Source organism: Curtobacterium sp. MCSS17_007, from assembly GCF_003234175.2.
Taxonomy (GTDB): Bacteria; Actinomycetota; Actinomycetes; order Actinomycetales; family Microbacteriaceae; genus Curtobacterium.
The window spans coordinates 1,475,536-1,589,600 of record NZ_CP126257.1 but is presented as its reverse complement, the minus strand read 5'-3'; the positions used below and the strand labels follow the sequence as shown (position 1 = coordinate 1,589,600).

The window sequence follows — 114,065 nt, the reverse complement described above, 5'->3', positions numbered from 1 at the left end:
CGGTGGCCCCGGCCGGCGCTGCCGATGACGCGTGCACCTGGACCCGAGCAGAGTCGGACGTGCACGCGACCGCAACGCAGAGAGGACGACGCACGTGACCGACGTCTCCAGCCAGCCGCCCGCCGAGGGCGACGACCGCAAGGTCCTGACCAACCGACAGGGCCACCCCGTCCACGACAACCAGAACCAGCGCACCGTCGGAGCCCGCGGCCCCGCAACGCTCGAGAACTACCAGTTCCTCGAGAAGATCAGCCACTTCGACCGCGAGCGCATCCCGGAACGGGTCGTGCACGCGCGCGGGGCCGTCGCCTTCGGCTACTTCGAGGCCACCGGCACCTGGGGCGACGAGCCGATCGCGCAGTACACCCGCGCGAAGCTGTTCCAGGAAGCCGGCAAGCGCACCGACCTGGCGATCCGGTTCTCGACCGTGATCGGCGGTCGTGACTCGTCCGAGGCCGCCCGCGACCCGCGCGGGTTCGCGGTGAAGTTCTACACCGAGGACGGCAACTGGGACCTCGTCGGCAACAACCTCGGCGTGTTCTTCATCCGCGACGCGATCAAGTTCCCGGACGTCATCCACTCGCTGAAGCCCGACCCGGTCACCTTCCGGCAGGAGCCCGCGCGCATCTTCGACTTCATGTCGCAGACGCCCGAGTCGATGCACATGCTCGTCAACCTGTTCAGCCCGCGTGGGATCCCCGCGAACTACCGGACGCAGCAGGGCTTCGGCGTGAACACCTACAAGTGGGTGAACGCGGACGGCGACACGAAGCTCGTCAAGTACCACTGGATCCCGTCCGTCGGCGTGAGCTCGATTACCGAGGCCGACGCCGCCGCCGTGCAGGCCGGCGACCTCGGGCACGCGTCGAAGGACCTCTACGAGGCGATCGAACGCGGCGAGTACCCCGAGTGGGAGCTCCGTGTGCAGCTCATGGACGACCACGACCACCCCGAGCTCGACTTCGACCCGCTCGACGACACGAAGGTCTGGCCCGAGAACGAGTTCCCACCGAAGCCCGTCGGCAAGATGGTGCTGAACCGGAACGTCACGAACCACTTCGCCGAGAACGAGCAGCTCTCCTTCGGCACGGGTGTCCTCGTCGACGGCCTCGACTTCTCGGACGACAAGATGCTCGTCGGTCGGACGTTCTCGTACTCGGACACCCAGCGCTACCGCGTCGGCCCGAACTACCTCCAGCTGCCGGTCAACGCGCCGAAGAACGCGGCGGTCGCCACCAACCAGCGCGACGGGCAGATGGCGTACCACCAGGACCACGGTGGCGAGAACCCGCACGTCAACTACGAGCCGTCGATCACCGGCGGCCTGCGCGAGGCCGAGTACCCGACGCACGACGACCAGGGGCCGGAGATCGTCGGCCGACTCACCCGCAAGCGCATCCCTCGGACGAACGACTACACCCAGGCGGGCCAGCGCTACCTGCTGTTGGAGGACTGGGAGCGCGACGACCTCGTCGCGAACTTCGTGGACCTCATCTCGCAGGCTGCACGCGCCGTGCAGGAGCGCATGCTGTGGCACTTCTACATGGTCGAGGACGACCTCGGTCAGCGTGTCGGCGAGGGCCTCGGGATCGGACTCGACGAGGTGAAGGACCTGCCGCCGCTGCAGTCGCAGACCCTCGACGACGACGAGCTCGACCGCCTGGCGAACCTGGGCCACAACGGCCGTCGCGATGTCGACGGCCTCCTGATGACCCACTGCGTCCCCGACGAGCGGGCCGTGCGCGTCTGAGACACGACCGCAGGGCGGACGGGAGGCGCGGTGCCGGACGGTGCCGCGCCTGCCGGACGACCGTCCGGAGACCGCCGACACAGCGTCGCCGTGTGGCCGGCGAGGAGGTCCCGGACCGGTGCAGTGGCGGGGCGGGCATGCAGGCAGGGTCCGGCGGCCGATCAGTCGTGGACGTACTCGTCCGTCGGGTCGGGGCGTTCCCGGTCTCCCACCCAGAAGCCGAGGGTCTTCCCGGTGCGCACACCGCTCGTGTGGATGAAGTGGCCGTCGTCGAAGAGGATCTCGATGATGTTCCCCTCGTTCAGTTCCCACGTGCCGGCGAAGTCGACCGGGTAGCCGCCGAGCACTCGTCGGAGTCGTCCGTCGGCACCTCGTGGATGCAGGTGATGCTCTGCGGGACACCCGACGCCGTGGAGGTGTGGTCGGCGCGCATCACGATGGTGCTGCCACCGTCGGGTGCCAGTGTCCATGTGCCGACGGGGTCCGCGAGCGGTTCGAAGAACGACGACGAGCAGCCCGTCGCCGTCAGCAGTGTCGCGGCACCGTCTGCCACGACCGCCGTCCGCCTGTTCCGCACGGCGCCCCCGCTCGCTCGCTCCACCGTCGAGCGTACGGGTGACCACCTGCGGACGCCGGACCCATCGGGAAGACCTGGTCTGCGGCATCCGGTGTGGCGATCACCACGCGATGACCGGGGGCGGTGGACCAGCCGAGTCCGCTGCTCTGCGCCATGGATGCCGGCGAAGTGGTGTCGCTCGTAGCGGCATCGTCCGATGGCCGGACGGCTGGCGGCCCGGGGGTCAGGTGCGGTCTCCGCGGGCGACGATGAACGCGTCGAACAGTGCCCGTTCGGATCGGTCGCTGGTGGACGCGTCGAGGGCGATGCCGTCTCGGTTCTTCGGCACGTCGATGGGGATGCGCATCGTTGCACCGCAGTTGACATCTGATTGGCCGAGGCGCTCCTTCGTGGCGAGAGATGCACCGCTGCCGTCCGTCATGGCGGTGAACGCGGTCATCGTGAGGTGCACGGTCTTCGTGGACCGGCAGACGGCGAGGACGTCGTACGGGCCCTCGAGGTCGTACTGCAACGCGATGCTGGCGGTCGCCTTCTCCGGGTTGTCGTCGCCGACGACGAGCCGGCCGCCACCGTTACCGAAGCCGCCGGCGAGTTGCGAGGACATCTGAGACATCCACGCGCGCCCGTAGTTCTTCGGCACGGCGTCCTCGTGGCTGCTGCAGCCGGTGAGGAGCGACGCCCCGGCGAGGATCGTGGCGGCTACGGCGGTCGTCGGGCGGATGGCGTGCATCCGCCGGTCATGCCGTGCGCGACGGCTCCCGTGCGACCCCGTCATCGTGGGGTGTGCCCTCGGGCGAGGACAGCACCTGCACGCTGTCCCGCACCTCGAGCAGGGGACGTCGGCAGCTGATGGCTCCTACGGGTTCACGGTCATCTCGTCGCTGCGCGCTTCCAGTCGGAGTTCGCCTCGACGAGGTGCGGGTACACCTCGAGCATCCGGTCCGGATCGACCTGCCACGTGTCGTGGTCCCATTCACGGGTGCCGTCGTCAGGGACGTAGCCGGCGTGGTCGGCGCGACGTTCGGCGACGTTCGACGTGGCGATGTCGTCTCGGGTGCGTTCCAGCAACGGCTGCACGGCGCCAGCGTCGGCGAGCCAGGCGACGACGGCGTCCATGACCGGCGGCCGGGGTCCGGTGCCGCGGGTGTCGTCCATCAACGCCGAGTACACCCGGCCCGGCATGATGAGCCAACCATTCGTCGGGAACTGCGAACCGCGGGCTTCCACCTGCCGACCCCACGACCGGGCTGCGACGATCTCTCGGAGGAGGTGTGTCTCGCAGCGGTGGAAGGCGGCGAGCTCGTTCCGGCCGAGTGGCGGGTACTGGATGGACGCACGCCCCGCGTCGAAGACGCTCGGCTCCGGCGGTGCGGTGAACCACTTCCACCAGTCGCTGAACCGGCTCATGCTGATGCTCCCCCTCGTTCGGCGCCCACGGTAGAGGATGCAGCCCGCGGGCTGCCATGGACCTCGCGGCATGCGGTGGGCTGGAACAGTGCGGGCGGACCGGCGCGATGAAGCGTGGCACTTCTCGAAGGGCAGGTCTCACGGGACGACACGGCGACGACGCGGCGGTTCGGCAGAACGAGCCCCGACCGTGCCGTCACTCTGGGTTGCAGCTGGAGCGGCACGCGTGAAACACGAAAACCCCCGGTTTCCCGGGGGTTTCCTACTGTGGGCGATACTGGGATCGAACCAGTGACCTCTTCCGTGTCAGGGAAGCGCGCTACCGCTGCGCCAATCGCCCAGAGATCTGCTGACCGGAGTCCTGCAGGATCTTGGAGGGTGTTGCTGGAGGTGGGGACGGGATTCGAACCCGCGTGGACGGCTTTGCAGGCCGCTGCCTAGCCTCTCGGCCACCCCACCATCGAGGTTCACGTCTCCGTGAGTACCCGAACGGTGGGATACCCTCTGGTGAGTCGTGGAGGTCCGGAGACTCCCACACTCGAGCGGATGACGAGATTCGAACTCGCGACCCTCACCTTGGCAAGGTGATGCGCTACCGCTGCGCCACATCCGCATTTCGGCGACCCGGAGGCCGCTTCTGTCTCTCCGCTGTCGCGGCGACGAGAAGAACTCTATACGAACCGAGCAGCATCCGCCAAAATCCTCTCCGTTCACCGGGCGTGTCCCGCGCGTTCATGCGGATCGAGGCTTCCTCCAGCGCCCGTTCGTTCCCATGACGACTGCGGCGCCTGGCGAGATCGAGCGTGCCTGGTCGTCCCGATCCACTCGGTACGCCCGTTCCCCTCGGGGTTCCCCGATCCCACCAGCCACGCCCCGCTGCCAACGAGAACGGAGAACCGGGAACCGAGCAACGAGGAGGCACGCCCGCGCCACACCCGGGTGACGCGCCGTGTTCGGTCGAGCGCCGAACGTCCGCTACTATCGACTGGCACGCAAGTGCAGGGGGCGATTGGCGCAGTTGGTAGCGCGCTTCGTTCACACCGAAGAGGTCATCAGTTCGAGTCTGGTATCGCCCACACCACCACGAGAGCCCGGCGCAACAGCGTCGGGCTCTTGTCGTTCCCCACGAAGCACAGCACGAGCAAGTCAGAGCAAGGACCCATGACCGACGTCGACCTCGAGTTCTCCCGCGTGCGCGCGGTGCTCGACCGCCCGACCCTCCGGCTGATGTCCCGCCCGACGAGCGCCGCCGTCATCGCGGTGTTCCGCACGGTGTTCGACCGCGACGTGCAGTACGTCCCGGCCGACCGCATGCACCTGCAGGTCGAGGAGCACGTCGCCCGGCTGCAGTCCACCGGTGCGCGGGTCCCGGCGAGCGACCAGGGCGAGGGTGAGTCCGACACCCGTCCGAACGGCCGCGCACTCTGCCGTGACTGGGTCGCCGCGCAGTGGCTCGTGCGCTCCAACTCCCCCGACGCCGACGAGCAGTACTCGCTGACGAGCCACGCGCTCGAGGCCCTGAGCCTCGTGGACGCCCTGAGCGCCGACCGCGCCCTGATCAGCGAGAGCCGCCTGGCGATGATCGTGGACGCGGTGCACCGGTGGGCGGCCCGCGCCGAACCGGACCCCGACGTCCAGGTCCGTCGGATCGACGCGCAGATCGCCGAGTTGCAGGCACAGCGCGAGCGCCTGGTGCGCGGCGAGGTGACCGAGGTCGACGACGCCGGGATGCTCGACGGCTACACCAACATCTCGGACCTCATCCGACAGCTGCCGAGCGACTTCAAGCGCGTCGAGGAGGCGGTCGCGACGATGCACCGCTCGATCGTCGAGGACTTCCGGCAGGAGGTCCGCCCGATCGGCGAGATCCTCGACGACTACCTGGCTCGCACCGACGACCTCATGCAGGCCACTCCCGAGGGTCGGGCCTTCGAGGGGGCCTTCGAACTCCTGCGCGACGACGCCCTGCTCCTCCGGCTCCGCGACGACATCGCGACGATCCTCGCGCACCCGTTCGCGGAGTCGCTCGGCGCGGGCGAGCGTCGCGCCTTCCGCAACACGGTGAGCATCCTGCGTCAGGGCATCGAGGACGTCCTCGCCCAGCGACGGCAGCTCACGGCGACGCTCCGCGACCAGATCGTCGCGCACGACGTGGTCCGCGACCGCGAGCTCGATGCCGTCCTGCGCTCGGTCAACCGCGGGCTCGCGGCCTGGATCGACCAGGGCACCGCGCGTGACCGCGTGCCGCTCGGGCTCCTGCCGGCCACCGCCGAGGTGGGCACGTTGCGCGAGCGCTTCCACGACCCCGACAACGACGCCGTCCCCCCGCCCATCGAGGAACCGGACGACGACGTCTTCGAGGAGCTCGACGTCGCGTCGCTCCGCCGCCACGGTGGTCCGCTGCTCGCCGAGCTGCGTGCCGTGCTCCGCGACGCGCCGGACAGCGCGTCGGCCTTCCACGCCCTCCCGCCCGAGCAGCGCCGCCCGGTCGAGCTGTTCGGGCTCGCCCACCTGCTCACCGGCAACGACGACTTCGAAGCCGCCACCGACGTGGAGCCGCACCGCACGGTGCGTCCCGACGGCGAGACGGTCACCCTCTACATGCCGACCGCGACCCTGACGGGCGCAGGGACGGACCACCAGCACGACGACGACAACGGCCTGGAGGCACGGTGAGCGACACGACGACGGCTCCCGTCGACGAGACGGACGGGGACACCCTCGACCCGTTGCACGAGGACGACGAGCGCGACGAGACGAGCTTCGCCCTCTTCGAGGGCGACGAGGGCCGGCTCGACGAGCCCCAGCGTCGCGCCCTGGTCGCACTGCTCCGCCACACCTACGTGAGCGCGCGCACCCACGCGGACGAGTGGCGGGCGATCACCGACGGCGAGCACCAGCTCCGCTCACGGTTGAACGACCTGTTCCTCGAACTGCACGTCGACCGCGACCGCGAGGTCGCGTGGAAGCGCCAGGCCCGCTCGGAGAGCCAGCGACGGACCTTCCCGACGCTGCTCCGGGACGTGCCGTACACCCGCGAGGAGACGATCGTCCTCGTCTACCTGCGGATGCGGCTGCGCGCCGATGCTCGGCCCGGGCTCGACCAGGTCGTCGTCGACCGGTCGGAGATCCTCGGGCACGTGACCGGGTTCCTGCCCGCCACCACGGACCGCACGCGCGACGAGGCCCGCGTGGCGAAGGCCGTCGACCGGCTCGTCACCGCCCGCATCCTCATCCGCACGACGGACCCGGACCGCTTCCGCGTCGCCAGCGTCGTCGAGGTGCTGCTCCCCCTCGAGCAGCTCCGCGAGCTCGACCGGTGGCTCCGCTCGGCGGCCGGCAGCGCGGGCAGGCCGACCGGCGGAGAGGCGACCGGCGGGGACGACGCGACCGGGGCCGTGACGGCGACCACCCTGGACGGCGCGGTGCTCGCCGGGGCCGCACCGGGCCTCCCGGCCGAGCCCTCCGACACCGACGACGAAGGCGAGGCGGACGCATGACCGACACCCTGATCGACGCCGGCGGGATGCCGGCGCTCTTCGACACCGTCGCGCAGTGGCGCGCGGAGTCGATGCAGGTCGTCAACTGGGGCGGCTTCCACGGCCACCGGCAGGTCGAGCTGTCCGGCACCGCCACCCTCATCTCGGGTGCGTCGGGAACGGGGAAGTCGACGCTCATGGACGCCTACCTGGCCGTCATGATGCCGTCGGACGTGCCGTTCAACGGCGCGTCGAACGACGCGACGACGGGCCATGCGCGCAGCGCCGACCAGCGCAACCTGCTGACCTACCTGCGGGGCAAGGTCGACACCCGACGCGACCCGGAGACCGGCGCGCTGCGCGACGTCAACCTGCGCGGCGACGACCAGAACACCTGGGGCGCCGTCGCGGTGACGTTCCGGAACGACGACGAGCGGCGCTTCACGGTGCTCCGTGCGTACATCGTGCCGAAGCGGGCACGGGGCGTCGGCGACATCCAGATGACGATGGCGACGGTCGACGACACCTTCGACCTGCGGCGCCTCGAGGAGTTCGTGCCGTCGCGGTTCCACCACCTCGAGCTCACCGGGCGTGTGCCGGGCCTCGTCGTGCGCGACACCTACCAGGAACTCGCGTACACCCTGCAGACGCGCCTCGGCATCGGGGACTCCGGTGGCGGCAACCGGGCGATGCGGCTCCTCGCGCGGATCCAGGCCGGGCAGCACCTGCCGACGGTCGACGCGCTCTACAAGTCGCTCGTGCTCGAGACCCCCGGCACCTACGAGGCCGCCGACCGCGCACTCGCGCACTTCTCCGCGCTCGACGAGGCGTACGAGGCGATGGACACCGAGGAGCGGAAGGTCCGGATCCTCTCGCCCATCGTCGACCTGCACGACGAGATCGCCCGGTCGAAGGCCGCCGCCGACGCGCTGGACGGCATCGCCACCGGTGCCGAGGTGTCGCCGTTCGCGCACTGGACGGCATCGCGGAAGCGCGCGCTCCTCGACGCCGAGGTCGAGCGCAACGGACGCGAGCGCACCGCCGCACGCGCCGACGTCGCCGCGACCGAGGCCCGCCACGCCGCCGTCGAGATCGAGCTCCGCGAGGCCGAGGCCCGACTCCGCGACCAGGGCGGCAACGCGCTCGCCCAGCTCGAGGACCGCATCGACCGGCGCACCCGGGAGCGCGACGCGGTCGCGCGTGCCCGGGCCACCTTCGACGAGCGGACCACCGCGCTCGGGCTCTCGCTCACGACGGAGCCGGACTTCACCGCGGCGCAGGCGACCTCGCACGCCTTCCTCGGGTCGTACGGCTCGGCGCGGGCCGAGCTCGACGACCGTCGCGACGCCCTGACCCGCGAGGAGTACCCGCTCCTCGACCGGGAGCGGACCCTGCGCCAGGAGCGCCGGTCCCTCGAGCACCGGCAGGGTGCGATGCCGCTGCCGATGCACGAGGCGCGGCTGGCGATGGCCCGTGCGGCCGGCATCGCCCCGGACTCGCTCCCGTTCGTCGCCGAGCTGCTCGACGTCCTGCCCGCCGAGGAGCAGTGGCGCACGGCGATCGAGTCGGTGTTGGCACCGGTGGCGCGCACGCTGCTCGTCGACGAGGACCAGCTCTCCGCCTTCAGCGAGGCGATCGACTCGCTGCAGCTGCCGGTGCGCGTGCAGTTCGAGGGCGTCCCGACGGGTCCGCACCTCGACCTCGACGGCGACCCGGCGATGGTGTCGGGCAAGCTCGCGATCAAGCACTCGCCGTTCAGCACCTGGGTGCGCGAGCGGATCGAGTCCGACCGCATCGACGCACGGTGCGTCGCGTCCGCCGGAGAGCTCGGCGGGGGCGGACGTCGCGTGACCCTCTCCGGTCAGCTCCGCGACGGTCGACGCGGTGCGCACGGCGACCGCCGGCAGTCGAACGTCATCGGCTTCACGAACGAGGCGCGCATGGCGTCCGTCGAGCAGGAGCTCGCCGCGATCGCGCAGGACCTCGCGACCCTCGAGGCCCGGCGCACCGACGTCGCGCAGGACATCGCGTCGCTCGACGCCCTGCGTGCCGCGCACCAGCACGTCGTGGACGCCACCTGGGACGGCATCGACGTCGCCGGCACCGACGAGTCGCTCGCGCGACTCGACGCCGAGCGCCAGGCCCTGCTCGCCGCCGACGACGGACTGCGCACGCTGCGCGAGTCGGTCGCCCGCCTCCGCCGCTCGCTCGACGAGGCAGCGGACCGCCGTGCCGCAGCACGCCTCAGCGTCACCCGACTGGAGGAACGCCACGCGGTGCTCGTCGACGGCCAGGACGCCGCCGCGGAGATCCTCGAACGCTTCGCCGACAGCCCCGCCCTCGTCCCCGACGAGGAGCAGGACCGCCTGCTCGCCGAGGCGTTCGAGGAGGTCGGCGCGCCGGACGGCATCGACGGCTTCGACGACGCGACGCGCCGACTCCGACGTCGGCTCGAGGAGCGGCTCGCCCAAGCCCTCGACGGGGCGGCCGCCGCCTCGACCGCGCTGACGCTGACGTTCCAGCGGTACCAGGACGCGTGGCCGGACCCGAACCTCGGCACCGGTGTCGCGTCGTACCCGGACTACCACGCGATCCTCGACCAGATCGTGGCGACGGGGCTGCACGCCCGGCGGAGCGAGTGGCGCCGCCGGTTGTCGCAGTGGAGCGGCGAGGACCTCGTCCCGCTCGCCGGCGCCTTCGACCGCGCCGTCGTGGAGATCGAGGAGCGGCTCGAGCCGGTCAACGAGATCCTCCGGGAACTGCCCTTCGGCGCGAACCGGGACCGCCTGAAGATCCAGATCCGCCGGGTCACCCGTGAGGACGTCACCGCCTTCCGGCGCGAGCTGCGTGCCCTGTCGGCCTCGGTCGACACCGAGCTCACCGACGACGTGCTCGAGACCCGGTTCCGTCGGCTCCGTCGGTTCATGGCGGTCATCCGCCCCGACCCCGCCGCACCCCGCGGACGGACGACGCAGCGCGACGCCGTGCTCGACGTCCGACGGCACATGGAGATCACCGCGGTCCGGTACGACACCGACGGCAACGACCTGGGCGTGTACTCCTCGCTCGGTGACAAGTCGGGTGGCGAGACCCAGGAGCTCGTGGCCTTCATCGTGGGCGCAGCACTCCGCTACCAGCTCGGTGACGAGACCCGGCCGCGGCCCCGGTTCGCGCCGGTGTTCCTCGACGAGGCGTTCATCAAGGCGGACTCGGAGTTCGCCGGACGTGCCGTGACGGCGTGGCTCCGGCTCGGCTTCCAGCTCGTGGTGAGCGCGCCGCTCGACAAGGTCACCGCGCTCGAGCCGTCGATGGAGCGGCTGCTGTCGATGCGGAAGCACCCGGAGACGGGCCACTCGTCGATCACGGAGATCGCCCGGGGCTGACTCCGGCGGTTGGTCCCGGTCGCACGACGTGCCGCTCACCCCTCGACGCGACGACGTGTCGTGCGACGGGAGCGGGAGCGGACGGCGTGTGGTGCGACCGGCGCGGGGATTCCGCGAGCGGTCAGTATCCGTCGCGGTCGCGGCCTGCGGCCGACGTTCCTCGCCCGGTCGACGGCACGCGCGCGGCATGTCCTGCCCGCTCACCGGACGGGAGGCGCGGTGCGGCGCCGCCAGGCGCCTCCCGTCCGTCGCCCAGGCCGTCATCTCCGGCCCGACGCGAGCGGGCACCATCCGTCTCGGTCGCGGCCCGCGGCCGACGTACATCGCCCGCACGGCGAAGCGCGCGCGGCACGTCCCGCGCACTCGGGGAGCAGTGTGCGGGACCGCGGACGGAGGCGGTGCGGGGGCGCGCGGTACGGTGGGCGGGTGTTCGGACGTCGCGCTCGCAGCCCCCGCCCCGACGACGAAGCGCGCCCTGGTGAGTCCGGCGGGCTCGGCATCGGTGCCCTCGTGCAGGTGGTCGACCCCGACCCCGATCGCGGCGGGGAGCGGTGGGCGGGCGAGCCGATCGGCGTGATCGTCGCCCCGGGCGGCGTCCAGCTCGGTGGCGCGCAGCGCACGTGGACCGTGGCCTTCGACGAGCCCGTGTACACGCAGGACGGCCGCGGCCCCTTCGAGCGCGCGACCGTCCTGGGTCGTCAGTTGGTGCCGGTCGAGCCGGCTGCTGCGGACGAGGCCTAGTACTCCTCGTTGCCGCTCTTCAGCATGGCGGCGACCGCCATGCAGAGGCCCACGCCACCGAGCACGCCGATGCCGATGATGACGCCTGCGATGAGTTCGAGCATTGGTGACTCCTTGGGTCCGGGGCCGGTGTGGCGGTGGCCGTCGTGGCCGCACCCAGGCTACCGGATGCGGCGATCCGCTACCGGATGCCGCGCATGAGCCGGAGCACCGGCTTCGCGCAGACCAGCAGCACGACGCCGACCGCGACGGCGACCAGCCCGAGCACGGTGAAGTACGGCACCTCGTTCGTCGGGTCGTAGTACTGCGAGAGCACGCCGGTGGCCGCGGTGCCGAGCGACACGGACAGGAAGAACAGCGCGACCATCTGCGTCTGGAACTTCGGCGGAGCGAGCTTCGTCGCGACGGACTGCCCCACCGGGGAGAGCAGGAGCTCGGCGATCGTGAAGACGAGCAGGATCGCCACGAGGGCCAGGAGCGGCGTGCCGTTCTCACCGGTGCCGGAGAAGGGCAGGAAGAGCAGGAACGCGATGCCCATGATGCCGGTCCCGAGCGCGAACTTCGTCGGTGTGGACGGCTGGCGGTCGCCGAGCTTGGTCCAGATCGCCGCCGCGACCCCGGACAGCACGATGATGAACACCGGGTTGATCGACTGCACCCACGACACCGGCATCTCCCAGTCGCCGAGCGACCGGTCGAGGCGCTGGTCCGAGTACTGCGTGACGACCGTGAACTGCTGCTGGTACAGCGACCAGAACACGGCGCTCGCGATGAACAGCGGGATGAACGCGAACACCCGGGAGCGCTCCTCGGCGGTGATGCCGCTGGTGAGGATCACCACGAAGTAGGCGACGGTCGCCACGACGACGATCACCACGACGACGGTCGGCAGGTTCGTGACCGTGAGCAGTCCGGTGAGGACGGCGACGACGACCACCACGAGGGCCACGACGACCAGGCCCGCCACGAGCGGCAGGCGACGGCGGTCGACCGGGTTCGTGACGTGGCGCACCGACTCCGGGAGCTTCCGGCGGCGGATCCCGTACTGCACGAGACCGGCCGCCATGCCGACCGCGGCCAGGCCGAAGCCGTAGTGGAAGCCGAGGCTCGACTGGAGCAGTCCGGTGAGCAGCGGCCCGAAGAAGGCGCCGAGGTTCACGCCGAGGTAGTACAGCGAGAACCCGGCGTCGCGCCGCGGATCGTCACGGCTGTACAGCCCGCCGACGATGGTCGTCGCGGTGGCCTTGAGCCCGCCGGAGCCGAGCGCGATGAGCACGAGGCCCACCCCGACCCCTGCCACGCCCGGGATGAGCGCGAGGCCGACGTGTCCGAGCATCACGACGATCGCGCTGCCGAAGAGGGTGCGGTCGGCACCGACGAGTCGGTCGGCCACCCACGCGCCGATGATCGTGAACAGGTACACGGCACCGCCGTAGGCACCCATGATGCCGTTCGCGATCCCCTCGTCGATCCCGAGGCCGCCGCGCGTGACGGTGTAGTACATGTAGATGAGGACGATGCCCTGCATCCCGTAGAACGAGAACCGCTCCCAGAGCTCCACCGCGAACGGTGTCGACAGCTCGAACGGCTGCCCGAAGAAGGTGCGTTGCTGCGCCGGAGCGCCCGGTGGGGTGGTGCGAGACATCCGTCCACTGTGCCCCCGCCCACCCCTCGCGTCCGAATCGAGGCGGGCCGTGCACAAAACCGCCCCGGCGGGTCTTGGAGGGTTCCCACGACCGCCGACGGGCTCCGCCAGCGCGACTTGTGCGGCTGCACGACGTTCGACCGACTCTCGGCCGAGGTGCCTACCGTGTGTACTGCAACACGGACAGAGCAGTTCAGGAAGGCTCCCCCATGGTCGACACCGCACCCGCACGCCCCACCTCGACGGACCGCGTCCCCGAGGCGCCGAACGCCGACGCGACCGGCGACCCGGCGGCGGGCACCCCGGTCGGTTCGACGGACACCGACGTCCGCATCGACACGACGCTGCTCGGTGAGCTCCTGCTCGGACGCTGGGCCGAGGACCGTCGGATCTCGCGCCGACTGACGCTCGACCCCGGGCTGCACAAGATCGACGGGCAGCCGGTCGCCGACCACCGCGCCCGCGTCCTGGAGCAGCTCCGGGTCCTGGTCGAGGCCGGTGCGATCCAGCGGCCCTACCCGACCGAGTTCGGCGGGCAGGAGAACCACGGGGGCAACCTCGCGGCGTTCGAGGAGCTGACGACGGCGGACCCGTCGCTGCAGATCAAGGCCGGCGTGCAGTGGGGGCTCTTCGGGTCCGCGGTCCACCACCTCGGGACCGAGCGCAACCACCGCGAGTTCCTGCCCGGGATCATCCGCTTCGACGTGCCCGGGTGCTTCGCGATGACCGAGACCGGGCACGGTTCCGACGTCCAGAGCATCGCGACCACCGCGACGTACGACCCCGAGACGCAGGAGTTCGTCGTCCACACGCCGTTCCGCGCCGCGTGGAAGGACTACATCGGCAACGCGGCGCTGCACGGCCGGGCCGCCGTCGTCTTCGCGAAGCTCGTCACGGCGGGCGTCGACCACGGTGTGCACGCCTTCTACGTCCCGCTCCGCGACGACGACGGGGCGTTCCTGCCGGGGGTCGGCGGTGAGGACGACGGGGTCAAGGGCGGCCTCAACGGCATCGACAACGGTCGGCTCTGGTTCGACCACGTCCGGGTGCCCCGCACCAACCTGCTCAACCGCTACGGCGACGTCGCCGAGGACGGCACGTACAGCTCGCCGATCGCGTCGCCCGGCCGTCGGTTCTTCACGATGCTCGGCACGCTCGTCCAGGGCCGGGTCTCGCTCGACGGCGCAGCGGTCGTCGCGCAGAAGATCGGGCTGCAGATCGCGCTGACCTACGCGATGGAGCGCCGCCAGTTCCCGACCGACGGCGGGACCGAGGGGGTGCTGCTCGACTACGGTCGCCACCAGCGTCGGCTCATCCCCCGCCTGGCGACGGTCTTCGCGCAGTCCTTCGCACACGAGCAGCTGCTGCAGACCTTCGACGACGTGTTCAGCGGGCGCGAGGACACCCCGCAGCGCCGGGAGGACCTCGAGACGCAGGCGGCGGCGTTCAAGTCGATGTCGACGTGGTCGGCGCTCGACACGCTGCAGGAGTGCCGTGAGGCGTGCGGCGGCGCGGGCTTCCTCGCCGAGAACCGGCTGACGGGCCTCCGCGCCGACCTCGACGTCTACGTGACCTTCGAGGGCGACAACACGATCCTGCTGCAGCTCGTCGGCAAGCGTCTGCTCACCGACTTCCGGGCGAAGGCCCCGCGGGACGCCGCCTCGACCGCACGGTTCGTCGCGGCCCGGGCCGCGACGAAGCTCGCCGACGCGTCCGGCATCCGTCGCCTCGGTCAGGCGGTCGCCGACCGCGGGTCCGTGGCGGCGAGCGTCGCCGACCTGCAGGACCCGCGCACGCAGCGCGACCTGCTGGCCGGCCGCGTCGACACCATGGTGACCGAGATCGGCATGCGGCTCGCGACGGCGGGCAAGGACCGCGCACGTGCCGCGAAGCTGCTGAACCGCTCGCAGCACGAGCTCATCGAGGCGGCGAAGGCGCACGCCGAGCTGATGCAGTGGGACGCCTTCACCGACGCCATCGAGTCGGTCGCGCCCGGGGACACCCGTCGCGTGCTCGTCTGGCTGCGGGACCTGTTCGCCCTCGGCCTCCTCGAGCAGCACCTCGACTGGTACCTCGTGCACGGGCGGCTGTCGGCGCAGCGAGCTCGGGCGGTGTCCGCGTACGTCGACCGGCTCGTCGCGCGCATCCGTCCGGTCGTGCCCCAGCTGCTCGAGTCGTTCGGGTACGCGCCCGAGCACGTCCGCGCCCCGATCGCCCTCGGCGAGGAACGCGCTCGTCAGGAGGAGGCGGCCGCGTGGTTCGCCGCCGAGGCCGCCGCGGGTCGACTCCCGGAGCAGGAGAAGAAGCCCCGCCCGTGATCAACCCTGCAGGGTTGATTTCCGCAGTATCAACCTTGTAGGGTTGACGACCGGAGGTGCCATGTACGCGGTGACGGTCGACCAGGTGGGGAGCCGCTCGGACGACGACCGGGTGGAACAGGCCATCGACGTGGTCCGTTCGGTGTCGGACGGGCACGAGGTGCTGTCCCCGGAGCGGACCGCGGGCGACGAGTTCCAGTTCCTGCTCGACGACCCGGCCGTCCTGCTGGACGTCGTCTTCGAACTGGTCCGGACGGAGGGGTGGAGCATCGGCGTCGGCATCGGCGACGTCGAGGAACCCGTCCCGGCCTCGACCCGTGCCGCACGGGGCGACGCCTTCGTCCGCGCGCGTGCCGCGGTCGACCGCGCGAAGGAGGTCCCCGAGCACGTGGCGCTCGAGATCGCCGACGACCGTCGGCTGCGCACGGCCGACGTCGAGCCCCTCGTCGTCCAGTCCGTGCGCGCCCGGCAGCGACGCTCGCGCGAGGGTTGGGAACTCGCGGACCTGCTCCGCGCCGGACACTCGCGGACCGAGGCGGCCAGGCTGCTCGGCGTGACCCCGCAGGCGGTCGCCAAGCGGTGGCTCGCCGCGGACCTCCGCTCCGACGATGCCGTGCACGCTGCACTCGTGCGGCTCCTCACCGAAGCGGACACCCCGGCGTGACGGTCTGGCTGGTCGGGGCGCTCGTCCTCCTCGCGGTCGCGGTCCTCAGTGGTGTGCACCGCGTCCCGCCGCTCGTGCGCGCCGTCCCCGCGGTGGTGGCCGTCGGGGTCGTGCTCGCCGCCGAGCTGCTGGACCTCGTGCCGACCGCGCCGACGACGCCGCTCCGGGTGCTCGGCACCGTCGCGGTGGTGGCCGTCGGTGTGCTCGCCGGCAGCGCCGTCACCGGAACGGTCCTCGGCTTCGCCATGCGGGAGGGTGTCGAGCGGGGGCAGCACGGCGGGATCCTGGTGTCGAGCGCGGACGAGCCGGCCGTCGTCCGGCGACGACCCGAGGTGCTCCGGGGCGGTGCCGCGATCGGGTTCCTCGAACGGTTCGCGGTGATCGGCGCCGTACTCGTGGGGCGCCTGGAGATCGTCGCCGCGGTCGTCGCGGTGAAGGGCCTCGGTCGCTTCTCCGAACTCGACTCGGCCGAGGCGCGGGAGCGCTTCATCGTCGGCACGCTCACGAGCACGTGCTGGGCGGGTCTCGCCGCGTGGACCGCGATCGGACTGCCGAGCTGACCGCGAACCGCGCCAGGCGGGTCAGCCCTGGTCGGACGCGCGCCTGCCGTCGCCGGTGCCGAGCGCGGCACGCAGCCGCGCCTCGGCGTCGTCGGTGCCCTGCGCACCCGCGGCGGCAGCGGCCTCGGCGTTCGCCTCGATGACGGCACGCACGACCTCTTCGCGCTGGATCTTCACGCCGCGCGGCGCGTCGATGCCGATCCGGACGCCGTCGCCGCGGCTGTCGAGGACCGTGATGACGACGTCGTCACCGACGAGGATCCGCTCGCCGACCTTCCGCGTGAGTACCAGCACCCCGTCAGCCTAGCGACACCACCGGCAGGCCCAGCTGGTCGACCGACTCCGGCGTGGCGGTCTCCCCCGCCCCGATCGCGACGATCCCGGCGACGGGCACCCGTCCCGCGACCGATGCGACCATCGCGCGGGCGTCCTCCGTCTTCCGCCCGACGTCGACGACGACCCACACCTGGTCGGCCGCGAGTCCCGCCACCGTCGCGGCGTCGTCCCACGCTGCGACCCCGAGCAGCGCGTACCCGTTCCGGACGCCGTCGGCGCGGGCGAGGATCCCCGACCGCCGGTCGGCCGCGTCTGTCGGCCGCAGCGCGAACCGGCCCGCGAACACGCCGGCTGCGGCATCCACGTCCGTCGGACGTCCGACCAGGAGCACCAGGTCGCCGTCGGCCGACCGGACGGCGGGAGGGGTGGGCCTCGTCAGGGACGCCGCCGCCACCGGGTCGACGGTGGTGGCGGCCACGGGCACCGCACCGGACGCGGTGCCGGTTCCGGTGACGCGCGCCGTGCCTCCCGTCGGGCCGGGCTCGTCGGGAGCCGGCCGGTCCTGCGGGCGCGAGCCGTCCTGGGAGCGCGCCCCGTCCTGGAGGCGCGACCCGCCCCCGTCCACACGGCCCGCGTCCGCCACGGGAGCGCCGGGGCGCGGCGCGCCCGCCGTGATCCCGTCCGCGACGAACCCGTCGAGCACCGACGCGAAGGTGTCGGCCCGCGTCGTCGACGTGCCGTCGCCGGCGGCGATCCGTGCCTCGGCCGCTTCAGCGTCGGCGAGCAGCGCCGCGATGCCGACCCGCACGACCGGACCGTCCGCGATGGCGACCCGGGCGGTCGGCGGGTCGCTGGGGTCGGGCACCTCGACGACGGCCTCGACGTGCGCGCGACGGAAGAGCCCGCCGACGCCGGGCGAGGTGACACGCTCGGCGGAGACGATGCGTGCGCCCGCACCGAACTCGGCGCGGACCGCGTCGCGGACCGCCTCGAGCGTGGGACCCCTACGCAGCGATCGGGTCGGCGGCACGGACCACTCCCACGGTCTCGATGGTGGAGCCCGCGGCGGTGGCCTCCTGGTACGACAGCACGGGCAGGCCGTCCGCCTGCGCAGAGACCATCCGGTGCACGGCCGGACGGAGCTGCGGGGCGCAGACGAGCACGGCCGAGAGGCCCTGCTCCTCGACGCTCCGGACGGCGTCGCGCAGGGACCCGAGCACCTGTTCGATGCGGTGCGCGTCGAGCACGATCTGGGTGCCCTGCTCCGAGGGCCGGAGTCCCTCGAGCATCGCCTGCTCGAGCAGCGGGTCGATCATGATGACCCGGAGGGTACCGGCCTCGGCGTGGCGCGCGGGCAGCGCCGGGCCCAGTGCGGCACGAGCGGCCTCGACGAGCCCCTCGGGGTCGGTGGACACCTTGGCCCGGAGCGTGAGCGCCTCGCAGATGCGACCGAGGTCGTTGATCGGTACCCGCTCGGCGAGCAGGCCCTGCAGCACCCGCTGCACCTCGGCCAGGGACAGCATGCCGGGCACGAGCTCCTCGACCGCCGCAGGGTTCACCTGCTTGACCCCCTCGGTGAGCACCTTGACGTCCTCGCGGGTGAGCAGCCGCGCGGCGTTGTCGCCGATGACCGCCTGCAGGTGCGTCACGAGCACCGACACCCGGTCGATGACGGTGGCGCCGGTCATCTCGGCGGCGTGCCGGAGCTCGGCGGGGACCCACTTGCCGGCCAGGCCGAAGACCGGCTCGACGGTGACCGCGCCGGGCAGGCCGTCGAGGTGGTCCCCGAGCGCCAGGACGCTCCGCGACGGCGCCGTGCCGCGACCGGCCTCGACCCCGGCGATGCGGATCGCGTAGGTCGACGGCGGGAGCTCGATGCTGTCCCGCGTCCGGACCGGCGGCACCACGATGCCCATGTCGACGGCGATCTTCCGGCGGAGCGCGCGGACCCGTCCGAGCAGGTCGTCGGACGATCCGGACACCATGTCGACCAGGTCGGGCGCGAGCAGGATCTCGAGGGCGTGCACGCGCATCTGCTCGAGCAGGTCCTCCGGGGTGTCCGCCGACGGCGCGGACGCCTCGAGCGCCTGCTGCTGTGCCGCCGCGGCCTCCTGCTGCCTGGCCTGCCGGGCGAGCCGCCACCCGGCGAACAGGAGCCCGGCTCCGATGAGCAGGAACGGCACGATCGGCATGCCGGGGATGAACCCCATGGCGACCGCGGCGACACCGGCGATCACCAGGGCGTTCCGCGACTGCGTGAGCTGCGTGGTCGCCGACGCACCGATCTCGGTCTCGGCACCGGAGCGGGTGACGATCATGCCGGTCGAGACGGCCATGAGCAGCGCGGGGATCTGCGTGACGAGCCCGTCGCCGATCGTCAGGATGCCGTACTTCGACAGCGCGTCGGTGACCGACAGCCCGTTCTGCAGCATGCCGATCGCGATGCCGCCGACCAGGTTGATGACGATGATCAGGATGCCCGCGATCGCGTCGCCCTTGACGAACTTCGACGCGCCGTCCATCGCGCCGTAGAAGTCCGCCTCGGCCGAGACGGCGGCGCGGCGTTCCTTGGCCTCGGCGTCGGTGATGAGGCCGGCGTTGAGGTCGGCGTCGATGGCCATCTGCTTGCCGGGCATCGCGTCGAGGGTGAAGCGGGCACCGACCTCGGCGACGCGCTCGGCGCCCTTCGTCACGACGACGAACTGGATGACGATCAGGATGAGGAAGACGACGGCACCGATGATGATCGACCCCGAGACCGCGACGTGGCCGAACGCCTGGATGACGTCACCGGCGAACCCCTCGCCGAGCACCAGCCGGGTGGACGCGACGTTGAGACCGAGCCGGAACAGCGTCGCGACGAGCAGCAGCGACGGGAACACCGAGAAGTCGAGCGGCTTCTTCACGAACAGCGTCGTGAGCAGGATCACCAGCGCCAGCAGGATGTTGCAGATGATGAGCACGTCGAGCAGGAACGACGGCACCGGCAGGATGAGCAGCAGGACGATGCCGACGATGAAGACGGGGACGGCGAGCTTCGGGAGGTCCTTGCGGTTCATGCGGGTGCCCCTTCGGTGGTGGACGGACGGGTGCGGAGGCGCCGTGGTCGGGCGTCGCCGGTGAGCGTGGTGGGGTCGAGGACGGTCGCGACCTCGTCGGGAGTGGTCGGCGTGGGGGCGGCGTGCGTCCCGGCAGCGGCACCGCGGGCCTTGAGCGCCATGACGAAGGACAGCACGCGGGCGACGGGCGTGTAGAGGTCGACCGGGACCTCCTGCCCGAGCTCGCACGCGGCGTGCAGCGCCCGGGTGAGCGGGACGTCGCGGACGATCGGCACCCGGGTCTCCTCGGCCTTCGCGCGGATGACGTCGGCGACGGGGCCGGCGCCCTTCGCCACGACGCGGGGCGCGGACCTCCCCGGCTCGTACCGGAGCGCGACCGCGTAGTGCGTCGGGTTGGTCATGACGACGTCGGCGTCGCCGATCGCTGCGACCATGCGGTTGCGGCTCATCGCGAGTTGACGTGACCGGCGCTGCGACTTCACGAGCGGGTCGCCCTCGCTGTGCTTCGACTCGTCCTTGACCTCCTGCTTCGTCATCATCGTCCGCTTGCGGTTGCGCCGGACGACCACGAGCACGTCGACGGCGGCGAGCAGCAGACCGGCGGCGACCGCGGCGCGGAGCAGGGTGCCGGTGCCCTCCCGGGCCGCGTCGAGGACGGCCGACAGCGGCAGTGACCCGCTCGTCATGAGGACGGGGACGAGGGACTGGACGGCGAACCAGAGCACCAGCCCGACGACGGCGGTCTTGAGCAGCGCCTTCACCCCGTTCCAGAGGGCCTGCACGCCGAACACGCGCTTGACGCCGGCGACCGGGTCGAAGTGGTCGGGCTGCGGCGCCATCCGGCGGAAGTGCACGCCACCCTGCGCGACCGAGACCGCGGTGACGGCGACCGCGACGACGGCGAGCATCGGACCGAGCGTCGCGCCGAGCGACCCGAGGGCGTCGACGAGTGCCTGCCGGGCCGCGGGGACCGTCGGGTCGGCGATGATGCGCCGCACGACGTCGAGCTGCTGCTCCCCCGCCCCCGCGGCGGTGCCGATGGCCGCGGGCATCACGAGTGCTGCCATCGCGATGCCGACCCAGGCGCCGAGGTCCTGCGACCGGCCGAGCTGCCCCTTGCGGTGCACCTCCTGCATGCGCTTCTGGGTGGCCTTCTCGGACCGTTCGCCGCTGCCTCCGTCCGACACGTCGCCTCACCCCCGCCCGGTGATCGCGGCGACGGCGTCGCCGGTGAGCGAGGACACGACGGCCGGCAGGGCCATGAAGAGCGCCCCGGCGAACGCGACGGTCAGCCCGATCTTGATCGGGAAGCCCATCTGGAACGCGTTGAGCGCCGGGGCCACGCGGGTGAGCAGCCCCAGGCCGACGTCGGCCAGGAACAGGACCACGACGAGCGGCCCGGCGATCTGCAGTGCTGCGAGGAACATCTGTCCGGCCGCCGCGACGAGCACCGAGGCGAAGCCGCCGATCGCGAAGGTGCCCGGCGAACCGTCGGCCGCGACGAGCGGCACCGCGTCGAACGACCGCACGAGTCCCGCCACGATGAGCTGGTACCCGCCGCTGGCGAAGAGCAGTGCGAGCGACGCCATCTGGAACAGCCGCGTGAACTGCGCGCCGTTGACCTGGGACTGCGGGTCGTACGCCTGGGCGAGGGTGAAGCCGCCGAACAGGTCGATCAGGGCGCCGGCGGACTGCACCGCGGCGAAGACGAGGTACACGAGGAACCCGAGGCCCAGTCCGACGACGAGCTGGGTGAGCAGCGCGAGCAGGAAGCCGCCGGTGTCGAGCGAGGCGTACCCGAGGCCGACACGCGGCGCGACACCGATGGCCAGGCCCAGCCCGAGGATCACCTTCACGGTGCCGGGGAACGCCTTGTAGGCGAACGGCGGTGCGATCACGAAGAAGGCGACGAGCCGCACCCCGGCGAGCATGGTGGCCTCGAGGCGGTCGGCGTCGATGACGAGGTCCACGGCTACGTCCCGAGGAGCTTCGGGATCATGTCGAAGGCGACGTGGGTGAACGCGACCATCTCCGCGATCATCCAGTTGCCGCAGACGACGAGGGCGATCGCGACGGCGACGGCCTTCGGCACGAACGAGAGGGTGACCTCCTGGATCTGCGTCACCGACTGGAACAGCGAGATCGCGAAGCCGACGACGAGCGACGTGACGAGCACCGGCGCGGCGAGCTTCGCCGACACCAGGAGCGCCTGGAGCGTGAGGTCGATGACCGCCTGCTGGTTCATCAGTGCACCACCTGGTAGCTCTCGATGAGGGACGTGATGATCAGGCCCCACCCGTCGACGAGGACGAAGAGCAGGATCTTGAACGGCAGCGAGATCATCACCGGCGGGAGCATCATCATGCCCATCGACATGAGCGCGGCGGAGACGACGAGGTCGATGACGAGGAACGGGATGAAGATGACGAACCCGATGATGAACGCGCTCCGGAGCTCGGAGATGACGAACGCGGGGATCACGGTCGTCATCGGGACGTCGGCCATCGACGCGGGGTTGTCCTGACCGGCGGCGCGGGTGATGAGCGCGACGTCCTCCTCGCGCGTCTGGTGCAGCATGAACGTCCGCAGCGGCTTCGTCCCGATCTCGACGGCCTTCGCGAAGTCGATGTGCCCCGCGAGGTAGGGCTGCAGCGCGTCGTCGTTGATGTGCCCGAGCACCGGTGCCATCACGAAGAGCGACAGGAACAGCGCCAGGCCGGCGAGGACCTGGTTCGGCGGGATGCCCTGCAGACCGAGGGCGTTCCGCGTCATCGCGAGCACCACGAAGATCTTCGTGAACGAGGTCATCATGAGCAGGAGCGCCGGCGCGACGCTGAGCAGCGTGATGCCGAGGAGCGTGACGATCGCCGACGACGGTGTGCCGTCCGGCCCGTTCACGCTGACGCTGAAGTCGCCGCCGCTCGGCGGGGTCGGTGTCGTCGGCGCGGTCGGCTCGGTGACGCCGACCGCGTGCGCACCGCCCGCGGTGAGGAGCAGGAACCCGGCGACCGTCGCCAGGCCCAGGACGACGAGGGTGACGGTGCGGCCGGTCCGCAGTGCGGCCGTCACCCGGCCCGCCGGCCTCGGAGCGCGGCGGCGGCCTGCCGCCACGTGTCCGCGGACAGCACGGAGCCCTGCAGTTGCTGGGCGGTCGGGACGACGGCGCGCTCCGGACGACGTGCGCGCCCGCGGGGGCGCATCGGGAGCGGCGTCGCGGTGCCCGCCGGGGTGCCGGTCGGGAGGCCCGTGGCCGCGTGGTCCTGGCGCTCCAGCTCCGCGCGGAACCGGTCGGCGCTCGTGGTCGGCGCCGACGTCCGCGGCTCGGTCGGCAGGACGACGGGTCCGGTGACGATGGTCAGGTCGGGTGCCGGCGTCGGACCGCTCCGGAGCAGCGAGACGCTCTGCTCGGACACGCCGAGCACGAGGCGTTCCCCCTCGACGTCGACGACGACGACGCTCGCCTTGCCGCCGATGCCCTGGCGACCGACGATCTCGACCGCGGCGGACCGGCGCCCGCGCCCCTTCACCGCGACCCCGAGCCCGCCCTTCGTCGCGCGGCGGTGCAGCACCCACATGAGCGCGAGCACGACGCCGAGCGACACGGCGACCCGGAGGGCCATCCAGAGGGTGTCCACGCGTCAGACCGCTTCGGCGACGTCGAGGATCTTGGTGATGCGGACCGCGTAGTCCTGGTCGACCACGACGACCTCGCCGTGCGCGATGAGCCGCCCGTTGAGGAGCACGTCGGCCGGGGAGCCGGCGCTGCGGTCGAGCTCGACGACCGCCCCGGGCTCCATGCCGAGGACGTCGCGCACGGACATGCGGGTGCGGCCGATCTCCACGGTCAGGGTCATCTCGACGTTGTTGATGCGCCCGAGGTTCCCGGCGGGGACGGCACCGGCCACCACCGGAGCGGACACCGTGCCGTTCTCGCGGACCCGGATGCCGAACCAGCCGCCGGCCGCCCCGCCGGCGCTCAGCTCGAAGACCACGGTCTCGGGGTCGGCGAGGAGCGAGGCCGCGGACTCGCGACGAGCGTCGCCGAGGACGCCGACGCCGAGCACCGTCGCGGCGGCCTCGAGCGACGGTCGCAGCACGTCGGTCACGTCGACCAGGCCGGCGTCGGCGCCGCCCGCAGCGACGACGGCGCCGAGGTCGGTGAGGACCAGCGCGAGGTCCGCGGAGAGTCCGCCGACGAAGGACGCGACCACCCCGTCGACGGCGGCTGCGAGGACGTCGGGGGTCGCGCCTCCCGGCAGGGACACGGCGGTCAGGGGCGCCGCCGTCGGGAGCTGCGCCGCGAGCGACTCCGCTGCGGTGGCGTGGAGGGTGGTGGTGGCGCTCATGCGTGCTGCTCCGGATCGGTGGTGGTGACGACGATGCCGGCGAGGCGCGAACCGTTCGCGCCGACGGCCGCGGTGCCGACGGGGTGCCCGTCGACCGCGATGGTGAGGGGACGGTGCTGCGGGTGCGGCAGCGGCAGGACGTCACCCACGGCGAGGCGGAGGACCTGCGTCGGCAGCACCGCGGCCGGGGCGAAGTGCAGGCTGACGCCCACCGGCACGTTGGCCAGCTGCGCGTCGAGCAGCGCCTTGGCGTCCGCAGCGCTCACGCTCGTGGCGTCCTCGCCGAGCTGCGGGAGCACGGCCTCGGCGGGCAGGGCGAGCGTGCCGGGCGCGACACGGTCACCGACGCGGATCGAGAACGCCGCGACGATCATCAGGTCGCCCTTCTGCGCGGCCTGGGCGAACTGGCTGTTGAACTGGAAGCCGCCGGTCGTGACCTCGTGCGCGAGCAACCCGCCGAACGAGTAGCGGAGGTCGTCGAGGGCGTCCTCGACGATCTTCCGGACGAGCGCCTGCTCGATGGGGGTGAACGTCCGCTCGGGCGTGGGGAGCGGCTTCGAGGCGCCGAGGGCGTGCGAGACCCAGGTCAGGGCGGCGTCGAGCGGGACCTGCAGCACGCCCTTCGGGGCGAGGTCGGCGATCGGCAGCAGGACCATGCCGGTGAGGGCGGGCAGGGACGCGGCGTACTCGTCGTACGTCGTCATCGAGACCTGCTCGCAGGTCACCTGGCTGACGGCGCGCACCTTCGCGGTGAGCTGCGTGCCCCACTGCCGCGCGAACGTCTCGAAGGCGAGCTCGAGCACCCGGGCGTGCTCGCGGGCGAGCGTCGACGGGCGCGCGAAGTCGTACACCTCGGGCGCGGGCAGGGTCTCGGTCACGGGTGCGTCTGTCGGCCGACGACCGGCAGCCGTCAGCGTCACACCCGCGCTGTGCCCCGTTCTGGGGCGGTCGTGTCAGCCCTGGCGTGCTCCGTCCTGCGCCTTCGCCAGCGCGGGCATCAGGGCACTCACGTCCTGGTCCTGGTTCGACAGCACCACGATGTCGACCCGTCGGTTCAGCGTGTTGTCCGCGTCGGTCGCGCCCTTCGCGAGCGGGCGACTCGACCCGAAGCCGACGCTCTGCACGTGGTCCGCGGGCATCCCGCCGCGCTCGACCAGGTCACGGAGCACCCCGGTCGCCCGTGCCGCACTCAGTTCCCAGTTCGTCGCGTACGGCGCGGTCGAGTTCCGCTGGTCGGCGTGGCCCTCGACACTGACGTCGTGCGCGCTGGTCCGCAGCACCGGGGCGATGGCGTCCATGATCCGGCGCGCCTGGTCGGACAGGTCGGCGCTGTTGGTCGCGAAGTAGGTCTCGCTGCCGACGAGCCGCACGGTCAGTCCCCGGTCGTCGACGGCGAACTGCACCTTCGACGTCTCCCCCGCCCGCTCGAGGTTGCCCTGGATGGCCGCCTCGATCGCCTCGAGGTCGTCGAGCTCCCGCTGCGCCGCCGCCAGGTCGGCCTTCGAGGTCACCGGCGGCACCGCGGTCGACGCCGGATCGGCGTTGGTGTCGTCGGCGCCGGACGCGGCGGTCGAGTGGTCGGCGTCGGAGTCGTCCGTCGCGTACCCCTTGCCGTCCTTCGTCACCTGCGACTTCGCGACGACGGTGCCGGAGGCGGTGTCGATCTTCTCGGACTTCACCTCACCGAAACCGGTCGCGAGCGACTGCTTGAGCGCGATGTACTTCTCCTGGTCGACCGACGACATGGCGAAGAGCACGAGGAACATGCACATGAGCACCGTGATCATGTCCATGTACGACGCCATCCAGCGCTCGTCCGGGTGCTCGACCTCGTCGTGGCCGCCCTTCTTGCGTCCACGACCCCGCCCACGGGGGTTCGCGCTCACGGTCAGGCCGCCAGCTGCTGGTCGTCGACGCCAGCCGTGGCGCCCTTGGTGGCCTTCCCGGTGGTGCCGCGTGCCGACGGCGGGACCATGGCGGTGAGCCGCTCGCCGAGGAGGCGGGGTTGACTGCCGGCCTGCACGGCGAGCAGTCCCTCCATGAGGAGCGTCTGGCGGTCGGCCTCGAGCTGCGCGAGCTTGCGGAGCTTGCCGCCGAAGGGCAGCCAGAGGAAGTTGGCGGTGAGCAGACCCCACAGGGTGGCGACGAAGGCGCTCGCGATGAGCGGGCCGAGCTCGTCCGGCTTGCCGAGGTTCGCGAGCACGTGGGTCAGGGACACGACCGTGCCGATGATGCCGACGGTCGGCGCGAAACCACCGAGACCCATGAAGAACGCGCTCGCGCTCCGCATCGGTGCGGCGTTCGACTCGATCTCGTCCTCGAGCAGGATCCGGAGCTCGTCGCCGTCCGTGCCGTCCGCGATGTTCTGCAGGGCCTTCTTCATGAACGGGTCGTCGTGCTTGTCGGCCTCCTGCTCGAGCGCGAGCAGGCCGTTGGCGCGAGCCGTCTCGGCCAGCCCGACCACGTCGTCGATGACGGTCTGCGGCGGGGTCACCTTGCCGGTGAAGGCCTTCGGGACCGCCTTGAAGGCCGCGAGGGCGTCCTTCATGGTGGTGCTCGCGACGCCGCAGCCGATGGTGGCGACGAAGACGAGCAGCATCGGGGCGGGCAGGAAGAGCCCGGCCATCTCGACGTGCTCCATCTGCGCCATGCCGAACAGGGCGCCGAACGCGAGCAGGATCCCGATGATCGTTGCGATGTCCATGCTCAGCGACCCCCGTCCTGGCTCCGGGCGGCGTCGCGTCGTCCACTCGTGACGAGCGGGGCGACGGGCGCGAGGGTCGGTTGCGGCCCGGTGGTGTTCGTCGCGACGTCGGCGCCGTAGGCCATGCCGACGATCCGCGCGCGGTACGCGGCGACGGCGTCGATGACCTCGGCCATGGACTCGCGGACGATGTACTTCGCGCCGTCGACCATGATGAGCGTCGTGTCCGGCGTCTCCTGGATGCGCTCCACGAGGTCGGGGTTGACAGCGAATGCGCTGCCGTTGAGTCGTGTGACGACGATCATGGCCCGTCCTGGTTCTGGATCGTCCCGCCGCCGTCCGTGGGGCGGGATGCAGTCCCGTCCGTGGGGCTGCACCGGTGCTTATCGGCGTGGGACGCGAGCCCGTTAGCGCCAGTCCCACCGCGACGGAACACCCGTCGTACAACTTCTCATGAACGAGTTATTCCCGATCCGATGCTGCGAGATCGCCGGGTCTTGTCCCCTGTTTTATCTCACGAGCGTGTTACCGTGGCCACCATGTCCGACACCACCACCGTCGTCACGCCCGCCGATCCGGCAGCCGCCGCTCCGGCAGCCGCCGCACCCCTCCGCGAGGTCGGCGCACTCATCCGCGGTGCCCGCAAGGGCCGCAGCATGACCCAGGCGCAGCTCGCCGAGCGCGTCGGCACCAGCCAGAGCGCGATCAACCGCATCGAGCAGGGCGGGCAGAACCTGTCGCTCGAGATGCTGACGCGTATCAGCGACGCGCTCGACCAGCAGATCGTCTCGATCGGTGGCGCCCCGCAGCGCGCGCACCTCCGTGTCCAGGGCGGTCGGAAGCTCAGCGGCTCGATCGCGGTGAACTCGAGCAAGAACGCCGCCGTCGCACTGCTGTGCGCCTCGCTCCTCAACCGCGGCGTGACCCGCCTGCACAAGGTGGCCCGGATCGTCGAGGTCGACCGGATCATCGACGTGCTCCGGAGCCTCGGCGCCACCGTCACGTGGTCCGAGGACGGCGAGGTGCTCGAGATCGTCGCACCGTCGGACCTGCACCTCGACGCGATCGACGCCGACGCCGCGCGTCGCACCCGCAGCGTGCTCATGTTCCTCGGCCCGCTCAGCGGCCGCTACGGCTCGTTCCGTCTCCCCTACGCCGGCGGTTGCGACCTCGGTACCCGCACCGTCGAGCCGCACCTCATCGCCCTGCGCCCGTTCGGTGTCGACGTCGAGGCGACGTCCGGCTGGTACGAGGTCGACGTGGCGAACACCGAGGTGCCGACGAAGTCGGTCGTGCTCACCGAGCGCGGCGACACCGTCACCGAGAACGCGATCCTCGCCGCGGCCGCCCGTGACGGCGTGACGACCATCCGCAACGCCAGCCCCAACTACATGGTGCAGGACCTCTGCTTCTTCCTCGAGCTCCTCGGGGTGCAGGTCGAGGGCATCGGCACGACGACGCTCCGCATCACCGGCAAGAGCCGGATCGACGAGGTCGTCGACTACTGGCCGAGCGAGGACCCGGTCGAGGCGATGAGCCTGCTGACCGCCGGCATCGTCACCGAGTCCACGCTGACGGTCACCCGCGCGCCGATCGAGTTCCTCGAGATCGAACTCGCGACCCTGGCCGAGATGGGCCTCCGCTTCGACGTCAGCGAGGAGTACGCCGCCGCGAACGGCCGCACGCGCCTCGTCGACATCACGGTGCACCCGTCCGAGCTGCACGCGCCGATCGACAAGATCCACGCGATGCCGTTCCCCGGGCTGAACATCGACAACCTGCCGTTCTTCGTCGTCATCGCCGCGATGGCCGAGGGCACCACGCTCGTGCACGACTGGGTGTACGAGGGCCGGGCGATCCACCTGCTCGACCTCACCCGCCTCGGCGCGAGCGTCACCCTGCGCGACCCGCACCGCCTCGACGTCACCGGGCCGACGCACTTCTCCGGTGCCGAGGTGAGCTGCCCGCCCGCCCTGCGTCCCGCCGTCGTCATCCTGCTGGCGATGCTCGCGGCGAAGGGCGAGAGCGTCCTGCGCAACGTCGGCATCATCGCCCGCGGCTACGAGCAGCTGCAGGAGCGCCTCAACTCGCTCGGCGCGTCGATCGAGACGTTCCACGACTGATCCCGGTGGCACCACCGCGGTGACCCTCCGGTCACCGCACTGACGGCCCGTCCCCGCAAGTGGGGACGGGCCGTCACCCGTTCCGACGAACGCACCGGCGCCTCCAGGTCGTCTGCCAGACGAGACGGACCCGCGATCCAGACGCCAGGTGCTGCATGGGGGCATGGCCACGAGATCGCTCCTGACCGTCCCCCTCGTCCTCACCGTGGCGGCCGCGGCCGTCGCATGGGTCGCACTCGGCCCGGCAGCCGCTCTGGCCTTCGGTGCGCTCGCCCTGCTCGAGATCGCCATGGCCGCCGACTCGTCGGTCCCGATGGCGGGGATCGCGGGGCGTCTGCACTCCCCCGCACGGCGACTCTTCCTCTCACTCGGCATCGTGGCGGGCGTCCTCGCGATGCGCCTGCTGCTGCCCCCGGCAGCGGTCGCCGTCGGCGGCGGCACGGACCCCGCGTCCGCCGTCGACGAGGCCGTCTTCGCTCCCGGGTCGTTCTCCGCCCACCTCGCCGAGGTCAGGCCCGCGCTGGCCGCGTTCGGCGCGGCGTTCATCTGGCTCGTGTTCGCCGAGTACCTGTTCAACACCGACCGCCTGTCACGTCGGTCCTGGCTGGGCGGCCTGGAGGCGCGGCTCGCCCGGGTCGCGCGACCGCGCGTCTGGTCCGTGGTCACCGCTGCAGCCGGCGTGCTCGTGACGACCGTCCTCGTGGGACGGCAGGACGCGTGGGCGCCCGGTTCGGTGCTCCCGGTCGCCGTCGGCGGCGCAGCGGGCACCGTCGCCTACCTCGTGTCCAAGCGGATCGCTCGGTGGGCGCTGCGCGGCGTGGACGGCACCGACACCGGTGCGGTCGGGACGCGCGGCTCGTGGCGGGTCCACGCCTACGCGTCGACGGTGGTCTTCGAGCGTGGGCTCGTGGTCTTCATGCTGTTCGAGATCCTGGACGGCGTGTACAGCCTGTCGGGGTCGGGACTGCTCGGCGCCGACGGACTCGGTGCGCTCGAGCAGGCCGCGCTCGCGGTCACGGCAATCGCCGTCGGCGCGGTCTTCCTCGCCCGCACCACGTCGCGCCTGGACCAGGCGGCGACGCTCAAGCGCCTCCGGTACCTGAAGGCAGGGGCAGCCTACGTCCTCGGGGTCCTCGCCGTCCTGCTCTGGACCAGCCTGCTCGTGCCGGTGCCCGGGGTGGTCGTCGGCTGGTTCGGCACCGTCGTGATCGGTCTCGCACTGACGAGCTCGCTGCCGTGGCGGGCGTGGGCACGGCGCCTCCGACGGCAGGCGGCGACGGGCTGACCCGGTCCGGCCCGGATCTCGACGAGACCCTGCGTGCACGCTCAGCGCGGGGACTCCGTGTCCGGAGCGCGCGGACGGTTCCGGTCAGCACGCTGATCGCCATGACGTGGCGGCGCCGGGCAGCGGGGTGGGGCTCCGCGGTGGTACTTGATCAAGGTCGGCCTCGAGACGCCGAGGAAGTCGGCAGCCTGCTGCGTGGTCATCTGCATGTCATTCGGGGCGACCGTGTCACCGCTCCCGTTGGCGAGTGCGTCCGCGACCTGCTCGAGGATCGAAGAGCTCCTCCGGGATCGGGCGTTCCGATCCATCGGGAGCACGCAACCTCGCGCCCTTGTGTGGTTCCGCCGAACTCTCGTGGAGGAGCCGCGCGAAGTCGACGAGGTCATCCCTCGAGTCGTCCGTCGGCAGGTTCGTGCGAGCTCCGACGTTCCGGCTGCGGGGTGAGGTCGAGATCGCCATGAACCGGTCGTTTCCGCAAGAACCGAAAGGTTGCGGTCTGAGGCTGTGACTCGTGGACACCGACGAACCGGCCGTCGGACGCGGATCGGGAAGGACTCGCAGCACCCGCGGCGTTGACTGACGCGTCCGACGAACTGCGAGGAGACACGTGCTCGGTCCTGAACTGGTGGTGGCCCTCGGCCTCGCCATCGCCGTGACGGCTGCCGTCGCCGACCGCATCCGCGTGGCGCCGCCCGTCCTGCTGCTCGTCATCGGCGCGCTGCTCGCCCTCGTGCCGACCTTCGGACGCGTCGAGCTCCCCGCCGAGGCCGTGCTCCTGCTGTTCCTGCCGGCACTGCTCTACTGGGAGAGCCTGACCACCTCGCTCCGGGAGATCCGGAAGAACCTCCGCGGCATCGTCCTCATGGGTACCCTGCTCGTCGTCGTCACGGCCGGCGTCGTGGCGACGCTCCTGCACCTGCTCGGCATGCCGTGGGGTCCGGCGTGGGTGCTCGGCGCGGCCGTCGCGCCCACGGACGCAACTGCGGTCGGCGTGCTGACGAAGATGCTGCCCCGCCGCAACGTCACGGTGCTGCGTGCTGAGCGCCTCGTCAACGACGGCACGACCCTCGTGGTCTACGGCATCGCGGTCGCGGTCACCGTCGGGACGCAGGAGCTCACGTTCTGGAGCGTGTCCGGCATGCTCGTCCTGTCGTACGTGGGCGGGGTGGCGGGCGGGCTCCTCGCCGCGTGGCTGGGCACACTCGTGCTCCGGCGGGTCGACACGGTCGTGCTCGAGAACCTCGTGACACTGCTCGTGCCGTTCGCGGCGTTCCTCGGCGCCGAGGCGATCGGTGCGTCCGGGGTGCTCGCCGTCGTGGCGGCCGGCATCGTCGTCAGCCAGGTGGCCCCCAAGCTCGACCGGGCGGAGACCCGACAGCAGGTCCGCGCGTTCTGGTCCTTCCTGACCTACCTGCTCAACGGTGCGCTCTTCGTGCTCGTCGGCATCGAGGCGATGGTCGCCGCGCGCGAGCTCGACGCCGGTGAGCTGTGGAGCGGCGTCGGTCTCGTCCTCGCCGTCTCGGTCGTGCTCGTGCTCGTCCGGTTCGCCTTCGAGGGCACGATCGGCGGGACCGTCTGGCTCGTCACCCGTCGGTTCGGCGGTGAGCCGCGCGAGGGTCGCCGTGACCGGCTCGTCAGCGGTTTCGCTGGGTTCCGCGGCGCGGTGTCGCTGGCGATGGCCGTCGCGGTCCCCCGCACGCTGGAGTCCGGCGGCGCGTTCCCGGACCGCGACCTCATCGTCTTCGTGACCGCGGGCGTCGTCGTCGTGACCATCGTCGGCCAGGCGCTCGTGCTCCCCGCGGTCCTGCGCCGGGCCGCACTCCCCGAGGACGAGTCGGTCGGCGAGGAACGCCGGTACGCCGAGCGGACGGCGGTCGAGGAGGCGCTCGACGCGCTCCCCCGTCTGGCGCGCAAGGCCGGTGCCGACCGGGCGACGGTCGACCGGGTGCGGAAGGACCTCGAGGCCCACCTCGACGTCATCCAGGCCCGGGAGGAGGACGACGAGGACCACCCGGCGCTGCAGCGGCACGACGCGACGGTCGCCCTCGAGCTCGCCCTGGTGCGGCACAAGGCGGCGACCCTGCTGCGGCTCCGCGACGAGGACGAGATCGACGACCTCGTCCTGCGCCAGGTGCGCGCCGGCTACGACGCCGAGGAGGCGCGGCTCGAGGGCTCGACACCGGCCTGAGCCCGCACCGTGGCCGCACTCGGACAGCAGTCAGTCCGTCGGCACCTGACCCGCACGCAGCATCGCCCGCTCGAGCAGTTCGAGGTCGATGCCCACGTGCCGGCGTGCCAACACCCCGGCATCGACCGGCCGTCCCGCACAGACGGCCTCGACGAGCCCCTCGTGCTCGTGCAGCGCCCGTGCCTCCATCTCGGCCATGCCCTCGGCGGTGCCCCACAGGTGTGCGGGGGCGGCGATCGACACCTGCGACTCGAGCCCGGCGAGCGTCGCGGCGAGCACCTCGTTCGCGGCCGCGTCGATGATCGTGCGGTGCAGGACGGCGTCGGCCTGCTGCTTGTCGAACCCGGACGACGCCGCACGGAAGTCGTCGAGTCGGGCCCGCAGCGCAGTTCGTTCCTCGTCGGTGATGCGCTCCGCCGCGGCGGTGGCGAGTGCGCCGTGCAGCAGCGCGATCGCGTCGGCAGTGTCGCGGATGCCGGCCCAGCGCGCGAGCAGTGTGCGGCCGACGGCGTCGGAGGACGAGTCCGGCCACTGTGTGCGGACGAAGGTGCCGCCGCCCCGGCCCCGGCGGGTCTCGAGCAGTCCGCGGTCGACCAGTCGTGCGAGGGCCGCGCGCACCGTGACACGTCCGACACCGAGGAGCACCGCCAGCTCCCGCTCGGGCGGCAGGCGGGACGCAGGCAGGTACTCGCCGACGGCAACGGCCGTGACGAGCCGGTCCTCGACCTCGTCGACACGGGTCTCCGTCGCACGATCTGGCACTCGGCCCCCTCCTTGCGTTTCGTCCACGTTAAAGGACGAGAAAAGGTATTGCAGGGAACCTTTGCCGGGGCCATGCTGTGCGTCATGTCCCGCATCATCGAAGGCACCATGCCGTTCCAGGACGGCGAGACCTGGTACCGCGTCACCGAACCCGACGCCCCGACCCCCGGCGCGCTCCCGCTCGTGGTCCTGCACGGCGGCCCCGGGATGGCCCACGACTACCTCCGGATCCTGGCCGCGCTCGCCGACGAGACCGGACGCACCGTCGTGCACCACGACCAGTTCGGGTGCGGTCGGAGTTCGCACCGCCCCGACGCTCCGACGGAGTACTGGACCCCGCAGCTCTTCGTGGACGAGTACACCGCCCTCGTCGCGCACCTCGGCCTCGGCGAGCACCACGTCCTCGGGCAGTCCTGGGGCGGCATGCTCGGATCCGAGATCGCCGTCCGGCAGCCGGAGGGGCTCCGCTCCCTGGCGATCTGCAACTCCCCCGCGTCGATGCAGCTCTGGGTCGACGGTGCGGCCGAGCTCCGCGCACAGCTGCCGGCGGACGTGCAGGACGCCCTCACGCGCCACGAGCAGGCCGGCACCGTCGACGACCCCGAGTACCTCGCCGCCACGCAGGTGTTCTACGAGCGCCACGTGTGCCGCGTCGTCCCCATGCCTGCGGACTTCGTCGACTCCGAGACCCAGATGGAGCAGGAGCCGACGGTCTACCACACGATGAACGGGCCGAACGAGTTCCACGTCATCGGCACGATGCGCGACTGGACCGTCATCGACCGGCTCGACCGGGTGTCCGTCCCGACCCTCGTCGTCGCCGGTGAGCACGACGAAGCGACCCCCGCCACCTGGCAGCCCTTCGTCGAGCGCATCGCCGACGTCCGCCAGCACGTCTTCCCCGGGGCGAGCCACTGCTCGCACCTGGAGCAGCCCGAGGAGTTCCGCCGCGTGGTCGCGGCGTTCCTCGCCGAGCACGACGACCCGGCACGGGACGACCAGCCCGCGGGCTGACCCCGCCGTACCGGCCCACCAGGCCGACCACCCGTCGGACGGGAGGCGCGCACCGACCCCGCCGCGCACCTCCCGCCCGTCGCCCCACCGGACCCGACCAGCGCGCCCGACCCGCCGCGCGCCTCCCGTCCCTTCTCCCTCCTTCCCACGCACCGTCTCCCCGAACGGAACCGACATGTCGCAGCAGCACAGCGAGCTCTCCGCGCAGCAGCAGCTCGAGGCCTACGGCTACAAGCAGGAGCTCAAGCGCTCCGTGTCCACCACCGACCTGCTCGTCTACGGGCTCGTCTTCATGGTGCCGATCGCCCCGTGGGCGATCTTCGGCACCGTCTACAACGCGTCGAGCGGCATGGTGCCGCTCGTCTACCTGGTCGGCCTCGTCGCGATGATCTTCACCGCGCTCGCGTACGCGCAGATGGCGAAGTCGATCCCCCTCGCCGGGAGCGTGTTCTCGTACGTCGGTCGCGGCATCCACCCGACCGCCGGGTTCTTCGCCGGTTGGGCGATCCTGCTCGACTACCTGCTCGTCCCGACGCTGCTCTACGTGTTCGCGGCCGAGAGCATGGTCGGCATCTTCCCCGGCACGCCCCGCTGGCTCTGGGCGCTCGTGTTCGTCGCGATCAACACCGTGATCAACCTGCTCGGTGTCTCGTCCCTCAAGCTCGCGAACCGCGTCTTCCTGCTCATCGAGCTCGTGTTCGTGGCGGTCTTCGTCGTCATCGCGATCGTCGCGCTGACCGGCGGGACCGTCCCCGGCGCGTCCTTCAGCACCGACCAGGTGTGGGACCCGTCGAAGGTCTCCGCGCCGCTCATCGCCTCGGCGCTGTCGATCGCCGTGCTGAGCTTCCTCGGGTTCGACGGCATCTCCACCCTGTCCGAGGAGTCCACCGGCCGCCGTGGCGGCGCCGGGCTCGCGATGGTGCTCGCGCTGGTCATCGTCGCGTTCCTGTTCGTGCTGCAGACGTGGCTCGCGTCCGCCCTCGCCGCCGGGCGTGACGCCTTCCCCGAGGGTGAGGCCGGCAACGCGTTCTTCACGATCGTCGAGCAGGCCTCCTCGAGCGGGTGGGCGACCGCGTTCTTCGCCGTCAACGTCCTCGCCGTCGGCATCGCGAACGCGATGGCCGCGCAGGCCGCCACGAGCCGCCTGCTCTTCTCGATGAGCCGCGACCGGCAGCTGCCCGCGTTCCTGCACAAGCTCAACGGTCGACAGGTCCCGCAGAACGCGATCATCGTCGTGTCGGTGCTCTCGGCGATCCTCGTGCTGTTCTTCGTCGGGCAGATCGACACGATCTCGTCGCTGGTGAACTTCGGCGCCCTGTTCGGCTTCATGCTCCTGCACGTGTCGGTGTTCGTGCACCACGTGGTGAAGGGGAGGTCGCGGAACTGGCTGCTGCACCTGGTCGTGCCGCTCATCGGGTTCCTGATCATCGGCTACGTCCTGCTCAACGCCGCGGTCGAGGCGAAGGTGGGCGGCATCGTCTGGCTCGTCGTCGGCGCCGCGGTGTTCCTGTACTACCGGTCGACCGGTCGCTCGACCGAGGTCGGGTCGGAGGAACCGGGCACACGGGGCGAGGGGTCCGTCGGCGGCCTCGACACCACCACCACGGAGAAGGGCCAGCGATGACCACCCCCGACCACTTCCTGCCGAACACCCTCGGGCGACCAGGGTTCTCCGCCGACCGGGACCCCGTGCTCCGGATCACCCCGGGCACCGGCGAGACGATCGGCTTCGAGACCACCGACGCCGTCTACGCCGAGCTCGACGAGCACCACGACCTCGCGCAGCTGCAGGCACCGATCAACCCCGTGACCGGGCCGGTCTGGGTCGAGGGCGCCGAGCCCGGCGACACCCTCGCCGTGCACATCCACGACATCCAGCTCACGACGCACGGCTGGTCGGTGTCGCTGCCCGGGTCCGGCGCGCTCCAGCACGTCATGCCCGAGGGGGTCTTCGCCCGCCGCTGCCCGATCGAGGACGGCGTCGTGCACGTCACCGACCGGCACGCGTTCCCGGTCCGGCCGATGATCGGGTGCATCGGCGTCGCTCCGGCGTCGGGGACGAACTCGACGATCATGCCCGCGTACGCCGAGGGCGGGAACATGGACGTCACCGAGGCCCGGCCCGGCTCGACCGTGTACCTGCCGGTCCGGGTGCCGGGCGCCCTGCTGTCGATCGGGGACGTCCACGCGATCATGGCCGAGGGCGAGTCGTCCTTCGTCGCGATCGAGGCGCAGGGCACCGCGATCGTCTCCGTCGACCTCGTGCGGGGCGGTCGGCCGCTCCGCGCGCCGCGCATCGAGACCGCCGACGAGTGGCTCTTCGTCGGGCTCGGCGACCCGGTGCAGGAGAGCGTGCGACGCGGGTACGAGGACGCGTTCGCGTTCCTGGTCGAGGACCACGGCTGGACCGCCGAGGACGCCTACGCGGTGCTCAGCGCCGTCGGCGACTCGAAGCTCGGCGGCCCGACCGGCTCCGGAGACCCCGACCCGCTGCACCCCTTCGCAGCGGTCGGCGCGGTCACCCTGCACCGGGTGCCGAAGGCGGTGCTGTAGCCGGCAGGCGCAGGAGGCCACCGCACGACGGACGGGAGGCGCAGGGCTGGTCGACCCCGCGCCTCCCGTCCGTCGTCGGCTTTGCACACCCTCATCGGCAGGGGCACGCGTCCGCAGTAGCGTCGTGGTCGTCAGACGATCGTCTGACGACGACACGAGGAGGGTGGTCGCGATGGTCCGGCACCACGTGACGACGATCTACCCGGGCCTGGACGCCCCGGTGGTGGACGTGTGCGACTGCGTGGCGGGCGTGGACCACGTCGAGGTGTTCCCGACGTGGACCGCGCTCGTGGTCGAGCCGGTCCGCCGGGCGTTCACCGGCCGATCGCGCCGCCCGACGGACCGGAAGGAACCGAGACCACCGTGCACTCCGACACCCACCCCACCACCCGACCGTCCCGTCGAGGAGCCCTGATGGTCACGGCGGCCCTGCTCGCCGTGATCGGGACGGCGATCGGCACCACGGCGCTCACCGTCGTGCCGGCTGCGGCCACGACGACCACGAGCGCCACCCCCGGCGACCGGACCGCCCCGGCGCCGACGCCCGGGTCGTCGTCCGCGTCGTCGTCCGCGTCGTCGTCCGCGGAGCAGGCGGCGCGTCTGCAGGCGCTCGGCGACCTCGTCGTGCAGCGCCTCGAGCTCGCAGGACCCGTCGCGGCGTCCAAGTGGCTCGACGGACGGCCGATCGCCGATCCCGCCCGCGAGCAGGCGGTCGTCGACGCCGGCGTCACCCGAGCCCGCGCGGCCGGCATCGACCCGGACCTGGTCGAACGGGTGCTCCGGGACCAGATCGCCGCGAGCAAGCTCGTCCAGCGCGGCTCGTTCACGCGGTGGACGCACGAACCCTGGACCGCACCGACGACCGCGCCGGACCTCGCGGAGCTCCGTGCCCGGATCACCGCGCTCGACGACGGTGTGGTCGACGCCGTGGGCGCCGTCGAGGACCTCGCCGACGCCCACGGGTGCCGGCACGCCGTCGTCGCGGAACGCCACCGGGTCGAACCGGGGCTCGGGTCCCTGGAACGGCGGGCACTCCACGTGGCGTGGACCGCGTTCTGCCGACCCTGACGACGCCGACGGTGCTCCTAGACTCGGTCCCGGGCCGCCGTGGCCCGGGACCGACGAGGAGCACCGTGAACCGACGACAGGCGACCATGGCCGCGAGCCGTGAAGCGATCGTCGAGGCCGCCGGTGCCCAGTTCGCCCGCTTCGGGTACGAGGCGACGAGCTTCTCGCGGGTCGCCGAGGCGATGGGTCGGCCGCGGTCCGCGGTCGGGTACCACCTGTTCCCGTCCAAGCTCTCGCTCGCATCGGCCGTCATCACCACGGAGCAGGCGCACTGGGCCGACCTCGCGTCGGCGAGCACGGACCCCGCGGGCGTCGAGCGGCTCACCCGGGTCCTGCTGACCACGGCGCTCGAGACGCGGACACGGCCGGGCACCGCCGGAGCGGTCCGGCTGCTTCGCGAGCTGCTCCACACCGACGTCGCGGTCCCGAGGGGCTTCGTCTGGGCCGACTTCGTCCGCGCCCAGCTGCAGGCCGCACCACGCAGCACGGCACTGCCGCTGCCGGAACACGCCGAGGACCTGGTGCTCGAGGCGACCTTCGGCCTCACGACCGCCGCACGCCCGTCCTCCGACGACGAGCTGGTGCGCCGCCTGCACGCGCTCTGGGTGCCCCTGCTCGTCTCCTTCGGCATCGACGACGCCGCGGACCGGGTCGCACCAGCGCCACTGGTGCTCGCTCAGTCGTAGCCGAGGACGACCGTCGGGTCGTCGGGGTCCTGCTCGAGGACGGCCTCCGCGGCCACCGCGGGCACCGGCGCGCCGGTCACCACGGGCGGGACGCCCGACGCGCACCGGTGGGACGGGGACGGTCGTGCCTGCGCGACGCCCCCGCGGGCATCGCGGACCAGACCCGTCCCCAGACCAGCTCGTACTCGACCCGGGAGAGCTGACCACGGCGGGCGGCCGTCTCGGCCAGGCACAGCAGGTCGAGCGACGTCTCGAGCAGCCGGACGTCGCCGTGCACCTCGGGGTGACCGTTGCCGTGGAACACGGTGACGGTCACCGTACGCACGCCGGGACGGGTCCGGCGGGTCATCCGCGCGAGGACGGCGAAGCCCGCCGCGTAGAGCACGACGGCGACCACCGCACCGACGACGGGCCGGTCGTGCAGCGCGACCACGACACCCATCGCGGCGACCGCGCCGCCGACGCCCCACGCCTGCAGTGCTCGGAGCAGCACGAGCTCGCCGGTGGTCGTCCCCGGCGGGTGGACCTCGAGTGTCCGCCCGCTCCACAGCGTGCGCGTGACGGGCTGCACGGAGCAGCGTCCCCAGGGGTGCCAGCCGGCGCGTGCGACGCGGCGGGGCGATCGGTCTCGATGGTCGTCCACGTCCGCCAGCCTCGTGCCGCTGGAGGGGCGTGGCCCGGGTCCTGACGACTCCCTGACGCGACGACGGCGGATCCGGACGGGGAACGAACGAGGCACCGGTACCGTGACCGGATGGACGACCACGCCACCGCCGACGCCGCCGTGACCGGCACCCCGCTGACCGACGCCGCGCTCGCGGCCGCCCTCGTGACCGATGCCGCCCGGCTCGCCGCCGACATGCGGGAGGGCGGGACGACGGCCGAGCGCAAGACGTCGGCCGCCGACCTCGTGACCGCCGCCGACCGCGCGGCCGAGGACCTCGTCCGCACCGCGCTCCTGCGCCACCGTCCGGACGACGGCGTCCTGGGCGAGGAGGGCGCCCGGGTCGACGCGGTGGACGGGCGCCGGTGGACCGTCGACCCGATCGACGGCACCTACAACTACGTCGCCGGGCTCCCGGCCTGGTGCAGCGCCGTCTCGCTCGAGGCCGACGGCGCGCTGCTCGTGGGTGCCGTGCGTCGTCACCTGCCAGCCGAGACGTGGGTGGCCTCGGACGGACGCACGACGCGCGACGGCGTGCCCGTGCCGGCGGTCCCGGACGTCCCGCTCGCCGGCAGCAGTGTCGCGACGTTCCTCAACGCCTCCCACCTCCGCGGCGACGCGGCGGTGCCGATGGTCGAGCTCCTCGCTGCAGCCGCCACGGTGCGGGTGAGCGGCTCGGGCTCGTGCGACCTGGCCGACGTCGCGGCCGGACGCATCGGGCTCTGGGTGCAGACGGACTGCGCGGACTGGGACTGGCTGCCCGGCCGGGCCCTCGTCGAGGGTGCGGGCGGCGCGGCGGTCGTGGTCCGCGCACAGGGCCACGACTGGCACCTCGCCGGTGCACCGACGGCGGTGCGCGAGGCGGTGGCGCTGCTCACCGCGTGACGAGGGGGCGGCCCGGACGTCGACCAGCGGCCGGGCCCGGGGTGGTCCGTCCTCGTGACGTCCGCCAGGATGATCGCGTGACGACTGCACACCAGCCGCCCGCCCGTGGCCTCGCGCCCCTGTACCTCGCCGGCTTCACGACGGCGTTCGGCGCGCACGGGGTCGCCAGCATCCTCGGCGCGGAGACGGACGACATCGGCCTCTCGCTGGTCACCCTCGGCGCCGTGCTCGCCCTGTACGACGTCGCCGAGGTCGTCCTCAAGCCGCTGTTCGGTGCGCTGAGCGACCGGATCGGCGCGAAGCCGGTGATCGTCGGCGGTCTGGTCGGGTTCGCCGTGGCGTCGGTGCTGGCGATCGTGCACCCGAGCGTGCTCGTCCTCGCGCTCGCCCGGCTCGGTCAGGGGGCGGCGGCGTCCGCGTTCTCCCCCGCGTCGTCCGCGGCGGTGGCGCGCCTCGCCGGCCGGGAACGCCTCGGTCGCTCCTTCGGCCGCTACGGCGCGTGGAAGAGCCTGGGCTACGTGCTCGGCCCGGTACTCGGCATCCTGCTCGTGGAGGGCATCAGCCTCCGGGCCCTCTACGTCGCCCTGACCGTCCTCGCCGTGGTCGCCGCACTGTGGGCCGCGCTCGCCATGCCGACCCTGCCCGTGCAACCCCGTCGACGCACCACCCTGGCGGACCTGGTCCGGCAGACGACCGACCCGACCTTCCTCGTGCCGACGGCGCTCCTGGCCACGACGACGGGCGTGCTCGGCGTCGCGGTCGGGTTCCTGCCGCTCCTCGCCGTCCGCCTCGGCCTGCCCGCCGTGGTCGGCGCGGTCGCCATCGCCGTCGTCGCCCTCGTCTCGACGGTGGTGCAGCCGCGGGCGGGCCGGTTGCGCGACCAGGGGCGCCTCGACACCCGTGTCGGCAGCACGGGCGGACTCGTCCTGGCAGCCACCGGCCTCGGTCTCCTGGCCGCCGCTCCCGGGCCCGTCACCCTCTTCGTCGCCGCGGTTGCCGTCGGTGGCATGCTCGGCACGGTCACGCCCCTCGCCTTCGCGCACCTGGCCGCGTCGACGCCGGAGGAGCGCATGGGGCGGACGATGGGCAACGCGGAGCTCGGGCGCGAGGTCGGCGACGCCGGGGGCCCGCTCCTGGTCGGCGCGGTCGCGACGGCGTGGACGCTGCCCGGCGCCCTGGCCCTCGTCGCGGTCGCGACGGCAGGGGCAGGAGCACTGAGCTGGCGCGCACTGCGTGCACGCGCGGCCGACGGCACCACGCGCCCGACCGAGGAGGACTGATCGAGTCCGTCCCCCGTCTCGACGACGGAGTGGGACCACGGTGTACGGGGGCAGCGGCGGACCCGATGCCGCTGCCCCCGTGGAGGCTCGCGTCGTCGAACGACGAGAGCCGTCCCACCGGCGGTGCCCCCGCCGGCGAGCTTCGAGACCCGTCCCGGGTCAGGCGATGCGCTGGAGCCGGTCCTGCTCGTCGACGCTGATGTCGACCGTGCGCGGCGCGACCGGCCGACCGAGCGCCCGGTACTCCCACCCTGCGGCACGGTACCGATCCGCGTCGAGCGCGTGCCGACCGTCGACGATCCTCCGGGTGTGCACGAGGGCGCCCAGGTCCTCGGGATCGACGTCGCGGAACTGCTGCCACTCGGTGAGCAGCACCACGACGTCCGCGTCGATCACCGCAGCGGTCATCGACGGCGCGTACCGGAGTTCCGGGCGCACACGTGCGGCGTTCGCCATCGCCTCCGGGTCGTGGACCGTGACGATCGCACCCGCCTCGCGGAGCATCCGGGCGACGTCGAGCGCCGGGGCGTCGCGGACGTCGTCGGAGTTCGGTTTGAACGCGGCGCCGAGCGCCGCGATCTTCTTGCCGCGCAGGTCGCCGTCGGCCATCTCCGTCACCAGGTCCACCGTCCGCTGACGACGGCGCATGTTGATGCCGTCGACCTCGTCCAGGAAGCGGACGGCCTGACCGACGCCGAGCTCGTCGGCGCGGGCTGAGAACGCACGGATGTCCTTCGGCAGGCACCCGCCACCGAACCCGAGTCCGGGCTTGAGGAAGCGGCCGCCGATGCGCGTGTCGTGCGACAGCGCGCCGGCGAGCACGCTGACGTCGGCGCCGGTCGCCTCGCAGATCTCCGCCATCGCGTTGATGAAGGAGATCTTGGTCGCCAGGAACGAGTTCGCCGCGACCTTGACGAGCTCCGACGTGGGCAGGTCCGCGACGACGAGCGGTGTGCCCTCGTCGAGGACCGGACGGAAGGCGGCGCGGAGCTGTGCCTCGGCCCAGGGCGACTCGACCCCGAACACCAGGCGGTCGGGGTGCAGGGTGTCCTGCACGGCGTAGCCCTCGCGGAGGAACTCCGGGTTCCACGCGACCTCGACCGCGGCACCGGCGGGTGCCACCGCGTGCACGAGCTCCGTGAGCCGCGCCGCGGTGCCGACCGGCACCGTCGACTTGCCGACGACGAGCGCGCGGCGGGTGATGTGACGGGCGAGTTCGCGGAACGCGGAGTCGACGTACGTCAGGTCGGCCGCGTTCGAGCCGGGCTGCTGCGGGGTGCCGACGCAGACGAAGTGGACGTCGCCGAACTCCGCGGCTTCCTGCATCGAGGTCGAGAACCGGAGTCGACCGGAGGCCAGCGCCTCGGCGAGCTTCTCGGGCAGGCCGGGCTCGTGGAACGGCACCCGGCCCGCGACGAGGGCGTCGATCTTGGCGGGGTCGACGTCGACGCCGAGGACCTCGTACCCGAGGACCGCCATCGAGACGGCGTGGGTGGCGCCGAGGTAGCCGGTGCCGATGACGGTCAGGCGCGGGTGCTCGGCGACGGCGGGCAGGTCGGGGGTCGGGATGGGGGTGACTGGTGCAGACATGGTTCGTGCTCGCTTTCGGGTAGCGGTTGACGTGGTGCAGGAGGTGGAGTCCGACGATCAGGCGTCGGTCGGGAGGCGCGGTGGCGGTCCGCCACGCGGGTGCTGCATTGTGGGTGGCGCTGCGGGGCGGGCTCAGCCGGTGCAGGTCGTCGTGCTGAACTCGTTCGAGCCGACGACGGTGTTGTCACACGAGACGGTGTTGCCCTCGACCGGCCGGAAGGCGAACGCGACACCGGTGCTGTTGCCGAGGTCGACGTGGTTGTCGGTGAAGGTGTTGTCGGTCCCCCAGCCGTCGAGCAGCTCGTGCGTCTGGAAGCCGTCGAGGGGTGAGTGGACGCCGCGGTTGCCCGTGACGGTCCAGCCGTTGCCCTTGACGTCGACCCAGGAGTCGGCGTGGTTCTCGCCCTGCATGCCGGTACCGTCGAAGGAGTTGTCCGACAGCGTGCCACCGGTCGTCCCCTCCTTGATGTCGACGTTCTCGGCTCCGGTGTCGGAGATGGTGTTGCCCGTCACGACGTTGCGGTCGCTCTGGTCCTCACGGCAGTCGGACACCTTGCACCAGTTGCTCTTCGAGGACCCGACGTAGATGCCCTCGCCGAACTTCGGCTTCCGGACGCCGGTGTTCGACACGGAGCTGCCACGGACGGTGTTGTCGCTGCTGCCGGCGCGGAGGTGGATGCCCTCGTCGCCGATGTCCGTGACGGTGATCCCGTCGATGGTGCTGTGCTGGACGCCGTCGAACATGACGCCCTTCTGTCCGTTCCGGACGGTGAAGCCCTGGAGCAACCACCGGGAGGCACCGTCGAGGTGCAGGACGTAGCCCTTGTCGGTGTCGCCGCCGTCGAGCACGGCGTCGGCCGGACCGCACAGCGTGATCGGACGGTCGGCGGTGCCGGTCGCCGAGCCCGTGAAGTTCCCGGTGTAGGTACCCGGGGCGAGCGCGATGACCTGACCAGGGGCCGCCTTCGACAGCGCCGCGGTGAGTTCCTTCGCGGTCGTCACCGGCGTGGTGGCGTCCCTCGTGCAGGAGACGACGGCCTGCGCGGCCCCCGGCGTCGTCCCCGTCGTCGGCGACGGGGTGGACCTCGGCGTGCTCGTCGAGGAGCCCGTCGGTGCCGGAGCCTCGGTGCGGTCGGGCTCCGGGGACCGGGCCGACTGCGCTGACGTGGGCGCGTCGGGGGTGCTCGACGCGGCCCAGACCCCGCCGACCACGACCGCCCCGAGCGCCACGCCGGCGGCTCCCACGACGAGGTGCGACCGGTACCGGGAGAAGCCTGTCGCCACCGGTCAGCTCGCCGTCTGCGGGGTCGTGCCCGCCGTGTCGGCCACGTGCGATCCCCTGGCACCCGGCGCCGGTGGGAGACCGAGCGTCTCCGGGTCGACGGAACCGCGGGTGAAGCTCGAGAGCGGTGCCAGCTTGGCGTAGGGGTGCTCGCGCCCTCCGGCGCGACGACGACGGAGGCCACCGACGGCGGCGACCAGCACCACCGTGAGCAGCACGAGCCAGAGCACCGTCAGCGGTTGGAAGATCGCGCGCAGGGTCACGAGCAGGGGCTTGGTCGAGCGCCACTCCACCGTCGTGTTGCCCTGCTGCGCGGCTCCGTCGGCCCGAGCGAGGTCGATGGCGCTCGGTCCCGAACCGCGGACCGCGTTGTTCTGGATCTCGGTGCCGGGCGCGGAGCCGACCGCCGTGACGCCGTGCACCCGGGCCGCGCTGATGGTGTTGTTCGTCACCGAGGACGACGTGCTCTCGCGCAGGTACACGCCGATGTCCGCTCCGCTGACCGAGTTCTCCGAGACCTCGGTCGCGGTGGGACCGTCGAGCACGGCGATGCCGTTCTGCGCGGAGTCCTTCACGACGTTGTTCCGGACGACCACGTCGTCCGCGTCGTGCCGGACCACGATGCCCATCTCGTTGCCGGACGCGGTCGATCCGCTGACACGGATGTTCTTGCCGCCGATCACCTCGATGCCGTAGCGCCCGTTGTCGGCGCTCGTGCTGTCCGTGAGCGCGTTGTTGCCGTACGTCGTGGTCGGCATGCCCGCCGCGTTCGGGCCAGCGGCGAGACCGCTGCCGTTCAGCGTGATGCCGTTCCTGCCGTTGTCCGTCGCCCGGACCTGACTGAACACGATGCCGGTGGAGGCCCTGGTCATCTTGATGCCGTCCATCGCGTTGTCGACGGAACGGACCGAGGTGAAGGTGGAGTTGGTCACGTAGCGGTGCAGCACCAGGCCGTCGATCAGGGAGCGCTCGACGGTCGCGTCCGACATGGTGACGCCGTCGGCACTCGTCAGGAACAAGCCGAACGCGTTCCCGTCGAAGGTGACGTGCTGCACGAGCGCCGAGACGTAGCTGTAGGCACCCGCGTTGGCCGCGCTCTCCCCCGTGCTCGGGAGCGCCCCGGTCGGCAGGATCGCGTTGCCGAACACGTCCTCCGTCGTGCGCTTCGTCTTGCCCTCCTGGTCACCGGACGCCCGGTCGAGCGTGGTGAGGTCGGTCCCGGTGAGCGAGACCCCGCCGGTCGTACCGCTCCAGAAGCCGAGGTGCGAGAACGACGCGTACTGGAGTGTCGCCGTCCCGCCCTGCACGCGGACGTAGGCGCGCCCGTCGGACGTCTGCGTGTCGACGGCCCCCGCCTGCGGGTCCCAGGAGTCGATGGCGACGGGTGCCTTCGCGGACCCGATCACCTGGAGTCCGCCGGCCTGCGTCACGATCGAGACGAACCCGTCGTGGTTGCTCTTCAGGTGGATGTCCAGGCCGTCCGGGCTGGCGAGCCGGAGGGTGGCGCCGTTCTCGACGACGATGTTCTCGCTGAGGAGCCACGAGCCGTCCGGCTGCTTGACGAAGGTGGAGGGCGCGAGCTCGGTGAGGTCGTTGATCGTGTAGGGCGCGCCACGCGCGACGAGCACGAGGGTGTACGACGAGCCGGTCGCGAGCCGGTACGGCTGGGACACGGCCAGGCCGCTCCACCGGGCCGCTGACGCCAGCGCCCGCACGTTGTAGATGCGGTCGTTCTCGGCGGAGACGAGCCGTGCCTCCTTGTCCGGGTCTCCCGCGTACGGTCTCCCCGCCGAGGACCCCGTGGTGCCGGTGGTCGTCGCGGCCGTCGCCGCCGGCGCGGTCGCGAGTCCGGCGAGGACGAGTCCGGCGCCCACCGCGAGGGCCGCCGCGCTGCGCAGGACCGCGCTCCGGACGGCGATCATGCTGCCACCGCCTGGTCGCCGGCGGACGCGGAAGCCGCGACCGCGCCGGGCTGGACGACGACACCGGGGACCGGCCGACGTGCCTCCGCGACGGGCTCGGGCTGCAGCGTCCGGGCCTGCTGCCCGTCGCCGCCGATCTGGTCGGCGTGACGAGTGAGCCACCCCTGCTTGTTCATCGTGACGAACGCGTACACCTTGATCGGCAGCGCGACCGTGATCACGACGAGGGCGAGCACCGGGAGCACCAGGAGGTCGAGCGGGTGCCGCTTGAGGTTCGAGGCACCACGGACGGCGCGGCCGAAGAGCAACCAACCGACGGTGAAGAGGACACCGACCGTGCTCAGCTCGAGCCGGCTGAAGAGCAGGTACCACATCGTGATCCCCATCGTCACGGGCGTCAGGATGATCTGCAGGACGGTGATCTTCGTCACGAACGGCACGCGCCACACCCAGCCCTTGGCGATCGCCGTCAGGTACGTCCGGTAGGAGTTCCGGCTCCACCGGATCCGCTGCTTGAAGAACGCCTTGCCGCTCGCCGGGAACATCGAGAGCGCCTTCGCGGTCGACTGGTGCACGGTCCGGAAGCCCGACGCGATCACCAACCAGGTGAGCCGACCGTCGTCGCCGGCGATGCAGCGGCGGCCGAGGAAGAACTCGTTCTCCAGGTTGTCGAGGACGGGCATGACCGCGGAACGACGGTAGGCGGCGGTCCGACCGGACAGGATCGGCACGGCGCCGGCCGCACCCATCGCCGGGACGTAGTTGAAGTACCGCAGGTTGACGAGCCAGTCGGCGATGATCCGCCAGATGCTCGAGTTCCGCTGGTACACGTTCTGCTGGGTGCCGACACCGCCCACGCGCTCGTCGACGAACGGCATCTGCACCGCCTCGAGCAACCCGGGCTCCCACGAGGTGTCGGAGTCCACGAGCACGAGCACGTCGAACTTCGCGCGCCGGATGCCCTCACCGAGGGCGCTGCGCTTGCCGACGTGGTGGAACAGGACCGGCTTGACGGTGGGGTCGCCGATCGCGACGATGCGCCGGTACGCATCCGTGTCCGCGACGTCGAGCACGATGATGATCTCGTCGGGGTGCTGTTCGCGCCAGCTCTCCAGGCAACGGAGCAGGATGTCCGGGTCCTCGTGGAACGACGGCACGACCACCGACGTGGAGGTCCGGAACCCGTTCACGACCGGCTTCGCGCGAGCGGAGAGGACGACCCGGTAGAGCCAGAGCGACCACACGATGATGCCGGCGATGCCGATCGGGAAGTACTTGAGGGCTTCGTGCCCGAAGGCGGCGAGGTTGTCGAGCACGACCTGGGTCGATGTCTGCGACGCGAGGAGGACGAGCGGTTGCATGAGGTTCGGGTCCTTCGTGCGGTTCGGGTGCGGGTACGGGGCAGCCGCGGAGGGTGACGCGGCGGTCGGTCCGGTGCAGGGCGGCACGGACACGCGGTGGGCATGCGGCGGCGGAGCCGTCGGGCGAGAGGACCGTCAGGAGCGCGCAGCGCAGAACAGGGCGGGAATCCACGAGGTCTGCTCGGCTGGGAGCGACGTCGTTGCGCTGAACGTATCCGTGCGCCGGGACCCCACACAAGAGGGGAAAACCGCACTGCGGGGTTGCGGCAATCCGCGCCTCCCGTCCGGTGCAGGGCGGTCCCCGCGCACATCGGACGGCGCATCCGCGCGGTCTGGCCACCCCGTTGCCGCGACCGCGATCGCAGCATTCACTTCCACCATGGGGATCGCACGACTGGTCCATCCGCTGACCGTCATGCCGACCGCGGCCGGACCAGCGAGGCCTGCTGATGGGTGCGTCGGTCCAGCTCCGACCCGCACGGCGCGACGGCAGCGGAGCGACAGGGCCGTCGTGGACAGGAGCGCGAGCGCCTCGGCCCACACCTCCAGCCCCGCGTCATCCGCCCAGCCAGATCGGAGCACCTCGTGACCGACATGAAGACCCCTCCCGCCCTCGGCGAACCCCCGCGACGCGTCGTGGGCGGACCGCTCCGGTTCGGTGCCCGCATGGTGCACTGGCACACGAGCACCGACCACAAGACCATCGGGAACCTCTACCTGGTGACCGCGTTCGGGTACTTCTGCCTCGCGGGGCTCATGGCCGTGGTCATGCGGACCGAGCTCTTCACCCCGGGTCTCGACGTCCTGCAGACCCGGGAGCAGTACAACCAGCTCATGACGATGCACGGCACCGTCATGCTGCTGCTCTTCGCGACACCGTTGTTCGCCGGCTTCGCGAACGCCATCATGCCGCTGCAGATCGGTGCTCCCGACGTGGCGTTCCCCCGTCTCAACGCGTTCTCGTACTGGCTCTACGTGTTCGGCAGTCTCATCGCGATGGGCGGCTTCCTCACACCCGCGGGCTCGGCCTCGTTCGGCTGGACCGCCTACGCTCCCCTGTCCGACACCACCTTCGAACCGGGGCTGGGGAGCACCCTCTGGGTGGCCGGGCTCAGCATGACCGGGTTCAGCACCATCCTCGGCGCGGTGAACTTCATCACCACCGCGATCACCATGCGCGCGCCGGGCATGACGATGTTCCGGATGCCGATCTTCACCTGGAACGTGCTGATCACCTCGATCCTCGTCCTCATGGCGTTCCCCGTGCTCGCGGCCGCCCTGTTCGGCCTGCTGCTCGACCGGGTGTTCGACGCGCAGATCTACAACCCGGCCAACGGCGGAGCGCTGCTCTGGCAGCACCTCTTCTGGTTCTTCGGCCACCCCGAGGTGTACGTCATCGCGTTGCCGTTCTTCGGCATCGTCTCCGAGGTGTTCCCGGTGTTCAGCCGGAAACCGATCTTCGGCTACAAGACCCTCGTCTACGCGACCATCTCCATCGCCGCCCTGTCGGTCTCCGTCTGGGCGCACCACATGTTCGCGACCGGCGGGGTGCTCCTGCCCTGGTTCTCCCTCATGACGATGCTCATCGCCGTCCCGACGGGCGTGAAGATCTTCAACTGGATCGGCACCATGTGGCAGGGGTCGGTCACGTTCGAGACGCCGATCCTGTGGGCGATCGGGTTCCTCGTCACCTTCACCTTCGGCGGCCTGACCGGCGTGATCCTGGCGTCCCCGCCGCTCGACTTCCACGTCCACGACACCTACTTCGTCGTCGCGCACTTCCACTACGTCGTGTTCGGCACGGTCGTGTTCGCGATGTTCTCGGGCTTCTACTTCTGGTGGCCCAAGTTCACCGGCAAGATGCTCGGCGAACGGCTCGGCAAGATCCACTTCTGGATGCTCTTCGTCGGGTTCCACACCACCTTCCTCATCCAGCACTGGCTCGGCGTGATCGGGATGCCCCGCCGGTACGCGAGCTACCTCGAAGAGGACAACTTCACCTGGCTGCACGAGGTGTCCACCGTCGGGGCGATGCTGACGGCAGCGTCGATGATCCCGTTCTTCCTCAACATCGTCCAGACGATGCGGCACGGCCAGCGGATCCTCGTCAACGACCCCTGGGGGTACGGCCGGTCCCTGGAGTGGGCGACCAGCTGCCCGCCGCCACGACACAACTTCACGTCGATCCCCCGCATCCGCTCGGAGTCCCCAGCGTTCGACCTCAACCACCCCGAGGCCGGCGTGCCCGTCGGCCGTGGCCCGGCCATGGACGCCCCGGACGCCGCGACGCACGACCAGGCCACCGGCAGGACCCGCAACCCGAAGCAGACCGACCAGGAGTTCTGACGGCGGGTGCGCACCGCGAGTCGCCGACCTCCGTTCAGCCGCCGCGACCGATCTCGCACGACGGCGTCGGGCTGACGCCGTTCGATCACGACCCACCGCGCCCGCGACCTGGAGGGCCGCCGCGCGAGGTCGCAACGAGTCCGCATCACCGGAAGCCACAGACCGAGCGCCGGTCCCGTAGGGTGCAGACATGTCCTCGGAGCTGTGGTTCGTCGTCGCCAGCGTGGCAGTGGTTGCGCTTGCCGGGGTGGGGCACTACTTCGGGTGGTTCACGAGCAAGCACGGCCGAGGTCTCCCGGACGGGTCAGGGCCGACGATCCAGGGCAGCCAGGCCACACCGCCGGACCTCGGTGGTCCCGGTGGACACACGGGCTGACCGCACCACGAGACAGATCGGCTGCGCGCACAGCTCGTGCGATGCGCCGCAACGACCGGGCTGGGAGCAGTCGACCGGTCCAGGAAGCGCAGTACACCTCCTTGATCTGGCCAGAGGACCACTCCTGGGTGGTCACTCCGGAAGCAGACCGGGACTCGACGATCGCTGCCGGCTCCCGCGCGCTCGTCGACGGCATCCTCGCCGATGACCCGTCAACGTCCTCCGCGAGGACTGGAGGAAGTCCTCCGAGTCCGACGATGAACAGGACTCCTGAGGGGACATCGGCGGAGCCGCTCGTCGTCGAGCACGGAGGCCGGCTGCACCTGAGCAGCCGGCCTCCGTCGACGAGTGGAGCGGACGATGACCCGCCGCGCGGTCGGCAGACGGGCGGGCCCCGGAGGACCGCCCGCGCGCGCCTACCGCTTGAGGTTGGTGAGCTCCTGCAGGACCTCGTCGGACGTGGTGATGATCCGCGCGTTCGCCTGGAACCCGCGCTGCGCCACGATGAGGTTCGTGAACTCCTGCGACAGGTCGACGTTCGACATCTCGAGCGTGCCCGATGCGAGCGAGCCGACGCCCGCCGAGCCCGGCACGCCGACGGCCGCGTTGCCCGAGTTCGCCGTGGCCCGGTAGCCCGACGCACCCGTCTTCTCGAGTCCGGCCGGGTTGGCGAAGGTGGCGAGGGCGATGCGGCCGATCGCGAGCGACGACCCGTTCGAGAACGATCCGACGACGGTGCCGTCCTTCGAGATCGAGTAGCCCTGCAGCGAGCCCGCCTCCTGGCCGTTCTGCGACGAGATCGACGCGGTGTTGAGCGATGCGAACCCGGAGAGCTGCGTCATGTCGACGGTGATGCCGCCGACCTGCAGGGTCCGGCCGCCGGTGATCTTGCCGTCGGCGCCGAAGGTGATCGCGCCGGTGGCCGAGGTGCCCTGACCGTTCGAGGCGGTGACCGACCAGCCCGCGGTGGTGCGGGTGTAGCCGAGCGAGAGGGTGTGCTTGGTGCCGTACTGGTCGTAGACCGTCGCGTCGCGGGTGAGCGTCTCTCCGACGGTGGTGTCGGACGGCAGGTTGCCGGTGACGGTCGCCGAGCTCGTCGCCGTCGCGGGGGCGGCAGCGTCGATCGGCAGCATGATGTCGCTGAGACCGCCGCCGTCGTTCACGACGCCGTTCGTCGCTGAGTACCCCTGCACGATCTTCCCGTCGGCGGTGACGAGTCGGCCGTCGGCGTCGAAGTCGAAGGCGCCGGCACGCGAGTACACGGTGTCGTTGCCGAGCCGGGTGACGAAGAAGCCGTCACCCGAGATCATCAGGTCGGTTGCCTTGCCGGTGGCCTGGGCGGAACCCTGGGCGAAGTTGGTGGACACGCCGGCGACCTGCACACCGAGGCCGATCTGCGCGGGGTTCGTCCCGCCGATGCCGGTCTGCGGTCCCCCGGCGCCCTGGGTCATCTGCGACAGGGTGTCCTGGAAGACGGTGGTCGACGACTTGAAGCCGACGGTGTTGACGTTGGCGATGTTGTTGCCGGTGACGTCGAGCATCTGCTGGTGCGAACGGAGCCCGGAGATGCCGGAGTAGAGCGAGCGGAGCATGGTGCGACCTTTCGTGGAAGGAAGTCAGGGGGAAGGAGCGGAGGAGCGGGTCAGGCGGCCTTGATACCGGAGATCACGTCGAGGTCGACCTCCTTCCCGTTCACGGTCACGGTCGGCACGCTGTTCGCGTACGAGACGGCGGTGGCGGTGCCCGAGACCGCGGTTCCGGTGCTCGCGTCGGTGTAGCTGACCTGCTTGCCGACGAGGTTCGCGGCGGCGATCCGCATCTGCAGCGAGAAGTTCTCGTTCGCCGTCGTGGTCTGGTTGGTGACCTGCTCCATCATCGCGAGCTGCGTCTGCTGGCTGATCATCTGGTTGGTGTCCATCGGCGAGGACGGGTCCTGGTTGCGGAGCTGCGTCACGAGCAGCTTCATGAACACCTCGGAGTCCATCGTCTGGGACTTCTTGGTGCTCGCGTTCTGTGCGACCGCGGCGGCCTGCGTCGCAGCGTCGACCGAGCCGGTGATGCCGTCGAGGGGCATGTCTGGTCCTCTCTCCTCAGGTCCGCGTCAGGCGAGGACGTCGAGTCCGACGGATCGGACGGTGGTGGGTCGGGTGGTGACGGGCGCGGACGGGGTGGGTCGCGCCTCCAGACCGGCATCGCTGCGGAACGCCGACGACGACGGGCGGTCGTCGCGGCCCGGCTGCGCACCCGGGTGGTTCTGGGACGACAGGTCGAGCGTCGTGGTGATGCCGCTGCCGGAGGCGTCCCGCCGGAGGTCGGGCAGGACCTGTCGGACCGCGTCGCGACCGGCGTCGGACGCCGCGAAGAGCTCGACGTGCATGCCGTGCGCGGTGACGTGGGCACGGACCGTGACGGGTCCGAGCGTGTCGGGTGCGACCTGGACGGTGACGACGTGTTCGCCCGGCCCGGCCTGGGCGAGCGAGAAGAGGGGGCGGCCGAGCTGCTGGGCGAGCGGTGCCGGCGCGTTGGCCGTGGCAGCGCCGGACGGCGCGGCGGCGCCGGTGACCGGGGTGTTCACGACGGACGGCGTCTCGCCTCCACGCGGAGCGGTGACGGACGGGAGGCCCGGATCACCCTGCCCGGTCGGCCCGCGGTCCGCCTGGTGACCGGCTCCCCCGCCCGTGGCTCCGTCGGTGCGCACCACGGGTGCGGCGGCGCCTGCGGTGCCCGTGGCGGTCGTGAGGCCTGTGTCCGGGACGTCGCCGGTCGGCGGGGCGGGCTCGCGGTGCCCGGACGTCGCGACGGCGGTCCGCGCGGTGCCGGTCGTGGACGGCGGCGTCGTGGTGCCCGGAACGGGAACGCCGTCCGCGCCGGTGGACCCACCCGCCGAACCCGGCACGCTGGAGGTCGCCGTGGCACCAGCGGGCCCTGTCGGCTGCGGCGCGACGGTGTCGGCCGTGCTCGACGGCGCGGTCGTGGCCGGCGTGTTCGGCGTCGAGGTGGTCCCTGCGGCGGCGCCGGCGACGGCTGTCGTGCCCGGGGCGGTGGCCGCGGCGCTCCACGCTTCGTCGGTACCGTGCTGCACCGCCGGAGAGCCGACTGCGGGTGCGCCTGCGGCGGTCGAGGGCAGCGGAACCGTCCGGGTCGTCGGACCGTCGGCTGCGGCGGTCGGCGCCGTGGTCGCCGCGATGGGCGGCGGAGTGGTGGTCGCCAGAGGCGTGCTCGGGAGCACGCTGACCAGGATCGGGTCGGCCGGACTCGTGGTGGGCATCGTCGACGGGTCGGTCGCGGCGGTGTCCGACGCTGTTCCGTCCGTGGTGTGGGAACCCGGACGCGACGTGCCGCCGACCGGCTGCTGACCCGGCTGCGGGGTCCGCTGTCCGGCACCGTCGCCGTTCCCGCGTCGGCCCGCGTCGCTGGACGCGGCCGCGAGCGCGGCGCCGAACGGCGCTGCCGACGCAGCGGCACCAGGGACCCCGGACGTTCCGGCCGCACCGGTCGGTCCCGGGGCGCCGGAGGGTCGCGCCGACGTGACCGGAGGGCCTGCCGTGGTCACCGTGCTCATGCGGCGCTCCCCGCTCGCATCGCCGACAGCAGGGCGGCGGTCTGCAGGTCGTTCGCGGACGTCACCGACGCAGCGGCCGACACCGCCGGGGTCGCGGCGGGCGCGGTGCGCTCGCTCGGCACGATGCGGCGGATCGTCGCGATGTCCGAGTCCTTGTACCAGTTGTCCACGATCCGGACGTCCTTGCCCGGGCGCGGGGCGTGCAGGACCTTGCCGTCGCCGACGTAGATCACGATGTGCTGCTCGCCCTTCGGGATGATGAGGTCGCCGGGCTTCGCGTCCTCGAGCGACCCGACCGGCACGCCCATGTCGGCCTGGTCGGGGACGACGCGCGGCATCGTGACCCCGAGGTCCTTGAAGACGGTCTGCACGAGCCCCGAGCAGTCCATGCCGGACCGGCTCTCGCCGCCGAAGACGTACGGCACACCGAGGTACTTCTCCGCCGCGGCGACGACGTCGGTGCCCGTGGCGCCGCTGCCGGTGGCGAGCGTGCCACGACCGGCGTCGACCGAGGTGGCGGGGGCGGCCGTGGCGGCCGCGGTCGTCGTGGACGGGGTCCCGGTGCCGGTCGCGGTGGCGAGGGCGTCGGCGAACGCGCCGGACGACGCCGCGCTCGAGGCGGTCGACCCGCTCGCAGCGGCTGTCGGCGGCGTGCCGCGCAGGGCATCGATCTGCGTGCGGATCTCGGCGATCCGGGAGAGCACGGCGTCCACGCTCATCGGGCACCACCTTCCGTGCGGCGTCGGGCCGCGATCTCGTCGAGGGCGTCCTGTTCGGTGCGCAGGTCCTGGGCGGCCTGCTCGCGGTCGTGCTGGCCCTCGAGCTTCTCCAGCCCGAGAGCGGCACGCCGTGCGCTGTTGTACGCGGCCTGCGCCGCATCGGCCTCGGTCCGGCGGGACCGTGCGACGGCGTCGAGCTCCTCGAGCATGCCGCGGGTCGAAGCCCGTGCGGCGGCGAGGGCGCTCAGCGTCGCTGCGTCGGTCACCGGTCGGGTCTCCTCGCTGTCCGCCAGGTTCCGGCGCGCCGCTATCCGGGCGTCGGCGGCGTCCCGCACCCGGTCGTTCGCGGCGGCCAGGGCGGCGGCGGCGTGGTCCTGCTCGGCGTGCCGGAGCCGCAGCAGTCCGGCGAGGGGGAAGCGTCGTGCCATCAGACCGTCACCCCCAGCCGTGCGACGAGGGCGTCGAGGGCGCGCCACGACGCTCCGGCGTCCGCACGGTCGTCCATGCCCTGGCGGAGGAACGTGTCGATCGCGTCCTGGTGGTCGACGGCGGCGTCGACGAGTGGGTTCGAGCCGCGCTGGTACGCACCGACGTCGAGCAGGTCCTGCGCGCTCCGCCGGGCAGCCATCACCTTCCGGAGCGCGGTCGCCGCGGCACGCTGCCACGGCTCGGTCACCTTCGAGGCGACGCGGGAGACGGAACCGAGCGCGTCCACGGACGGGAAGTGTCCGGTCACGGCGAGCTTCCGGTCGAGCACGACGTGCCCGTCGAGGATGCTCCTGGCGCTGTCGGCGATCGGCTCGTTGTGGTCGTCCCCGTCGACGAGCACGGTGTAGAGCCCGGTGATGCTGCCGACGCGGTCGGTCCCGGCACGCTCGAGCAGTCCGGCGAGGACGGAGAACGTCGACGGCGGGTAGCCCCGGGTCGCGGGCGGCTCCCCCACGGACAGCCCGATCTCGCGCTGCGCCATGGCGACACGGGTCAGCGAGTCCATCATGAGCACGACGTCCTGCCCCGCATCGCGGAACGACTCGGCGATGCGGGTCGCGACGAACGCCGCGCGGAGGCGCATGAGCGCGGGCTCGTCCGAGGTCGACACGACGACGATCGAGCGGGCGAGGCCCTCGGGACCGAGGTCGTCCTCGAGGAACTCCCGGACCTCGCGGCCGCGCTCCCCCACCAGGGCGATGACGTTGACCGCGGCGTCGCTGCCGCGGGCGATCATCGACAGCAGCGACGACTTGCCGACACCGGAGCCGGCGAACAGGCCCATGCGCTGCCCGCGGCCGACCGTGGTCAGGGTGTCGAGCACCCGCACCCCGAGCTGCAGGGGGGCGTCGATGCGGGTCCGGGCCATCGCGTTCGGCGTGGGGTGGTCGAGCGGCACCCACCCGTCGGTGTCGAGCGGTCCGCGGTCGTCGATCGGCCGGCCGAGGCCGTCGAGCACGCGCCCGAACAGCCCGGCGCCGGTCGGTACGAGCACGGGCCGCCCCGTCGGACGCGCGGGTGTGCCCGCCGTCACGGCGACGAGACGCCCGAGCGGCATGCACCGGACACCGGTGGCGTCGGTGGCGACGACCTCGACGGCGGTCTGCGGGCCGCCCTCCGCGCCGACCGTGACGACATCACCGATGCGGGCGTCGAGGCCGGCGACGGTCAGGCCGAGGCCGACCGCGCTCGTCACGACCCCGACGCGCTGCGGTGCGGCCTGTGCGATCGCGTCGTCGAGCATGCGCGGACGGAGGAGCGTCGCGGTCACCGGACCACCCCGAGTGCGGTGCGTGCGCGGTCGAGCGCGGTGTCGAGGCGGGCGTCGAGCAGTCCGTCGGGCAGGTCGACCACCGCGTCGCCGTCGCGCAGCGACGGGTCGGCGACGATCGGGACCGCGAGGTCGAGGTCCGCGACGCGTGCGGCGTCCGCGGGGCTGACCCGGACCGCCAACGCGACGGTCGGGTCGAGCGAGGCGAGTGCGCGTCGGACGGTGGCCTCGGCGCCGGAGGCGGGTCGCGCCTCCCGGCCGTCGGCGCCGGTGGCCGCTGCGGTCTCGTCCACCCTGGCCGTCCGGACCGTGTGGCGGACGACCGCTTCCGCGAGTTCGAGGGCCGCAGCGACCAGCGACTCCTCGGCGTCGCGCAGGACCGGGACGAGTTGCGACAGCAGTGCGTTGGTGGCGGCGTCGAGCACCTGCACCCGACGCGCCGTGTCCGCCTGCAGGGACGCGAGCCGGGCGGCGTGCTCGGCGTCGAGCCGGGCACGGAGCGCGTCCGTGTCGACCTGTGCCGCGCGCAGCCCTGCCGCGTACCCGGCGGCGTGCCCGCGGACGTCGGCGGCGGCCGCGCGGTCGCGCGTGGTCGCGCTGCCGAGCACCGGGAACGCGACGCGCTGGACGACGGGGTCAGTCAACGAGCTCGTCCTCCTCGGTCCGGTGGACGGTGATCGTGCCCTGGGCCTCGAGCTCACGGACGGACCGGACGACCTCGGCGCGTGCTTCCTCGACCTGCGAGACGCGCACCGGCCCCATGGCCTGCAGCTCGTCGTCGAGGACCTCGCGGTTGCGTTCCGAGACGTTCGCGCGGATGGTCTCGACGACGGCTCCCGGGGCACCCTTCATGGCGGTCGCGAGGAGCTTCGAGTCGATGCCCCGGAGCACCTGCTGGATGTCCCGTGCCTCGAGCTTGACGATGTCCTCGAAGGTGAGCATGCGCGATCGGATGTCCTCGGCGAGCTCCGGGTCGCGCGCCTCGAGTCCGTCGAGCACGGCCTTCTCGGTGGCCACGTCGGAGCGGTTGATGATCTCGACCAGGGGTGCGATGCCACCGACGACCTCGACGCTCTCGCGCGGGGACACCACGGCGCCGGCGCGCTGGCGGAGCACGGCGGCGACGATGCCCACGGCCTCCGGGGTGGCGGTGCCCATCGTGGCGAACGCCTGCGCCACGTCGGTGCGCACGCGCTCGTCGACCCCGGCGAGCACGGCACTCGCCTGGCCGGGCCCGAGGTGCGCGAGCACGAGCGCGATCGTCTGCGGCAGCTCCCCCTCGAGCAGGCTGACGACCTGGCCGGGCTCGGCGTCGTCGAGGAAGTCGAACGACTGACCGGCCAGGTTCGAGGCGAGCCGGTCCATCACGCCGGCCGCCCGCTCCGAGCCGAACGACGCCTCGAGCAGGCCCAGCGCGGCGTCCTTGCCGCCGCGCTTCTGCACGCGACCGCGCTGCGTGATGCGGTGGAACTCGCTCATCGTACGGTCCACGACGCTGTCGTCGACCCGGCGCATCCGCACGATCTCGGCGGAGATCTCCTCGGCCTCCAGCTCGGTGAACTGCTTCATCACCTCGGCGGCGCGCTCGGTCTCCATCTGCATGAGGATGAGTGCGACCTTCTGCGCACCGGTCAGGGCGCGTTCGGTCGCTCCGCCGCCCGCGGGGACCGGGACGAGCGCGCTCACACCGGTGCCCGGTCGTCGAGGAGCCCGCGGAGGAGATCGGCCGTGCGCTTCGGGTCACGTTCCGCCAGCGCGGAGATCTCCTGACGACGACGCTCGGCGCTGATCTCGTCGGTGGTGAGCACCTCGGTCGGGGCGTCGTCGTGCGGCAGGGTCGGCAGCGCGACCGTCTGCGGGTCGACGGACGGCAGTCCTGCGAGGTCGTCGTCCACGCCGAGCGGCAGTTCGAAGGTCTCACCGGCGAAGGCGTCGAGCTCGCCGACGTCGACCGCCTCGCGCGACTGGCGGCGGGCACGACGGGCCAGGACGATCGCGAGCACGATCGCGGCGGCGAGGACCGCGACGACGATGCCCGCCGTGCGGATCGCGGACCACATGGCCTGCTGCTGGTCGGCCTGCTGCTGCTCCTCGAGCGCCTTCGCGGCGTCCTTCGCGGCGGAGTCGTCGAAGTCCATCATCGCCACGCGGACCTGGTCGCCGCGGGTGTTGTCGGCGCCGGCGGCGGCGGACACCAGGTCGTTGATGCTCTGCAGGTTCGCGTTCTGCACCGATTCCGCGCGCGAGTTCAGGGCGACCGAGATGGTCTGTCGCTCGACTCCACCCGCAGGGATCTGCGTCGTCTCGGTGGTCTTGTCGACGGCGTTGTTCTTCGTCGCCGACTCGTTCTTGTACCCGTCGTCGCCGTTCGCCGCGGTGCCGTTCGCCGTGCCGTTCGGCACCGCGATGTTGTCCGGACCGAGCACGCCGGTCGCGCCGGTGCCCGCGCCGGAACCGGACCCGTACTCCTCGGTCGAGCTGGACTCGTTGAGCGCCACCGGGCCGCTCGTGGGCTGCGCGAAGCTCTCGGAGGTCCGGGTGCCGGACTGCTGGTTCATCGTCGCGGAGACGACCACGCTGGCGTTGCCCGGGCCGAGCGTCGTGTCGAGCAGGTCCTGGATCTTCTTGCGCGTCGTCGCGTCGTAGTCGGCCGCCTGGTCCGAGCCGCTGCCGGTGGCGCCGGTGCCGACGGTCGAGAGCGTCTGGCCCTTCTGGTCGACGACGGAGACGTCCGTGGGCTGCATGCCCTCGACCGCCGCGCTCGTGAGGTGCACGATCGACTGCACCTGGTCGGTGGTGAGCTGGGCGCCGTTCTCGGTCGCGACGAACACCGACGCGGTCGGGTCCTTCTCCTCGGACACGAAGACGGTCTTCTCCGGGATCGCGAGCTGCACCGTGGCGGCCTTCACCCCGTCCATCGACGAGATGGTCTTCGCGAGTTCCCCCTCGATCGCACGCTTGTAGGTGACGTCCTGCTGGAACTCGGAGCTGGTCACACCCATCTTGTCGAGCAGCGAGTAGCCGCCCTCGTTCGACGACGGCAGGTTGTTCGACGCCGCCTTGAGCCGCTCCGAGTACACCTTGTCCTGCGGCACGAGGATCGTCGCACCGCCGTCCGTCAGCTGGTACGGCACACCGTCGGTCGTCAGCTGGTCGGTGATCGAGCTCGCGTCGGCGGCCGCCAGTCCGGTGAAGAGCGGCGCGTAGGTCGCCTTGCCGAGCCAGCTGGCGAGCGCGATCCCGCCGAGCACGAGCGCGGCGACACCGATCAGCGCGATGGTGCGCTGTGCGGCGGAGAACCCCTTCACGTAGGCAACGAGCCGCGCCCACGTGTCCTGCATCGCGGCGGGCATCAGGCCTGCATCCGCATGATCTCGTTGAACGCGTCGACGCCCTTGTTGCGGACGGCGGCGACGAGCTCGAGGGTGACCTGAGCGCGGGTGGACGCGATGGTGGCGTCGTGGATGTCGTCGAGGTTGCCCGTGACGGCCTTGAGCGCGAGCGTCTTCGAGGTGCTCTGCAGCTGCTGGAGCCCGTCGACCGCGTTCGTCAGGCTGCTCGCGAAACCGTCGCCGGTGGCACCCGTGGCGCCGGTCCCGGTCACACCGGTGGTGGCGGCGGTGGGCGTGACGTCGGTCGTCCCGCCGAAGGCGCGGGTCATCGCGTTGGTGGTCACACCGTTCAGGGCGTCGATGGGCATCAGTTCTTCCCGATCTGCAGTGCCGCCTCGTAGGCGGTCTTGGCGCGGTCCACCACGGCGGCGTTCGCCTGGTAGCCGCGCTGGGCCATGATGAGGTCCGCCATCTGCGTGCCGAGGTCGATGTCCGGCATGCGGACGTACCCCTCGGCGTTCGCGAGCGGGTTGTCGGGGTCGTAGGTCACGCGGCCTGCGGCGCTGCCGAACGCGGCGCCCTTGACGTAGGCGCCGGACGTGCCCGCACCCTCCTGGACCTCGACGTAGCGGGCCTGGAACGCGGTGTCGTCCATCGACTTCACGGTGTTGACGTTCGCGATGTTGTCCGAGATCGCGTCGAGCCACTTGCGGTGCACCGTGAGTCCGGTGCTCGCGATCCCGATCGCGTCGAAGGTGGTCACGAGGAGCTCCGCATCGCCGTGCGCAGGCTGGTGGCCTCGCCGCCGACCGCCTGGGTAGCGAACTGGTAGCGCAGGACCGTGTCGATGTTCGACAGGGTCTCCTGGTCGAGGTTCACGTTGTTGCCGATCGTGTTGGTCGGCTCGAGGCTGCGAGCAGTGGTCGCCGTCGCGTGCCCGTCGCCGTGGACGATCGAGTCCGCGAGGGCGTCCTCGAAGCGGACCTTCTCGGCGTGGTAGTTCGGCGTGTTGATGTTCGCGATGTTGTTCGCGATGGTGCGCTGTCGCAGCGACAGCCCGTCGAGCGCGCTCTGCAGCGCGACGCTCGTCACGGAATCGAACACGGGTGGCCCGTCCCCTCGGTGTGCGACGTCGTCGGACGTCGCCGATTGGCGGTGGCCGATCCATGGCCGAACAGGTGAGCGATCCGTGCTCGTGGGGCGCTGTCGGCGGCGGCGCTGAGGACGTTAGGGCCCGCCCCGAACGGGGGGCGGGGCCAGGCCGCGAGCGGGGGTCGCTCGTCCAGGGGTCCGCTGTGGTGCGACGAAGTCGCTGTCGTGCGACGACGCATCTGTCGCCGTACTCGCTCGAGCAGTCGCGCCTCAGGCGGAGGCGTCGAGGTAGACCGAGCCGCGCGGCTCGTCCGTCGCCGCGACCTGCCGCAGCGCCGCGAGGTGCTCCAGGGTCTGCCGCCGCTCGGTTTCGAGCGTCGACATCCGGTCGCGCTGCGCGACCAGCAGTCGGGAGGCGCGACCCACCAGCGCGCGCGGCACCGGTCCCAGCCCGCTCGGCTGGGCCCAGGCGGTGGGCGCGTCCGCGGTCAGGTCGCGCTCGAGCGCATCGAGCGTCGCTGCCCAGGCCTCGTCAGGCGACACCGAGCGCTCCCCCGGTCCCGGACTCCGGGGCCCGGGTCGCGGGCAGCGCCGCGGCGGCCTCGTGCCACGACTGCCGCAGCGGCTCGAGGATCCGGATGCAGTCGCGGGTGGCCTGCACGTCGCGGTGCACGTTCGCGGTGATGAGGGAGGTCGACGCGTAGTTGTAGATCGCGAGGAGTCCCTCACCGCCGTCCCACACGTCGATCCGGAGCGTCGACGAGAGCTCGCCGACGATCGCCTGCGCGTGCAGCAGCTGCTCGCGCGCAGCCTCCCAGTCGGACGTCGTCTGCGCGGCCTCGGCCCGGTGCAGGTCGAGGAGCAGCCGGTCGTAGAGCATCGTGACGAGCTGCGCGGGTGTCGCCGACAGCACGGCCTCGTTCGTGTACTGCGCGCGCCGCTGGTCGGTCACCGTGCGGGGCTGCGCTGCCTGGCGGAAGGCGGCGGACTGCAGGTCGAAGGCGTTCATGGTCGTTCCCGTCACTTCGACGTCGATGCCAGCTGGCTCGAGAGCCATGCCGACTGGGACTGGAGCTTGCTGAGGCTGGTCTCGAGGGCGGAGTACTGCGCCTGCAGCGTCGCCCGCCGTGCGGTCAGCCGGTCGGACCAGTTGTCGATCTGTGTCGTCAGGTCCTTTGCGACCGACTGCTGCCCGGTGATCGAGGTCGTGATCGACCCGGTGTACTTGTCGGACGCGGCGGTCGCCGCGGCGCCGACGTTCGTCGCGACCCCGGACAGCATCGCCTGCGTGCCCTGCGGGTCGTCCGCCAGGGCCTTCTGGAACACCGCGGCGTCGAAGCTGAAGGTGCCGTCCTTCTGGATGACGATGCCGATCGACGACGGCGACTTCCCGTTCACCGGCGTCGACATCGTCGTGGTGAGGCGCTGCACGGCGTCGCGGGTCGTTCCGTCACCGGTGAGCACCCCGGCCTTCGTCGACGTCGTGCCGGTGGTCGGACTCGTGGTGCTCGTCACCGCCGTGTTGGTGGCGTAGTACGAGGTGATCGCGTTGAGCGCGTCGACGAGCCCGGAGGCGACGGCCTGTGCCTTCGTGGTGTCCTGGGCGACCGTGACGGTGACGGGGTCGGTCGTGGTCTGCGTGACCGTGACGTCGAGACCGGGCAGCAGGTCGTCGAACGTGTTCGTGGCGCTCGTGACCGTCTGCGCGGCGGCGGTCCCCGCCCACAGCGTGACGCTGGCGTCCCGGCCCTGCGTGACGATCGCGGCGCCCGGCTGGGTGAAGGCGTTCGTCGCGGTCCCCGCGGTCACGTCGTCGGACGTGCCGCGGTAGAGCTCGAACGACGCTGCGGCGCCGGTCTTCGTCGCGCTGAGCTGCAGGCGGTAGAGCCTGGTGCCGCCGGTGTCGGTACCGGCGGCGACCTTCGTCGCGGTGACCCCCGCGCCCGCCTTGTTGATCGCGGTCACGGCGTCGTCGAGCGAGCCGGAGGCGGGCGTGACGGTGGTCTTCTTGCCGTCTGCACCGACGAGGGTGAGCGGCTCGGCTGCCGACGCCCACGTCGGCATCGCCGCGGTGACGCCGACGTGCGCGGCCGCGGTGGCGCCGACCTGGAAGCTGACCGAGCCGGCGGAGGCCGTGGCGTCGGTGGTCACGGTCACGCCGGTGGACGAGCTGGTGGCGCCGTAGACGTCGAGCGACGTGGCCTCAGCAGCGTCGCCGGCCTTCGTCGCGAGGGTCTGCACCAGCGAGTTGATCGTCTGCAGCGACGAGACGAACGAGTTGGTGTCGGTGAGCTTGTTCTTGAGCAGGGTCTGCGGGACCTGCTCGATGGTCATCAGCGAGTTGATCAGGTCCGAGGTCTTGAGACCGCTGACCAGACCGTCGATCGCGAGACTGTTGCCCGAGACGGACGACGTCGACATCGCGGGGCTCCCTGCCGTCGGGGGTGGTCGTGGGTGTGGTGACGCCGCCGTCCGGAGGACTCGAACTCCTCCGGACGACGGCGTCGGTGGCGCTAGCGGAGGAGCGAGAGCACGCCCTGCGTGCTCTGGTTCGCCTGCGCGAGCATCGAGGTGCCGGCCTGGCTCAGGATGTTGTCACGGGTGTACTTGACCATCTCCTGCGCCATGTCGACGTCGGTGATGCGGGACTGCGCCGCGGTCAGGTTCTCCTTGGCCACGTTCGTCACGTTGATGGCGTGGTCGAGGCGGTTCTGGACGGCACCGATGTTCGAACGAGCGGCGGACACGTTCTTGATCTCAGCGTCGATGGCGTCGATCGATGCCTTCGCCTCGGCGTTCGAACCGAACTTCAGCTTTGCGTCGTTCGCACCGGCGGCCGACTCGTCGACCGCGAGGCGCGTCGCCATCGTCTTGATGTCGGCCCCGGAGAGGTCGACGACGATCTGGCTCGAGTCGTCACCGTTGGCGCCGACCTGGAAGGTCAGCTTGCCGTCAGCGGTCGCGGCGCCGGCCGCGGACGTCGCGGCCTTGCCGTCGAGCAGCTTGATGCCGTTGAAGTTCGTCGAGTCGGCGATGCGGCCGAGCTCCTTCTGGAGCTGCCCGACCTCGGTCTTGATGGCGTCACGCGACGTCTCGTTGTTCGAGTCGTTGCCGGCCTGCACGGCCAGGTCGCGCATGCGCTGGAGGATCGAGTGGGTCTCGGTGAGGCCACCTTCAGCGGTCTGCACGACGGAGATGCCGTCCTGCGCGTTGCGGGCGGCGACCGTGAGGCCACCGACCTGCGACTTGAGCCCCTCGGAGATCGTCAGGCCCGAAGCGTCGTCGGCGGCGCGGTTGATGCGGAGACCGGTCGAGAGCTTCTCGAGGGACTTCGACAGGTCGTTCTGCGTCGCGTTGAGGTTCCGGTACGTGTTGAGTGCCGAGAGGTTGGTGTTGATGGACATACCCATGGTGGTTTCCTCCGTGAATCCTTGGGTGGTGGTGCCTGCCCGTCCATGGGCTGACATCCGTGACTCTCGGCAGGTCCGCCGAGGTCGTTAGGTGTCGGCGAGGAATTTCCTCCCCGCCGAAGATCTAGCCGGCAGCGACGGCAGACGGCGCGGACGCGTCCTGCACCGCCCGCGCGACACCGGCGGCGGCGTTCGCGGCGACCCGCGCCAGGTATGCGGACCGGCGGGCAGCCGTGGTCCGGGACACCGGCTCGACCGCGGTGCCGTCTCCGTAGTGCTCGGCGAGGCCGTCACGCAGCAGCCGCATGGCCTCGGACCGCTGCTGCGAGACGGCGGAGTGCGTGATGCCGAGCTCGGCAGCGACCTCGGTGACGGAGCGGTCGCCGAAGTAGACGTTCTCGACCACGAAGCGCATCCGCTCGGGCAGCGCGGCGACGGCGGCGCGCAGGTACCGGCGCTTCTCGGCCTCGAGCAGGTCCTCACCGGGGAGCGGCTGGTCGGCGGCCACCGTGTCGTGCACGGTCTCGTCGATCGGGGCAACGGTGCGGGCCGCGTCGGCCATGGCGTCCGCCGCGGTCTGCCGGTCGACGCCCATCGCATCGGCGATCTCCTGCACGCCCACCGAGCGGCCGAGTCGGGCGGACAGCGCCTCCTGCGTCGCGAGCATCTCGCGGATCCGCTTCCGGGTCCCCCGCGACGCCCAGTCCGAGGAGCGCATGTCATCGGCGATCGCGCCGGTGATCCGGGTGCGGGCGTACGCGCCGAACGGCACGCCGAGGTCGGGGTCGAACGCCTCCGCCGCGGCGACGAGCGCGAGCGACCCGACGGCGGCGAGGTCGTCGCGGTCGAGGTGGGTGGCACGGGCACGGACGTCCGCGACGATGTAGCCGACGAGCGGCAGGTGTTCCACGATCATCGCGTTGCGTGCGTTCCGGTCCATTGGCATCCCCTGGTCGACCTGCTGACTGACCCGTCCGTGGGCGCGACGGACACCGGCCCTCGGCAGACCGGTGCGTTCGTCGAAGAGACCACTCGGATCCGTCCGAGCGGTGCACCCGCGTCCCTGCGACGCGGTGCGGGGGCGTCCCCCGCGGTGCGTTCCGAATGTATCGGCTGACACCACTCCTGGTGGAGCTGTGAACGTCCCCAGTGCGGGGGGACGGGCCCCCTCACACGGTCGGCATTTCCGGGGACACGGGGACAGGAACGGGCGTTCTTGTCCCCCGTTCAGGGTGACAACGGCCCTCGACCGGGAGGCACGGCCCCGTCGACCGGTGACGCGAGCGTCCGTCATCTGCGCTCGCCCACCGCCGCTGCCCGCTTACGACGCGCCGCTCGGGGCCGATAGCTGCTCCTGTCCGCCGGAAGGCGGACCGGTACGACCCGAACGTCGCCGACCACACCCCCACCGGGAGGAGCCATGAGCGTGAACGACCTGTCCGCCGTCCTCTGGCGCGAACGCGAACTGCTCGAACTGCTCACCTTCAAGCTCGAGGAGGAGCAGCTCCTGCTCGCCGCCGGGCGCTCCCGCTGGGTGTCCCACGCCAGCCGCGAGGTCGAGCAGGTGCTCGAACGACTCCGCAGCACCGGTCTCGAGCGCGCCGCCTCGAGCGCCGCGGTCGCCGAGGAGTGGGGCGTCGACGCGGACGCACCGCTGCGCGACGTGGTCGCCGCCGCCCCGAGCGGCCCGTGGGGCGAGATCCTCGGCGCGCACCTGACGGCCATGGTCGAGCTGACGACGCAGATCGGCGCGCTCCGTGACGAGAACGACCGGTTCCTCCGCACCGCCGCACAGGCGACCGAAGAGACGCTCGCCGGGAGTGTCACCGGCGCGGCCACCTACGACGCCTCGGGGAGTTCCGGCTCCGGCTCCGACGGCGCACGACTCTTCGAGGGGACCCTGTAGCACCGTGGTGAGCACCTTCGGATCACTCGCGACCGCCGCCTCCGGGCTGGCCGCGGCCCGCGCCGGCATCGACGTGACCGGGCAGAACATCGCCAACGCCGGTACGGCCGGCTACACCCGGCAACGCGTGACGCAGTCCTCCGTGCCCGCCGTCCAGACCGGCTTCGTGCGCGGCACCGCGGCCCTCGCCGGCCAGGGCGTCTCCGTCGACGGCATCGCCCGGCTCGGCTCCCTGACGCTCGACGCGGGCCTCCGCACGGCGACCGGCGCCTCGTCCTGGGCGCAGACCCGCGCGACTGCGCTGTCCACCCTGGAGGCAGGCCTGCAGGAGCCCGGGAAGAACGGCCTGTCCGCGAAGCTCGACGCCTTCTGGTCGTCGTGGGGCGACCTCGCGGCGCACCCCGACGACCCCGGTGCGGCGTCGTCCGTCATCGCGGCTGCGTCGATCGTCGCGAGCACGCTCGCCAGCGGCTCGGAGGCCGTCGACGACCAGTGGTCGACCGTGCGCACCACCACGTCGACGCAGGTCGGTCAGCTCAACGACGCGGCGGCCCAGGTCGCCGACCTGAACGGCCGCATCCGCTCGACCCTCGCGTCGGGCGGCAGCGCCAACGAGCTCCTCGACCAGCGGGACCAGCTGACGCAGCAGATCGCCGGGCTCGCCGGCGGGACCGTCCGGGCCAACACCGACGGCACGGTCGACGTGCTCCTCGGCGGCAACCCCCTGGTGCAGGGCACCACCGCAAGCAGCGTCACCCTCGACGGCGGCACGCGCCTGACCGACGGGCAGCCGGTGACCCTGCGCTGGACGTCCGGCAGCGAGTCGACGGTCACGCTCGACGGTGGGTCGATCGGCGGCGCGCTGTCGCTCCTCGCACCGGCGTCCGGCGGCACCGGAGGTCCCCTCGCGGAGGCATCGGCCGCGTACGACCGGGTCGCGACCCGGCTCGCCGCGACCGTGAACGCCGAGCACGCGAAGGGCACGACGGCCTCGGGGACGACCGGCGCACCGTTCTTCTCGGTCGGCGCCGGCACCGGCGCCGCGCAGGCGCTGTCGGTCGTCCCGACCGACGGCGGCGGTCTCGCGACGCGGAACGCGTCGGGCCAACTCGACGACTCGTTCGCCGATGCGCTCTCGCGTCTCGGCACGGCCGCCGGGGGTGCCGACAGCACCTGGGCGACGTTCGTGGCGGGGGTGGGCAGCGCCTCCCGGACGGCCGCCTCGGAGTCCACGCTCACCGGGCTGGCGCTCACCAGCGCTCGCACGCAGCAGCAGTCCGGCGCCGGCGTCGACCTCGACGAGGAGAACGTCAACCTGCTCAGCTACCAGCATGCCTACCAGGGCGCGGCGCGCGTCCTCACCGCGGTCGACGAGATGCTCGACACGCTCATCAACCGCGTCGGACTCGTCGGGAGGGGCTGACCGTGATCACCCGTGTGACCACCCAGATGTCGATCGCGTCGGCGACGGAGCGGCTGCAGGCGAACGCCGCCCGCGTCGCCGAGGCCACGCAGCGCGCCACGACGCTGCAGGCGATCGCGAGGCCGTCGGACGACCCCGTCGGCACCGGCTCGTCCATGCAGGTGCGGAAGGAGCAGGCCGCGACCGCGCAGTACACGCGCAACGCGAACGACGCCGTGGGCTGGCTCGCGACCACCGACAGCAGCCTCGCCGGTGCCTACTCGGTGCTCGGCAAGGTGCGCGACCTCACGGTGCAGGCCGCGAACTCCGGCGTGATGGACGACACCGCCCGCGACGCCTTCATCACGCAGTTCCGCGCGCTGAAGGCCGACCTCGAGGCCACCGCCAACGCGAAGTACGGCACCCGCTCGGTGTTCGCCGGGTCCTCCACGGACACCACTGCCTACGCGCCCGGCACCGGGTTCGCGACCGCCACCACCGCGGTCTCCCGCCGTGTCGGTGATGACCAGGTGCTGCGCGTCGACACACCGGGGGCGGCGGTCTTCGGGACCGGTGCCACCTCGGCCTTCGCCGTGATCGACGACATCGTCGCGGACCTGCAGGACGGCGTGAACGTGAACCCGAAGCTCGGCGACCTCGACACCGCGATCGACACGGTCCGTTCCGCCCAGGCGGACGTCGGCGTGCGGCACGCCGCCGCCCTCGCGGCGCAGGACGCCCTGAAGAGCACCAGCGTCACGCTCGAGAACCGCCGCGCGGGCATCGAGGACCTCGACCTCGCGGGAGCCGTCCTCGACCTGCAGGTGCAGCAGACCACCTACCAGGCAGCCCTCGCCGTCACCGCGAAGGTCCTGCAGCCGACCCTGATGGACTACCTCCGATGAGCATCGACCTGACCTTCCCCGTGCCACCGTTCGGCCTGCCACCGGCTCCCGTCTTCACGCTCGCCCCGGTCGAGGGTGCCGAAGGGCTCTTCGCGCTCAGCGGCGGCGACGCCCGGCTGTACCTGCTCGACGCGGCCGTGCACCTGCCCGACTACGCGCCGGAACTCACGGACGAGCAGGCTGCGACGATCGGACTCGCCGACCCGTCCGACGCGATGCTCCTCGTGGTCGCGAACCCGGGTGCGGACGGCACGACGGTGAACCTGCTCGCCCCGGTCGTCGTGCACGCCCGCACGGCCGTCGGCGCCCAGTTCATCCTCGAGGACCAGGACCTGCCGCTGCGCGCGGAGCTCGCACGGCGGTAGCCAGGCCGCCGCGCTCCGCCGGTCACCGGGGTGCGCGGAGCGACCAGGGCGGGCGGAGCTCCCACCACGCGAGCGTACGTTCAGCCCCATGGCCCGACAGCACAACGACGGGGCGATCGCGCCGATGCCGCCCGCCCCGGTCCAGTCCGACACCCGCGACGAACGGACCCCCACGCCCGCGAACCCGAACGGGTGGACGAAGATGCTCGACCGCGTCATCGCCGTGCAGCGACCGGTGGTGGTCGCCCACGTGAACGCGGTGCGCCGACGCCACCCGGACGCGAGCCCCGCCGAGATCATCCAGATCCTCGAGCGGCAGTACCTCGCGGCGGTCACGACCGGTGGCGCTGCGGTCGGTGCGAGTGCGGTGATCCCCGGCGTCGGCATGGCGGCAGCGCTCGGCCTCAGTGGCGCAGAGACGGTCGGCTTCCTCGAGGCCACCGCCCTCTTCGCGCAGTCGGTGACCGAGGTGCACGGCATCGCCCTCGAGGACCCCGAGCGCTCCCGCACGCTCGTGATGGCGCTCATCCTCGGCGCCCCCGGAACTGAGCTCGTGAAGCAGCTCGCCGGGCAGGCAGCCGGTGGCCAGGCCCGGTCGGCGTTCTGGGGTGAGATGGTGACGGCCTCGTTGCCGAAGCAGGTGGTGAGCGGCATCGGCGGCAAGGTCCGCGACCAGTTCATCAAGCGGTTCGCGGCACGCCAGGGAGCCTCGGTCCTCGGACGCGCGCTGCCCTTCGGCATCGGCGCGGCAGTGGGCGGACTGGGCAACCACGCACTCGGCAAGAAGGTCGTCCAGGCCTCCCGTGAGGGCTTCGGGCTGCCGCCGCGACACTTCACCATCGTGCTCGAGGCGAAGCCGACGAAGGAGCGCGGTCGCGGGGCGAAGGGCGGGTCGACGAGCGGCGACCGCACGGGTGACCAGGAGCGCCGCGCACTTCCCTGGCGGCGGAAGGGCCGCGCCGACGAGGACCTGTGGGCGGACACCCCGCACCGCGACCCGCAGCACGACCGCGAGCAGTCCGACGGCCGGATCGAGCGCGACTGACGGCGCTCGGCCGACGGACGGGAGGCGCGGTGCCGGCTGGCACCGCGCCTCCCGTCCGTCAGCAGTCCGCGTCCGTCACGCGCGTCGCTTCGGCGTCCGCACCACCTGCCCGGCGTGCGCGAAACCGCCGCCGAAGCCGAACAGCAGTGCCAGGGTGTCCTCCGGCAGCTCGCCGCGGTGCCACGCCTTCGACAGCCCGAGCGGCACGCTCGCGGCCGAGGTGTTGCCCGACTCGACGACGTCCCGGACGACGTACTTGTCCGCCCCGCCGAGCGCCTCGGCCAGGGGCTCGATGATCCGCAGGTTCGCCTGGTGGAAGGCGAACACCCCGATGTCGTCGAGCGTCAGCCCGGCTGCCTCGACGACTGCGCGGGCGTGCCCCTCGGCCTCGGTGATCGCCCAGCGGTAGATCGACCGACCCTGCTGCGTGAAGTACTCGGGGTCCCGCGTGACGAGCACCGCCTCGTTGAGGTGTGGCACGCTCCCCCACGACACCGGACCGATCTCGGCGGTCTCGGACGCAGCGATCACGACCGCGCCGGCGCCGTCGCCGACGAGCACGCACGTCGAGCGGTCGGTCCAGTCGGCGATGCTCGACAGCGTCTCGGAGCCGATGACGAGCGCCGTGTCGGACGCGCCGACCCGGATCGACTGGTCGGCGAGGGCCATCGCGTACTCGAAGCCGCTGCACGCGGTGTTGATGTCGATCGGCGCTGGTCCGTTCGCCATCCCGAGCGCCGCGGCGACCCGACCGGCGGTGTAGGGCGACCGCTCGCGGTGGGTGGTCGAGGCGACGATCACGAGTCCGATGTCGGACGGTTCGAGGCCGGCGTCGGCGATCGCCATCCGACCGGCCTCGATCGCCATCGACACGACGCTGTCGTCCGGGCCGGCGATGCGGCGGGTCTTGATGCCGGTGCGGGTGGTGATCCACTCGTCGTTCGTGTCGACCATGGTCGACAGCTCGTCGTTGGTGAGGACCCGTTCGGGCTGGTGGTGGCCGAAGCCGAGGATGCGGCTGCCACGGAGTGCTGGCGTGTTCACCCGCGGCACGCTACTCCCCTCCGCGGGGCACTCATGCCGGGCAGGGCATGCAGGGACGACCAGGTGGCCCGCCGGTCCTCACTTCCGCGCGGCCGCCGTCGCACGGTCGTTCGCGCGCTTGATCGCCTGCACGAGTTCGTCCTTGTCCATCGTCGAGCGCCCGCTGACGTCGAGACGCTTCGCGACCTCCATGAGATGCGCCTTCGTGGCGTTCGCGTCGACGCCGCCTTGGGCCTCCCCGGAGCCACGCGTGCCCGCTGCGCCGTCGTCCGACGGGCCGGAGGAGTCCTTCTCCTCCCAGTGGTCGCCGACCTTCTCGTACTCGTGCTTCACCGCGGCGTACGCCGTGCGGTGCGCCCGCTCCCCCGGCCCGTACGTCTCGTTGGCCGAGTCGAGGGTCTCGACGAAGATGTCCTGCGCGTGCTTCGGCGACCGCTGCAGGGTGCTGGGGATCTCGTCCTTCGCGGGCATGGGTGCGTCCTTCCGTCCGGGGTGTGTCGACCGCTCGCAGTGGAGAGCGGGCCACTCCCTTCTACGCCGGGCGCATGACCGGTACCCGCAGGGCCTGGTCCGCACACCGGGTCGAGCGTAGACCGGGGGCATGGACTACACACACCTCGGACGGACAGGGCTGTCGGTGTCACGGGCGGTGCTCGGCACGATGAACTTCGGCCCGGAGACCAGCGAGGACGACTCGCACAAGATCATGGACCGGGCGCACGAGCTCGGCGTGAACTTCTTCGACACCGCCAACGGCTACGGCGGCTCGGTGGGCAAGGGCGCCACCGAGGAGATCATCGGCCGCTGGTTCGCGAAGGGCGGTGGCCGGCGCGAGAAGACCGTCCTCGCGACGAAGGTCTACGGCGAGATGACCGAATGGCCGAACGGCGGCAAGCTCAGCGCGCTGAACATCCGGCAGTCGCTCGACGCCAGCCTCCGCCGGCTGCAGACCGACCACGTCGACCTGTACCAGTTCCACCACGTCGACCGGGCGACCCCCTGGGACGAGATCTGGCAGGCGATCGACGTCGCCGTCCAGCAGGGCAAGGTGCTCTACGTCGGGTCCTCGAACTTCGCCGGGTGGCACATCGCTCAGGCGCAGGAAGCGGCTGCCCGTCGGGGTTCCCTCGGCCTGGTCAGCGAGCAGTCGATCTACAACCTCGTCGTCCGCGACGTCGAGCGCGAGGTCCTGCCCGCCGCCCGCGAGTACGGCCTCGGCGTCATCCCGTGGTCGCCGCTGCAGGGCGGCCTGCTCGGTGGCGTCATCGAGAAGACCGAGAACGGGTCCCGCCGTCTCTCCGGCCGCAGCGCCGAGTACGTCGAGGGCCACCGCGACCAGCTCACCGCGTACGAGTCCTTCGCGAAGGAGCTCGGCCACACCCCGGGCGAGCTCGCCCTGGCATGGCTGCTGCACCAGCCCGGCGTGACCGCCCCGATCACCGGCCCGCGCACCATGGAGCAGTGGGAGTCCGCGGTCCGCGCCGTCGACATACGTCTCGACGAGGCCGCGCTGGCGCGCCTCGACGAGATCTTCCCGGGGCACGAGACCTCGCCGGAGGACTACGCCTGGTGAGTCGCTGACGCGACCGTCGGACGGGAGGGGCGGTGCGGGTCGGACCCGCACCGCGCCTCCCGTCCGTGCGGACTCAGGACCTTCATCGACGCCGGGACGTTTCAGTGCTTCGGATGCTCCGACGATGGTGGTGACGAGGTCGGCGAGGGCCGTCACCGTCGCGGCACCCACCACCTCGAGATGGTCCCCGATCGTGAGCCGCCGGGCCCGTCCGATCGATCAAGCGGCATCTTCCGTCAGGTCGAAGATCAGGCGCGCGAACGCGCGTCCACTCATGTGCAGCTCTGACTCGATCCAGAGGTCCGCTCCCGACAACTCGAGGAAGTGCTCGACCTGCGAGTCAGTCAGATCGTTCGCGAGCAGTTCTGCGGCTTCCTCGTGCACCAACTGCTTGTCTGGACTCCCGTACTGCGACAGGTCCGCTTCCAGAGCCTTGCGAGCACTGTCGAAGTCGTCGCGCCAGTCAGCGTGGAAAACGGCGTTCAGGAGGTTCCACAGTGCAGGTGCTCCGCGCTCCACATTCGCACTCGTCAATATCCGGAAATCCATGCTCGTCCTTCTGCTCCCGTCACCGGGGACGCGATCTTGATGGAGGAACCGTCAGGAGCCGCCGACTTCACCGTTCGGATCAGCGGCTCAGGAGGTCGAAGGTCCGGATCGCGCGTAAGCGACGCGAACGCTTCGGCCGTACAGACCATCAGCGCACTGTTTCAAGCCTCGGGCCGATCATCGGCCCGAGGCTTGCTCGATGCGCCGCCGACGAGACCACCGGCGTCCTCGATCGCGTCCGCCGTTGTCACGATACCGGCGATCGCGGTCACGAGGTCGTCGCTGCCGACGTCGACGGTGAGCCATGTTCCGCCGTCGGCCACGGCCGTTCTCGCCGATGTGGGGAGGTCGATCGAGGAGAGCAGGGAAGTGTGGTCACCGCGGAAGAAGTTGGTCAGTCCGACGAGGGTCGCAAACCCTCGCTGAGCCCGGTTTGCGTCCCGGATGGTCACCTGCGCCAGATCAGCTTGCCAGAGCTCGACGAGTCGCCTGAGGACCTCACCGTGGTGCTCTCCGTAGCTCTGCCGCAGATCTGTCGACGCCCCCGGCTCCACCGCTCGAAGCGACACGGCCACCTCGTTCACGATGTACTCGGTCACGATCGCGCCGACGTGCAACCTCACCGAAGCGCCGACGGGCGCCCGGAAGCCACCCGGCGAGGGCAGGAAGGGCGTGCCGCAGTCCGGAGGCATCATGATCGTTCACCAACGCCATGGCTCTCCTCCTCGATCGCTGGATACGCGGACTTGACGAAGAACACTTGTGGCGTGCTCGAATTTCGTGTTAGTCAACGTGCTTCAGCATCGCGCCGTGTTCCAGTTGCTCCACCCGTTCGCCGATCTGCGCGAGCATCTGCCGTCCGCCGCGGAGCCCCTGGTCGGATCGGAAGTTCGCGTTCATCCGGTAGAGGAAGGAGTTGATGTCCTCGTCCTGCGCATCGTCGATGCCGAGCGAGCGGTACTCACTCACCATGACAGTGATCTCGTCGCGGGAGAACCCGTCAAGGTAGAAGTCAAGGTAGTCAGCCACCGACGAGTAGTACTCCCACCAGAACGGGAACAGATTCTCGATGAACCCCCCGATCAAGGGGATGCGGTGCCCGTAGTTCGCGATGTCGATCTCGTTGAGTGGTCGCATGTGAATGCCGTTGCACCGATCAGGTCAGGCAGCCTTGGTTGTGTCAGCGTCCGGGTCAGTGAGCCAGGAGGTCAGGTCCGCGGGTCGCGAGGGAGTTTGCCGTTCGACACGTGTGGAACGGGGCGCATCGAAGCGAAGCCCTCAGTAAGCCCGGCCGCGGTACGTCAGAAATCGCGACGGGCTCGCGAGGCTCATTGAAGGAATGCATTGCGGCGCGCTGAGAACGCGACTCAACCGAGTTCGACCCGAAGTTCTCCGGCGCTCCATATCCGCTGAAGCTCCGCACCAAGTTGCTCGAACCGCTCCCGAGCCTGCTCTGGTAGTTCGAGCTCTATCGGAGCGCCGAAGCTGGCTCCCGCGAAGTCGAGGGCGAACTCGTTCGGTTTGTTCACTGTGGTCTGGTAAGTGGCACCAGCCGTGACCGACGCTCGAAGGAACACACCTTCCTCCAACTCGGAAAGCATGGAAAGAGCGGATCCGCGAGCGGGTTCCGCCAAACCATCGACCTTGTAAGGCGATGCGTCGATGATTGCGCTCCAGGACCCGGCATCCTCGCAAGCAACCACCCGATCTCGAACGGTCCAGGTGCCGTCGAAAGTGGGAAACGTGTCGCGAACCACCGCCGACGCTTCGACGATGCGCGCGGCCATCATTTCCGAGCTCTCTGGCCTGGCATCCCACTCTGCGACGAGGAACCAATCGCTGACATCAACCAACACGATTACCATCCCTTGAAGTCACGAGGCATCTCCCAGTATTCTACCGTCACATTGCGGAGTCGACGAGTTGCTCGAGCGAACTCAGCGGCGAGGTCCGGATCCCGAGTGAAGACCCAGCGCAGGTGCACGTCAGAGGAGCCGACTGCATCCAGCTTGGCGCGCGCGGATCGAGCCCACTCTGCGATCATCTCGGTCTTCCTGCTCGGCGAGAGGCTGTTCAGCCAGCCGTAGTTCCCCTTGACTTCAGTGACGGTCGGACGGCCGTCGATGACACTGAAATCGTCGAGCTTCAACGGATGGCTCGGATGAGCAGCGTTCGGTACCTGATACTCGGGTACCCGTCCATCGGGAAGGGACTTGATACCGGTCACCCATTCCTGGTCGAGCATCCCCCTTCCTCCGGCCGTACGCTCACTCGCAACCCAATGTCCGACATGTCCGTGCTCAGAAGCACCGACAGTGGGTTGCACTTCGCGTACGGTCTCAGGTGGGCTGAAGCCGGTTCGGGCCTCCAACTCAGCGTGCGCGGTGTGCCTCGGCGAATCACCCTGCCCAAGCCCTATCTCGTTCGAAGGTTCCGGGGATGCTGGCCCAGCAGAGCCATGCGGGCCTTCGTGTTCAGAGTGAGCCTGCGGAAGGGTACTGTCAGCGTGACCGGCGAGCCCCCCGGCCGGCGACGCCGTTGGCCCCTCCACCCGATCCGCCACCGAGTGCAACCAGTGCGACCCCGGCTCCGGATGCCCCACCTCGATGTGCGGCCGCCCGAGCCCGACGCCGAACCCGTCCGGCGTCGCCATCGCGTGCTCCACGCTGACCTTGACCGTCGGGATGCTGTCCCCGAGCCCCCGGAGCGCGTCCGCGAAGCTCCCCGCCCCCGCGACACCAGGTCCCCGAGGCCGTCGAGCGCCCGACCGGGGATCGCCGACAGGGCGTCCCCGACCCGGACCATCGTCGTCCCGGCCGCGGCGACCTTCGACCCGAACGCCGCGAGTCGGCTGCCGTCCGCCGCCATCGCCGCGACGCGCGAGCCGACGGCGGCGACCTTCGCGCCGGCGCCGATCTCGCCGGCGCCCGGGATGAAGAGCGTCCCGATGTTGAAGGCGGCACCACCGGCGGCGTGGGCGGGGTCGTCCCGCCAGTCCTCCGGCGAGCCGACGAAGCCCTCGACGATCGCCTGCTGCTTCGCCGTGATGCCCTGTGCGGTCTCGCGCACCACGTCGGGCAGGACGCCCGGCGGCAGCGTGGCCGCGAGGATCAACGGCGGGCTGCCCATCAACGCGAGCGCACCGAGCGACTCGGCGAACCCGAGCCACGACTGCCCGGCCCACTCTCCGTCGCCCCACTCGCCGGTCTGCGAGTTGTAGCCGATCAGACCGCCGAGGCCCTCGACGGTCCCCACAGCGGCGTCGCCGACACCCGAGTTGAAGGACTCCTGGCACGACTGGTCGCCGCGGCCGGTGCTCCCCCACGGCATCGGCTCGTTCGCCTTGACGGCGGTCGTGTAGTCGACGGCCTGCACCTGGGCGATGCACATGTCGGTCCGGAGCCCGTTGATCGCGTTGACGCAGTCGGCCGAGGCCTGCGAGAGCTTCGTCTCCTGTTCGGCGACCTTCGTGAGCAGTTCGTTGTTCTCGTCGACGTAGGGCGTGTACTCGTCCCAGCGCAGGTGCATGTCGTCGAGGATCTCGCCGAAGTGCTGCACCAGGCCGACAGGCCCCTGGTTCGCCGGGTGCTCGGGGTCCCACGGGCCGACGGTCTTGCCCTGCAGTGCCTTCGCCACGAAGGTCTCGGCCTCGGCCTTGAGCTCGACGAGACGACGCGCGATCGGGGCGACGACGGTGGCGTAGTCGCTGATCGCGGTCGACACCTTCTGCATGGTCCCGGCCAGCGCAGCGGTGTCCGTCTCCACGCCGTCCATCACGGTGAGGAGTTCGGCCGAGTCCGGTGTCGTGTAGCTCCCGCCGAGGCCGGCCCACGCCGTCTTCACCTCCGCTCCGCGCGTCTGCACGTCGGTGCCGGCGGTGGCGAAGGCGTTCCCGGCCGCGTCGACCTGCTCGGGCTTGATGTTCGCGCCGGGGATCGCGTCCGGGTCGATCAGGCCGTCGGCGCGGCACTGCCCCGTCATGCGCCGTCCCCGAGGTCGACTCCGGAGAAGTCGCCCGTACTGGAGGCACGGATCGCGTCGGCCTGCGCCGTCGCCGCCATCTCCTCGTCACCCTGGTAGTAGGCCATGGTCGCGTTGGCAGCGCCGGCCAGACCGGCGGTGATGTGGTTGCCGACGCGCTGCAGCAGCGCCGTCTGGCTCTCGATCAGTGCGGCCACCGCGCCCGCGACCGCCTGGTCGTCACCGACCGCGGTCGTCAGCGCCGCGTGGGCGTCGGCGAGCCCGTCGAACGCCGTCGACAGGTTCGTCGCTGCCGTCTCGGTGCCCGCGAGCGTCGACTGCACGCCCGCCGGGTCGATCTGCCAGCCGTTCCCCATCGCTCCCCCTCGTCTCGTCTCGCCTCGTCGTCCGGTGACGGGCCGTGTCGGTCCCTGTCAGTCCTCGACGGCGGACCGTGCGACCGGCAGGCCCCCGGCCGCAGCAGCGACGTCCCGCACGATCCGCGCGGCCACCGCCCGGAACGGGTCCTGGGAGGCCACGTGGACCGAGGTCCACCATAGCGGCTCGCCACCCCCGAACAAGGGGGTCGCGACCGAGCGCGTCCCGAGGAGACGCTCGGCATCGGCGCTGCGCTCGAGCCGTCGCGACTGGATCAGCGTGAGGAGCACGACCCCGTCCGGCGTGGTGAGCTGCAGTGCGTCGCCGTCCCACAGCTGCCGGACCCCGAGGTCCGGGTCGACCGCTGCCGCTGCCCCGACGACCACGGCGGCGTCGACGTGCCGTGGCGAGAGCACGACCCACTCGGCACTCATCGTCGGTCCCCGAAGCCGAGCATCTCGACGGCACGCGGCCCGAGCGCGTCACCGAGCTGGGCCAGCCTGCGCCACCGGGCCTCCGCGTCGGCGCCGCGGGACAGCACCGCCCCGGACCGTACGCCCTCCGGGGTGAAGTCGAGCATCAGCGAGGGCACCCGGGCCGGACCCACCACCCGGACCCCGGCGGGCAGTGTCCGCGGGTCGATGCCGAGGTCCCGGACGGCTGCGGCCCCGACGACGGCGCCGAGCGGCACCGGCAGCGGGAGTTGGTGGGCGGACACGGTGGCGTCCGGGTGCCCGCTCGTCCGCCAGGCGGTCCCGAGCAGGACCCGTTGCCGCCGGGCGAGGTCCGCGAGCACCGCGGGGACGTCGTCGTCCGTCGGCAGCGCGTCCGACGGGACGGGTCGCGGCAGCACGAGCCGCGTCTCCTCCGTCACGCCGGTGGCGGACCGTTCGATGCGGAGCTGGAGGGAGGCAACCCCACCGGCCGTGGGCGCCACGGCGACCAGACGGGTCGGACGGGGTGCGCGACGTCGAGCGAACGCGGTGACCTCGGCGACGCTCCAGGCGAGCGTCGCCGGCTCCACCGTGCCCCAGGCCGTCGGGCCGCCGTCGGCGAGGCCGGCGAGCAGCAGCTCGGCGGTCCGCCCGACGGTCGCGGCGTCCGACGCCGGGTGGTGCACCGAGACCAGCGCTTCGGCCCAGGGCACTGCACCCGGCCCGATCGTCGCGGAGCGCGTGATGGTCTGCGGCGCGAGCATCGCGGTGGCAACGTCGTCGGCGACGACGTCCGACCCGGCTGCGCGGTACCGGTCACCGTCGTGGACGACCCAGCTCGACGCAGTGCGGCGGAGCATCGTCGACATCGCGGCGGTGAGCCGGGAGGTCCCGGGCGTCAGGAGCACGACCACGAGTCCGGCACGACGGGCCTCGAGGAGGAGACCGGTCCGCTCGCTCGAGCACTCGACCACCGCGGCGTCCGTCTCGTGCACGACGAAACCGGCTCCGACCGCGTCGACGAGCGGGTGCGCGAGGGTGAGGTCGTCCACGGCGCCACCCTACCGAGCACCGGCACACGGCGACGGGCCCCGCGCCTGCTGTGTGCGCGGGGCCCGTCGTGCGGGTGGTGCGGTGGCTAGCGGACCGAGACCGGGGTCTCGTCGCGCTCCTCGTAGAGGACGTAGCCCTCTTCACCGTGGACCGCGGTGTCGATGCCGGCGACCTCGTCCTCGGTCTTGACGCGGAAGCCGATGGTCTTCTCGATGGCGAAGCCGATCACGAAGGCGAGGACGAACGAGTAGACGAGGACGACGAGGGCGGCGAGGGCCTGCTTGCCGAGCTGCTCGAAGGAGCCGGAGTAGATGAGGCCGGTGTCGTCGGCGAAGAAGCCGAGGTAGAGCGTGCCGAAGATGCCGCCGACCAGGTGGACACCCACGACGTCGAGCGAGTCGTCGAAGCCGAGACGGTACTTCCAGTCGATCGCGAAGCAGCAGACCACACCGGCGAGGAAGCCGAGCAGGATGCCCCAGCCCGGGGTCAGCGCGGCACAGGCCGGGGTGATCGCGACGAGACCGGCGACGGCACCCGAGGCGGCACCGACCGACGTGGCCTTGCCGTCCTTGAGCTTCTCGATGAGCAGCCATCCGAGGATCGCGGCGGCCGGGGCGGCGAGCGTGTTGACCCAGGCGAGCGCGGCGATGCCGTCGGCGGCTCCCTCGGAACCGGCGTTGAAGCCGAACCAGCCGAACCACAGGATCGCTGCGCCGAGGAGCACGAAGGGCGGGTTGTGCGGCTTGTGCGCACCCTTGGCGAAGCCGACGCGCTTGCCGAGGACGAGCGCCAGGGCGAGACCCGCGGCACCGGCGTTGATGTGCACCGCGGTGCCACCGGCGAAGTCGATGACGCCCCACGTCGCGAACATGCCCGAGGTGAGGTTGAAGACCCACGAGGCGACCGGGAAGTACACGACCGTGACCCAGACGCCGGCGAAGATCATCCACGCGCCGAACTTCGCGCGGTCGGCGATCGCTCCGGAGATCAGGGCGACGGTGATGATCGCGAAGGTGGCCTGGAAGCCGACGAACGCCATCGAGGGGTACGCGGCGTTGATCGTCGAGGCCTTGGCCTCCTCGAACGCCTGGCCGAGGCCGATCTGGTTCCAGTCGATGCTGAAGAACCCGACGATCCCCGCGACGTTCGTGCCCGCGCCGTGGTTGGCGAACGCGATCGCGTAGCCGTAGAGCACCCAGAGGACGCCGACGAGGGCGATCGCTCCGAACGACATCATCATCATGCTGATGACGGACTTGGCCTTCACCAGACCGCCGTAGAAGAAGGCCAGGCCGGGTGTCATGAACAACACCAGCGCCGCCATGATCAACACGAATGCCGTGTTGCCCTGATCAAGCATCTGTTCACCTCTCGCGATTGCAGTGCGGCTCTCGGGACCGCCCTCGGGTGCTGACGAGTCTGGCGAGGCGACGTTTCGCGAGGGAGCACGAAGTGTTTCGCGGGTGTAACGCGTCGGGCTCCCGTGTGAACGGTGTGTTTCCGGATGCCGGAAGACGGGTCTGACAGCGCTGGTGGACGGCCGGGCGCGCTGGACGGGAGGCCCGTGGCGGACACTGCCACGTGCCTCCCGTCCGGCGGGCGGATCAGTCGGCCGCGCGGGACAGCGCGACCACGCGCGATGCGGCCCGCAGGTACTTCTTGCGGTAGCCGCCGTCGAGCATCGCCTGCGGGTAGACCTGGTCGAGGGGTGTGCCGGACGCGACGATGCGGACCTGGGCGTCGTAGAGCCGGTCCACGAGCGCCACCCACCGCAGTGCGTCGGTCTGGTCGGTGAAGGCCTGCACGCCGGTGAGCCCGACAGCATCGAGCCCGTCGACGAGGGCGACGTACTTCGACGGGTGCACGCTCGCCAGGTGCGCGACGACCGCGCGGAAGTCGTCGAGTGTCGTCGCCCCCTCCGGCAGGGCTCCGGCGACGTCGTCGACCGTACGGGCGGGCTCGTCGACCGCGCGGCGGCGGTAGTCGAGCCCGTCGATCCGCATCGTCTCGAACCGGTCGGACATCGCCTGGATCTCCCGCAGGAAGTCCTGCGCGGCGAACCGACCCTCGCCCAGTGCGCCGGGCGGGGTGTTCGACGTCGCTGCGAAGCGGGTGCCCGACTCGGAGAGCTCCTTGATGAGCCGCGTCATCACCATGGTGTCGCCCGGGTCGTCCAGCTCGAACTCGTCGATGCAGACCAGCGATGTGCCGCGGAGCAGGTCGACGGTGCCCTGGAACCCGAGCGCGCCGACGAGCGCGGTGTACTCGATGAACGTGCCGAACGTCTTGCGCGACGGCTCGGCGTGGTAGGCCGCGGCGAGCAGGTGCGTCTTGCCCACGCCGAACCCGCCGTCCAGGTACACACCCGAGCGCGCCGGCTGGACCGGTTCGCGGCGACGCCCGAACAACCCGCGCTTCGCCTGCTCAGGCCGTGTCGCGACGAACGCCTCGATCGCGTCGCGGACCGCTGCCTGCGACGGGTACTCCGGGTCCGGGCGGTAGCTGGCGAACGAGGCGTCGGCGAACTGCGGCGGCGGCACGAGCGCAGCGGCCATCTGCTGTGGCGTCACCTGCGGGTCACGGTCGACGAGGTGTGCAGGCAAGTGTGGCCCCTCCGGGAAGCATGTCGTGCGGTGTCACGTTGCAGGTGGCGGTCGGTACGTCCGCGTACCGTTGCCCGCGGGCACCGAGGACCGATCCTATGCCTCGTCCGCCCCGCTCGTCCCGCAGCCTGGAGGTACCCCCGATGACCGCACCGGTCGACCCGTCCGAGAAGTTCGCCGCCTACGCCCACCCCGAGCGCCTGGTGTCGACCGAGTGGCTCCAGGAGCAGCTCGACGCCGGTGCCGGCTCCCCCGACCTCGTGGTCGTCGAGTCCGACGAGGACGTCCTGCTCTACGAGACCGGACACGTCCCCGGCGCCGTGAAGATCGACTGGCACACCGACCTCAACGATCCCGTCCAGCGTGACTACATCGACGGCGAGGCCTTCGCCCGGCTCGTCGGCGGCAAGGGCATCGGCCGCGACACCACCGTCGTCATCTACGGCGACAAGAACAACTGGTGGGCCGCCTACGCCCTCTGGGTCTTCACGCTGTTCGGCCACGAGGACGTCCGCCTGCTCGACGGTGGCCGGGCGAAGTGGATCGCCGAGGACCGCGCGCTCACCACCGACCGCACCGAGGTCGCCCCGGTCGAGTACCCCGTGGTGGAGCGCCGCGACGAGCAGGTGCGCGCGTTCAAGGAGGACGTGCTCGAGCACCTCGGCAAGCCGCTCATCGACGTGCGCAGCGCACCGGAGTACTCCGGCGAGCGCACCACCGCGCCGGACTACCCGGAGGAGGGCGCCCTGCGCGCCGGCCACGTCCCCACCGCCGTGAACATCCCCTGGGCCACCGCTGCTGCCGCCGACGGCACGTTCAAGACCCGCGACGAGCTCGACGCCGTGTACCGCGAGAGCGCCGGCATCGGTGACGCCGACGAGGTCATCGCGTACTGCCGCATCGGCGAGCGCTCGAGCCACACGTGGTTCGTGCTGCAGCACCTGCTCGGCTACGACAACGTGCGCAACTACGACGGTTCGTGGACCGAGTGGGGCAGCGCTGTGCGCGTCCCGATCGCCACGGGCTCCGAGCCGGGTACCGTTCCTTCCCGATGACGGACGCAGCACTCCCCTTCTCCCTCGCCGAGATCCGCGACGACTTCCTCGAGCTCTCGCAGCAGGACCGGCTCCAGCTGCTCCTCGAGTTCTCCGACGAGCTCCCCGCGCTGCCCGAGCGGCTGCAGGGGCACGAGGACGAGCTCGAGCGGGTCGAGGAGTGCCAGTCCCCCGTGTTCATCAGCGTCACGGTGGGTGCCGAGGGTGATGCGCCGGACGTGGTGCGGATGCACGCGACGGCGCCCCGTGAGGCACCGACCACCCGCGGCTTCGCGTCGATCCTGGCGCAGGGGCTGTCCGGGCTGACCGCGACCGAGGTGCTGGCGGTGCCGGTCGACTACCCCCTGACGCTCGGACTCACCGAGGCGGTCAGTCCGCTGCGGATCCGGGGCATGGTCGGCATGCTCGGCCGGGTGCAGCGGCAGGTGCGGGCGGCCGTCGCGGCCTGACACGCATCCGGATGACGGACGGGAGGCACGGTGCTGGCTGGCACCGTGCCTCCCGTCCGTCGATTCGCGCGTACGCGACATTTTTCTCGCTGGTCATCCCCGCTCCTCCCGTGCCAGGATCGAGGAGTCATCGGGGGGAGACATCATGGCGAAGGTCCACGGCAACGATCCGACGGGGTACTCGTACGGAGACGCCGACGCGCTGAAGACCGCGGCGCGCAACCTGGCGTCCGCGATCGACGGACAGACTGCGACGCGCTCCGCTGCGGTGACCAACGCGGGGCGCGAGTTCCGCGGGTACTTCTCGCAGGTGTTCGCCGACAACGCCGGCATCGCCTCCCGGAGTGCGAGCAAGCTCTCGGAGGCACTGTCCTCCCTCGTCGGGTTCGTCGACGAGCTGCGCGAGGCAGCGAAGCAGGAGGACCGACGACGGGCCGACGCGAAGGCGTGGGAGGCTCGGAAGCGCGAGCGTGAGGAGAACTTCTTCGTCGGTGCCGCGCACGAGGTGTCGACGTGGTTCGGCGCCGAGGACGACCCGAAACCCCCGGAACCCGAGCCGGAGCCCCAGCTCCAGTCCGATGCCGTCTCGGTGCGCGGTCGCACGATCCCGGCGGGTGGTGGCGGCAGCGGGGGCACGTCGTCAGCGGTGCCGGCCGATCTCCGATCGTTCGCCTCGAGCACCCGTGGTGCCGACGACTCCCTGTCCGGCGCGGTGTCGTCGTTCCGCAACGCCCTGGCCGACTACGAGTCTGGGTGCAACCCGTGCTGGGGTACGTTGCATGCACAGTCCCTCGTGACGGCGGTGCAGGACTGGCTCACGGACAACGGTCACGATGCCGCGTGGGCCGACACGGTGGCGGCGCAGTTCGAGGCCGCTGGCGGTGGGTCCGGACCGACGACGCTCTCGGACGCCTCGATCGCGGCGGCGCTGGCGTCGGCCGGGGTGGCTGTCGGACGCGACGACTTCACGATCGGCCCGTTCTCCGCCATGGGGACACCACCCACCAACGGGTTCGCCGACGATCCGGTGAACACCGCGACGGGCAACTTCCTCGAGCCGGAGGACGACCTCACCTTCGGCGGCGCTGCAGCGTCCCTGCGGTTCTCGCGGATGTACAACTCGCTCGACACCCGAGTCGGGGCGTTCGGGGTCGGTTGGTCGTCGGTGCTCGACGTCCGGCTGGAGCTCGGCGACGAGCTGGCCTCGATCGTGCTGGAGGACGGGCGCCAGGTCGACTTCCCGCGCGAGGGCGACGGTTGGGGTCGCGGAGTCGGTCAGGACCTCTGGCTGCGTCGCGAGGACACCGCACTCGTCGTCACGGACAACAGCGGCGCCCGGTGGACGTTCTCACCCGCTGGCGTCTGGCTGCACACCGGACGGGGCCCGGGGAGCGACGTCTCGGTCCTCCGGGACGCTGACGACCGGATCACTCGACTCGAGCACGAACTCGGTCGTGCGCTCGACGTCGAGTACGACGGCGACCGCGTCGCGTCCGTGTCCGCGACCGACGGCCGACGGGTGGAGTACCACTACGACGATGCACGCCGCCTCGTCGCCGTGCAGGACGCCGTCGGCACGCGACGCTACCGCTGGAACGACGCAGACCTGATCGACCAGGTGACCGCCGCGACCGGCGTCGTCGAGTGCATCAACACGTACGACGACCGGGGCCGCGTTGTCGAACAGCGCACGCCGTTCGGACGGACCGTTCGGTTCTCGTACCTCCAGGGCAGGGTGACGTCCGTCTCGGACGCCGACGGAAGCGGTGCCAACACCTGGATCGCCGACCGGAGCGGTCGCGTGGTCGGGATCATCGACGCTGACGGGGCACGGCAGTCGATGTCCTACGACCGGCACGGACACCTGGTCTCCGTCACCGAGCGGGACGGGTCGGTGACGGTGCACGGGTACGACGACCGGGGACACCGCACGCGCACCGTGACCCCGGACGGCGCCGACGTGACGTACGCCCACGACGACCAGGACCGGACCACCACCGTGGTGACCGCCGACGGCGGGATCGTCGAGTACGAGTACCGCGGCGACGAACGCAACCCGTCCGTCGTCACCGACCCCGTCGGCGGACGGACACTCCTCGAGTGGCGTGCCGGGCAGCTGGCTCGCTGCACGGACCCGACCGGCGTGGTCGTCACCTTCCACCACGACGAGCACGGCGACCTCGTCGCCATCGAGGATGCCGACGGGGGGACAGCGCGCTTCGTCCGCGACGCAGCAGGGCGCGTCGTCGAGGCGGTCACCCCGCTCGGCGCCCGGACCTCGTACCGCTACGACGCCGCAGGTCTGCTGACCGCTCGCGAAGCTCCCGACGGTGGTGTGTGGCGGTTCGAGCACGATGATGCCGGGCGCGTGATCGCCACCACGGATCCGACGGGAGCCCGGACAGCGGTCGAGTACGGCGCGCACGGCGAGATCACCGCGACCACCGACCCGCTCGGGCGCCGGACCACCAAGCAGTTCGACGAGCTCGGCAACGTCTCCGCGCTCACCCTGCCCGACGGGGCGGAGTGGCGTTTCGTGCACGATGCACTCTCGCGGCTGCGCACCGTCGTCGATCCCGCGGGTGGTTCCTGGACGCGCGAGTACGACGCGATCGGCGCCGTCACCGCGACCCTGGATCCGACGGGTGTCCGCACCGCTGCCGACCGGAAGCGTGCCGACGGCACCACGACCGTCAGTTCAGCGTTCGAGGACGTCAGTGTCCGCACCGATGCGCTGGGTCGGCCGGTCAGCGTCCTGCAGAGCGACGGGTCCGCCACCGTGACCGTGCGCGACGCGGCTGGTCGGATCGTCGAGTCGCTGGACGGTGAGGGCGGGCTGACCCGCTTCGAGCGCGACCTCGCGGGCCGCGTCGTCGCCGTCACCACGCCCGCTGGACGGACGACGAGGTACACCTACGACCGGTGCGGCCGTCCGGCGACGGCCACAGACCCACTCGGTGGTCGGACGTCGCTCCGTTACGACGCCGACGGACGTGTCGTCGAGCGGACGGATGCGAACGGTGACGTCGAGCGCACCGAGTACGACGCAGTCGGTCGGGTCACCTCCGTCGACGTGCCGGCCCTCGGGATGGTCCGGTACCGCTACGACCGGGCGGGGCGCGTGGTCGAGGCACGTGACCCGCGGTTCGGTCGCCGCTCGTTCCGGTACGACGCCGCGGGGCAGCTGGTCGCGGCGACCAACGGGCTGGGCGGGGTGACGCGCTACGAGTACGACGATCGCGGGCGGCTCGTCCGCACCACCGATGCGCGCGGAGGAGTCACGACGCGGACCTACACCGAGCTCGACAAGGTCGCCAGCTCGACGGACCCCCTCGGCCGGACGACGAGCGCGACGTACGACGCTGCCGGTCGCCAGGTCTCCCAGACGGAGCCCGACGGCACCGTGCTCCGGTGGGAGTACGACGCAGCCGGTCGAGAGACGGCCCAGTACGTGGACGACGCGCTGGTCGGTCGCATCGAGCGCGATCCGCGCTCGCGAACCGTGACCATCTCCGACCACACCCGACCGGACGTCGCCAGTGCCCACGTGCTGGAGTACGACCGGCGGGGTCTCCTCGTCCGCCGTGTCACGGACGGTCGCGAGACGCGGTGGACGTACGACGCGGACGGCCTGCGGACCTCGGTGCACGCGCCGGACGGCTCCGTGACGCGCATCGAGCGTGATCCCGCGGGTCGGACGGGCACCGTCGAGCACACCGCGTTCGGCGCCGTCCATCACGAGTACGACGGCGCCGGACGACTCACGGCGGTGCGCACGGCAGGGACGAGCGACTCCTGGTCCCACGAACGCGGTTTCGTCGTCGGGCACACCAGCTCCGTTGGGGACTCGACGGCGACGTCACGGTTGACCCGTGATCGAGACGGTCGGCTCGTCCGGATCGAGCGACCGGGCACGACGACGGTCTACGAGCACGACGCAGCGATGCAACTCGTCCGTGCCGACACCGACGGAGTCGAGACAACGTGGTCCTACGACGTCGCCGGCCGAATCGTCGTCGAACACACCGACAACAGCACTCGCACGTTCGAGTACGACGATGCGGGCCAGCTCGTCGCGGTGACCGGGCCCGAGGGGAGGACCTCGCACGAGTACGACGCGCGCGGCCGGCGCGTGCGGAGCACCGCCCCGGACGGCACGGCGACGCGGTACTCGTGGGACGGGCGGGGGTGGCTCCGTCTGATCGCCTCGAGCTCGTCGAGCACGTCGACCCACGTGGATGCGCTCGGCGACCTCGTCGACGTCGACGGCGTCCGACTCGACTGGGACGCCGGCGCCGCCGTTCCCACCCTGCTGGCCGTCGACGACTCCCCCGTGCTCCGTACGCCCGTCGGACTGCTCGGCGGCTCGGAGAGTCCTGGCGCGACGGGCTGGCGGACGGCCCGCAGCACGCCCGAGGCCGATCCGTGGCAGCTCCTCGCTTCCGTCTCCGGCGATCCCGAGGGGGCACTGTCGTTCGGCGCGGACGGAACGCCCGTGGTGGCCGGACTCGAGTGGATGGGGGCGCGCGCCTACGACCCCGCAACCCGCGGATTCCTCTCGACCGACCCGATCACCGCACCAGCGGGGGCAGCCTGGGGCGCGAATCCGTACTCGTTCGCCGGCAACGACCCGCTCCACGCGGTCGATCCACTCGGCCTCGCGCCGATCACCGACGCCGAGCTCGAGGCGTACGCCGCCGCCGAGCAGGGGCCGCTGGCGCGGGCGGCAGCGGCGACCGGTGACTGGTTCAAGGACAACTGGGAGTACGTCGCCGGCGGAGCGATGGTCGTCGCGGGTGGTGCGCTCATGCTCACCGGCGTCGGCGGCCCGCTCGGAGGGATGCTGATCGGTGCCGGCGCGGACACGATCATCCAGAAGGCGACGACCGGCGAGGTCAACTGGGGGCAGGTCGCCGTCAGCGGGGCGTTCGGAATGGTCGGGGGCGGCCTCGGGGCCGCGGTCGGCAAGCACTTCGTCGGCAACGCCGTCGAGGGCGCGGTCGAGAACGTGGCGAACACGGTCGTCAGCGGCCAGCCGCTCACGCCCAGAGACCTTCTCGGTTCCGCCGCCGAAGGTGCCGCAGCGTCGGCCGCTACCGGTGGCATGTTGTCGAAGATCCACCTCCCGTCGGCGGTCAGTAGACTCGATGACCTCGCTCCGGCACCACCTGTCAACGTGCTTCCGTCGAGCAATCGGACATTCGTCGCTACCCCGGACGGCACGATCTTCGACATCCCGGGCGGGTGGAACATCGGCCCAGCCCGCAACGGCAAGGGACTGGTCGCTCAGGATCCCGTAACTGCAGCAAATCCCCTGGCGCACGACGACGCAGACATGGTGAGGATCATGGACCCGACCGAGCAGTATCCTGGCGGCTACTCCCGGTACAGCAATGCCCATGGCCAATGGCTCGATCCCAATACCGGTAAGCCAGGTTCGAAGCCTGCCAGCCACATCCCATGGGATCACGAAGGAGAGTACGCAGCATGGCCGAAGTGAGCGTCGAAGACGTCCCCCTCCGCTTGGCCGGAGAAACAGTCGATGCGATCTGGGTCGACCACATGCTCAGGCTCTTGTTCTCGAGCGGGGCAACTGTCGGTCTCGAATGCCCGTTCACATTCGGCGCGAGCGCAGACAGCAGCAATGTCTTCGACCCCGACGGAGACAAAGCGGCACTTGCTCCTCTCCTGCGCCTCCACACGGTGAGCGCGACCAAGGCATTCGTCAAGGGTTCGGTGTTGACCATCGAGTTCGCAGACGGAGCCTACCTCTCTGCCGGACCGGACCCCGCTTTCGAATCCTGGCACTACACCGGTCCGGAAACACCGCCGAACCGCATCATCATCATGCCTGGAGGGGACCCGGCCATCTGGCTTCAGGAGGCGGAGTGAGGGGGAGCGCTGACCCGACCAATCGGAGCGCCCCGTCAGAACCGCTCCGGATGCGGTCCCCGCGTACTGAACGATCGACCGCAGAACGCCTGATCGGCACCTCGACAGACTCGAGGAACACCACCTTCGGCCTCTCTGCGGACCGACCAGCAAGGGCAACCCGTGGGTTGCTCGAGAACAACCGACGCCGCGCTACCAGGCAGGAGGGGGAAATGTGTTGCGTGCTTCGAAGGACGTTGTGGGAGTCATGATCGGCGATGTGTTCAGCGTGAAGATCGACGACGATCGCGCCTATGTCGGTCAAGTTCTACATGTCGGCGAGGGGGCGGTGTTCGTCGTTGTCTTCGACCACCTCGTTCGGCATCCGGTCGCGATCCCCGATGCGCTCGCCGCGCTGATGCACCCGCCGATCGTGGCCAGTTGGACCTACGACGCGCGATTTCGGCCGGGAATGTGGGAGGTGGTCACTCAGGCGCAGACCGACAATCGGCGGTATCTGCCCGCTTCCACCTGGGGGCTGCCAGAAACCGGGGGCATCCGACTGACGAGCTTCGATGAGACGAGGACCCGCGCGGCGACCGCCGAAGAAGCCGCTACAATCGCTCCGAGAACGACGCGATCGCCCATGCTCATCGAGAAGTTCCTGATGATGGCTGCCGGCGTGGAACCCAGAAACCCCGCTCTCGAGAAAGTGCGCTGGGTGCCGATGCCGTCATCGTCGGAACTCTTCCCGGAATGAGTTCGGCTTGCACCGGGGCCAGCGTCAACGTCTCGCGATCGCCTCGCCAGTGGTACTGGAGAGGGCTGTCGAGGCTCACCACAGCATCGGTCGCTTGCTGTTGAACAATGCGAGGAACGTCTCCGACGTGTCCATCGGAGACCTGTTCACCATTCCCGTCGACGACCAGCGCCGCTCGGTCGGCCAAGTCGTAGGCGAGTACAGATCTGCTCTCTACGTCATCATCTTCGACCGGATCTTCGGAGCTGACCAGGACCCGTCGCTCCAACTCGAGGATCTAACGGGGTCGCAACCGCTGTTCGCCCGGCTGATCTTCGACTCCCGGTTTCGACCAGGAATGTGGGAGATCATCGGACACGCTGCTGCCGACTCTGAGCGGTACCTCTCTGCCTTCACCTACGGGGCTGCAGAACTCGATGGCGTCAAGATCACGGATTTCAGCGGCTCCAAGGTCCGGCGCGCTACAGGACCCGAGTCGAAGGAGGTTCCCCGTCGCGCGATCGACTCGCCACTGATCTTGGAGAAAGCCATCCAGGCTCATCATGGCATCGGTCGCTGGCTTCCGGCTTTCGAAGAAGTTCGTTACCGACCGGGGATTGCGTCGGCGGAGCTGTTCGATTGATCGTGCATCTCGGCATCAGACCGGAGTTCTGACATGCAAGAAGTGTTCTTCCTCTCGTCCATAGACAGCCTGCGGTTCTCGTCCGTCTTCCGGTGCGAGGTGGTACGACCGACGAACCTCCCGAACGGTCTCCATGCGCTGATGGTGAGCTGCGATCCACCCGGTGGGGGCCCTGCCATCTGGCTTCACCACCCAGAGACCGAAAGCGGCCTCCTGTCCTTCCGGACACGGCCGTCGGACGAACACCTGCTCCCCGCCTTCCACGACGTCTTCACATCGCTGACCGTCCCACCGCTTCGGTGGCTCGTCACCGATCTCGACATCGTCATGCGCGCGGGAACGACCGTGAACGTGCACGAGTGGGACCGTCGTCTCAGAGCATCACCGCCACCTGGCCTGTGGTTCTCACACGACGAGATGCTGACGCTCGTCCGCGACAACGACCAGCTGATCGACGGCGAGTTCTTCGGCGTCCCGTTCGGCGCCGCGGCTGACCCCGCCCAGGCGGTCCTCCGCATCGACTTCTTCGACAGCGGCGAGGCCACCGTGGTCCTCGATCCCTCGGTCATCGGCGTCTCGGAAGCGTTCGATCGGCTGTTCGGTCCGGAGGTCGCGGTGCCCTCGATCGGCACTCGAGACGATGACCTCGCGGCGTACCGCGTCCAGTCGCTCCTGCTCGCCTTCCTCGACACGCTTCCCGCGCCGGGAACGGCGGAGCTCCGCCAGCAGGCCGAGGCGGTGCGGGCCGTCCACGAGACAGCTCCGCGGATCTGGGACGTCGTGCTCGCGGAGACACCCCGAACCGACTTCCCCGACGGTCCCCTCCCGGGATCACTGGCCTACCGCACCGACCAGGCACCGCTCGCGGGTGAGGTCCTCGTGTGGATGCTCGACGGCCGGATCGACTCCGTCGAGCTCCCGTGGTTCACGACGGAGATGCCGGCCGAACTCCCCCGGCCGGACCAGCTCATCCGCGCCGCGGACGAGGGCGACGGAGGTCACGGTGTTCGGTAGACGGCACGGCCACGCCCGACACGCGCCGGCTGCTCCCCGCATCCTCGTCGAGGCATGACGTGACGACCTCCGGCACGAGCGTGCCACTGCTCCGTCTGACCCTCCACAGACGCCTCGACGTCCCCGACCGCGCCCACGAGATCCTGGCCGCTCTGCCGGACGACACCGATGTGGTCGCCTACGACGCCCCCGCCGCTGCGCTCGCCCAAGCACTCCGCCGGAGCAGACGAGCGGGGACGCCCCGCGACGATGCCCTCGTGACGCCCCTCGACGAGCTCGGGCACGACCCGGTGCTGGTCCGGCAGGTCGACCTCGGCAACGAGCTCCTCACGGTCCTGCACCGGTCGTCGGACGGAGCGTTCCTGTCCGCCGCGGTCACCGAGCGTGACGCCGCGATCGAGACCATCAGCGCCGCTGAACTCGCGACGCTGCTCGCCGCGACCGCGGCACCCGGCGCGGACCGGGCCCTCGAACTCGTCCGACTCCTCGCGCCCGACGACCGCGTCAGACTCTTCGAGCAGGGCGCTCGATCGACCGCGGAGACGTTCGCGACCAAGTACGGTCTGGCCGCCGAGGGGGGTTTCACGGTCCTCGACCTCAAGTCCTTCGTCGCCGCAGTGGCCCGCTTCGGCGTTGACGACCTCCCCTTCTGTGCGCTCGACGCTCCCGGTGCGGTGGTGACCGTGGCGTTCACGCCGGACGGCACCGCGGTCCTCGCGACGACGATCGCGCGACGGCCCCCGGACGACCAGGACGAAGACCGACCCTGACCCGTGACGGACGGGAGGCACGGTGCCAGCTGGCACCGTGCCTCCCGTCCGACCGTCGCTCGCGTCTACCGCGCGCTGGTCGCGTCCGTCGGCTGTACCACCTCGGTGAGCCACGCGAGGATCCGCGCGTCGAACCAGTCGGCGTCGTGGTTCCAGAGCTTGGTGTGCCGCGCGGTCGTCTGCACCTCGAGCCGCACGATGTCGGGCCGGATGCGCGCCAGCTCGTGCGACGCCGACGACGGCACGAACCCGTCGTCGTCGCTGTGCAGGATGAGGATCGGCACCGACAGCTCGTCGGCCCGGGCGACCATGTCGAGCTCCCGGAGGTCCACCGGGTGGTGCAGCCCGGCGACGTGGTGCAGCACCGGCGTGCGGAGGATGCGCTGCGCGACCTTGCGCACCGGGCGCGGGAGCTTCAGGACCCGGCTCTGCGACTTGAGCACCGCGTGCCAGTCGACGACCGGCGACTCGAGCACGATCCCGTCGACGAGGCCGGCGAAGCGTGACCGCACGAGCGTCTGCAGGACGACCGCGCCGCCCATCGACCAGCCCATGAGCACGACGCTCCGCGCCTGCTGCGCGGCGAGCCAGCGGAGGACGCCGTCGACGTCCTCCCACTCGGTGCTGCCGAGTCCGTAGCGACCGTCGTCGCTGCGCGGGGCGACGCCGTCGTTCCGCCACGACGCGAGCACGACCGAGTACCCGGCGGCACGGAAGACCGGGACGGCGCGGATCGTCTCGGCGCGGGTGACCCCACGGCCGTGCACGAGCACCGCCCAGGGCGCGTCTGGGTCGTCGGCGCGGACGACCCACGCCGGTGCGGGGCCGTTCGGGGTCGGGATGTCGACGTCCTCGACCGGGACGTCGAGCTCGCCGGGGGTCAGGTAGAACCAGCCGCCCCAGCGTCCGCGTCGGGCTGCGGTCGGGTCGCCGGCGTCGATCGCGATGATTCGCCGGGTGACGGTCGTGTCGGTGGTGCCGAGCACCTCGCCGATGCGCATGTGCCCGGTCCCGCCGCCGAACCAGAGGCTGTAGCGGCCCTGCAGCTCGGTGTCGGCCGTGCGTTCGAGGGTGACGGTCATCCGACCGGGGTCGACGGCGTGGATCGGCACGCGCTCGACGCGCTTCCGGTCGGGCGTGACGACCGCTCGGGCGACGGCGGCGACGAAGCCGCCGATCACCGCGGTGGTCACCGCCGCGGCGGCGATGCCCGCGCCGAGGGCGACGAACCCGGCCGATCGTGCGGTCTCCTGGACGACGTCCTCGGCGGGTCGCGCTGATCGGGACATGGTCCGGAGCCTAGTCTGCAAGCGTGTCCGAATCCCGAGAGCCCGAGGCCTTCGAACGCCTGCGCGCGTTCGTCGCATCGGGCCGGACCCGCACCGAGACCACCGTCACCGAGATCCCCTCGCCGTCGCGGATCGCGCCGTTCTCGATCGCCCTCGCGGCGGACGTGTCGGGCGCCGTGCACGGCATTGACTCCGACCTCGGGACCGGCCGCTTCATCGCGCTGTACGACCCCGCAGAACCCGAGGGGTGGGGCGGCGCGTTCCGCGTCGTGACGTTCGCGCAGGCGCCGCTCGAACCGGAGATCGGCGTCGACGAGTTCGTCGCCGACGTCACCTGGAGCTGGCTCGTCGACGCGCTCGCGGCCCACGGGGCGACCTACGACCGGGCGTCGGGCACGGCGACCAAGATCATCTCGCGCGGCTACGGCGACCTCGCAGCCCAGGGCGACGGCGCACAGCTCGAGCTCCGGGCCTCGTGGACGCCCCGCGACGAGGACCTGACCGCGCACGTCGAAGCATGGGAGGAGATCGTCGCGATGCTCGCGGGGCTCCCGCCGGCGTCCGACGGCGTGACCCTGCTGGCTCCGAGGAGGACCACGAAGTGACCGACCCCGCCAGCCCGGCCGACCCCGCCGGCCCGGCCGACCCCGCGTTCGAGGACGCGCACGCCACCGTCCGCGTGATCGAGGACCGCGACGAGTACCTGCAGGCGGTCGCCGCGATCGCCGCCGGACACGGCCCGGTCGCGGTCGACGCCGAGCGCGCGAGCGGCTACCGGTACTCGCAGCGGGCGTACCTGATCCAGGTCTTCCGCCGCGGCGCCGGGGCGTTCCTGTTCGACCCGATCCCGATCGGCGACTTCGCGGAGCTGCAGGAGGCGATCGTCGACGAGGAGTGGCTCTTCCACGCCGCCTCGCAGGACCTGCCGTGCCTGCAGGAGGTCGGCCTCGTCCCGACCCGCATCTTCGACACCGAACTGGGTGCCCGGATCGCCGGGTTCCCCCGGGTCGGCCTCGGCGCGGTCGTCGAGCAGCTCCTCGGCATCACGCTCGCCAAGGCGCACTCCGCCGCCGACTGGTCGACGCGTCCGCTCCCCCAGGCGTGGCTCGTCTACGCCGCGCTCGACGTCGAACTGCTCCCGGACCTGCGCGACGCCCTCGCCGCGGTGCTCGACGCCGCCGGCAAGTCCCGGATCGCCGCCGAGGAGTTCGCCGCCGTCCTGACTCGGGCCCCGAAGCCCCCGAAGGCCGAGCCGTGGCGTCGCCTGTCCGGCATGCACGCGCTCCGCGGCGCGCGTGCACTCGCGATCGCCCGGTCGCTCTGGACCGCCCGCGACGCCTACGCCCGCGAGGTCGACACCGCCCCGGGGCGCATCATCCCGGACTCGGCGATCGTGGCGGCCGCCGCGGCGAACCCGACCTCGAAGTCCGAGCTGAGCGCCGTGAAGGCCTTCACCGGCCGCGCGAGCCGCTCCGAGCTCGACCGCTGGTGGGCCGCCGTCGAGGAGGGACGCACGACCGACGACCTGCCGAAGCTCCGCGGCACCGGCGAGGCCACGCTCCCGCCACCCCGCGCCTGGGCGGACCGCAACCCCGACGCGGACCGCCGTTACAAGGCCGCACGGGCCGCCGTCGTCGCGCGCGCCGAGGAACTCGACGTGCCCGTCGAGAACCTGCTCACCCCGGAGACCCTGCGGGTGGTGTCCTGGGAGCCGCCGACGCCGATCGCGACCGAGACCGTCGGCGCTGCCCTGGCTTCCCACGACGCCCGCCCCTGGCAGGTCGAGGAGACGGCGTCGATCATCGCGGACGCCTTTGTCGAGGCCGCACAGCAGCCTGCTGCCGAGCGCAACACCGGCTCGTAGGAACACCCCAACCGGCATGCGTCCGCCCAGGCTGCGGGCATAGCGTCGGTACCGTCGCCGGGCTCGGCCCGGCCGGTCGGGGCGGAACGTGCCCCGACTCGATCGAAGAGGATCTGGAGGCCCGGATTGCCCAAGGCATCAGACGTCGTGTTCGTGGACGGTGTGCGCACACCGTTCGGACGAGCCGGTGAGAAGGGGGTGTTCTGGAAGACCCGCGCCGACGACCTCGCGGTCCACGCGATGCGCGGTCTGCTCGACCGGAACAGCCAGCTCGACGGCGCGGCGGTCGACGACGTCGCCGTGGCCGCCACCACCCAGCAGGGCGACCAGGGCCTGACCCTCGGCCGCACGGTCGGCATGCTGGCCGGTCTGCCGAAGTCGGTCCCCGGCTACGCGATCGACCGGATGTGCGCCGGCGCGATGACGAGCGTCACCACGCTGGCCGGCGCGATCGCCTTCGGCGCCGCCGACGTCGCCATCGCCGGTGGGGTCGAGCACATGGGTCGCCACCCGATGGGCTTCGGCGCCGACGTGAACCCGCGGTTCGTCGCGGAGCGCATGGTCGCGACCGACGCACTCGTCATGGGCAGCACCGCCGAGCGACTGCACGACCGCTTCCCCGCCATCACGAAGGACCGCACCGACGCCTTCGCCGTCCAGTCGCAGCAGCGCTACGCCGCCGCGTGGGCGGCCGGCAAGCTGCAGCCCGACGTGATCCCGGTCGAGGTGAACACCGGCGAGGGCTGGGACATCGTCACGACGGACGAGCCGCCGCGTCCGGGTACCACCCTGGAGGCCCTGGCTGCGCTGCGCACGCCGTTCCGGCCCCACGGACGGGTCACCGCCGGCAACGCGGCCGGTCTCAACGACGGCGCCACCATGAGCCTGCTCGCGTCCGAGGACGGCGCGAAGCAGCACGGTCTGCCGACGAAGATGCGCATGGTCTCGTTCGCATTCGCGGGCGTCGAGCCCGAGGTGATGGGCGTCGGTCCCGTGCCCGCGACCGACAAGGCGCTCCGCAAGGCGGGCCTGACGATCGACGACATCGGCCTGTTCGAGATCAACGAGGCGTTCGCCGTCCAGGTGCTCGCGTTCCTCGACAACTACGGCATCGCCCAGGACTCCCCGAACGTGAACGCCTGGGGCGGCGCGATCGCCGTCGGGCACCCGCTCGCGTCGAGCGGTGTCCGCCTGATGAACCAGCTCGCCGCGCAGTTCGCCGAGCGACCGGACGTCCGGTACGGCATCACGACGATGTGCATCGGCCTGGGCCAGGGCGGCACCGTCATCTGGGAGAACCCGAACTTCAGCAAGAGCGCGGCACGGAAGGCGGCCTGACGATGACCACCACCCCGATCGACCAGCTGACCGAGCTCAGTGCCGACGAGGTCGTCACCCACTCGTACGTCAAGCACGTGCCGCTGCCGTCCGGCGGCACGCTCGCACTCGTCACGCTCGACAACGGCAAGGACTACAAGCGTCCATCGACCCTCGGCCCGCGCACCATGCGCGAGCTGTCCGACGTGCTCGACACCCTGCGTGCCGAGGCTGCCGCCGGGAGCATCCAAGCGGTCGCGATCACCGGCAAGGAGTACTGCTTCGCCGCCGGCGCCGACCTGTCGCAGGCGGCGGCACTGCCCTCGCGCGAGGTCGCTCACGAACTCGGAGCGCTGGGCCACGCCACGCTCCGCAAGCTCACCGACCTCGGTGTGCCGTCGTTCGCGTTCGTGAACGGCATCGCGCTCGGTGGTGGGCTCGAGATCGCCCTGCACTGCACCTACCGGGTGTTCTCGTCAGCGGCACAGGGCATCGGCCTGCCCGAGGTCTTCCTCGGCATCATCCCCGGCTGGGGTGGCGCCACGCTGCTCCCTCGTCTGATCGGGCCCGAGAAGGCCCTCCGCGTCATCGTGGAGAACCCGCTGAAGAACAACCGGCTCATGGACGGCCCGGCCGCCGTCGAGCTCGGCATCGGCGACGCGCTCATCCCGTCGGTGACGTTCCTGCCGTCCGCGGTCGCCTGGGCGGACGGCGTCGTGGCCGGCCGCACGAAGGTGGTCCGCAAGAACGAGCCGGGCATGCTCGAGAAGGCCGCCTGGGGCACCGTCGTCAAGGTGGCGCGACAGCAGGTCGCCTCGAAGATCGGCACCGTCCCGAAGTCGCCGTTCCGAGCGCTCGACCTGGTCGCCGCCGCGAAGTCGGGGTCGCTCGAGGAGCGTTTCGCCGGCGAGGACGACGCCCTGGCCGACCTGCTCGCCGGTGACCAGTTCGCCGCGTCGATGTACGCGTTCGACCTCGTGCAGAAGCGCGCGAAGAAGCCCGTCGGCGCTCCCGAGGGCGTCGAGGCGAAGAAGATCACGAAGGTCGGCGTCCTCGGTGCCGGGCTCATGGCGTCCCAGTTCGCGCTGCTGTTCGCCCGACGGCTCGGGGTCCCGGTCGTCATCACCGACGTCGACCAGTCGCGGGTCGACGCCGGCGTCGAGCGCATCCGGTCCTCGGTCGACGAGCTGCTCGCCAAGAAGCGGGTCTCCCCGGACGACGCGAACCGCATCAAGGCACTCGTGAGCGGTTCGGTGTCGTACGACGCGTTCGCGGACGCCGACTGGGTCATCGAGGCCGTCTTCGAGGAGATGAGCGTCAAGCAGGACGTGTTCCGGAAGATCGAGCAGGTCATCGCGCCCGACGCGATCCTGGCGACCAACACCTCGTCGCTGTCGGTCGACGAGATGGCGTCGGTGCTCGAGCACCCGGAGCGCCTCGTCGGCTTCCACTTCTTCAACCCGGTCGCCGTGATGCCCCTGCTCGAGGTGGTCCGCGCTGCGAAGACCTCGGACGAGGCCCTCGCCACGGCCCTCGCCGTCGCGAAGACCCTGAAGAAGACCGCGATCATCACGGCCGACCAGCCGGGCTTCGTCGTCAACCGGGTGCTCGCCCGGGTGCTCGGCGAGGCGATGCGCGGCGTCGAGGAGGGCACTCCCTTCGAGACCGTCGCCGAGGGTGCGGCACCGCTCGGTCTGCCGATGTCACCGTTCGAGCTGCTCGAGCTCGTCGGCCTGCCCGTCGGCGCACACGTGCTCGACTCCCACCACGCCGCGTGGCCCGAGCGCTTCTACCCCGGTGACGGCCTGAAGCGGATCGCGGAGCACGGGACGATCCTGACCCGCGACAAGAAGGGCAACGCGACCGGGTACGACGCCGCCGCCGTGAAGCTCGTCGCGCCGTCCAAGAAGGATGCGCAGCCGGTCGATGCGGCCACGATGCAGCAGCGGTTCGAGGACGCCCTGGCCGACGAGGTGCACCGCATGCTCGAGGACCGCGTGGTCGAGCACGTCGAGGAGATCGACCTCGGGCTGATCCTCGGCGCGGGCTACCCGTTCCAGGCCGGCGGCATCAGCCCCTACCTCGACCGTTCGGGTGCGTCCGAGCGTGTCTTCGCCGGCACGTTCCACGACCCGGCGATCGTCGGCCCCGCCTCACGCTGACCGTCGGCTGAGCAAGGCCCCGCGCGAGGTCACCGTCCCGACCACGGAACCGACATCGAACCAGGCACGCAGCCTGGCTCGATGTCGGTTCCCTGCTTCGACACCGACACCGACACGGCGCGCACCCGCCAGGCGAGGACGCAGGTCCGCAGCGTCCTCGAGCTGCTCGAGGAGTTCCAGGTCGTCGAGACCGAGGACGACACCGCGACCTTGCCGTTGCGCGTGACGGCGATCCGCTCGTGCCCGAACGTCGCCCGGCCCATGACAGCGGCGAGGTCTGCGCGGAACTCCCTCGTCGACACCGATTCGAAGATGCTGTTCATGTGTGCGCAGTCCCAACTCCGTACGCAGCCGGCCAGGGTCAGCGGTCCGCCGACTCCCGCGTCCGCGCCGGCTTCGCCTGGGGCAGCTTGGTGCCGACCACCTGGTCGATGACGTCGCGGGCGATCGCCTGGGCCGTCAGCCCCACGTCGGCCAGGATCTGCGACCGCGACGCGTGGTCGATGAACGCGTCGGGCAGCCCGAGCTCGTTCACCCCGGTGTCGACCCCGGCGGCGCGCAGGTCCTGCCGCAGCCGGGTCCCGACACCGCCCACGCGCACGCCGTCCTCGATCGTGATGACGAGGCGGTGGTCGCGCGACAGCTCGATGAGCGACGACGGGATCGGCACGACCCACCGCGGGTCGACCACCGTCGCACCGATGCCCTGGGCTTCGAGCAGCGCCGCCGCCTCGAGCGCGACGGGCACCATCGACCCGACGGCGACGAACAGGACGTCTGGCTCCTGGTCCGACGACGGGGAACGCAGCACGTCCACCCCGTCGGACAGCCGCCGCTCGGCGGCGATGTCCGGCCCGACCGACCCCTTCGACCAGCGCAGCACCGTCGGGGCGTCGTCGACGGCGACGGCCTCGCGGAACTCCTCGCGGAGGGTCGCGGCGTCACGCGGTGCGGCGATCCGGATCCCCGGTACGACCTGCAGCAGCGCGAGGTCCCACATGCCGTGGTGTGATGGCCCGTCGGGCCCGGTGATGCCCGCGCGGTCGAGCACGAAGGTCACGCCCGCCCGGTGCAGGGCGACGTCCATCAGCACCTGGTCGAACGCCCGGTTCAGGAAGGTCGCGTAGAGCGCCACGACGGGGTGCAGGCCGCCGTACGCCAGCCCCGCGGCGGTCGTCACCGCGTGCTGCTCCGCGATGCCGACATCGATCACCCGATCTGGGTGCTGCTCCTGGAACAGGTGGAGCCCGGTCGGCCGGAGCATCGCGGCGGTGATCGCCACGATGCGCTCGTCGTCGGCACCGACCGACGCCAGCGTCGACGCGAACACCGACGTCCACGACGGTCCGGCGGAGACGTCGAGCGACTCCCCCGTCTCCGGGTCGATGTGTCCGACGGCGTGGAACTGGTCCGCCTGGTCGCGGAGCGCCGGCTCGAAGCCGTGGCCCTTCTCGGTGATCGCGTGCACGATCGTCGGCGCGCCGTACGCCTTCGCCTGCCGGAGCGCCGCCTCCATCGCCCGCTGGTCGTGCCCGTTCACCGGGCCGATGTACTTGATGTCGAGGTTCGAGTACAGCGCCTCGTTGTTCGTGAACCGCGACAGGAAGCCGTGGAGGCCCCCGCGCACACCGCGGTAGAACGCACGCCCAGGTGCGCCGAACCGGGAGGCGACGGCCTGCGACTTCTCGAACAGCGCCCGGTACTCGCGGCGGGTCCGGACGGAGCTGAGGAAGCGCGCCATGCCCCCGATCGTCGGTGCGTACGACCGGCCGTTGTCGTTGACGACGATGACGAGCCGGCGGTCGTTGCTGTCCGAGATGTTGTTGAGCGCCTCCCACGTCATCCCGCCCGTGAGCGCGCCGTCCCCGACGACCGCGACGACGGTGCGGTCGTCCTGCCCGGTCTGCCGGAAGGCGCGGGAGATCCCGTCCGCCCAGGACAGCGACGAGGACGCGTGCGAGGACTCGACGATGTCGTGCTCCGACTCGCTCCGCTGCGGGTACCCGGCCAGGCCGCCGCGCTCACGCAGCCCCGAGAAGTCCTGTCGTCCGGTGACGAGCTTGTGCACGTACGACTGGTGCCCGGTGTCGAACACGAAGGGGTCGTGTGGCGAGTCGAACACGCGGTGCATCGCGAGCGTCAGCTCGACGACCCCGAGGTTCGGCCCGAGGTGCCCGCCGGTCTTCGCGACCTCGGCGACCAGGAACCGACGGATCTCGGCGGCCAGTTCCGTCATCTGCGCGTCCGACAGACGCGTGAGGTCGCGCGGCGACGTGATGCTGCTCAGCAGGCTCACGGGCGCTCCTTTCGTGGGGCAGGTCCCCACACTATCCGCGCAACCGGGACACGGACGGGAGGCGCGGTGCCAGCTGGCACCGCGCCTCCCGTCCGTGTCGTGGTCGTGTCAGCGACCCGTGCTCGCGTCGGTCAGACGAGCGACCGGAGCACGTACTGCAGGATGCCGCCGTTGCGGTAGTAGTCGGCCTCTCCGGGGGTGTCGATGCGGACGACCGCGTCGAACTCGACGGTCTGCTTGCCGGCCGGCGAGTGCTCGCTCGGCTCCGCCGTGACGTGCACGGTCTTCGGCGTGCGACCCTCGTTCAGCTCGGTCAGCCCGGAGATCGAGACGACCTCGGTGCCGTCGAGGCCGAGCGACTCGACCGTCTCGCCCGCCGGGAACTGCAGCGGGACGACACCCATGCCGATGAGGTTCGAGCGGTGGATCCGCTCGAAGCTCTCGGTGATGACCGCCTTGACGCCGAGCAGGTTCGTGCCCTTCGCCGCCCAGTCGCGCGACGAGCCGGAGCCGTACTCCTTGCCACCGAAGATGACGAGCGGGATGCCCTGCTCCTGGTAGTGCTGCGAGGCGTCGTAGATGAACGACTGCTCACCGTCGGAGGTGGTGAAGTCGCGGGTGTAGCCGCCCTCCACTCCGTCGAGCAGCTGGTTGCGCAGGCGGATGTTCGCGAACGTGCCGCGGATCATCACCTCGTGGTTGCCGCGACGCGAGCCGTACGAGTTGAAGTCCTTGCGGTCGACGCCGTGCTCGGCCAGGTAGCGACCAGCGGGGCTGTCGGCCTTGATCGAACCGGCCGGCGAGATGTGGTCGGTGGTGACCGAGTCGCCGAGCTTCGCCAGGACGCGGGCGCCGGAGATGTCCGAGACCGCGTCGGGCTGCATCGTCATGCCCTCGAAGTACGGGGGCTTCCGGACGTACGTCGACTCCTGGTCCCACTCGAAGGTGTCGCCCGTGGGGGTCGGCAGGTTCTTCCAGCGGTCGTCGCCCTCGAACACGGAGCCGTACTCGTGGGTGAACATCTCGGTGTCGATCGACGAGTCGATGACGTCCTGCACCTCGGCCGCGTCGGGCCAGATGTCCTGCAGGTAGACGTCCTTGCCGTCCTGGTCGGTCCCCAGGGCGTCCTTGTCGAAGTCGAAGTGCATCGACCCGGCCAGGGCGTAGGCGATGACCAGCGGCGGGGACGCCAGGTAGTTCATCTTCACGTCGGGGTTGATGCGGCCCTCGAAGTTGCGGTTGCCGGAGAGCACCGCGGTGACGGCGAGGTCGTTGTCCTGCACGGCCTGCGAGATCTCCTCGGGCAGCGGGCCCGAGTTGCCGATGCAGGTGGTGCAGCCGTAGCCGACCGTGTAGAAACCGAGGTCTTCGAGGTAGCTGGTGAGCCCGGCCTTCTCGTAGTAGTCCGTGACGACCTTCGAGCCCGGCGCGAGCGTGGTCTTGACCCACGGCTTGGCCTTGAGGCCCTTCTTCGCGGCGTTCCGCGCGAGGATGCCGGCGGCCATCATCACCGACGGGTTCGACGTGTTCGTGCACGAGGTGATCGCGGCGATCGCGACGGCGCCGTGGTCGATGGTGAAGGTGTCGCCGTCGGCCACCGAGACCGACGTGGGCTTCGAGACCGTGCCCGGCGCGCTCGAGGCATGCACCGGGACCTCCGACGCCGGGGCGTCCTGCAGGTCGTCGACGGCGTGCTCGTCACCCGGGGCGGCGGCGACCGGGTCGGACGCCGGGAAGGTGTCCGCGACGGCCTTGTCCTCCTCGGAGTGGTCGATGCTCGCGTAGTTGGCGAGGTCGACCTCGAACTGGTCCTTGGCCTTCGACAGCTCGATGCGGTCCTGCGGGCGCTTCGGACCGGAGATCGAGGGGACGACCGTCGACAGGTCGAGCTCCATGTACTCGGAGTACGCCGGCTCCACCGACGGGTCGTGCCACAGGCCCTGCGCCTTCGAGTACGCCTCGACCAGGGCGATCTGGTCCTCCGAGCGGCCGGTCAGGCGCAGGTAGTCGAGCGTGACGGCGTCGACGGGGAAGATCGCGGCGGTCGAGCCGAACTCCGGCGACATGTTGCCGATGGTGGCGCGGTTCGCGAGCGGGACCTCGGAGACGCCCTCGCCGTAGAACTCGACGAACTTGCCCACGACGCCGTGCTTGCGGAGCTCCTGCGTGATGGTGAGCACCACGTCGGTCGCGGTGACGCCGGCCGGGATCGAACCGGACAGCTTGAAGCCGACGACCTTCGGGATGAGCATCGACACGGGCTGGCCGAGCATCGCGGCCTCGGCCTCGATGCCGCCGACGCCCCACCCGAGCACGCCGAGGCCGTTCACCATAGTGGTGTGCGAGTCGGTGCCGACCAGGGTGTCCGGGTAGGCGTAGAGCTCACCGTCGAACTCACGCGTGTACGTGACCTTCGCCAGGTACTCGATGTTGACCTGGTGCACGATGCCGGTGCCCGGCGGGACGACCTTGAAGTCCTCGAACGCGGTCTGGCCCCAGCGGAGGAACTGGTAGCGCTCACCGTTGCGCTCGTACTCGAGGTCGGTGTTGCGCTGCAGCGCGTCCTCGCGGCCGAACAGGTCGGCGACGACGGAGTGGTCGATGACCATCTCGGCCGGCGAGAGCGGGTTGATCTTGTTCGGGTCGCCGCCGATCTGCGCCATCGCCTCGCGCATGGTGGCGAGGTCGACGATGCACGGGACGCCCGTGAAGTCCTGCATGACCACACGGGCCGGCGAGAACTGGATCTCGGTGTCCGGCTCGGCCTCGGGCTTCCACGAGCCGAGCGCGCGGATCTGCTCCTCGGTGACGTTCGCGCCGTCCTCGGTGCGGAGCAGGTTCTCGAGCAGCACCTTCAGGCTGTACGGGAGCTTCTCGTGCCCCGGCACCGTGTCGATCCGGTGGAACGCGTAGTCGACACCCCCAACCGAGAGCGTGTCCTTCGAGCCGAAGCTGTTGACTGCAGCCACTGTGCCGCCTCCCTACTGATCGGTGTGCCCTCATCATCGCGGGCGTCGGAACGTCCCACCAGCAAGGCAAACCTAATCCCGAGGGTGCGAGCGCGCCCCCGGGAAACTGTCTCGATGTCGAGACAACTCTACACCGCGGCGGTGTCCCCCCGGCGCACGAACACCGTGCGAACGAGCAGCCACGTGACCCAGAGCACGGCCGCGTAGAGCGGGACGCCGAGCACGAGCTTCACGGCGGCGAGGAGCTCGATCTGCGCGGTCAGGTACAGCGGCACCTCGACGGCGAGCCGGAGTGCGAAGAGTCCGACCCAGATCCACGTGGCCACCGTGAGCACGCGGCGCTTCGCGGGGTCCGCGCGCCAGTCGACGTGCGAGCCGTCCTCGTTCGGCGGCAGCAGGAAGCCGACCACGACGCCGATGAGCGGCCATCGGATCGCCAGGGTGACGAGCAGCCCGACGAGCCACACGGAGTTGATGACGATGCCGGGGATGAAGTTCGTCTCGGCACGGCCGGTGAACAGCGCGAGCGCCGCGGAGACGACCACCCCGGCGATGCCCGCGAAGGACATCACGAGCGACTGCCGCTGCACCAGACGGACGACCACGAACACGAGTCCGACGAGCACCGGGATCACGACGCTCGGGACGAGCTCCTTCGTGATCGCGTAGACGACCAGGAACGCGAACCCGGGGAGCACCGACTCGGCGAGCCCGCGCACGCCGCCCACCGCTCCGAGCAGGGCGCGTCCCGAAGGCGCCTCTCCGGGCGCGACCCGCGCGATGCCCGCGTTCTGCACGGCGGCGCGGAACTGCGCGGAGAACGACGGTACGGCGTCGTCCGGACGCGCCGTGGCCGGCGGACGCGGGGGCACCCGGTCACCCGGCACCGCGGGCTCGTCGTGCGGGTCTGCGTGCCGCGGGGTGTCGTCGTGGTCCGGCACCGTGCCTCCAGGCCGTGTCGTGTCGTGTCGTGTCGTGTCGAGCGGCAGCCGGGGTCAGACGGCGGTCTGCGTCGACTTCGGCATGTGCAGCGGGATGAGGTCGCGCGGCGGCATCGGCGTGGTGCCGCGCACGACCACGACGCTGCGGAAGAGCTCCTCGATCTCGGCGGCGTCGTCCGGCTGCTCGGCCGCCTTGCCGGCGATCACGCCGCGCAGGAACCAGCGCGGGCCGTCGACGCCGATGAAGCGCGCGGCGCGGGCGCCGTCGGTGGCGCCGGAGCCGTCGGTGACGACCGGCACCAGGGCGCGGAGCTCCGGACCGAAGGGGCCGTCGACCTCCTCGACGCGACCGCCCTGACGCTCGATCTGGTCCGCGATCTGCGAACGGATCTCGTGCCAGAGACCCGTGGACCGCGGTGCTGCGAACGGCTGGACCTGGAGCGTCGACTCGTCGTAGTCGAGCCCGACGGCGACGACGCGCTGCGAACCCTCCTCCACCTCGAGCCGCAGGTGCAGGCCCTCGCGCGGGAGGACCTTCACGCCGCCGAGGTCGACGTACGGTCGCACCAGGTTCGCCTCGGTCTCGTCGTGCGGGCCGTTCTCGGCACGGTCGGCGGGCGCCGACTTGTCCGTGGGCGCGACCGCGTCCACCTCGTCGAGGTCCGCGTCGGCATCGGTCGCGATGTCGACCTCCGGCGTCGTGTCCGCGACCACGGCGTCGTCGGCGACGGCAGCCGCCACCTCGACCTCGTCACGCTTGCGTCGACCGAACTTCATGCGTTCCGTCCTTCCTGGAAGTCGTCGGCAGCGCCGCGGAGGGCGCTGCGGTCACCGTAGCCCGAGGAGCCGAACCCGCCCGCACCACGGACGCTCTCCGGCAGGGAGTCCACGCGGGTGTACGACACGCGGGGCACCGGCATGACGATCACCTGCGCGATGCGGTCGCCCACGTGCACCTCGTACGGCTCGGACGCGTCGGTGTTGAGCAGGGCGACCTTCACCTCGCCGCGGTAGCCGGAGTCGACGGTGCCCGGCGCGTTCACGATGGTGATGCCGTGCTTCGCGGCGAGGCCGCTCCGCGGCACCACGAACGCCACGTACCCCTCGGGCAGGGCGATCCGCAGTCCGGTGCCGACGAGCCGGCGCTCCCCGGGCTGCAGCACGAAGGCCTCCGTCGAGACGAGGTCGGCACCGGCGTCTCCGGGGTGGGCGTGGACGGGAGCGTTCTCCCCGGTCCAGAGCACGTCGACTGGTTCGGTCACGAGACGAGGGTAGTGCACGACCGTGACCGTTCCGTGACCTGCTCCGGATCGTGATGGGATGGAGGGGTGACCGTGTACCGCGAACGTCTCTGGGCCCCGCCCGCCCTCTACCTGGCGACGGCCCTCGTCATCCCCGCCAGCCTGCTGGTGTTCCTGCCGATCAGCGTGCTGGCCGGCGTGCTCGTCGCCGTCGGCATGTACCTCGGGGTGCTCGTGCTGCTCTGGGCCCTCGCGCCGACGATCGAGGTCACCGACACCGAGTTCCGCGCCGGCAGGGCGCACCTGCCCCGGGCGCTCGTCGGCGAGGCCACCGCGTACCAGGGTGCCGAGGCGACGACGCAGCGCGGGCCGGCGCTCGACGCCCGCGCCTGGACGCTGTTCCGCGGGTACGTGCGGGGCGTCGTGCGCGTCGAGGTCGCGGACCCGGCGGACCCGACGCCCTACTGGCTGGTCAGCGCACGGGACCCCCAGGCCGTCGTGGACGCGCTGCGCTCCTGACGCGGGGTCCGGTCGGGGTGCGCGGGCGGCCGGGAGGCTCAGCTCGCCCCCGCCCCGCCCGTTCCTTCCCAGAACGGGTGCAGTAGGGAGCGGTTCCGGGCACGGCTGGTCGTTCCGGAACACCAGATACGCCCGCTCCCGCCCGGTGTGCCCGGACCCGCCAGGTACGCCGGGATACACCAGGCACGCCCGCTCGCGCCCGGCGCGCACCCCGCGCACGCGGAACGGCCCGCCACCCGCGAGGGGTGACGGGCCGTTCGTGACGCGTGCTCAGAGCGCGGCGCACTCCGCGCACACGGGGCCGAGCTTCGACTCGTGGTCGAGCTGCGAGCGGTGCTTCACGAGGAAGCACTCGACGCAGGTGAACTCGTCGACCTGCGGCGGCAGCACGACGACGTCGAGGTCGACGTCGCTGAGGTCCTGTCCGGCGAGCTCGAAGCTGCCGGGGTTGTCCGAATCATCGTCGACGACCCCCGACATCTTGTCGGGCACGCGCTCCTTGAGGGCCTCGATCGACTCCGAGTCAGAGGAGTCGTCGGTCTTCCTGGGGGCGTCGTAATCGGTGGCCATGCCCATCCGTTTCTCGTGTCGAGAGGTCGTCGCCGGTGATCGGCGGCGACAGTTTGCACCACGACCCGCGAGAGCGCAAACCGAACGCCGTGCGGGATCGTCAGGCCGTGCAACCGGTCGCAGGACCCGGACATTCCCCGGGTGTGGGAGTGCGCGGCACGCCCGTGTGCCTCCGCCGGATCGAGCACGCACGGCTGCATACTCCTGAGGGTACGAGCACGACCGTACGCAACGCTCGGGAGGCGCAACCATGCAAGACGTGAGAGTCATCGGAGTCGAGTCCGGGGCACTCGTGCTCGCGACCGACGGCGGCACCGAGTTCCGGTTGCCCGTCACCGCGTCGCTGTCGAGCCAGGTCCGCCAGGCCAACCCCGACGCCGGCCCGCAGAAGCGCGTGTCGCCGAAGGACGTCCAGGCCCGCATCCGCGGCGGGGCCGACGCAGCCGACGTGGCCGCCGCGCTCGACGTCGACGTCGAGTACGTCCGACGCTTCGAGGGTCCGGTGCTCGCCGAGCGCGCCTTCATCCTCGACGCCGCCCGTCGCGTCCCGGTCACGCCGACCGATGCCGAGGCTCCCGACACCTTCGGTGCGGCCATCGAGGCGAAGCTCGAGTCCGGCGAGGCCACCTCGGTCCAGTGGGCCTCGTGGAAGAACGTCGAGCAGGGCTGGCAGGTGCGCGTCCGCTACACCGCCTCGGAGGTCGAGCACGACGCCCAGTGGCTGTTCGACCCGAAGACCTCGACGCTCACGCCGGACAACGGTGACGCGCACCGGCTCTCGCACACCGACGACGAGGGCATCGCCCCGCGCCTCCGCGCCGTCGAGAACGACCACCACGACACCGACGGCACGCGGTTCGACTCGGGCGCGTTCCGCGTCGAGCAGCCCGTCGAGGAGGCGACGGAGCCCGAGGTCCAGGAGCGCCCGCTCCGCGCCCCGCTCCCGCGCATCGGCGCCGCCCCGGTCGAGGAGCGGTCGCCCGGCAACGAGACCGCCGACCTGCTCGAGGCGCTCCGCCGCCGCCGTGGTGAGCGCGAGGCCGCCTCGTTCACCGAGCAGCAGGACGAGCCCCGCGGCACCTCGATCAGCGTCGTGGACGTCCCGCTGCAAGGGTACGAGACCTCGTCGGCCTCGGCGCCGGAGCGCGACGACCGTCCGGCCTCGGCACCCGAGTCCGACGGCCGCTCGGAGCGGAAGAAGCGCAACCGCCGGTCCATGCCGAGCTGGGACGAGATCGTCTTCGGCACCCGCCCGGAGGACCCCGCCTGATCCCGCCGCGCGTCCGGCATCCCCGGACGGGAGGCTCGCTGCAGCCCCGCCACGCTCGTCGCGTCGCGGGGCTGCGGCGTTCCCGCCCGGGTCAGCCCGCGAAGGCGCCCGCCAGCCGCAGGGGCACGAAGACCTCGTCGTCCGTCATGGCGCCGTGCTGCCCGATCATCCGCTTCGGTTCCCTGCGGGGGTCCAGGTCGCGGTCGTCGTTGAAGGCCCACGACCCCCGAGCCACCACGACCACGTCGCCGATGCGTGGCAGCACCCGCTCGTCGACGGCGCCGAACCACCCGGCGGCGACGGCCTCCGCACGGCTCGCCACGTACGCCCGCTTGCCGTAGCGGGAGCGCCAGGCCTCGACCAGCGCGGGCACGTCCGTCCCCGGACGGACCGCGAGCTGGCGGCAGCGCGGGTCGCCGGCGATCCCGACGACGTCGACGAGCAGCCCGGGGTCCATCGCGATGTTCGCCTCGGCGGGCACGTCGAGCACGCCGTGGTCGGCGGTGACGAGGATGCCCACGTCACCGGCGCCCCGGTCCGCGAGCCGTGCGAGCTCCCCGTCGAGCAGCTCGAGTGCCGCGGTCCACCGGTCGGACTCCCATCCGTGCTTGTGCCCGATCGAGTCGAGCTCCGGGACGTAGAGGTAGACGAGCGAGCGGCCCGCTGCGGTCGTTGCCAACGCGGCGTCGACCCGCTCGGGGATGCTGTCGGCGGCCTCGTACCGCGCCCCGCCGAGCACGTTCGCGGTCATCCCCGAGGATGCGTACCGTGCGGGCCCGACCACGACGGGGTCGACCCCGAGTCCGGCCGCCTCGGAGAAGACGGTGCTCGCGAGCAACCAGCCTGCGGGAACCTCGCTGTCCCAGCCGCTCAGCAGGTTGACGACCCGCTCGCCGTCGGGCTCCCACCCGCTGTACCCGACCACGCCGTGCGTGCCCGGGGACCTGCCGGTCGTCAGGGTGGCCAGCGCGGCGGCCGTCGTCGTGGGGAAGCCGCTCCGCAGCCGCTTCAGCGTGCCGCCGCCCTTGGCGGCGGTCAGCCAGCGCGCGTGCCCGGCACGGGCGGAGAGCGCGGACGAGCCGAGACCGTCGACCAGCACGACGACCACCGAGCGGGCGGGACGGAGGGCGATCCGTGCCTCCCGGCCGGTGGCGCGCAGCCACGTGGCGTCGGCGGCACCGAGCGCGACGAGGCAACTGGGCAGCACGTCGGCGAGGTTCGCGGTGGCGTCGGGGGCGCTCGGTACGCTGGGGGGCACCCCACGATCCTCCCAGAAAGGTCCCATGGCACGCACGGAAGCAGTCGGCCTGCCCGACGGTGAGCGCATCGAGGACGTCGACGTCTCCGAGGAGATGCAGGGCTCGTTCCTCGAGTACGCCTACTCCGTCATCTACTCGCGGGCCCTGCCGGACGCGCGCGACGGCCTCAAGCCCGTGCAGCGACGCATCCTGTACCAGATGGCCGAGATGGGGCTCCGGCCGGACCGCGGGCACGTGAAGAGCGCCCGCGTCACGGGCGAGGTCATGGGCAAGCTGCACCCGCACGGCGACGGGGCCATCTACGACGCGCTCGTGCGCATGGCACAGCCGTTCACGATGCGCGTGCCACTGGTCGACGGCCACGGGAACTTCGGCTCGCTCGACGACGGTCCCGCGGCCGCCCGGTACACCGAGGCCCGGCTCGCTGAGCCCTCGATGGCGATGACCGAGGGCTTGAACGAGGACGTCGTCGACTTCGTCCCGAACTACGACAACCAGATCATGCAGCCGGGCGTGCTGCCGGCGGCGTTCCCGAACCTGCTCGTCAACGGCGCCTCCGGCATCGCGGTCGGCATGGCGACGAACATGGCGCCGCACAACCTCGGCGAGGTGATCGAGGCAGCGAAGCACCTGCTCCTGAACCCGACGGCGACGCTCGAGGAACTCATGGAGTTCGTGCCGGGCCCGGACCTGCCGTCGGGTGGCACGATCGTCGGACTCTCCGGGGTGCGCGACGCCTACGCCACCGGACGCGGCTCGTTCCGCACGCGGGCGAAGGTGAGCGTCGAGAACCTCACGCCGCGCAAGGTGGGTCTGGTCGTCACCGAGCTGCCGTACCTGGTCGGACCCGAGCGCGTGATCGAGAAGATCAAGGACGGCGTCCAGTCCAAGAAGCTCGTCGGCATCTCCGACGTCAACGACCTGACCGACCGGAACCACGGGCTGCGGCTCGTGATCGGCATCAAGTCCGGCTTCAACCCGACCGCCGTGCTCGAACAGCTCTACAAGCACACCCCGCTCGAGGACGGCTTCGGCATCAACAACGTCGCCCTCGTGAACGGGTCGCCGCGGACGCTCGGCCTCCGCGAACTGCTCGACGTGTACGTGCAGCACCGGCTCGACGTCGTCACCCGACGCTCCCAGTACCGGCTCGCCCGACGCAAGGAACGGCTGCACCTGGTCGAGGGCCTGCTCATCGCGATCCTCGACATCGACGAGGTCATCGAGGTCATCCGCTCCTCGGACGACTCGGAGACCGCTCGCACGCGTCTGCAGGACGTGTTCGACCTGTCCGAGGTGCAGGCCGAGTACATCCTCGAGCTGCGACTGCGCCGCCTGACGAAGTTCTCGCGCCTGGAGCTCGAGAGCGAGCGCGACCAGCTCCTCGCCGACATCGCCGCACTCGAGGAACTCCTGGCGTCGGACGCGCGACTCCGCGCCCAGGTCGCCCAGGAGCTCACCGAGGTGTCGGACCGGTTCGCCACCCCCCGCCGCACGCTGCTCACCGAGGCCGACGCCCCCGTGCGCGGTGGCCGGAAGGCCGCGGTCGACCCCGAGTCGCTGCAGATCGCGGACGCGCCGTGCCGCGTGCTGCTCTCCACCACCGGGCGGCTCGTCCGGGTCGACATCCCCGACACCGACCTCGGGATCGTGCGGGTACCGAAGCGATCGAAGCACGACGCGGTCCGGTCGACCGTGGTGTCGACGGTGCGCGGTCAGATCGGCGCGCTCACGTCGACCGGTCGTGTGCTGCGGTTCTCCCCCGTGGACGTCCCCGCCGTCCCCCCGGCATCGGTCCGGCTCGACGCCGGCGTCCGCGTGTCCGAGTACCTCGGCATCGCGCGGACCGAGAGCGTCGTGGCCCTCGTCGACCTGTCGCCGAACGCAGCCGACTCGCTGGCGATCGGTACCGCACAGGGCACCGTGAAGCGTGTGACCACCGGGGCGTGGCCCGACAAGGACGAGTTCGTCGCGATCGGGCTCAAGCCGAAGGACACCGTCGTCGGTGCCGCCCAGGCGCCCGAGACGGACGACCTGGTGTTCATCACCTCCAACGCGCAGCTGCTGCGGTTCCCGGCGTCGGGCGTGCGCCCGCAGGGGCTGCCCGCCGGCGGTGTCGCGGGCGTCTCGCTGTCGTCGGGCGCGACCGTGATCTGGTTCGGGTCGGTCGCGCGGTCGGACGACGCCGTCGTGGCCACCGTCTCGACGTCGTCGGGTGCGCTGCCCGGGACGGACGCCGGTCGGGCGAAGGTGTCCGCACTCTCGGAGTTCCCGGCGAAGGGCCGGGCGACCCAGGGTGTGCGGGCGCACGCGTTCCTGAAGGGGGAGGACGGCCTCACCGTGGCGTGGGCGGGCATCGCTCCCCCGCACGCCGTCGGCACGGACGGCGCGGCGCGCACGCTGCCGGACTGGCTGTCGAAGCGCGACGGATCCGGTGCGCCGCTCGAGGCCGTGATCGTCTCGATCGGCGGCAGCGCTGCGGCCCTGGACGGGACCGCCGGCGAGGCGTAGCCGGCTGCGACTGCGCGGCGGCTGTGCTACGGCTACGCCGCGCGGGCTGCGGCCGCGGCGGACTCTGGTCGCACGACCTGCCGTCCGGACGCAGCACCGACGGCGCGTCGTGCGACCGGAACGCTCGTGCGCGGCAGGTCGCGCGACGGGAACCTGGCCAGGACGGACGGGAGGCGCGGTGCCAGCGGGTACCGCGCCTCCCGTCCATCGGACGGTCGCCCAGCAGATGTGTGCGGTCGCGAGACGCCGGGCACTCCGCGAGACGCCGCAGCCCGCGGTCGCGAGACGCCGGGCACTCCGCGAGACGCCGCGGCCCGCGCGAGACACCGTCGGATCCGGCGGCGTCTCGCCGCGACGGCGGCGTCCCGCCGCGACGGCGGTGTCTCCCGCAGTACGACGGCGTCCCGCCGGTACGCCGGCGTCGCGGGAGGGTAGCGGGCCGTCCGGTGCCGACCGCCGCTACGCGTCGATGCGGTCGCGGTCGAGCCCCTCGCCCGCCAGGATGAACTCCTTGCGCGGCGCGACGTCGTTGCCCATGAGCAGCTCGAACACCTTCGCGGCGCTCTCGGCATCGGTCACGTTCACCCGACGGAGCGTGCGGTGCGCCCGGTCCATCGTGGTCTCGGCGAGCTGGTCGGCGTCCATCTCCCCCAGGCCCTTGTACCGCTGGATCGGCTCCTGGTACTTCTTGCCCTGCTTCGCGAGCTTCTTCAGCACCGCCTGCAGTTCGGCCTCGGAGTAGGTGTAGAGCGTGTCGTTCGGCTTGCCGCGGTTCACCACGACGACGCGGTGCAGCGGCGGCACGGCTGCGAACACCCTGCCCTGCTCGATCATCGGCCGCATGTACCGGAAGAACAGCGTCAGCAGCAGGGTGCGGATGTGTGCGCCGTCGACGTCGGCGTCCGACATGATGATGATCTTGCCGTAGCGTGCCTGGTCGATCTCGAACGAGCGGCCGGAGCCGGCACCGATCACCTGGATGATCGAGGCGCACTCCGCGTTGGACAGCATGTCCGACACCGACGCCTTCTGCACGTTGAGGATCTTGCCGCGGATCGGCAGGAGCGCCTGGTACTCGCTGTTGCGGGCGAGCTTGGCCGTGCCCAGCGCGGAGTCGCCCTCGACGATGAAGAGCTCGGTGCCCTCGGCGTCCTGCTTGCGGCAGTCGGCGAGCTTCGTCGGCAGCGAGGAGTTCTCGAGCGCGTTCTTGCGGCGCTGGGTCTCCTTGTGTGTGCGCGCGGAGATGCGCGTCTTCATCTCGGCGACGACCTTCTCGAGCAGCATCGCCGCCTGCGCCTTCTCCGTGCGCTGTGTCGAGGTGAGGATCTCGGTGAGGCGCTTCGACACCACCTGGTCGACGATCTTCCGGACCGCGGGCGTACCGAGGACCTCCTTCGTCTGGCCCTCGAACTGCGGCTCGGGCAGCCGGACGGTGAGCACGGCGGTGAGACCGGCGAGGACGTCGTCCTTCTCCAGCTTGTCCTGGCCGACCTTCAGCTTCCGGGCGTTCGCCTCGACCTGGGTGCGGACGGCCTTGACGAGCCCGGACTCGAAGCCGGTCAGGTGCGTGCCACCCTTCGGCGTCGCGATGATGTTCACGAAGCTGCGCTCGACGGTCTCGTACCCGCTGCCCCATCGGAGCGCGATGTCGACCTGGCACTCGCGCTCGACCGAGGTCGAGACCATGTGCCCCTTGTCGTCGAGCATCGGCACGGTCTCGGTGAACGTGCCCGTTCCCTCGATCCGCCAGACGTCCGTGACGGCCGTGTCGACCGCGAGGTGCTCCACGAACTCGCTGATGCCGCCCTCGTAGCGGAAGCGCTCCACGACGGGACCGCTCGCGACGGTGGTCCCCGTCGCCTCGGCTCGCTGGGCTGCCGCCTCGATCGACGACGGGCGCGCGTCCGTGATCGTGATGCCGAGACCCGGCA

106 protein-coding genes and 4 tRNA genes (1 of these 110 running past the window's edge) are annotated in these 114,065 nt (G+C 71.4%); 44 read left to right on the top strand and 66 right to left on the bottom strand.

Going from position 1 to position 114,065, the window contains the following annotated elements:
* Window positions 1–94: 94 nt before the first annotated feature.
* On the top strand, window positions 95–1,750 hold the full coding sequence (locus DEJ22_RS07485) for a catalase (protein WP_111226015.1): 1,656 nt from the start codon (window positions 95–97) through the stop codon (window positions 1,748–1,750).
* Window positions 1,751–1,911: 161 nt separating this feature from the next.
* Here DEJ22_RS07485 and DEJ22_RS07480 read toward each other — a convergent pair whose 3' ends face one another.
* The 6 genes from DEJ22_RS07480 to DEJ22_RS07455 all read right to left on the bottom strand — a co-directional run bounded on the left by DEJ22_RS07480 (window position 1,912) and on the right by DEJ22_RS07455 (window position 4,347).
* Entirely contained in the window at window positions 1,912–2,097 is a 186-nt protein-coding gene (locus DEJ22_RS07480) for a hypothetical protein (RefSeq protein ID WP_111226014.1), read from the bottom strand.
* 453 nt (window positions 2,098–2,550) lie between these two features.
* The gene (locus DEJ22_RS07475) at window positions 2,551–3,057 is read right to left on the bottom strand and encodes a hypothetical protein (protein WP_111226012.1); all 507 of its coding nucleotides are present in this window, start codon (window positions 3,055–3,057) and stop codon (window positions 2,551–2,553) included.
* A 140-nt stretch (window positions 3,058–3,197) separates the two neighbouring features.
* Window positions 3,198–3,734: a hypothetical protein gene (locus tag DEJ22_RS07470; protein ID WP_111226011.1), complete on the bottom strand. Its 537-nt coding sequence runs from the start codon at window positions 3,732–3,734 to the stop codon at window positions 3,198–3,200.
* A 268-nt stretch (window positions 3,735–4,002) separates the two neighbouring features.
* Window positions 4,003–4,074 (bottom strand) — tRNA-Val (locus tag DEJ22_RS07465).
* A 45-nt stretch (window positions 4,075–4,119) separates the two neighbouring features.
* Window positions 4,120–4,193 (bottom strand) — tRNA-Cys (locus DEJ22_RS07460).
* Between the two features lie 82 nt (window positions 4,194–4,275).
* Window positions 4,276–4,347, bottom strand: a tRNA-Gly gene (locus tag DEJ22_RS07455).
* Between the two features lie 390 nt (window positions 4,348–4,737).
* Between DEJ22_RS07455 and DEJ22_RS07450 the strand changes: the two genes are divergently transcribed.
* The 5 genes from DEJ22_RS07450 (at window position 4,738) to DEJ22_RS07430 (ending at window position 11,337) form a co-directional block, all read left to right on the top strand.
* Window positions 4,738–4,810 (top strand) — tRNA-Val (locus DEJ22_RS07450).
* Window positions 4,811–4,895: 85 nt separating this feature from the next.
* The gene (locus DEJ22_RS07445; RefSeq protein WP_111226010.1) at window positions 4,896–6,410 is read left to right on the top strand and encodes a DUF3375 domain-containing protein; all 1,515 of its coding nucleotides are present in this window, start codon (window positions 4,896–4,898) and stop codon (window positions 6,408–6,410) included.
* Entirely contained in the window at window positions 6,407–7,234 is an 828-nt protein-coding gene (locus tag DEJ22_RS07440) for a DUF4194 domain-containing protein (RefSeq protein ID WP_111226009.1), read from the top strand. The genes DEJ22_RS07445 and DEJ22_RS07440 overlap by 4 nt, the downstream gene beginning before the upstream one ends.
* The gene (locus DEJ22_RS07435; RefSeq protein WP_111226008.1) at window positions 7,231–10,596 is read left to right on the top strand and encodes an ATP-binding protein; all 3,366 of its coding nucleotides are present in this window, start codon (window positions 7,231–7,233) and stop codon (window positions 10,594–10,596) included. The genes DEJ22_RS07440 and DEJ22_RS07435 overlap by 4 nt, the downstream gene beginning before the upstream one ends.
* Before the next feature lie 426 nt (window positions 10,597–11,022).
* A complete protein-coding gene (locus DEJ22_RS07430) occupies window positions 11,023–11,337 on the top strand; it encodes a hypothetical protein (protein ID WP_258379516.1) in 315 nt (104 codons plus the stop codon).
* 181 nt (window positions 11,338–11,518) lie between these two features.
* On the opposite strand, the gene DEJ22_RS07425 is transcribed toward DEJ22_RS07430, so the two are convergent.
* Complete coding sequence (locus DEJ22_RS07425; RefSeq protein WP_111226007.1) at window positions 11,519–12,982, bottom strand: peptide MFS transporter; 1,464 nt, start codon at window positions 12,980–12,982, stop codon at window positions 11,519–11,521.
* 209 nt (window positions 12,983–13,191) lie between these two features.
* On the opposite strand from DEJ22_RS07425, the gene DEJ22_RS07420 reads away from it, so the two are divergent.
* Genes DEJ22_RS07420 through DEJ22_RS07410 form a run of 3 tightly spaced genes read left to right on the top strand, consistent with a single transcriptional unit; the run spans window position 13,192 to window position 16,524 of the window.
* A complete protein-coding gene (locus DEJ22_RS07420; protein ID WP_111226006.1) occupies window positions 13,192–15,300 on the top strand; it encodes an acyl-CoA dehydrogenase family protein in 2,109 nt (702 codons plus the stop codon).
* Window positions 15,301–15,343: 43 nt separating this feature from the next.
* Window positions 15,344–15,964: a DNA-binding protein gene (locus DEJ22_RS07415; protein ID WP_146241668.1), complete on the top strand. Its 621-nt coding sequence runs from the start codon at window positions 15,344–15,346 to the stop codon at window positions 15,962–15,964.
* On the top strand, window positions 15,961–16,524 hold the full coding sequence (locus DEJ22_RS07410) for a hypothetical protein (protein ID WP_111226004.1): 564 nt from the start codon (window positions 15,961–15,963) through the stop codon (window positions 16,522–16,524). Before DEJ22_RS07415 ends, DEJ22_RS07410 begins: the two co-directional genes overlap by 4 nt.
* A 21-nt stretch (window positions 16,525–16,545) precedes the next feature.
* Here DEJ22_RS07410 and csrA read toward each other — a convergent pair whose 3' ends face one another.
* From csrA to DEJ22_RS07345, 13 genes are all read right to left on the bottom strand, one after another.
* Window positions 16,546–16,818: a carbon storage regulator CsrA gene (gene csrA, locus DEJ22_RS07405; protein WP_111226003.1), complete on the bottom strand. Its 273-nt coding sequence runs from the start codon at window positions 16,816–16,818 to the stop codon at window positions 16,546–16,548.
* 4 nt (window positions 16,819–16,822) lie between these two features.
* Window positions 16,823–17,830, bottom strand: a complete 1,008-nt coding sequence (locus DEJ22_RS07400; RefSeq protein ID WP_111226002.1) for a hypothetical protein — start codon at window positions 17,828–17,830, stop codon at window positions 16,823–16,825.
* On the bottom strand, window positions 17,805–19,859 hold the full coding sequence (locus DEJ22_RS07395) for a flagellar biosynthesis protein FlhA (RefSeq protein WP_111226001.1): 2,055 nt from the start codon (window positions 19,857–19,859) through the stop codon (window positions 17,805–17,807). Before DEJ22_RS07395 ends, DEJ22_RS07400 begins: the two co-directional genes overlap by 26 nt.
* Window positions 19,856–21,046 carry an EscU/YscU/HrcU family type III secretion system export apparatus switch protein gene (locus DEJ22_RS07390; RefSeq protein WP_111226000.1) on the bottom strand — a complete coding sequence of 397 codons (1,191 nt, stop codon included), beginning with the start codon at window positions 21,044–21,046 and terminating at the stop codon, window positions 19,856–19,858. Before DEJ22_RS07390 ends, DEJ22_RS07395 begins: the two co-directional genes overlap by 4 nt.
* Window positions 21,047–21,052: 6 nt before the next feature.
* Complete coding sequence (locus tag DEJ22_RS07385; protein ID WP_258379515.1) at window positions 21,053–21,829, bottom strand: flagellar biosynthetic protein FliR; 777 nt, start codon at window positions 21,827–21,829, stop codon at window positions 21,053–21,055.
* A 2-nt stretch (window positions 21,830–21,831) separates the two neighbouring features.
* Window positions 21,832–22,104 (bottom strand): flagellar biosynthetic protein FliQ, encoded by a 273-nt coding sequence (locus DEJ22_RS07380; protein ID WP_069710948.1) that lies wholly within the window; start codon window positions 22,102–22,104, stop codon window positions 21,832–21,834.
* Window positions 22,104–22,928: a flagellar type III secretion system pore protein FliP gene (gene fliP / locus DEJ22_RS07375; protein WP_258379514.1), complete on the bottom strand. Its 825-nt coding sequence runs from the start codon at window positions 22,926–22,928 to the stop codon at window positions 22,104–22,106. The genes DEJ22_RS07380 and fliP overlap by 1 nt, the downstream gene beginning before the upstream one ends.
* On the bottom strand, window positions 22,925–23,494 hold the full coding sequence (locus tag DEJ22_RS07370) for a FliO/MopB family protein (protein WP_111225999.1): 570 nt from the start codon (window positions 23,492–23,494) through the stop codon (window positions 22,925–22,927). The genes fliP and DEJ22_RS07370 overlap by 4 nt, the downstream gene beginning before the upstream one ends.
* A 3-nt stretch (window positions 23,495–23,497) precedes the next feature.
* Complete coding sequence (gene fliN / locus DEJ22_RS07365) at window positions 23,498–24,205, bottom strand: flagellar motor switch protein FliN (RefSeq protein ID WP_111225998.1); 708 nt, start codon at window positions 24,203–24,205, stop codon at window positions 23,498–23,500.
* Window positions 24,202–25,083, bottom strand: a complete 882-nt coding sequence (locus DEJ22_RS07360; protein WP_111226394.1) for a flagellar motor switch protein FliM — start codon at window positions 25,081–25,083, stop codon at window positions 24,202–24,204. Before DEJ22_RS07360 ends, fliN begins: the two co-directional genes overlap by 4 nt.
* Before the next feature lie 75 nt (window positions 25,084–25,158).
* Window positions 25,159–26,091 (bottom strand): OmpA/MotB family protein, encoded by a 933-nt coding sequence (locus DEJ22_RS07355; RefSeq protein WP_111225997.1) that lies wholly within the window; start codon window positions 26,089–26,091, stop codon window positions 25,159–25,161.
* A gap of 2 nt (window positions 26,092–26,093) precedes the next feature.
* Window positions 26,094–26,909 carry a motility protein A gene (locus tag DEJ22_RS07350; protein ID WP_111225996.1) on the bottom strand — a complete coding sequence of 272 codons (816 nt, stop codon included), beginning with the start codon at window positions 26,907–26,909 and terminating at the stop codon, window positions 26,094–26,096.
* Window positions 26,910–26,911: 2 nt separating this feature from the next.
* Window positions 26,912–27,214, bottom strand: a complete 303-nt coding sequence (locus DEJ22_RS07345) for a flagellar FlbD family protein (protein WP_111225995.1) — start codon at window positions 27,212–27,214, stop codon at window positions 26,912–26,914.
* 234 nt (window positions 27,215–27,448) lie between these two features.
* Here DEJ22_RS07345 and DEJ22_RS07340 point away from each other — a divergent pair, with 234 nt between their 5' ends.
* The 3 genes from DEJ22_RS07340 (at window position 27,449) to DEJ22_RS07330 (ending at window position 32,505) form a co-directional block, all read left to right on the top strand.
* Window positions 27,449–29,032: a helix-turn-helix domain-containing protein gene (locus DEJ22_RS07340; RefSeq protein ID WP_258379513.1), complete on the top strand. Its 1,584-nt coding sequence runs from the start codon at window positions 27,449–27,451 to the stop codon at window positions 29,030–29,032.
* Window positions 29,033–29,195: 163 nt separating this feature from the next.
* On the top strand, window positions 29,196–30,317 hold the full coding sequence (locus tag DEJ22_RS07335; RefSeq protein WP_111225994.1) for a DUF475 domain-containing protein: 1,122 nt from the start codon (window positions 29,196–29,198) through the stop codon (window positions 30,315–30,317).
* A gap of 607 nt (window positions 30,318–30,924) precedes the next feature.
* Complete coding sequence (locus DEJ22_RS07330) at window positions 30,925–32,505, top strand: Na+/H+ antiporter (RefSeq protein WP_111225993.1); 1,581 nt, start codon at window positions 30,925–30,927, stop codon at window positions 32,503–32,505.
* A gap of 30 nt (window positions 32,506–32,535) precedes the next feature.
* Here DEJ22_RS07330 and DEJ22_RS07325 read toward each other — a convergent pair whose 3' ends face one another.
* Window positions 32,536–33,267, bottom strand: coding sequence for a FadR/GntR family transcriptional regulator (locus DEJ22_RS07325; protein WP_111225992.1), 732 nt, complete (start codon window positions 33,265–33,267; stop codon window positions 32,536–32,538).
* Window positions 33,268–33,351: 84 nt separating this feature from the next.
* Here DEJ22_RS07325 and DEJ22_RS07320 point away from each other — a divergent pair, with 84 nt between their 5' ends.
* The 6 genes from DEJ22_RS07320 to DEJ22_RS07295 all read left to right on the top strand — a co-directional run bounded on the left by DEJ22_RS07320 (window position 33,352) and on the right by DEJ22_RS07295 (window position 38,588).
* A complete protein-coding gene (locus tag DEJ22_RS07320) occupies window positions 33,352–34,281 on the top strand; it encodes a proline iminopeptidase-family hydrolase (protein ID WP_258379512.1) in 930 nt (309 codons plus the stop codon).
* Window positions 34,282–34,456: 175 nt separating this feature from the next.
* On the top strand, window positions 34,457–35,905 hold the full coding sequence (locus DEJ22_RS07315) for an APC family permease (protein WP_258379511.1): 1,449 nt from the start codon (window positions 34,457–34,459) through the stop codon (window positions 35,903–35,905).
* Window positions 35,902–36,834 carry an acetamidase/formamidase family protein gene (locus tag DEJ22_RS07310; RefSeq protein WP_111225990.1) on the top strand — a complete coding sequence of 311 codons (933 nt, stop codon included), beginning with the start codon at window positions 35,902–35,904 and terminating at the stop codon, window positions 36,832–36,834. Before DEJ22_RS07315 ends, DEJ22_RS07310 begins: the two co-directional genes overlap by 4 nt.
* A 172-nt stretch (window positions 36,835–37,006) precedes the next feature.
* Window positions 37,007–37,249, top strand: a complete 243-nt coding sequence (locus DEJ22_RS07305; RefSeq protein ID WP_146241667.1) for a hypothetical protein — start codon at window positions 37,007–37,009, stop codon at window positions 37,247–37,249.
* Window positions 37,249–37,902 carry a gamma subclass chorismate mutase AroQ gene (gene aroQ / locus DEJ22_RS07300; protein ID WP_111225988.1) on the top strand — a complete coding sequence of 218 codons (654 nt, stop codon included), beginning with the start codon at window positions 37,249–37,251 and terminating at the stop codon, window positions 37,900–37,902. The genes DEJ22_RS07305 and aroQ overlap by 1 nt, the downstream gene beginning before the upstream one ends.
* Window positions 37,903–37,967: 65 nt before the next feature.
* On the top strand, window positions 37,968–38,588 hold the full coding sequence (locus DEJ22_RS07295; RefSeq protein ID WP_146241666.1) for a TetR family transcriptional regulator: 621 nt from the start codon (window positions 37,968–37,970) through the stop codon (window positions 38,586–38,588).
* 76 nt (window positions 38,589–38,664) lie between these two features.
* Here the strand turns inward: DEJ22_RS07295 and DEJ22_RS07290 are convergent, their stop codons facing one another.
* Window positions 38,665–39,231: a DUF6611 family protein gene (locus tag DEJ22_RS07290; RefSeq protein ID WP_111225986.1), complete on the bottom strand. Its 567-nt coding sequence runs from the start codon at window positions 39,229–39,231 to the stop codon at window positions 38,665–38,667.
* A gap of 111 nt (window positions 39,232–39,342) precedes the next feature.
* Here DEJ22_RS07290 and DEJ22_RS07285 point away from each other — a divergent pair, with 111 nt between their 5' ends.
* Complete coding sequence (locus DEJ22_RS07285; protein ID WP_111225985.1) at window positions 39,343–40,137, top strand: inositol monophosphatase family protein; 795 nt, start codon at window positions 39,343–39,345, stop codon at window positions 40,135–40,137.
* A 77-nt stretch (window positions 40,138–40,214) separates the two neighbouring features.
* Window positions 40,215–41,417 carry an MFS transporter gene (locus DEJ22_RS07280; RefSeq protein ID WP_111225984.1) on the top strand — a complete coding sequence of 401 codons (1,203 nt, stop codon included), beginning with the start codon at window positions 40,215–40,217 and terminating at the stop codon, window positions 41,415–41,417.
* Window positions 41,418–41,576: 159 nt separating this feature from the next.
* Here the strand turns inward: DEJ22_RS07280 and DEJ22_RS07275 are convergent, their stop codons facing one another.
* From DEJ22_RS07275 to DEJ22_RS07260, 4 genes are all read right to left on the bottom strand, one after another.
* Window positions 41,577–43,007, bottom strand: coding sequence for a UDP-glucose dehydrogenase family protein (locus tag DEJ22_RS07275; protein WP_111225983.1), 1,431 nt, complete (start codon window positions 43,005–43,007; stop codon window positions 41,577–41,579).
* Window positions 43,008–43,139: 132 nt separating this feature from the next.
* A complete protein-coding gene (locus tag DEJ22_RS07270) occupies window positions 43,140–44,291 on the bottom strand; it encodes a right-handed parallel beta-helix repeat-containing protein (RefSeq protein ID WP_258379510.1) in 1,152 nt (383 codons plus the stop codon).
* Window positions 44,292–44,294: 3 nt separating this feature from the next.
* Window positions 44,295–46,211 (bottom strand): right-handed parallel beta-helix repeat-containing protein, encoded by a 1,917-nt coding sequence (locus DEJ22_RS07265; RefSeq protein WP_111225982.1) that lies wholly within the window; start codon window positions 46,209–46,211, stop codon window positions 44,295–44,297.
* Complete coding sequence (locus DEJ22_RS07260) at window positions 46,208–47,572, bottom strand: glycosyltransferase (RefSeq protein WP_111226391.1); 1,365 nt, start codon at window positions 47,570–47,572, stop codon at window positions 46,208–46,210. The genes DEJ22_RS07265 and DEJ22_RS07260 overlap by 4 nt, the downstream gene beginning before the upstream one ends.
* Before the next feature lie 666 nt (window positions 47,573–48,238).
* Between DEJ22_RS07260 and ctaD the strand changes: the two genes are divergently transcribed.
* On the top strand, window positions 48,239–49,918 hold the full coding sequence (gene ctaD, locus DEJ22_RS07255) for an aa3-type cytochrome oxidase subunit I (protein ID WP_258379553.1): 1,680 nt from the start codon (window positions 48,239–48,241) through the stop codon (window positions 49,916–49,918).
* 190 nt (window positions 49,919–50,108) lie between these two features.
* Window positions 50,109–50,294: a hypothetical protein gene (locus DEJ22_RS07250; protein WP_146241664.1), complete on the top strand. Its 186-nt coding sequence runs from the start codon at window positions 50,109–50,111 to the stop codon at window positions 50,292–50,294.
* Window positions 50,295–50,710: 416 nt separating this feature from the next.
* On the opposite strand, the gene DEJ22_RS07245 is transcribed toward DEJ22_RS07250, so the two are convergent.
* The 3 genes from DEJ22_RS07245 to DEJ22_RS07235 are packed head-to-tail and all read right to left on the bottom strand — an operon-like array spanning window position 50,711 to window position 52,869.
* Window positions 50,711–51,886: a flagellar hook protein FlgE gene (locus DEJ22_RS07245; protein ID WP_111225981.1), complete on the bottom strand. Its 1,176-nt coding sequence runs from the start codon at window positions 51,884–51,886 to the stop codon at window positions 50,711–50,713.
* A gap of 50 nt (window positions 51,887–51,936) precedes the next feature.
* Window positions 51,937–52,368, bottom strand: a complete 432-nt coding sequence (locus tag DEJ22_RS07240; protein ID WP_111225980.1) for a flagellar hook assembly protein FlgD — start codon at window positions 52,366–52,368, stop codon at window positions 51,937–51,939.
* A gap of 27 nt (window positions 52,369–52,395) precedes the next feature.
* A complete protein-coding gene (locus DEJ22_RS07235) occupies window positions 52,396–52,869 on the bottom strand; it encodes a flagellar hook-length control protein FliK (protein ID WP_181430656.1) in 474 nt (157 codons plus the stop codon).
* A gap of 334 nt (window positions 52,870–53,203) precedes the next feature.
* On the opposite strand from DEJ22_RS07235, the gene DEJ22_RS07230 reads away from it, so the two are divergent.
* Window positions 53,204–53,650, top strand: a complete 447-nt coding sequence (locus DEJ22_RS07230) for a hypothetical protein (protein WP_181430655.1) — start codon at window positions 53,204–53,206, stop codon at window positions 53,648–53,650.
* A gap of 202 nt (window positions 53,651–53,852) precedes the next feature.
* Here the strand turns inward: DEJ22_RS07230 and DEJ22_RS07225 are convergent, their stop codons facing one another.
* The 14 genes from DEJ22_RS07225 to DEJ22_RS07160 form a co-directional block, all read right to left on the bottom strand.
* Window positions 53,853–54,575, bottom strand: a complete 723-nt coding sequence (locus tag DEJ22_RS07225; RefSeq protein WP_146241663.1) for a C40 family peptidase — start codon at window positions 54,573–54,575, stop codon at window positions 53,853–53,855.
* Complete coding sequence (locus tag DEJ22_RS07220; protein ID WP_111225977.1) at window positions 54,572–55,003, bottom strand: flagellar FliJ family protein; 432 nt, start codon at window positions 55,001–55,003, stop codon at window positions 54,572–54,574. Before DEJ22_RS07220 ends, DEJ22_RS07225 begins: the two co-directional genes overlap by 4 nt.
* The gene (locus tag DEJ22_RS07215; protein ID WP_111226389.1) at window positions 55,003–56,307 is read right to left on the bottom strand and encodes a FliI/YscN family ATPase; all 1,305 of its coding nucleotides are present in this window, start codon (window positions 56,305–56,307) and stop codon (window positions 55,003–55,005) included. Before DEJ22_RS07215 ends, DEJ22_RS07220 begins: the two co-directional genes overlap by 1 nt.
* Before the next feature lie 23 nt (window positions 56,308–56,330).
* The gene (locus tag DEJ22_RS07210; protein ID WP_111225976.1) at window positions 56,331–56,978 is read right to left on the bottom strand and encodes a FliH/SctL family protein; all 648 of its coding nucleotides are present in this window, start codon (window positions 56,976–56,978) and stop codon (window positions 56,331–56,333) included.
* Window positions 56,971–58,020 carry a flagellar motor switch protein FliG gene (gene fliG, locus DEJ22_RS07205; RefSeq protein ID WP_111225975.1) on the bottom strand — a complete coding sequence of 350 codons (1,050 nt, stop codon included), beginning with the start codon at window positions 58,018–58,020 and terminating at the stop codon, window positions 56,971–56,973. The genes DEJ22_RS07210 and fliG overlap by 8 nt, the downstream gene beginning before the upstream one ends.
* The gene (gene fliF, locus DEJ22_RS07200) at window positions 58,017–59,687 is read right to left on the bottom strand and encodes a flagellar basal-body MS-ring/collar protein FliF (RefSeq protein WP_111225974.1); all 1,671 of its coding nucleotides are present in this window, start codon (window positions 59,685–59,687) and stop codon (window positions 58,017–58,019) included. Before fliF ends, fliG begins: the two co-directional genes overlap by 4 nt.
* Window positions 59,687–60,034, bottom strand: a complete 348-nt coding sequence (gene fliE, locus DEJ22_RS07195; protein ID WP_181430654.1) for a flagellar hook-basal body complex protein FliE — start codon at window positions 60,032–60,034, stop codon at window positions 59,687–59,689. The genes fliF and fliE overlap by 1 nt, the downstream gene beginning before the upstream one ends.
* Window positions 60,034–60,429: a flagellar basal body rod protein FlgC gene (locus DEJ22_RS07190; RefSeq protein WP_111225973.1), complete on the bottom strand. Its 396-nt coding sequence runs from the start codon at window positions 60,427–60,429 to the stop codon at window positions 60,034–60,036. Before DEJ22_RS07190 ends, fliE begins: the two co-directional genes overlap by 1 nt.
* Entirely contained in the window at window positions 60,426–60,770 is a 345-nt protein-coding gene (locus tag DEJ22_RS07185) for a flagellar basal body rod protein FlgB (RefSeq protein WP_111225972.1), read from the bottom strand. Before DEJ22_RS07185 ends, DEJ22_RS07190 begins: the two co-directional genes overlap by 4 nt.
* A gap of 258 nt (window positions 60,771–61,028) precedes the next feature.
* Window positions 61,029–61,301: a hypothetical protein gene (locus DEJ22_RS07180; RefSeq protein ID WP_111225971.1), complete on the bottom strand. Its 273-nt coding sequence runs from the start codon at window positions 61,299–61,301 to the stop codon at window positions 61,029–61,031.
* Window positions 61,291–61,767, bottom strand: a complete 477-nt coding sequence (fliS, locus tag DEJ22_RS07175; protein WP_258379509.1) for a flagellar export chaperone FliS — start codon at window positions 61,765–61,767, stop codon at window positions 61,291–61,293. The genes DEJ22_RS07180 and fliS overlap by 11 nt, the downstream gene beginning before the upstream one ends.
* 11 nt (window positions 61,768–61,778) lie before the next feature.
* Window positions 61,779–63,179: a flagellar filament capping protein FliD gene (gene fliD, locus DEJ22_RS07170; RefSeq protein WP_111225970.1), complete on the bottom strand. Its 1,401-nt coding sequence runs from the start codon at window positions 63,177–63,179 to the stop codon at window positions 61,779–61,781.
* Window positions 63,180–63,271: 92 nt separating this feature from the next.
* Window positions 63,272–64,168, bottom strand: a complete 897-nt coding sequence (locus DEJ22_RS07165; RefSeq protein WP_111225969.1) for a flagellin N-terminal helical domain-containing protein — start codon at window positions 64,166–64,168, stop codon at window positions 63,272–63,274.
* A gap of 124 nt (window positions 64,169–64,292) precedes the next feature.
* A complete protein-coding gene (locus tag DEJ22_RS07160) occupies window positions 64,293–65,108 on the bottom strand; it encodes a sigma-70 family RNA polymerase sigma factor (RefSeq protein WP_111225968.1) in 816 nt (271 codons plus the stop codon).
* 480 nt (window positions 65,109–65,588) lie between these two features.
* Between DEJ22_RS07160 and flgN the strand changes: the two genes are divergently transcribed.
* From flgN to DEJ22_RS07135, 5 genes are all read left to right on the top strand, one after another.
* On the top strand, window positions 65,589–66,074 hold the full coding sequence (flgN, locus tag DEJ22_RS07155) for a flagellar export chaperone FlgN (protein ID WP_111225967.1): 486 nt from the start codon (window positions 65,589–65,591) through the stop codon (window positions 66,072–66,074).
* A 7-nt stretch (window positions 66,075–66,081) separates the two neighbouring features.
* Window positions 66,082–67,497 carry a flagellar hook-associated protein FlgK gene (gene flgK, locus DEJ22_RS07150; protein WP_111226386.1) on the top strand — a complete coding sequence of 472 codons (1,416 nt, stop codon included), beginning with the start codon at window positions 66,082–66,084 and terminating at the stop codon, window positions 67,495–67,497.
* A gap of 2 nt (window positions 67,498–67,499) precedes the next feature.
* The gene (locus tag DEJ22_RS07145; protein WP_111225966.1) at window positions 67,500–68,381 is read left to right on the top strand and encodes a flagellin N-terminal helical domain-containing protein; all 882 of its coding nucleotides are present in this window, start codon (window positions 67,500–67,502) and stop codon (window positions 68,379–68,381) included.
* The gene (gene fliW, locus DEJ22_RS07140; protein WP_111225965.1) at window positions 68,378–68,746 is read left to right on the top strand and encodes a flagellar assembly protein FliW; all 369 of its coding nucleotides are present in this window, start codon (window positions 68,378–68,380) and stop codon (window positions 68,744–68,746) included. Before DEJ22_RS07145 ends, fliW begins: the two co-directional genes overlap by 4 nt.
* Before the next feature lie 88 nt (window positions 68,747–68,834).
* The gene (locus DEJ22_RS07135; protein WP_181430652.1) at window positions 68,835–69,791 is read left to right on the top strand and encodes a hypothetical protein; all 957 of its coding nucleotides are present in this window, start codon (window positions 68,835–68,837) and stop codon (window positions 69,789–69,791) included.
* A gap of 75 nt (window positions 69,792–69,866) precedes the next feature.
* Here the strand turns inward: DEJ22_RS07135 and DEJ22_RS07130 are convergent, their stop codons facing one another.
* Both DEJ22_RS07130 and DEJ22_RS07125 read right to left on the bottom strand, forming a co-directional pair.
* Window positions 69,867–70,835, bottom strand: coding sequence for a beta-ketoacyl-ACP synthase III (locus DEJ22_RS07130; RefSeq protein WP_111225964.1), 969 nt, complete (start codon window positions 70,833–70,835; stop codon window positions 69,867–69,869).
* 78 nt (window positions 70,836–70,913) lie between these two features.
* Window positions 70,914–71,306, bottom strand: a complete 393-nt coding sequence (locus DEJ22_RS07125) for a ChaB family protein (protein ID WP_111225963.1) — start codon at window positions 71,304–71,306, stop codon at window positions 70,914–70,916.
* A gap of 130 nt (window positions 71,307–71,436) precedes the next feature.
* Between DEJ22_RS07125 and DEJ22_RS07120 the strand changes: the two genes are divergently transcribed.
* The gene (locus tag DEJ22_RS07120) at window positions 71,437–72,408 is read left to right on the top strand and encodes an aldo/keto reductase (RefSeq protein WP_111225962.1); all 972 of its coding nucleotides are present in this window, start codon (window positions 71,437–71,439) and stop codon (window positions 72,406–72,408) included.
* A 219-nt stretch (window positions 72,409–72,627) separates the two neighbouring features.
* Here DEJ22_RS07120 and DEJ22_RS07115 read toward each other — a convergent pair whose 3' ends face one another.
* The 11 genes from DEJ22_RS07115 to zapE form a co-directional block, all read right to left on the bottom strand.
* Window positions 72,628–72,957: a contact-dependent growth inhibition system immunity protein gene (locus DEJ22_RS07115; protein ID WP_111225961.1), complete on the bottom strand. Its 330-nt coding sequence runs from the start codon at window positions 72,955–72,957 to the stop codon at window positions 72,628–72,630.
* Between the two features lie 161 nt (window positions 72,958–73,118).
* A complete protein-coding gene (locus DEJ22_RS07110) occupies window positions 73,119–73,556 on the bottom strand; it encodes a hypothetical protein (protein ID WP_146241662.1) in 438 nt (145 codons plus the stop codon).
* Between the two features lie 184 nt (window positions 73,557–73,740).
* Complete coding sequence (locus tag DEJ22_RS07105) at window positions 73,741–74,094, bottom strand: hypothetical protein (protein ID WP_111225959.1); 354 nt, start codon at window positions 74,092–74,094, stop codon at window positions 73,741–73,743.
* Window positions 74,095–74,324: 230 nt separating this feature from the next.
* Window positions 74,325–74,822: a hypothetical protein gene (locus DEJ22_RS07100; RefSeq protein WP_146241661.1), complete on the bottom strand. Its 498-nt coding sequence runs from the start codon at window positions 74,820–74,822 to the stop codon at window positions 74,325–74,327.
* Window positions 74,816–75,202, bottom strand: a complete 387-nt coding sequence (locus tag DEJ22_RS07095; RefSeq protein ID WP_284174815.1) for a hypothetical protein — start codon at window positions 75,200–75,202, stop codon at window positions 74,816–74,818. The genes DEJ22_RS07100 and DEJ22_RS07095 overlap by 7 nt, the downstream gene beginning before the upstream one ends.
* A gap of 170 nt (window positions 75,203–75,372) precedes the next feature.
* Window positions 75,373–76,938, bottom strand: coding sequence for a hypothetical protein (locus DEJ22_RS07090; RefSeq protein ID WP_284174814.1), 1,566 nt, complete (start codon window positions 76,936–76,938; stop codon window positions 75,373–75,375).
* Entirely contained in the window at window positions 76,935–77,294 is a 360-nt protein-coding gene (locus tag DEJ22_RS07085) for a DUF6507 family protein (RefSeq protein WP_111225956.1), read from the bottom strand. The genes DEJ22_RS07090 and DEJ22_RS07085 overlap by 4 nt, the downstream gene beginning before the upstream one ends.
* A 57-nt stretch (window positions 77,295–77,351) precedes the next feature.
* The gene (locus DEJ22_RS07080) at window positions 77,352–77,729 is read right to left on the bottom strand and encodes a hypothetical protein (RefSeq protein ID WP_181430651.1); all 378 of its coding nucleotides are present in this window, start codon (window positions 77,727–77,729) and stop codon (window positions 77,352–77,354) included.
* Window positions 77,726–78,781 (bottom strand): DUF6177 family protein, encoded by a 1,056-nt coding sequence (locus DEJ22_RS07075; protein WP_111225954.1) that lies wholly within the window; start codon window positions 78,779–78,781, stop codon window positions 77,726–77,728. Before DEJ22_RS07075 ends, DEJ22_RS07080 begins: the two co-directional genes overlap by 4 nt.
* A gap of 86 nt (window positions 78,782–78,867) precedes the next feature.
* On the bottom strand, window positions 78,868–80,142 hold the full coding sequence (locus tag DEJ22_RS07070) for an ammonium transporter (protein WP_111225953.1): 1,275 nt from the start codon (window positions 80,140–80,142) through the stop codon (window positions 78,868–78,870).
* A 244-nt stretch (window positions 80,143–80,386) separates the two neighbouring features.
* Window positions 80,387–81,337 carry a cell division protein ZapE gene (gene zapE, locus DEJ22_RS07065; RefSeq protein ID WP_111226385.1) on the bottom strand — a complete coding sequence of 317 codons (951 nt, stop codon included), beginning with the start codon at window positions 81,335–81,337 and terminating at the stop codon, window positions 80,387–80,389.
* A 191-nt stretch (window positions 81,338–81,528) separates the two neighbouring features.
* Between zapE and DEJ22_RS07060 the strand changes: the two genes are divergently transcribed.
* From DEJ22_RS07060 to DEJ22_RS07025, 8 genes are all read left to right on the top strand, one after another.
* Window positions 81,529–82,440 carry a sulfurtransferase gene (locus DEJ22_RS07060; protein WP_111225952.1) on the top strand — a complete coding sequence of 304 codons (912 nt, stop codon included), beginning with the start codon at window positions 81,529–81,531 and terminating at the stop codon, window positions 82,438–82,440.
* Complete coding sequence (locus tag DEJ22_RS07055) at window positions 82,437–82,889, top strand: SufE family protein (protein WP_111225951.1); 453 nt, start codon at window positions 82,437–82,439, stop codon at window positions 82,887–82,889. Before DEJ22_RS07060 ends, DEJ22_RS07055 begins: the two co-directional genes overlap by 4 nt.
* Window positions 82,890–83,034: 145 nt before the next feature.
* A complete protein-coding gene (locus DEJ22_RS07050; RefSeq protein WP_111225950.1) occupies window positions 83,035–88,389 on the top strand; it encodes a DUF6531 domain-containing protein in 5,355 nt (1,784 codons plus the stop codon).
* The gene (locus DEJ22_RS07045) at window positions 88,377–88,781 is read left to right on the top strand and encodes a DUF6188 family protein (protein ID WP_111225949.1); all 405 of its coding nucleotides are present in this window, start codon (window positions 88,377–88,379) and stop codon (window positions 88,779–88,781) included. Before DEJ22_RS07050 ends, DEJ22_RS07045 begins: the two co-directional genes overlap by 13 nt.
* Before the next feature lie 268 nt (window positions 88,782–89,049).
* Window positions 89,050–89,520 (top strand): hypothetical protein, encoded by a 471-nt coding sequence (locus DEJ22_RS07040; RefSeq protein ID WP_146241660.1) that lies wholly within the window; start codon window positions 89,050–89,052, stop codon window positions 89,518–89,520.
* 7 nt (window positions 89,521–89,527) lie between these two features.
* Window positions 89,528–90,142 carry an Imm26 family immunity protein gene (locus tag DEJ22_RS07035; protein WP_284174813.1) on the top strand — a complete coding sequence of 205 codons (615 nt, stop codon included), beginning with the start codon at window positions 89,528–89,530 and terminating at the stop codon, window positions 90,140–90,142.
* A 417-nt stretch (window positions 90,143–90,559) separates the two neighbouring features.
* The gene (locus DEJ22_RS07030) at window positions 90,560–91,156 is read left to right on the top strand and encodes a hypothetical protein (protein WP_111225946.1); all 597 of its coding nucleotides are present in this window, start codon (window positions 90,560–90,562) and stop codon (window positions 91,154–91,156) included.
* A 59-nt stretch (window positions 91,157–91,215) separates the two neighbouring features.
* Window positions 91,216–91,926, top strand: coding sequence for a hypothetical protein (locus DEJ22_RS07025; RefSeq protein WP_111225945.1), 711 nt, complete (start codon window positions 91,216–91,218; stop codon window positions 91,924–91,926).
* A gap of 65 nt (window positions 91,927–91,991) precedes the next feature.
* On the opposite strand, the gene DEJ22_RS07020 is transcribed toward DEJ22_RS07025, so the two are convergent.
* Window positions 91,992–93,215 (bottom strand): alpha/beta fold hydrolase, encoded by a 1,224-nt coding sequence (locus DEJ22_RS07020; protein WP_181430649.1) that lies wholly within the window; start codon window positions 93,213–93,215, stop codon window positions 91,992–91,994.
* Between the two features lie 23 nt (window positions 93,216–93,238).
* On the opposite strand from DEJ22_RS07020, the gene DEJ22_RS07015 reads away from it, so the two are divergent.
* The 4 genes from DEJ22_RS07015 to DEJ22_RS07000 all read left to right on the top strand — a co-directional run bounded on the left by DEJ22_RS07015 (window position 93,239) and on the right by DEJ22_RS07000 (window position 98,558).
* Complete coding sequence (locus DEJ22_RS07015; RefSeq protein WP_111225943.1) at window positions 93,239–93,820, top strand: DUF3000 domain-containing protein; 582 nt, start codon at window positions 93,239–93,241, stop codon at window positions 93,818–93,820.
* Window positions 93,817–95,079 (top strand): HRDC domain-containing protein, encoded by a 1,263-nt coding sequence (locus DEJ22_RS07010; RefSeq protein WP_502862470.1) that lies wholly within the window; start codon window positions 93,817–93,819, stop codon window positions 95,077–95,079. Before DEJ22_RS07015 ends, DEJ22_RS07010 begins: the two co-directional genes overlap by 4 nt.
* Before the next feature lie 126 nt (window positions 95,080–95,205).
* Window positions 95,206–96,417 carry a thiolase family protein gene (locus tag DEJ22_RS07005; RefSeq protein WP_111225941.1) on the top strand — a complete coding sequence of 404 codons (1,212 nt, stop codon included), beginning with the start codon at window positions 95,206–95,208 and terminating at the stop codon, window positions 96,415–96,417.
* Window positions 96,418–96,419: 2 nt separating this feature from the next.
* Window positions 96,420–98,558 carry a 3-hydroxyacyl-CoA dehydrogenase NAD-binding domain-containing protein gene (locus tag DEJ22_RS07000; protein ID WP_111225940.1) on the top strand — a complete coding sequence of 713 codons (2,139 nt, stop codon included), beginning with the start codon at window positions 96,420–96,422 and terminating at the stop codon, window positions 98,556–98,558.
* Window positions 98,559–98,587: 29 nt separating this feature from the next.
* Here DEJ22_RS07000 and DEJ22_RS06995 read toward each other — a convergent pair whose 3' ends face one another.
* The 6 genes from DEJ22_RS06995 to dut all read right to left on the bottom strand — a co-directional run bounded on the left by DEJ22_RS06995 (window position 98,588) and on the right by dut (window position 106,026).
* The gene (locus DEJ22_RS06995) at window positions 98,588–98,881 is read right to left on the bottom strand and encodes a type II toxin-antitoxin system Phd/YefM family antitoxin (RefSeq protein WP_111225939.1); all 294 of its coding nucleotides are present in this window, start codon (window positions 98,879–98,881) and stop codon (window positions 98,588–98,590) included.
* Window positions 98,882–98,919: 38 nt separating this feature from the next.
* Window positions 98,920–100,854 (bottom strand): 1-deoxy-D-xylulose-5-phosphate synthase, encoded by a 1,935-nt coding sequence (dxs, locus tag DEJ22_RS06990; protein ID WP_111225938.1) that lies wholly within the window; start codon window positions 100,852–100,854, stop codon window positions 98,920–98,922.
* A 131-nt stretch (window positions 100,855–100,985) separates the two neighbouring features.
* Window positions 100,986–103,823, bottom strand: coding sequence for an aconitate hydratase (locus DEJ22_RS06985; protein WP_111225937.1), 2,838 nt, complete (start codon window positions 103,821–103,823; stop codon window positions 100,986–100,988).
* A 128-nt stretch (window positions 103,824–103,951) separates the two neighbouring features.
* Window positions 103,952–104,764, bottom strand: coding sequence for a DUF3159 domain-containing protein (locus tag DEJ22_RS06980; RefSeq protein ID WP_258379508.1), 813 nt, complete (start codon window positions 104,762–104,764; stop codon window positions 103,952–103,954).
* 54 nt (window positions 104,765–104,818) lie between these two features.
* Window positions 104,819–105,541, bottom strand: coding sequence for a DUF3710 domain-containing protein (locus DEJ22_RS06975; RefSeq protein ID WP_258379507.1), 723 nt, complete (start codon window positions 105,539–105,541; stop codon window positions 104,819–104,821).
* Window positions 105,538–106,026 carry a dUTP diphosphatase gene (dut, locus tag DEJ22_RS06970; RefSeq protein WP_111225936.1) on the bottom strand — a complete coding sequence of 163 codons (489 nt, stop codon included), beginning with the start codon at window positions 106,024–106,026 and terminating at the stop codon, window positions 105,538–105,540. The genes DEJ22_RS06975 and dut overlap by 4 nt, the downstream gene beginning before the upstream one ends.
* Before the next feature lie 66 nt (window positions 106,027–106,092).
* Between dut and DEJ22_RS06965 the strand changes: the two genes are divergently transcribed.
* Window positions 106,093–106,524, top strand: a complete 432-nt coding sequence (locus DEJ22_RS06965) for a DUF3093 domain-containing protein (RefSeq protein ID WP_111225935.1) — start codon at window positions 106,093–106,095, stop codon at window positions 106,522–106,524.
* A 270-nt stretch (window positions 106,525–106,794) separates the two neighbouring features.
* Here the strand turns inward: DEJ22_RS06965 and DEJ22_RS06960 are convergent, their stop codons facing one another.
* Complete coding sequence (locus DEJ22_RS06960; protein WP_031272446.1) at window positions 106,795–107,094, bottom strand: DUF4193 domain-containing protein; 300 nt, start codon at window positions 107,092–107,094, stop codon at window positions 106,795–106,797.
* 259 nt (window positions 107,095–107,353) lie between these two features.
* Between DEJ22_RS06960 and sepH the strand changes: the two genes are divergently transcribed.
* Window positions 107,354–108,364, top strand: a complete 1,011-nt coding sequence (sepH, locus tag DEJ22_RS06955; RefSeq protein WP_181430648.1) for a septation protein SepH — start codon at window positions 107,354–107,356, stop codon at window positions 108,362–108,364.
* Between the two features lie 91 nt (window positions 108,365–108,455).
* Here sepH and DEJ22_RS06950 read toward each other — a convergent pair whose 3' ends face one another.
* Window positions 108,456–109,622 (bottom strand): alkaline phosphatase family protein, encoded by a 1,167-nt coding sequence (locus tag DEJ22_RS06950; protein WP_258379506.1) that lies wholly within the window; start codon window positions 109,620–109,622, stop codon window positions 108,456–108,458.
* A gap of 25 nt (window positions 109,623–109,647) precedes the next feature.
* On the opposite strand from DEJ22_RS06950, the gene DEJ22_RS06945 reads away from it, so the two are divergent.
* Window positions 109,648–112,134 carry a DNA gyrase/topoisomerase IV subunit A gene (locus tag DEJ22_RS06945; protein ID WP_111225933.1) on the top strand — a complete coding sequence of 829 codons (2,487 nt, stop codon included), beginning with the start codon at window positions 109,648–109,650 and terminating at the stop codon, window positions 112,132–112,134.
* Window positions 112,135–112,593: 459 nt separating this feature from the next.
* On the opposite strand, the gene DEJ22_RS06940 is transcribed toward DEJ22_RS06945, so the two are convergent.
* On the bottom strand, window positions 112,594–114,065 hold the 3' portion of the coding sequence (locus DEJ22_RS06940; RefSeq protein WP_111225932.1) for a DNA gyrase/topoisomerase IV subunit B. 646 nt of this gene lie beyond the right edge of the window; 1,472 of the gene's 2,118 nt are visible here — the last part of the coding sequence; the start codon falls outside the window, past its right edge — the gene reads right to left on this strand; the stop codon is at window positions 112,594–112,596.

What these genes read in the sequence shown, in the direction of transcription:
- DEJ22_RS07475 (WP_111226012.1), bottom strand. Translation starts at nt 3,057, where the DNA reads ATGCACGCCATCCGCCCGACGACCGCCGTAGCCGCCACGATCCTCGCC.
- DEJ22_RS07470 (WP_111226011.1), bottom strand. Translation starts at nt 3,734, where the DNA reads ATGAGCCGGTTCAGCGACTGGTGGAAGTGGTTCACCGCACCGCCGGAG.
- DEJ22_RS07445 (WP_111226010.1), top strand. Translation starts at nt 4,896, where the DNA reads ATGACCGACGTCGACCTCGAGTTCTCCCGCGTGCGCGCGGTGCTCGAC.
- DEJ22_RS07435 (WP_111226008.1), top strand. Translation starts at nt 7,231, where the DNA reads ATGACCGACACCCTGATCGACGCCGGCGGGATGCCGGCGCTCTTCGAC.
- DEJ22_RS07425 (WP_111226007.1), bottom strand. Translation starts at nt 12,982, where the DNA reads ATGTCTCGCACCACCCCACCGGGCGCTCCGGCGCAGCAACGCACCTTC.
- DEJ22_RS07420 (WP_111226006.1), top strand. Translation starts at nt 13,192, where the DNA reads ATGGTCGACACCGCACCCGCACGCCCCACCTCGACGGACCGCGTCCCC.
- DEJ22_RS07395 (WP_111226001.1), bottom strand. Translation starts at nt 19,859, where the DNA reads ATGAACCGCAAGGACCTCCCGAAGCTCGCCGTCCCCGTCTTCATCGTC.
- DEJ22_RS07380 (WP_069710948.1), bottom strand. Translation starts at nt 22,104, where the DNA reads ATGAACCAGCAGGCGGTCATCGACCTCACGCTCCAGGCGCTCCTGGTG.
- fliN (WP_111225998.1), bottom strand. Translation starts at nt 24,205, where the DNA reads ATGAGCGCCACCACCACCCTCCACGCCACCGCAGCGGAGTCGCTCGCG.
- DEJ22_RS07350 (WP_111225996.1), bottom strand. Translation starts at nt 26,909, where the DNA reads ATGGACATCGCAACGATCATCGGGATCCTGCTCGCGTTCGGCGCCCTG.
- DEJ22_RS07345 (WP_111225995.1), bottom strand. Translation starts at nt 27,214, where the DNA reads ATGATCGTCGTCACACGACTCAACGGCAGCGCATTCGCTGTCAACCCC.
- DEJ22_RS07340 (WP_258379513.1), top strand. Translation starts at nt 27,449, where the DNA reads ATGTCCGACACCACCACCGTCGTCACGCCCGCCGATCCGGCAGCCGCC.
- DEJ22_RS07335 (WP_111225994.1), top strand. Translation starts at nt 29,196, where the DNA reads ATGGCCACGAGATCGCTCCTGACCGTCCCCCTCGTCCTCACCGTGGCG.
- DEJ22_RS07320 (WP_258379512.1), top strand. Translation starts at nt 33,352, where the DNA reads ATGTCCCGCATCATCGAAGGCACCATGCCGTTCCAGGACGGCGAGACC.
- DEJ22_RS07315 (WP_258379511.1), top strand. Translation starts at nt 34,457, where the DNA reads ATGTCGCAGCAGCACAGCGAGCTCTCCGCGCAGCAGCAGCTCGAGGCC.
- DEJ22_RS07310 (WP_111225990.1), top strand. Translation starts at nt 35,902, where the DNA reads ATGACCACCCCCGACCACTTCCTGCCGAACACCCTCGGGCGACCAGGG.
- DEJ22_RS07305 (WP_146241667.1), top strand. Translation starts at nt 37,007, where the DNA reads ATGGTCCGGCACCACGTGACGACGATCTACCCGGGCCTGGACGCCCCG.
- aroQ (WP_111225988.1), top strand. Translation starts at nt 37,249, where the DNA reads ATGGTCACGGCGGCCCTGCTCGCCGTGATCGGGACGGCGATCGGCACC.
- DEJ22_RS07285 (WP_111225985.1), top strand. Translation starts at nt 39,343, where the DNA reads ATGGACGACCACGCCACCGCCGACGCCGCCGTGACCGGCACCCCGCTG.
- DEJ22_RS07275 (WP_111225983.1), bottom strand. Translation starts at nt 43,007, where the DNA reads ATGTCTGCACCAGTCACCCCCATCCCGACCCCCGACCTGCCCGCCGTC.
- DEJ22_RS07265 (WP_111225982.1), bottom strand. Translation starts at nt 46,211, where the DNA reads ATGATCGCCGTCCGGAGCGCGGTCCTGCGCAGCGCGGCGGCCCTCGCG.
- DEJ22_RS07260 (WP_111226391.1), bottom strand. Translation starts at nt 47,572, where the DNA reads ATGCAACCGCTCGTCCTCCTCGCGTCGCAGACATCGACCCAGGTCGTG.
- ctaD (WP_258379553.1), top strand. Translation starts at nt 48,239, where the DNA reads ATGGTGCACTGGCACACGAGCACCGACCACAAGACCATCGGGAACCTC.
- DEJ22_RS07250 (WP_146241664.1), top strand. Translation starts at nt 50,109, where the DNA reads ATGTCCTCGGAGCTGTGGTTCGTCGTCGCCAGCGTGGCAGTGGTTGCG.
- DEJ22_RS07245 (WP_111225981.1), bottom strand. Translation starts at nt 51,886, where the DNA reads ATGCTCCGCTCGCTCTACTCCGGCATCTCCGGGCTCCGTTCGCACCAG.
- DEJ22_RS07240 (WP_111225980.1), bottom strand. Translation starts at nt 52,368, where the DNA reads ATGCCCCTCGACGGCATCACCGGCTCGGTCGACGCTGCGACGCAGGCC.
- DEJ22_RS07225 (WP_146241663.1), bottom strand. Translation starts at nt 54,575, where the DNA reads ATGAGCGTGGACGCCGTGCTCTCCCGGATCGCCGAGATCCGCACGCAG.
- DEJ22_RS07220 (WP_111225977.1), bottom strand. Translation starts at nt 55,003, where the DNA reads ATGGCACGACGCTTCCCCCTCGCCGGACTGCTGCGGCTCCGGCACGCC.
- DEJ22_RS07215 (WP_111226389.1), bottom strand. Translation starts at nt 56,307, where the DNA reads ATGCTCGACGACGCGATCGCACAGGCCGCACCGCAGCGCGTCGGGGTC.
- fliF (WP_111225974.1), bottom strand. Translation starts at nt 59,687, where the DNA reads ATGCCCGCCGCGATGCAGGACACGTGGGCGCGGCTCGTTGCCTACGTG.
- fliE (WP_181430654.1), bottom strand. Translation starts at nt 60,034, where the DNA reads ATGCCCATCGACGCCCTGAACGGTGTGACCACCAACGCGATGACCCGC.
- fliS (WP_258379509.1), bottom strand. Translation starts at nt 61,767, where the DNA reads ATGAACGCCTTCGACCTGCAGTCCGCCGCCTTCCGCCAGGCAGCGCAG.
- fliD (WP_111225970.1), bottom strand. Translation starts at nt 63,179, where the DNA reads ATGTCGACGTCGTCCGTCTCGGGCAACAGTCTCGCGATCGACGGTCTG.
- DEJ22_RS07165 (WP_111225969.1), bottom strand. Translation starts at nt 64,168, where the DNA reads ATGGGTATGTCCATCAACACCAACCTCTCGGCACTCAACACGTACCGG.
- DEJ22_RS07160 (WP_111225968.1), bottom strand. Translation starts at nt 65,108, where the DNA reads ATGGACCGGAACGCACGCAACGCGATGATCGTGGAACACCTGCCGCTC.
- flgN (WP_111225967.1), top strand. Translation starts at nt 65,589, where the DNA reads ATGAGCGTGAACGACCTGTCCGCCGTCCTCTGGCGCGAACGCGAACTG.
- fliW (WP_111225965.1), top strand. Translation starts at nt 68,378, where the DNA reads ATGAGCATCGACCTGACCTTCCCCGTGCCACCGTTCGGCCTGCCACCG.
- DEJ22_RS07135 (WP_181430652.1), top strand. Translation starts at nt 68,835, where the DNA reads ATGGCCCGACAGCACAACGACGGGGCGATCGCGCCGATGCCGCCCGCC.
- DEJ22_RS07125 (WP_111225963.1), bottom strand. Translation starts at nt 71,306, where the DNA reads ATGCCCGCGAAGGACGAGATCCCCAGCACCCTGCAGCGGTCGCCGAAG.
- DEJ22_RS07120 (WP_111225962.1), top strand. Translation starts at nt 71,437, where the DNA reads ATGGACTACACACACCTCGGACGGACAGGGCTGTCGGTGTCACGGGCG.
- DEJ22_RS07115 (WP_111225961.1), bottom strand. Translation starts at nt 72,957, where the DNA reads ATGGATTTCCGGATATTGACGAGTGCGAATGTGGAGCGCGGAGCACCT.
- DEJ22_RS07105 (WP_111225959.1), bottom strand. Translation starts at nt 74,094, where the DNA reads ATGCGACCACTCAACGAGATCGACATCGCGAACTACGGGCACCGCATC.
- DEJ22_RS07100 (WP_146241661.1), bottom strand. Translation starts at nt 74,822, where the DNA reads ATGGTAATCGTGTTGGTTGATGTCAGCGATTGGTTCCTCGTCGCAGAG.
- DEJ22_RS07095 (WP_284174815.1), bottom strand. Translation starts at nt 75,202, where the DNA reads ATGCTCGACCAGGAATGGGTGACCGGTATCAAGTCCCTTCCCGATGGA.
- DEJ22_RS07090 (WP_284174814.1), bottom strand. Translation starts at nt 76,938, where the DNA reads ATGACGGGGCAGTGCCGCGCCGACGGCCTGATCGACCCGGACGCGATC.
- DEJ22_RS07085 (WP_111225956.1), bottom strand. Translation starts at nt 77,294, where the DNA reads ATGGGGAACGGCTGGCAGATCGACCCGGCGGGCGTGCAGTCGACGCTC.
- DEJ22_RS07080 (WP_181430651.1), bottom strand. Translation starts at nt 77,729, where the DNA reads ATGAGTGCCGAGTGGGTCGTGCTCTCGCCACGGCACGTCGACGCCGCC.
- DEJ22_RS07070 (WP_111225953.1), bottom strand. Translation starts at nt 80,142, where the DNA reads ATGCTTGATCAGGGCAACACGGCATTCGTGTTGATCATGGCGGCGCTG.
- zapE (WP_111226385.1), bottom strand. Translation starts at nt 81,337, where the DNA reads ATGGCCGCTGCGCTCGTGCCGCCGCCGCAGTTCGCCGACGCCTCGTTC.
- DEJ22_RS07060 (WP_111225952.1), top strand. Translation starts at nt 81,529, where the DNA reads ATGACCGCACCGGTCGACCCGTCCGAGAAGTTCGCCGCCTACGCCCAC.
- DEJ22_RS07055 (WP_111225951.1), top strand. Translation starts at nt 82,437, where the DNA reads ATGACGGACGCAGCACTCCCCTTCTCCCTCGCCGAGATCCGCGACGAC.
- DEJ22_RS07050 (WP_111225950.1), top strand. Translation starts at nt 83,035, where the DNA reads ATGGCGAAGGTCCACGGCAACGATCCGACGGGGTACTCGTACGGAGAC.
- DEJ22_RS07045 (WP_111225949.1), top strand. Translation starts at nt 88,377, where the DNA reads ATGGCCGAAGTGAGCGTCGAAGACGTCCCCCTCCGCTTGGCCGGAGAA.
- DEJ22_RS07030 (WP_111225946.1), top strand. Translation starts at nt 90,560, where the DNA reads ATGCTGACGCTCGTCCGCGACAACGACCAGCTGATCGACGGCGAGTTC.
- DEJ22_RS07020 (WP_181430649.1), bottom strand. Translation starts at nt 93,215, where the DNA reads ATGTCCCGATCAGCGCGACCCGCCGAGGACGTCGTCCAGGAGACCGCA.
- DEJ22_RS07000 (WP_111225940.1), top strand. Translation starts at nt 96,420, where the DNA reads ATGACCACCACCCCGATCGACCAGCTGACCGAGCTCAGTGCCGACGAG.
- DEJ22_RS06995 (WP_111225939.1), bottom strand. Translation starts at nt 98,881, where the DNA reads ATGAACAGCATCTTCGAATCGGTGTCGACGAGGGAGTTCCGCGCAGAC.
- DEJ22_RS06975 (WP_258379507.1), bottom strand. Translation starts at nt 105,541, where the DNA reads ATGAAGTTCGGTCGACGCAAGCGTGACGAGGTCGAGGTGGCGGCTGCC.
- DEJ22_RS06960 (WP_031272446.1), bottom strand. Translation starts at nt 107,094, where the DNA reads ATGGCCACCGATTACGACGCCCCCAGGAAGACCGACGACTCCTCTGAC.
- DEJ22_RS06945 (WP_111225933.1), top strand. Translation starts at nt 109,648, where the DNA reads ATGGCACGCACGGAAGCAGTCGGCCTGCCCGACGGTGAGCGCATCGAG.